Origin of the sequence: Mesorhizobium sp. M7A.F.Ca.MR.245.00.0.0, assembly GCF_003997415.1 — a bacterium.
Classification (GTDB): domain Bacteria; phylum Pseudomonadota; class Alphaproteobacteria; order Rhizobiales; family Rhizobiaceae; genus Mesorhizobium.
Genome location: NZ_RZTE01000004.1, coordinates 1 through 113,925 on the forward strand (window position 1 = coordinate 1; position 113,925 = coordinate 113,925).

Consider the following 113,925-nt stretch of genomic DNA (forward strand, 5'->3'; position numbering starts at 1 on the left):
TTTGCGCCAGTGACCCGCCGCACAGGCGGGTTTTTCGTTTGATGCTCCGTCAGCCTACGCGCCGGCGAAAGGTCCGAAAGAAAACCGTTAGCCCGAATTCGTTGCCCTTTGGCGTCAGGGCCGGCAATTGACAATCGCCGGGTTGAGTCCATCCTCTTCCACCATCTCTGAGGCGGAGATTCGGGGCACATGTGGGATTTTGAGATCGGCCGGTCGGTGTCCATCATGATGCGGACCTGGCCGTTCATCGTCTTTCGCATGATCGTCTATTTCGGCATCACGCTGGCCTACATTATGGCGACGGGCACCGGCGCCTCGGTCGGCTATGGCGTCGGCCATATCTCCACCGATCCCGACGGGCCCATGTCCTTTGCCCTGTGGGGCGGCGTGGTCGGGTTTGGCCTCGTCTCGATCGCTGTGTATTGGATCCGCGAATACATCCTCTATGTCGTCAAGGCCGGCCACATCGCCGTCATGGTCCATCTGATCGACGGCCGCGACATTCCCGACGGCCAGGACCAGATCGCCTACGCCAGGGATGTCGTGACCCAGCGTTTCGCCGAGGCCAACATCCTTTTTGTCGTCGACCAACTCGTCAAGGGCGCTATCCGCGCCATCACCGGCCTGCTTGGCGGTATCGCCGCCTTCCTGCCGATACCGGGCCTGAGCGGCCTGGTCTCGTTCATCAACACCGTGATCCGCCTGTCGCTGACCTATGTCGACGAGATCATCCTCGGCTACAACATCCGCATCAATTCAGCCTCGCCCTTCGAGACGGCGCGGCAGGGCGTCGTGCTCTATGCCCAGAACGGCAAGGTCATGGTCAAGAACGCCGTCTGGCTGGCGGTCATCATGTGGGGCGTGTCGTTCATCATCTTTCTGATGATGCTGGCGCCTGCCGGCGCGATTCTGTTCCTGATGCCTGGCCAGCTCGCCGGCTGGGCTTTTGTGCTCGCCATCGTCTTCGCCTGGGCATTCAAGGCGGCGTTCATTGAACCCTTCGCCATCGCCTGCCTGATGCAGGTCTATTTCAAGACCATCGCGGGCCAGGTGCCGGATCCGGCCTGGGACGCCCGGCTGGCCGAGGCGTCGTCGAAGTTCAGGGAGCTCAAGGACAAGGCGCTCGCCTCCTTCGGCGGTTCGCGCTGGGGTACGGCCGGCGCCACACCCTGATCGGCCGGGCGGGTGATGTCTGGTGAGGCAGAAACGGTGTTGAGGCGCGCCACGGTGGATTTGAGCTGTGTCTCGCCTTGCCCGGAAAAGGTCTCGCTCATGATCAGCTCCGGCAGCGGCAGCCGCCGTCCCCAGCCATGCGTTTCAAGGTCCGGTTTGGGAGCGAACTCGGAAACACGGCCCACGCAGAGATAGGCGATCGGCGTTACGTGGTCCGGAATGGCCAACAGCCGCTTTAGCGCCTGCGCTTCGATGATGCTGACCCAGCCTACACCGACGCCCTCGGCACGCGCGGCCAGCCAGAAATTCTGCACCGCGCAGACGGTGCTGTAGAGATCCATCTCCGGATTGTGCCAGCGTCCCAGCGGCGAACCCTTCGAGCGCTGCCGGTCGCAGGTGATGCAGATGTTGAGCGCGCTTTCGCAGATGCCTTCCAGCTTGAGCTTGCGGTAGAGTTCCTGCCGCTCTTCGTCGATCGCCGGCAGTTCCTGCTCGCGCGCCGCCAGGAACAGGTCGCGTATCTTTTCCCGTCGCTCGGCGTCGCGAATGACGATGAAGTTCCAAGGCTGCATGAAGCCGACAGACGGCGCATGGTGCGCGGCAAGCAGCAGCCGCGCCAGCACGTCGTCATCAATTGGGGTGGGCAGGAAATGACTGCGCACGTCGCGCCGTGTGAACATGGCGCGATAGACCGCATCGCGCGCACTCTGGTCAAATCCGTCGCCAACAGCAGCGGTCAGGTGTTCCGGCATCGCTTGTCCCCTTGCGATTGCAATTGATATCATCCGCCTGACCATGCGGATGACGATGCCTGCCAGGCCGGTCTTCTGGCTCGGGATCAACCCGCGTCCGGTGCCTTCCCGTCATCGACAGTGGCATTTACCGGCGCGGTCCCCCTCACAGCGTTGGGCACGCCACGGAATTCAACCGTGTTCCCGATTCTCCCGCTTGCGGCGGGCACCAGGCAGTACCAAGGATCTTACGCCGAAGCGCCCGCGGGGCCAATGCTTGCAGCGACGCGAATGGACGCAGTCGCGATTTTCCCCAGTCATCGGCCGCCCGTGCATGGCCTTTGTCGATCCGGGTCACTAGATTAGGACGATGACCACCCGTCTCTACACCCATCCGATCTTCCTCGAGCATCTCACGCCGCCCGGACATCCCGAGCGGCCCGACCGCTTGCGTGCCATCGAGCGCGTGCTCGATGAGGAAGCCTTTGCCGGGCTCGATCGTATCCAGGCGCCGGAAGGCGACGAGGCCACCATCCTCTACGCGCATCCCGCCGATTTCGTCGCCCGCGTGCGCGCCGCCATTCCCGACGAGGGGATTGCCCGCATCGATGCCGACACCACTGCCAGTCCGAAGAGCTGGCAAGCGGCGATCACCGCGATCGGCGCCGCCAACGCCGCCGTCGATGACGTCTTTTCGGGCCGTGCCGACAACGTCTTCGTCGCCGCCCGGCCGCCCGGCCATCATGCCGAAAAGACCACCGCCATGGGCTTCTGCCTGTTCAACACGGCGGCGATCGCGGCGCGCTATGCGCAGAAGAAACACGGTGTCGAGCGCGTTGCCATCGTCGACTGGGACGTGCATCACGGCAATGGCACGCAGGACATTTTCTGGGACGATCCGTCGGTGCTCTATTGCTCGACACACCAGATGCCGCTTTATCCCGGCACCGGAGCGAAGAACGAAACGGGCGCCGGCAACATCGTCAACGCGCCGCTGGCGCCGCAGACTGGCAGCGAGGTGTTTCGCGATGCCTTCCTGTCGCGCGTCCTGCCCGCGCTCGACAATTTCGCGCCCGACCTGATTATCATTTCGGCGGGGTTCGACGCGCACCACCGCGATCCGCTGGCCGAGATCAATCTGACCGAGGATGATTTCGATTGGGCGACCGGCCAGCTGATGCAGCGCGCGGCACGCCACAGCGGCAACCGGCTCGTCAGCCTGCTCGAGGGCGGCTACGATCTGCAGGGATTGGCATTTTCGGTCGCCGCCCATGTCGGGCGACTGATGAAAGGATGAATGATGGCCGATGAGACCAACGAAGACGTCAAGGCGATGAGCTTCGAGCAGGCACTCGATGCGCTGGAGAAGATCGTCGATGATCTGGAGCGTGGCGACGTGCCGCTCGACCAGTCGATCAAGATCTATGAACGTGGCGAGGCGCTGAAGGCGCATTGCGACCGGCTGCTGAAGGCCGCCGAGGACAAGGTCGAGAAGATCAGGCTGTCGCGCGACGGAAAGCCGGTCGGAACGGAGCCACTCGACGCGGATTGAGGCCCGGTCCGAACATAGGCTCGCCTCACCGGTTTTTGGACATGATCATGATCGAGGATATAACTCGTCCCGATTGAAACAGCTCAAGGACAAGAGGAGATACGGAAGGGATGTGCAGAAACATCAAGACCCTGTTCAATTTTGATCCGCCGGCAACCAATGACGAGGTGCGCGACGCGGCCCTTCAGTTCGTCCGCAAGCTGAGCGGAACGACGCGACCCTCGAAGCAGAACCAGCACGCCTTCGACCATGCCGTCGAAGCCATCGCGGCCTCGGCGCGCGAACTGCTCGATTCCCTGGAAACCCATCAGCATCCGCGTAATCGCGAAGAGGTGGCGGCCAAGCTGCGGGCAAAGGCGGCGATCCGCTTTGCCTGATGCGGCCAGGCGGCCTTCGACCACCGACAAGGAGAGTCCATGAGTTTCTTCCCCGGGAAAGACCCTGAGGTGGGCGATGCCTTAGCCAGCGACCAGATCGAATTGATGGTCATCCCGAACGCCAAGGACATCGGCGGTTTTCAGGTGCGCCGTGCCCTGCCGACGGCAAAAAGGCGGCTGGTGGGGCCGTTCATCTTCTTCGACCGCATGGGCCCGGCGATCCTGCGGGCCGGCCAGGCACTGGATGTCCGTCCGCATCCGCATATCGGCCTGTCGACGGTCACCTATCTGTTCGACGGCAAGATCCGGCACCGCGACTCACTCGGTACTGAAATGGTCATTCAGCCCGGCGACGTGAATTTGATGACCGCCGGCCGCGGCATCGTCCATTCGGAGCGTACGCCGGAGGAATTGCGTGGCGCGCCGATGTCGGTGTCCGGCCTGCAGACATGGCTGGCGCTGCCGGACGACAAGGAAGAGGTGGCACCGGTTTTCGAGAACACAGGAGCGCTCAGGCTTCCCGAGATCGATGCCGAAGGCGTCAACGGGCGCCTCATCATCGGCGATTTCCAGGGGTTGCGGTCGCCGGTCAGGGCCGACTCGGAGACGCTCTACGCCGACCTGCGCCTGGCGCCCGGCGCCAGCGTGAAAATCCCTGCCGATGCGGAAGAGCGCGCCATTTACACGCTGGAAGGCGAGGTCTCGATATCAGGTGACGTCTTTCCGGCGGAACGGCTGCTGGTGTTCCGTCCCGGTGACGAGATCGTCGTATCGTCGCAGACCGGTGCACATTTCATGCTGTTTGGCGGCGCCTCGCTCGGTTCGAAGCGTTACATCTGGTGGAATTTCGTCTCATCGTCGAAGGAACGCATCGAACAGGCCAAGCAAGAATGGAAGACGGGCCGCTTCGACATCGTTCCAGGAGACGAGGAAGAATTCATCCCGCTGCCGGAAAGCTGATGCCTGTCACCCAAAGTGGCAGAACGAAATGCATAGACAAAGACTAGGGCCTGATCCGGGTCACTGACACGCATTTACTTTCGCCGGCCGGCGACCTATTTCGCCCATCAACCGAAAGCCTCAGCACCGTGAACGCAACGCCGCATACGCCACTTCTCGACAAGGTCCGCATCCCGGCCGACCTGCGCACGCTTGCGGAAAGTGAACTGCCGCAATTGGCGTCCGAGCTTCGCGCCGAGCTGGTCGACGCCGTGTCCCGCACGGGTGGTCATCTGGGCGCCGGGCTTGGCGTGGTCGAGCTGACAGTGGCGCTGCACTATGTCTTCAACACCCCCGATGACAGGCTGATCTGGGATGTCGGCCACCAGGCCTATCCGCACAAGATCCTGACCGGCCGCCGCGACCGTATCCGCACGCTGCGCCAGGAAGGCGGTCTGTCCGGCTTCACCCGCCGCGCCGAGAGCGAGTACGATCCCTTCGGCGCCGCCCACTCCTCGACATCGATATCGGCCGGCCTCGGCATGGCCGCCGCCCGCGATCTCTCCGGCGGCCGCAACAACGTCATTGCCGTCATCGGTGACGGCGCCATGTCTGCCGGCATGGCCTATGAGGCGATGAACAATGCCGGTGCGCTCGATGCACGGCTGATCGTCATTCTCAACGACAACGACATGTCGATCGCGCCGCCGACCGGCGCGATGAGCGCCTATCTGGCGCGGCTGGCCTCCGGCAAGGCCTATATCGGCCTGCGCGATTTCGGCAAGAAACTGACTTCCTATCTCGGCAAGCGCGCGGATCGTGCGATCACAAGGGCGGTCGAGCATGCACGCGGCTACGTCACCGGCGGCACGCTGTTCGAGGAACTCGGCTTCTATCACATCGGCCCGATAGACGGCCACAATCTGGAGCACCTGATCCCGGTCCTGAAAAATGTCCGCGACAATGGCGAAGGCCCGGTGCTCATCCATGTCGTCACCCAGAAGGGCAAGGGCTATGCGCCGGCCGAAGCCGCCGCCGACAAATATCACGGCGTCAACAAGTTCGACGTCATCACCGGCGCGCAGGCCAAGGCGCCAGCCAACGCACCGGCCTACACCAAGGTGTTCGCCGAAAGCCTGGTCCAGGAGGGCCGCGAGGACGACCGCATCGTCGCCGTCACGGCCGCTATGCCGAGCGGCACCGGTCTCGACCTGTTCGGCGAAGCGTTCCCGTCGCGCACCTTCGATGTCGGCATCGCCGAACAGCACGCGGTGACCTTCGCCGCCGGCCTTGCCACCGAAGGCTACAAGCCGTTCACGGCCATCTATTCCACCTTCCTGCAGCGCGCCTACGACCAGGTCGTCCACGACGTCGCTATTCAGAAACTGCCGGTGCGGTTTCCCATCGACCGCGCCGGTTTCGTCGGCGCCGATGGCGCGACCCATTGCGGCGCCTTCGACACCACCTTCCTGGCGACACTGCCGGGTTTCGTCGTCATGGCGGCCGCCGACGAGGCGGAGCTGCGCCACATGGTGCGCACCGCGGCGAGCTATGATGAGGGCCCGATCGCCTTCCGCTATCCGCGCGGCAACGGTATCGGCGTCGACATGCCGGAGCGCGGCTCGGTTCTCGAAATCGGCAAGGGCCGCATCGTCAAGGAGGGTACCAAGGTTGCATTGCTGTCTTTCGGCACGCGGCTGCAGGATTGCCTGATCGCCGCGGAGGAGCTAGGTGCTGCCGGGCTGTCCACCACGGTCGCCGACGCCCGTTTCGCCAAGCCGCTCGACCAGGATCTGATCCGGCGGCTGGCCCGCTCGCATGAGGTGCTGGTGACGGTGGAGGAGGGCGCCGTCGGCGGCTTCGCCAGCCACGTGCTGCAGTTCCTTGCCCATGAGGGCCTGCTGGAAAGCGGCCTGAAGGTGCGTCCGCTGGTGCTGCCCGACGCGTTCAGCGACCACGCCAAGCCGGAAAAGATGTATGCCGATGCCGGGCTCGATGCCGCCGGCATCGTGCGCACCGTGTTCGTGGCACTCGGGCACACAGTCCACGCCCAGCGCGCCTGAATCCCAGCGCGCCTGAATCAAAGTCTCAAAGACTTGAATCAGTTTGCCGGCAAGCGATCTTAAGGCATTGTTTACGCTGCCGTTTGGCGCTTTGCTTACCGTGTCTCTTGGCCGTTTTTCAATGGCGCCCTGCTAGATCGTGATCAGGCAGGGAGACAACAACAATGAAAACGCTTCTGTGCGGCGCAGCACTTTGCGCCGTTATCATCGCGCCGGCCACAGCCGAAACGCGCTATGACCGCAGCCTCGAAAAGGCGGCGATGGGCATCATCGCCGGCAAGATGGGCGACATCCGCGGCGGCTTTTCCTTCAAGCAGGTGCCGCAATTGGTGGTTCTGCCGGCCCCTGTTCCCGCGCCTGCGGGTGCCATCGAGCCTGCACGCGAGCAAGCTTCGGGCGGCCGTGAGGATGGCTTGTCTCCAGCCGTCGAGCGCCCGGTTTCGCGAACCGTATTCTGAGCTGAAGGCCAACAAGCCTTGATCGGGATTGCCCGATCGTTTCATCGCGCTTGCCGCTGTGCAGGCGATCTAAAAAGCGTCGGCGATGCTACTCCGCCGCAACCAGCTCCGCTTGCTGCGCCGATTTCTCGGGGCGCCAGGATTGCGCCGCGTGGCGGGCGCGGTCTGCCAGGGCGGCTAGGCGTCCGCGCAGGTTTCGTCCACCCACCACCGACGACAAGATCACCGAATGCGTCGCAAAGCGGCGCTTGAAATCCTCGCCGCCGCAGAGAAAATCGATCGTGGTCAAGCCCCGGTCAAACGACCACTGGATGTAATCCATCATCAAGACCATCCCCGGCGAGGCCCGTTCGAAGGCCGGATCATAGGTGGTGACGAAAGCCATCATCGTTCCATGCTGCTCGAAATTGATCGAGATGGCGATGATCTCGTCTTCGCGTTCGAGCACAAAGATGCGCAGCAATCCAAGCTTGGCCAGAACGGATATGAGTGCCGCCAGCGCGGGGGAGCCTTCGTCGAAGAGGTCCGAAACGCGGCCGTGTTTTGCAAGCCACAACCGCTTCAGCGCGGCGACGCGCTCCAGCACCGGCTCGCGGGCTTCGTGCGCATCCATCAGGCGGAAACGCAGCGCGCCGCCTTCCTCCATGAATTTGTAGCCACGGCGATAGTTTTGCCGAGTTTTCTTCGACTGGCTTTCAAACCATTGTGCGCCGCGTTGCCCGGCGCCGGAAACTCGATAGCTGACCTCGCTGCGGTGGCTTGGCTGCAAGATATTGCTCTGGCCTGGGGCGGCGGGACCAAGCAGGGTCCGGAATCGGGCATCAGGCAACAGACGATTGAGGTAGGCAAGATCGAAGCCGCCATCGTCGAGGATATGTTGCCAGAGTTGCGGCAGGATATGTGGCTCGGCATCGGGAGCAACCAGGACATCGCCATAGTCGCAGTGATCTTTCGCCGCCCATTCCAGCATACGGATGCCCGAGCGCCAGAAGGTCGCGAGCGCAATGACGGCCTCGAGACGCTCGCCGCTCCAGACCAGGCCGATCCTGAGACCGCGACGGTCCTGATGCGGTGTGGTGTGCCACCAGGCCGAGATCCAGTCGGGATGCTGGAAAACGAGGCCGCCGGCGCGTTGCCAGAGCGCTGCCCAGGCGGGCGCGATTTCTGCCAGTCGCGCTGGCGAGGTCGCAATTTCGATCCGGTGCGTTCGCGGCATCCGGAACACGGCGGGTCCGTTCATGGCTTCCCCCTTTGCGGCGATTGCTGTGGCTCGGGCTTGTCGGTGCGGAAATGTCTGGCGATCTGCCGCCACATCCGCTTCAGCGGCAGGACATAGAGGCCTGCGAGCGACTGGTAGTCGCGCACGTTGCGTTCGATCAAACCGAACTTGAAGTCCTCGTCGGGTCTCGGAACGCACAGGGTTCCGAAGAGCCGATCCCAGAACGAGAAGAGCAGCCCGAAGTTCTTGTCGTAGTGGCGCGGGTCGGTGCTGTGGTGCAGCTGATGCCAGTGCGGGCACAGGATCAGATTGTTCAACGGTCCAAACGAGATCTTGAAATGCGTGTGCCTGACGAAATCCATCATCAGGATGTTGCGTATGATGTAGACGTTGACGCCGAAGACCGTCAGCTCGACGAGGTTCAGCGACACCAGCGACCAGATGCCGAAGCAGATGCCGGGAATGACGCCGTCCCAGGCCCGGTTCATCAATTCGTCGAGCGGGTGGACGCGATCCTTGGTGATGCCGACCATCACCTCGGCCGAATGGTGAACCTTGTGCAGTTCCCACAGCACCGGGTAGCGGTGCTGGGCGACGTGATAGAGATAGTACGAAATGTCGTAGGCAAGCAGCATCGTGATGGTGAAGATCGTCACCGTCACCGGCCCTGCCGGTCCTTCGATCAGGGGCGGCTGGATCGCCAGCAGCGTGGAGAGCAACCAGTTCGTCGCATAGCCGACGGCGCTGACGAAGACGACGCCGGCGGGCAGCATGAGGAATGGCATCAGCGCCTTCCGCGTCACCCAGAACAAAAGGTCGGCTTTCGCCGAAGGGTGCGTGATGACCTCATGCGGGACTGCGAACTCGAAAAACTCTTTCCAGCTCTTTTTCTCGACCGTGCGCCAGTAGGCGACCAGGGCGCTGACCAAAGCAGTCAGCAACAGAAGTCCGGTCGCCAGCAGGCCGGCGCCGGAAATCCGGTCAAGAACCTTGTAGACGATATCGCTGGCCATTTCCAAGGTTGCCGCCTCTTCATCCGGCTTTTCCGGTCGTCGCGGTCATAACATTGAAGTCCTCAAGCAAATGCGATGAAAATTGGTTAAGAAATCATGAGGCTTTCTAGATTTTAGACACTTATCGGCAGGCGACGAGACCTCATGCTTCGGCGGTCATCCGTCTCAACCGGCGCAACGATAGATATTCATAGGGTGGTCGGCGTGACGGAACGCCTCACCATCGCCGCAGTCCAATGTGCTGGGCGTGATGATGGGAACGTGAGACGAGATGCTTCCGGCCGGTGCTCTTGCCATCGTCATCGGCTTTCGCCATGAAGGCCAATGAATTCCCCTCTGCCAGCCAGCGCACGCCAGCGGCTCGACGACCTGCTCGTCCAGCGCGGGCTGTTTGCCAGCCGCTCACGTGCCCGCGACGCGGTCGAGCGTGGCACGGTGACCGTCGACGGCGTCATCGCGCGCAAGCCCGGCCAGAGCGTTTTGCCGCAATGCCTTGTTGCCATCGATGATCCGGCGCAAGGCTATGTGTCGCGCGCGGCACTCAAGCTGATCGGTGGGCTCGATCATTTCGGCCTCGACCCTGCCGGCTCTGAAGCGCTCGACATCGGCGCCTCGACCGGCGGCTTCACCCAGGTGTTGCTCGAGCGCGGCGTGGCCCATGTCACCGCGGTCGATGTCGGTCATGGCCAGATGCATCCTGATATCGGCGGCGACCCGCGTGTGACGGTGATCGAAGGACTGAACGCCCGCGATCTCGCCGTTGCCGATCTCAGCGGGCGTATTCCGGATTTCATCGTTTCCGACGTCAGCTTCATCTCGCTGAAACTGGCGCTGCCGCCGGCGCTTGGTCTGGCGAAGGCTGGCGCCAAGGCCATGTTTCTGGTCAAGCCGCAATTCGAGGCGGGCCGTGATGCGATCGGCAAGGGTGGTCTGTTGAAAGATCCCTACGACGCCTCCCGTGTCGCCGGCCTGCTGCAGGATTGGCTGGACTCCGTTCCCGGTTGGCGCTCGCTCGGGCTGCATTTGTCGCCGATCGAGGGCGGCGACGGCAATCGCGAATTCCTGCTCGGTGGGATCAAGGACCGATGAGCGCGCGCTTCAGCATCAGGAAACTTGGCGCTCAGGGCGACGGTGTCGCCGAGACCGAGACAGGCGATCTGTTCATTCCCTTCACACTGCCCGGTGAAACGGTCACCGCCGCGCGCGAAAGGGATCGCGCCATGCTGATGGCGGTGCTGGAAGCATCGCCGCTGCGCATCGATCCCGCCTGCCGCCATTTCACCGAATGCGGTGGTTGCGCGCTCCAGCATTTCGAAGCCGGAGCCTATCGCCAGTGGAAACGCGAAAAAGTGGCGCACATCCTGAAGGGCAAAGGCATCGATTGCGAGATCGGCGAACTGGTCGCCTGCGCGCCGCAGACGCGCCGCCGTGTCGTGCTGGCCGCCCGGCGCACCGATGCAGGCATGCTGCTCGGCTTCCATCGCCATCTGTCGCCGGAGATCATCGCCATATCGGAATGCCCGATCTCGCTTCCTGAGATCGTCGCTTCGCTCGATCGGTTGAAGGCGCTCGCCGAATTGGTCTGCGCAACCACCAAATCGTTCCGGCTGGCGGTCACCGTGACCGGTTCGGGTCTCGATGTCGCGGTTCACGAATCCGGCAAGCTGGGGGAGCATCAGCGCCGCATCGCTGCCAATTTCGTCATGGCGCAGGGCTTTGCCAGGCTGTCCATCGATGACGAGATCATCATCGAGCCGAAAAAGCCGGTTGTCATGTTCGGCAGCGTCGCTGTCGCCTTGCCCCCGGGCGCGTTCCTGCAGGCAACCGAGGCCGCCGAACAGGCGATGGCCGATATCGTCGGCGGACATCTGAAGCGTGCCAAGAAGGTGGCGGATCTTTTCGCCGGCTGCGGCAGCTTTGCTCTGCGTCTGGCCACGAAGTCGGAAGTCCATGCGGTGGAGGGCGATGCGGCAGCCCTCTCGGCCCTCGACCGTGGATCGCGTTTCGCCACTGGCTTGAAGCGGGTGACGGGCGAACGCCGCGACCTGTTCCGGCGGCCGCTGACATTCAAGGAATTGAATGCCTTCGATGGTGTGGTGTTCGACCCGCCGCGCGCCGGCGCCGAGGATCAGTCGAAGCAGATCGCCCGTTCGGATGTGCCGTACGTCGCCGCGGTGTCCTGCAATCCGGTGACGCTCGCGCGAGATTTGCGCATCCTCATCGACGGCGGCTACATCCTGAAAAGCGTGACGCCGATCGACCAGTTCCTGTGGTCGCCGCATGTCGAGGCCGTGGCGTTGCTGGAGAAGCCGAAGCGGAGGCGGTAGGCCGCTTGTGCTTGAGTTGCGCGTGAATTGGGCTTATTTTGATATCGTACGCATCAAACTATGCTAGGTAATCGTCATGAACTCCGCAGCCCTCGAAGTTCCGGCGTCACGCTTTGGCGAGGAACGGTCGCCTTACCTTTCGGCAAGGCGTGTCGCGGAACAGCTTGGTGTCAACCTGACCGAATTGGCCGGCCTGATCGGGGTCGCGCGCAACACGCTTGCCGCCAAGGCCGGCGCGCGCAAGGTCGACGCCGCCCTCAGCCCGATCGTCCGCATCCTGTCGATGGCCGGTGAAATGGCCGGCGGCGAGCAACGTGCGGCGATCTGGTTTAAGCACCAGCCGATCCCCGGCTGGGCGGGAAAGACCGCCTACGACCTGGTTCGCGAGGGCAAGACGGACAAGGTGCTTGCCTATCTGGAGGCCGTCCGCTCCGGCGTGTATGCCTGAGATCAGCCTGACCTTGTGGCGGGCCTTCGTACCGCGTTGGGCGCATCTGCCGCTTTCGGGCGAGGGCGCTGCCCACTTCGGCGGTCGCTGGAATCCAATTGGCGCTTCAACGATCTATGCGGCGCGCGAATTGTCCACCGCCTGGGCGGAGTACAATCAGGGCTTTGTCCAGCATCCGGCGTTAATTGCCCAACTTGAGCTCTCGGGCGCGCGCTTGGCCGATCTGACCGATGCCGCAATGCTGAGCGAATTGGCCATGACGGCGGGCATTCACCAATGCGAATGGCGAGACATGCTGGATCAGGGCCTTGTGCCCGAGACCCACAAGCTGCGGGATCGCCTGCTTGCCGATGGGGTGAACGGCGTGATCTATCCGTCCTTCATGTCGCCCGGCGGCACCTGCGTTGCGCTCTGGCGCTGGAACGAGGATGGCGCACCGCGCCTGGAGGTCGTCGACCCCGACCGTCGTCTGCCGAAATCGCCGGCATCCTGGCTTTAGGGCAACTCAGATGGGCGAGTAAGCTCGTCGACTGTTCTTATCAAACCCTGGTGCCGCCCACCGTCATCTGGTTCATGCGCAGATGCGGCTGGCCGACGCCGACGGGCACGCCCTGTCCGGCCTTGCCGCACATGCCGATGCCGGTGTCGAGCTTCATGTCGTTGCCGACCATCGAGACGCGGTGCATGGCGTCCGGACCGTTGCCGATCAGCATCGCGCCCTTGATCGGCTGCGTCACCTTGCCGTTCTCGATCATGTAGGCCTCGGTGCAGCCGAACACGAATTTGCCCGAGGTGATATCGACCTGGCCGCCGCCGAAGGAGACGGCATAGATGCCGTTCTTGACCGAGGCGATGATTTCGTCCGGCTCCATGTCGCCAGATGTCATATAGGTGTTGGTCATGCGCGGCATCGGCTGGTGGGCATAGCCTTCGCGGCGGCCGTTGCCGGTCGCCTTCATGCCCATCAGTCGGGCATTCTGGCGATCCTGCATGTAGCCGACCAGCTTGCCATCCTCGATCAGCACATTGCGGGCCGAAGGTGTGCCTTCATCGTCGACTGTCAGCGAGCCGCGCCGTTCGGGCATGGTGCCGTCGTCGACGACGGTGACCCCCTTGGCGGCGACCTGCTGGCCGAGCAGGCCGGCGAAGGCCGAGGTCTTCTTGCGGTTGAAATCGCCTTCCAGCCCATGGCCGACGGCCTCGTGCAGCATGACGCCCGGCCAGCCGCTGGACAAGACGATGTCGAAAGTGCCGGCCGGGGCCGGTATGGCCTCGAGATTGACCAGAGCTTGCCTGAGCGCCTCCTTGGCGGCGTGCTTCCAGCTGTCCTCGACCAGGAATTCGCCAAACGCCTTGCGGCCACCCATGCCGTAGGAGCCGCTCTCCTGGCGGTCGCCATCGCCGACCACAACGGAGACGTTGATGCGGACCAGCGGGCGGATATCGCGCACCATTTGGCCATCGGCGCGCACGATCTCGACATGCTGCCAGGATGCGGCGAGCGATGCCGAAACCTGCCGCACGCGCGGATCCTCGGCGCGCAGCCAGGCGTCGATTTCCTGCAAGAGCTTTGCCTTGGCCTCGAAGGAGGGCGAGGGGATCGGGTTCTCTTCGCCATAGAGATGGCGGTTGGTGCGGGCGGGTGCGGCGGCAAGCGTGCCGGAATAACCGCCCTTGACGGTTGACACCGCGTCGGCCGCACGCAGCAGCGAAGCTTCGGACAGGTCGCTGGAATGCGCATAGCCGCTGGCTTCGCCGGCAACCGCACGCAAACCAAACCCTTGGTCGGTGTTGAAGTTGGCGGTCTTCAGGCGGCCATTGTCGAACATCAGCGCTTCGCTCTCGCTGTATTCGAGGAACAGCTCGCCGTCATCGGCGCCGTTGATGGTATCGGCGACGATCCGCTTGATGCGATCGTCTGAAATGTCGAATTGGCCGATCAGGCTGTTCATGGCGCATCCGTTCACAGGAGGAATGGGTCTTTGCCACGATGTAGGCGCGAAGGCGCGCCGAGACAATCGCTCTGCCGCATTGTAACGACAAAAGCGGTTTGCCAGCAGCCCGTCGAAGTCACTTCTGGTTGAAGCCGGTGATGTCGCCGGGCTTTCAGGGGAGGGCGGCAAAGCCGTCGGCAAAGCCCTTGAGGTCGACCGGGATGCCGATGCCTTCTTCCGGGGTCTGGAAAACGATGAAGGTGGCCGACGTGCCGGTCTTCAGCGTGTCGAGAAGCGGCTTTTCGAGGATAACCTCGGCATAGCAGCCGTCCTGGAAGCAGCGCACGAAATAGGCGCGGCCGATGTCCTTGCCGTCGACATTGAGGCCGAGCCCGTTGGGCAAAAGCACGCCGAGCGGCGCCAGCACGCGCAGGATCTCCGCCTTGTTGTCGGCGGTGCGCAGCACCACGACCGACAGTCCCATCTCCGGACGGTCCTCGGCGACGACGTTCTGCATCATCACGCATTGTTCCGAGGTGGCACCGGCCGGCGTGTCGCAGATGATCGACCATGCGCCATGTGTCGAGCGCACGGTGCCGCTCGGCTGCGCGGCGTTCGCCGTGCCGGACACGATCGCGGACAAGCCGATGCCAGACAGGGCGGCGAAAAAGATGACCTTCGCCCAGTTTCTCGAAAACCGAGAGTTTCTCGAAAGCCAGTAATTCATGACGGCTCCATTGCGAATCACGGCACTTTAAGCCGCGCCAAAGCCAAGTAAAGGACGAGACCGCACCAGGTCTGCCCCGAAAAAGCCAATTGGGCGCTTTTCCCTGCCAATTTCGCCCGAATTGCGACGTTCGGCACCTGCGGCCCGCGGGAATGCTGCTGCGGGCTCACTGTAGGCGATTCGGTGCTGCCGCGGCTGCCTCCAAAGGCATATCCGGGCTTGCGCGCAAAAATGCCGCACGGTTTCGTCCGCTCCTTTCTTGCGGAGGGAAAAAGAGTATGGTTTGAACCAGCTTGAAACTGTCGGGATTCCCGTCCCGGCATTGTTCGTTATTCTCGTGGGTACCGCAGCGAGGAACTGGGAGACGATGAGGGCGATGAGAAATTTCCTGGCAAACGCCAAGGTTCCAGCAAGTGCCAAGTTTCTAAGTGCTTGTGCCGCTGTCACGTTTTTCGCCGGCGCATCCGCCCATGCCGACCAGCCCAAGAACTGGGAGACAACCTTCCAGGCGCCGGCGACCGACATGATGCGGCAGATCGAGTGGTTCGGGAACTACACGATGTGGTTCATCGTTCCGATCACCATCCTGGTGCTGCTTCTCCTCGCCTATTGCATCGTCAGATTCCGTGCGAGCGCGAACCCGGTTCCGTCCAAGACCAGCCACAACACGCTGATCGAGGTGATCTGGACTGTCGGTCCGGTCGTCATCCTGCTTTGCTTGGCAATTCCCTCGTTCCAGCTGCTGACCGCGCAATACACGCCGCCGGAAGAAGCGAAGCTGACCGTCAAGGCGACCGGTAACCAGTGGAACTGGGACTACGAGTACCAGACCGAAAACACGCTCTCCTTCAATTCCGCGATCCTTCAGGACACCGACCGCGCCGCCGCCGGCAAGGAGGACCGCAAGGTTTATCCGCGCCTGCTCGCGGTCGACAATGAACTGGTGGTGCCGGTCAACACCATGACCCGCGTGCTCGTCACCGCGACCGACGTGATCCACTCCTTTGCCATGCCGTCGTTCGGCATCAAGATCGATGCCATTCCGGGTCGCACCAACGAGACCTGGTTCAAGGCGGAGAAGGAAGGTATTTTTTACGGCCAGTGCTCGCAGCTCTGCGGCAAGGACCATGCCTTCATGCCGATCGCCATCCGCGTCGTCTCCGATGCGCAGTTCAAGACCTGGCTGGCGGCAGCCAAGACCGATCTGCCCGGCGCCAACAAGACGCTGATGGCCGAGGTCGACGGCCAGAACAAGGTAGCGGCCGCCGGCAACTGATGCCGCGGGTTAGCAAGATTTAGGGAACGGAGCGGAACATGGCAGACGCTGCAGCTCACGACGGGCACGACCACAAGCCTTATCACGGCTGGGTCCGCTGGGTTTATTCGACCAACCACAAGGACATCGGCACGCTCTACCTGATCTTCGCGATCATGGCCGGCATCATCGGCGGTGCCTTGTCGGTCGCCATCCGCATGGAGCTGCAGGAGCCTGGCATCCAGATTTTCAGCGGCCTGGCGCAAATGGTCTATGGCATGAACGGTGACGCCGCGATCGACGGCGGCAAGAGCATGTACAATGCCTTCGCCACCGCGCACGCCCTGATCATGATCTTTTTCATGGTGATGCCGGCGCTGATCGGCGGTTTCGCCAATTGGATGGTTCCGATCATGATCGGCGCGCCCGACATGGCGTTTCCGCGCATGAACAACATCTCCTTCTGGCTGCTGCCGCCGGCCTTCATCCTGCTTCTCACCTCGATGTTCGTGCCGAGCGCGCCGGGCGCCTTTGGCGTCGGTGGCGGCTGGACGCTCTATCCGCCGCTTTCGACCTCGGGCCAGCCCGGGCCGGCCATGGATCTGGCGATCCTGTCGATCCACATTGCCGGTGCGTCGTCGATCCTCGGCGCCATCAACTTCATCACCACCATCTTCAACATGCGCGCGCCTGGCATGACGCTGCACAAGATGCCGCTGTTTGCCTGGTCGGTGCTGATCACCGCCTTCCTGCTCCTGCTGTCGTTGCCGGTCCTGGCCGGCGGCATCACCATGCTGCTCACCGACCGCAATTTCGGTACCACCTTCTTTGCGCCCGACGGCGGCGGCGACCCGATCCTGTTCCAGCACCTGTTCTGGTTCTTCGGTCACCCTGAAGTGTACATCCTGATCCTGCCGGGCTTCGGCATCATCAGTCACGTCATCTCGACCTTCTCGAGGAAGCCGGTGTTCGGCTATCTCGGCATGGCCTATGCCATGGTGGCGATCGGCGCCGTCGGCTTCATCGTGTGGGCGCACCACATGTACACGACCGGCCTGTCGCTCGACACGCAGCGCTATTTCGTCTTCGCCACCATGGTCATCGCGGTGCCGACAGGCGTGAAGATCTTCTCCTGGATCGCGACGATGTGGGGCGGGTCGATTTCGTTCAAGACGCCGATGCTGTGGGCGCTGGGCTTCATCTTCCTGTTCACCATCGGCGGCGTCACCGGCGTCCAGCTGGCCAATGCCGGCCTCGACCGCTCGTTGCATGACACCTATTTCGTCATTGCCCACTTCCACTACGTGCTGTCACTGGGCGCGGTGTTCGCCATCTTCGCCGGCTGGTACTACTGGTTCCCGAAGATGACCGGCTACATGTATTCGCCCGTCATCGCCAACACCCATTTCTGGGTCACCTTCGTCGGCGTGAACCTGATCTTCTTCCCGCAGCACTTCCTCGGTCTCGCCGGCATGCCGCGCCGCACCATCGACTACCCCGATGCGTTCGCCGGCTGGAATTATGTGTCGTCCATCGGCTCGTATATCTCGGCCATCGGCGTCCTGATCTTCCTCTATGGTGTGTTCGAGGCCTTCCAGAAGAAGCGGATCGCCGGCGCCAACCCATGGGGCGAGGGCGCAACGACGCTCGAATGGCAGCTGCCTTCGCCGCCGCCCTTCCACCAGTGGGAACAGCTGCCGAAAATCAAGTAAGGCGGCTGCCCGCTCGAATACGAAACCGCCGGTCCGCCGGCGGTTTTGGCCAACGGATGATGGACTTAAGTACGCATGGCCCTTGTCGACGACCCATTGATTGACGAAGCGGGCTTTCGCATGTCGGAAGCGACGGCGGGCGATTTCTTCGCGCTGCTGAAGCCGCGCGTCATGTCGCTGGTGGTGTTCACCGCCTTTGTCGGCCTTGTCGCCGCACCCGTGACCATCAACCCTCTGCTGGCGGTGATCGCCATCCTGGCTATTGCAATAGGTGCTGGTGCCTCCGGCGCGCTCAACATGTGGTACGATGCCGACATCGATGCCGTGATGACCAGGACCGCCAGCCGCCCGGTCCCGGCCGGTCGCATCCAGCCGCACGAAGCGCTGACCTTCGGGCTGGTGCTGTCGGTGCTGTCTGTGATGACGCTCGGCGTGCTGGTCAACTGGCTGGCGGCGACGCTGCTCGCCTTCACCATCTTTTTCTACGCCGTCGTCTACACGATGTGGCTAAAGCGCTGGACGCCGCAGAACATCGTCATCGGCGGGGCCGCCGGTGCCATTCCGCCTGTGATCGGCTGGGCCGCGGTGACCGGGACAGTCAGCCTCGAAAGCATTGTCCTGTTCCTGATCATCTTCCTGTGGACGCCGCCGCATTTCTGGGCGCTGGCGCTGTTCAAGTCCGAGGACTATGCCAAGGCCGGCATTCCGATGATGCCCAACGTCGCCGGCCACGCTTCGACCCGCCGCCAGATCTTCGCCTATGCGCTGGTGCTGGCCCCGGTCGGCGTGCTGCCGTGGCTGCTTGGCTACACCACGCCGTTCTATGGCGTGGCCGCCCTGCTTCTGGGAGTCGGTTTTGTCTGGTACGCGTGGAAAGTGCTTGGCATGGCCGACGATGACCGCGTCATGAAACCGGCCAAGGCCCTGTTCGCCTATTCACTGCTTTATCTCTTCGCCATCTTCGCTGCCTATCTGGCCGACAGCGTTGTCGAACGCGCGCTTGCCATGGGTGGAGCATGACCATGATCGAGGAAAAGCTCGAGACCGTCACGTTGACCGAGCGTCAGAAGAAGGCGCAGCGCAGCCGTTCTATCGCCATCGGTGTGGCGCTGGCGCTGCTGGTGGTCATTTTCTACATCGCGACGATCGTGAAGTTCGGCCACAATCTGGGCACGATGTGATGAGCGTCGGGACCTCCAAAAAAGCGGCTGGCAGGAACGGCAACGTCATCGTCGCGGCTGTCTGCCTCGCCTTTTTCACCGGCATGATCGGCATGGCCTATGCCGCGGTCCCGCTCTACAAGATGTTTTGCCAGGCGACCGGCTATGGCGGCACGACGCAACGTGCCGAGAAGCAGTATGCCGGCCGCGTGCTCGACCGCGAGATCACCGTCCGCTTCGATGCCAACATCGCTGGCGTGCCGTGGGAGTTCCAGCCGGTCCAGCGCTCGATGACGATGAAGATCGGCGAGACCGTGCAGGCGCACTATCAGGCGACCAACAAGTTCGATCGTCCCGTGACCGGCCGCGCCACCTTCAACGTGCAGCCTGAACTGGCGGGTCCCTATTTCAACAAGGTCGAGTGCTTCTGCTTCACCGACACGACGCTGAAGCCCGGCGAGACACTGGACATGCCGGTCCTGTTCTACGTGGACCCCGACATCGTCAATGTGCCGGAACTGAAGGACGTGAAGACGATCACGCTGTCCTATACGATGTTCCCGGTCGAGAAGGCCAAGCCGGTCGCCTCCTCGGAGCCGGCCAAGGGCAATAGCAAGACAATTTCGAATACCGAAGCAAATCTCGGGGGTTGATATGGCAGACGCGCACGCAAAACCACAGCATGACTATCATCTCGTTGACCCGAGCCCGTGGCCTTTCCTGGGATCGGTAGGCGCACTTGTCGCCGCCTTTGGCGGCGTCTGCCTGATGGAATACCTGAAGGGCGGCTCGTTCCCGATCTTCGGCTTCAACATCGCCAATCCATGGCTGTTCTTCATCGGTCTCGTGATCATCCTCTACACCATGTTCGCCTGGTGGTCGGACACGATCAAGGAGGCGCATGAGGGCCATCACACGCGTGTCGTGTCGCTGCATCTTCGCTACGGCATGATCATGTTCATCGCCTCGGAGGTGATGTTCTTCGTTGCCTGGTTCTGGGCCTATTTCGATGCCAGCCTGTTTCCGAGCGAAGTCCAGCAATATGCCCGCACCGCGTTTACCGGCGGTGTCTGGCCGCCGAAGGGCATGGAAGTTCTAGATCCCTTCCATTTGCCGCTCTACAACACCGTCATCCTGCTGCTGTCCGGCACCACGGTGACCTGGGCGCACCATTCGCTCATCCATGGCGATCGCAAAGGCTTGATCAACGGCCTGGTGCTGACTGTTGGCCTCGGCATGCTGTTCACCATGGTGCAGGCCTACGAGTACATGCATGCTCCGTTCGCCTTCAAGGATTCCATCTATGGCGCCACCTTCTTCATGGCGACCGGCTTCCACGGTTTCCACGTCATCATCGGCACCATCTTCCTGTTGGTCTGCCTGATCCGGGCGATGAAGGGTGATTTCACCCCCAAGCAACATTTCGGCTTCGAGGCGGCCGCCTGGTACTGGCACTTCGTCGACGTGGTCTGGCTGTTCCTGTTCGCCTCGATCTACGTCTGGGGATCGGTCGGCGCGGTGATCGAGGGCCACTGATCCTGGCCTGAGGAATTTCCGTTTGGGGAGGGGCGGCCGCGGCAACGTGGCCGCCTTCTTCTTTTTGGCGCAATGATCGCTGATCGATAGCCAATGCGGCTGACAATTTTCCGGGCCATTTGCGCATTGATGATCGCGGCACTCCCGGCCTTTGCCGGCGAGAAGGTGGATCTGGTGCGTGTCCACAAAGCCGAACGCCGGCTGGAACTCATCGGCGACGGCAAGATCCTGCGCAGCTACGGCATCGCACTCGGCGGCGATCCTGTCGGGCATAAGCACCAGGAGGGCGATCAACGCACGCCCGAGGGGAACTATGTCCTCGACTGGCGCAACCCGAACAGCATCGCGCACAGATCGATCCATATTTCGTACCCCAACACCGACGATCTGGCGGCCGCCAGGGCGCGCAATGTCGACGCGGGCGGCATGATCATGATCCACGGCCAGCCAAACGGTTATGGCTGGTGGGGCTGGCTGCTTCAATTGGTCGACTGGACCGACGGCTGCATTGCGGTTACGGACTCCGATATGGACGAAATCTGGGCGATGGTGGCCGATGGCACACCGATCGAGATCGAGCGGTAGGCAATGAGTGGCAAGATGAACTGGTTGCCGGTCGATCTGAAATCGAGCGGTAAGCAATGAGCGACGACTCTTCCAAGAGTGAAGATAGGGCGATCTGGCCGCCGATCGATCCGATCTCGGCCGGCCTGCATGGCCGTTGCCCGCGCTGCGGCGAGGGGCGGCTATTTTCCGGCTTCCTCACCGTCGGCAAGCGATGCGTCAATTGCGGCCTCGATTATTCCTACGCTGATGCCGGCGACGGGCCGGCGGTGTTCGTGATCCTGATCATCGGCTTTATCATCGTCGGCCTGGCGCTCTGGGTAGAAGTCGCGCTCAGCCCGCCGCTCTGGCTGCATCTGCTGGTCTGGATTCCGCTGGCTGTTGTGCTGTGCTTGACGGCGCTGCGGCTGATCAAGGGCGTGCTGCTGACGCTGCAATACCGCAACCAAGCGGCCGAGGGCCGGCTGGATCGCGGCGAATGAGCGAGGCTTCCCTTAAAACTGACGGTCGTTCGCGGCCGCGATCTGCATTGCTGCTCGGCCTTGGCCTTGTGCTGTTCCTGATCCTGCTGGTGCTCGGCACCTGGCAGATGCAGCGCCTGTATTGGAAGGAAGGCCTTCTGCAGACCATCGACCAGCGCACCCATTCGGCGCCCTTGCCGTTGGTTGCGGTCGAGAAAGAGTTCGCCGCCACCGGGGATGTCGATTATACGCCTGTCACCGTCACCGGCACGTTCCTGCATCAAGGCGAACGCCATTTCTACGCGACCTGGGAAGGTGATGCCGGCTTCAATGTCTACACGCCGCTGGCGCTCGACGACGGCCGCTTCGTCCTGATCAATCGCGGCTTCGTGCCTTACGATCTGAAGGATGCCGCCAAGCGCGCCAAGGGACAGGTGGCTGGCAGAGTGACGGTCACGGGGCTGGCCCGCAACCCGCTGCCGGGCAAGCCGTCGATGATGCTTCCCGACAACGACGTGGCGAAGAACATCTTCTACTGGAAGGACCGCGACGTGATGGCTGCAAGCGCCGGTCTGCCGGCGGGCGCCGCGCTGGTGCCGATCTTCATCGACGCAGACAAGACGCCAAACCCAGGCGGCTTGCCGGTTGGCGGCGTCACCATCATCGATCTCCCGAACAGCCATCTCCAATATGCGATGACTTGGTACGGGCTTGCCGCGGCGCTCGCAGCCGTGCTCATCCTGCGGCTTCGCCGTCCCGCGAAAGACGAATGAACGCGGCTGATGCCCCCTTTCAACCGATGCCCTTGACAGGGCAGGGGTGCGCACTTCATTTCGGCTTTGATCAACCGGCCCGGATTTAATGCTTCAGACAACCACCAAACCACCTCTGACGATCCGGCTCTGCCAGCCGCGCGGTTTTTGCGCCGGTGTCGACCGTGCCATCCAGATCGTCGTACTGGCGCTGAAGAAATATGGCGCGCCGGTCTATGTCCGCCATGAGATCGTGCACAACCGCTACGTCGTCGAGGGGCTGCAAAGCCTTGGCGCCGTCTTCATCGAGGAACTCTCCGAGATACCGGCCGAACATCGGCAGTCGCCCGTCGTGTTCTCGGCGCATGGCGTGCCGAAATCGGTGCCGGCGGATGCGAAGGCGCGCAATCTCTTCTATCTCGATGCCACCTGCCCGCTGGTGTCGAAGGTCCACAAGCAGGCGATGCGCCATCAGCGGCTCGGCCGCCATGTGCTGTTGATTGGTCACGCCGGTCATCCCGAAGTGATCGGCACCATGGGCCAACTGCCGGACGGAGCGGTGACGCTGATCGAAACCGAAGCCGATGCCGCAAAGCTCTCGCCCGCCGATCCGCAGGCGCTCGGCTTCGTTACCCAGACCACTTTGTCTGTCGAGGACACCGCCGGCATCATCCGCGCCTTGCAGGATCGCTTTCCGGCGCTGCAGGCACCAGCGGCGGAATCGATCTGCTATGCCACCACCAACCGCCAGGAAGCCGTCAAGGACACCGCGCCGGGCGCCGATCTCTATCTGATCGTCGGCGCGCCGAATTCCTCCAATTCGCGACGACTTGTCGAAGTCGCGGAGCGTGCAGGCGCCACCATGTCGCTTCTCGTGCAGCGCGCCGCCGAGATTCCGTGGAATGACATCGGCAACATCTTGACGCTTGGCCTGTCGGCCGGCGCGTCGGCGCCCGAAATCATCGTCGACGAGATCATCGACGCGTTCCGGCAACGCTTCGATGTCACGATCGATCTTGCCATCACGGCCACGGAAACCGAGGATTTTCCAGTCATGCGGGTCCTGCGCGATGTCGAACTGACGCGGGCCGACATGGCCTTCGTCAATGGAGCCGCGTAAGGCACATGGCGGTCTACACCGACGTTGCGGAAGGCGAACTCGGCGCATTCCTGAAGCACTATCCGGTCGGCGATCTCCTGTCCTACAAGGGCATCGCCGAAGGCACCGAGAACTCGAACTTTCTGCTGCACACCTCCAGCGGCTCCTACATCCTGACGCTCTATGAGAAGCGCGTCGAGAAGGCGGATCTGCCGTTTTTCCTCGGGCTGATGGGCCATCTCGCCAACAAGGGCGTGTCCTGCCCGCTGCCGGTGACCGCGCATGACGGCAGCGTCATCGGCACGCTCGCCGGCCGGCCGGCGGTCATCATCACCTTCCTGGAAGGGCTTTCGTTGCGGCGGCCCACAGCAACGCATTGTGCCGAGGTCGGCAAGGCATTGGCGCAGTTGCATCTGGCCGGTGCCGATTTTTCGATGACGCGTCCGAATGCCCTGGCCATCGACGGCTGGCGCAAGCTCTGGGATGCAGCGCGCGATCGCGCAGACGAGGTCGAGCCGGGCCTGGCGGCCGAGGTCGATGCCGACTTTGCCGATTTCGAGCGCAACTGGCCGAAGGACCTTCCCAAAGGCATCATCCACGCCGATCTTTTCCCGGACAACGTCTTCTTCCTCGGCGAAAAACTGTCCGGCCTGATCGATTTCTATTTCGCCTGCGACGACCTCTACGCCTATGATGTCGCCACCTGTCTCAACGCCTGGTGCTTCGAGAAGGATTTTTCCTTCAACCTCACCAAGGGCAAGGCGCTGCTCGCCGGCTACCAGAGCGTCCGGCCCCTGAGCGTCCAGGAACAAGCTGCGCTGCCGGTGCTGGCGCGCGGTTCGGCGTTGCGCTTCATGCTGACCCGGCTGTACGACTGGCTGACCGTCCCCGATGGCGGGCTGGTGATGAAGCGCGATCCGACCGAATACATCAGAAGGATGCGGTTCCACCGGGCGATCAAATCTCCTTCGGAATATGGATTGGCCTGATATGGGGTATCATGAGCAAACTGGTTGAGATCTTCACCGACGGCGCCTGTTCGGGCAATCCCGGCCCTGGCGGCTGGGGCGCGATCCTGCGCTTCAACGGCACCACCAAGGAGCTTTCCGGCGGCGAAGCTGAGACGACCAACAACCGCATGGAACTGTTGGCCGCCATTTCGGCGCTGAACGCGCTGAAGGAGCCGTGCACGGTCGACCTTCACACCGACAGCAAGTATGTCATGGACGGTATTTCCAAGTGGATCCACGGCTGGAAGAAGAACGGCTGGAAGACCGCCGACAAGAAGCCTGTGAAGAACGGTGAACTTTGGCAGGCGCTCGACGAGGCCAACAAGCGCCACAAGGTCACCTGGAACTGGGTCAAGGGCCATGACGGTCATGTCGAGAACGAGCGCGCCGACGAGCTTGCGCGCGAAGGCATGGCGCCGTTCAAGAAAGGTCCGTTCAAGCCTGCAGCAGCGGCAAAGCCTGCTGCGCCGGCCAAACAACCGGCAATCGCGAAAGTGCGGCGCTCTACCCAGAGCTATTGAATTTCCGGAGCGGCGTGGCTCTCAGGTACGAAGAAGCGGATCAGCCGGCGGGGGTGGCAACTACTACGATATCGGCGCGCACCGCGTTATCTACTGCTGGCTGCCGATCGACTGGCCAGCGCAGTTGTAGACCCTTATCGGATCAGCAGCGCCGTGCCCCAAAGCCCAAGTGCGAACACGGTGTGCGACACCAGATTCAGCGCCCGGATCAGCATCGGGTTGGGCCGCTTCGAGGCCGCCCAACCGGCGCCCATGCCGGGTGCCAGCAGGAACCAGCCGGCGCCGACGGTGACGATGCGGAGGATGAAGGCCGGCAGGAATGTCGGCGCGGCAAGCCAGCCCGCTCCGGCCAGCACCACCAGGATGATGCCGTAGACGATGCCGACAAAATAGTGAAAGGCCCAACCCAGCGCCTTTTCATGCACGTACGGTGCGGCACCGCCGATATCGTCGTGGAAGACCTTGTCACGGAGATGCCAGACCCAGCGACCGACCGGCCCCCAGTTCGGCCGTGGCTGGCCGAACGCCTTGTGCAGGAAGATGGCCCAGAGATCCATCAGGACGGTGGCGCCGATGCCGATCGCGATAGCGCGCCAGAACATGTCAAACATCGCTAGAATCCCCCCAAACGCAAGCCCTGGGCTACAAGCGCGATCGTCGTTCCACACCCGACGCCGCGCTGAACTTCAGAGCTGTCCCAGAATATGAGCCGCGCCGGACTCGTCGACACCAGGCTTGGTCTCGACATTGAGCGCGGTGACCTTGCCGTCGTCGACGATCATCGAAAACCGCTTCGAACGCAGCCCCATGCCGCTGGCGGAAAGGTCATTGTCGAGGCCTACCGCCTTGGCGAAATCGCCACTGCCGTCGGCGAGGAACATGATCTTGCCCTCACCGCCGGTGAAGTGCGCCCAGGCGCCCATGACATGGACGTCGTTGACCGAAACGACGGCGATGGTGTCGACGCCGCGCGCCAGGATGGCATCGTGGTTCTCGAGATAACCCGGCAAATGGTTGTTGCTGCAGGTCGGTGTGAAGGCGCCGGGAACCCCAAACAGCACGACCTTCTTGCCCGGGAAGATCTCGGCCCCGGTGATCGGCTTGGCGCCATCGGCGGTCATCGTCTTGAAGGTCACGTCAGGCAGCTTGTCGCCAACGGAAATGGTCATGGATTCCTCGCTTGGGAAAATGGGGAAGGACGTGTCTTTGCCTAGCGAACCCGACGGCTTCCTGCAACCGTTGGGGTGGGCTGGATCAAGGGAAAGGCAGAACCCCTTCGACCGCGCCCGCCGAACTCGTCAGCGTATAGTGAAGCCCGCCATCGGTCGGCGTCGTCGAGGGGCGATCGAGGATCGGCACGGTGAAGATCAGCTTGCCGTCCTTTTCGCTGCGGGCAGGGGTGCCGAACATGTAGTCCCGCTCGCCGGCCACGAAGAAATCCGCCGCCTCCGGATCGCCGGGAAAGCTCGCCTCGACAATCAGCGTCTCGTGGTCGCCCGGCAGCACATTGATGCCGAAATCGGACCTCGCGGGCGCTGGTAGCGCCGCGAAACTCGCCTTCACCAGCGCTGCGTCCTCGGCATTGTCCGGATCGGAGGCGGGGTCGACGGTCAGCCGCGTCTGCACCGGAATGCAGATCGTTTCGCAGATGCCGAGAAAGATGTCGGCATCGATCAACGCCGGCTGGTTCGGCGCCGCCAGCGTGAATGTCACCGGCAGAGAAACCGGATAGTTGTAGCCTGCCCATTTGCCATAGCCGTCGTCATGGCGCTGCGGCGCCGGAAACGATAGAGCGGCGTCGGCGATGTTGGTGCTGGCTGAAATGTCGAGTTGCGGCGGCACGCCCGCGTCGCCCGGATCGCGCCAATATGTCTTCCAGCCGGGCTTGAGCGCTATGTCGAGAACGCCCTGGATGCGGCCGGTGTCGTCGGCTTTGCCTGAGGTCACCAGCCGGACCTTGCCGCCTTCGCTGTTGTACCACGCCGATGAGGAGGCGGCGGCGGGAAGAGCGGTTGCCGATCCGATGGCGGCGCCGAGCAGCAGGATTTTCAAGCTTCGCATGGCGGTGATTTGATCGTCCGTTCGTGGCCGCGCAATGATTTCATGGCCTTGCCGGTATCATATTTGCGTGACTTCGAGGGAGAAGAATGTTCGAGCCGCCGCCACAAGCTTTGGTCGAATCCAGCACGGCGCATCTTTTCGGCGCTTTGGAAACGCGTTACGCTCCCTTCATGGACTTGTTGCGCCACAAGAAGACGGTCGCCAGTCGCGGCTTTCTCGACGATCAGTTCCTGATTGCCATGCCCGGCATGAAGGACGACCGTTTCACGCGCTCGGTCATCTATGTCTGCGCACATTCCGATGAAGGCGCCATGGGCCTGATCATCAACCAGACGCAGCAGATGCTGTTTCCGGACTTGCTCGTGCAACTGGGCATCATGAACGAGCAGGAGGCGATCCGATTGCCGGCTCAGGCCCGCGATTTCGTCGTGCGCAATGGCGGCCCCGTGGACCGCAGCCGGGGCTTCGTCCTGCATTCGGGAGACTATCGGGTGGAATCGTCGCTGACCGTTTCCGACGACATCTGCCTGACGGCGACCGTCGACATATTGCGCGCCATATCGTCCGGCCGCGGGCCTCGTCATGCGCTGATGGCGCTCGGCTATTCCGGCTGGGGCGCCGGCCAACTGGAGACCGAGATCGCCGAAAATGGCTGGCTGACCTGTCCGGCCAATGCCGAGCTTCTGTTCGACACCGATATCGAGCGCAAATACGACCGGATCCTCGCCTCGATCGGTATCGACCTTGCGCATCTCAGCCTGGCGGCCGGGCACGCCTGATCCGCTCACGCTTGCGTCAGCGGATACTGCTCTTTTAGCGTCTTCAGCACCTGGTCGCCCGGCATCGGGGCGCCGAACATGAAGCTCTGCACATATTCGCAGCCCATCTGACGCAGTTCCAGCGCATCGCTTTCGTCCGAAATGCCCTCGGCGACGACGGACAGGCCGAGCTCATGCGCCATGTTGACCATCGATTTCAGCAGCACCGCGCGCTTGGGCGTGTTGTCGTCGACGAAGCTCTTGTCGATCTTGATGGTGTCGAAGGGGAAACGCGTCAGGTAGGCCAGTGAGGAGTAGCCGGTGCCGAAATCGTCCAGCGACAGGCCGATGCCGAGCTGCTTCAGCTTGGTCAGCACATGGGCGGTCTGCTCGGGATTGTCCATGACAAGCGATTCGGTGAGCTCCAGCCGGAAGCAGCGCGGCTTCAGATTGGCCCGCGCGATGACCGAGCGGACGTCGCTGACCAGGTCGCGGCGGATCAACTGGCGGCTGGACAAATTGACCGAGACCGACAGCGGCGCGTCGCCGATCTGTTTTTGCCAGCTGGCGAGATCTTCCGCCGCCTGCTGCATGGCAAACAGGCCGAGCTGCACGATAAGACCGCAGCTTTCGGCTACCGGGATGAAATCCGCCGGCGGGATCATGCCGCGGCGCGGGTGGTCCCAGCGCAGCAGCGCCTCGAAGCCGGCGACACTGCCGTCCTCGAGCCGCACGATCGGCTGGTAGGCAAGCGTGAATTCGCGCCGCTCGATGGCGCGGCGCAGGTCGGATTCGAACTGCAGCCTGTCGGTGCCGACAGTGCGGAAAGCCGGACGGAACGGCTCGATCCTGTCGCCGCCGAAGCGCTTGGCCTGGTGCATGGCAAGCTCGGCATCCTTGACCATGTCCTCGGCCGACATCTGCGGCGAGTTCCAGGTGATCAGCCCAATCGACGCGGTCAGCACGATCTCGCGCTTGGCGAAGGTGATCGGGTTGTTGATGGCATGCTTTATGGCATCAGCGACCGCAGCGATGCGGGCCGGGTCTTGTTCGGACAGCAGCATCAAAGCGAACTGGTCGCCGGCAAAGCGCGACAGCGAATCCTTCGGCTTGAGCAGCCGGTGCAGGCGGCGCGCGATGGTCAAGAGGATGGTGTCGCCCGCCGAGATGCCGAGCCCGTCATTGACCTGTTTGAAACGGTCGATGTCGATGACGAAGACGGTTGGCCGCACCTTTTCTTCGGTGCGCGCGATCGAGATGATCGCTTCCAGCCGGTTCATCAAAAGTTCGCGGTTTGGCAGGCCGGTCAGATTGTCGTGCACGGCGTCGTGCAGCAGCCTTTCCTCGGACTTTTTCTGCTCCGTCACGTCGACCATGGTGCCGACGCAGCGGATGACCTCGCCGTCGGATCCGATGACGGGGCGCGCACGCAGCGAGAACCAGTGATAGTGGCCGTCAGCACCGCGCAGGCGGAAGTTCTGCGACACCCGGCCGCGCCGGTGCTCGAGCACCACGTCGAGCGTCGTGCGGAACGTGTCGCGGTCGTCGGCATGCAGCACCGGCAGCCAGTTGCGGGCCGCGCCGCCAAGGCTGTTCGGTGCCAGGCCGAGCTGGATGCTGACATCGGGCTTGGTGACGACGCGGTCGCGCAGCACATCCCAATCCCACACCGTGTCGCCCGATCCGGCCACCGCCAGCGCCTGCCGCTCGAGGTCGGAGAACAGGCCCTGATGCAGCGCGCCGCCGGCAAAAGCATGCTGCATGACGGTGAAGCCGATCAGAAGGATGATCAGGATCAGCCCGCCGCCCAGGGCCGGCTGGGCAATGTCGTTGTCGAGCATGCCGGTGATCGCCATCCACGATCCGCATAGCCACAACAGCACCATGACCCAACTGGGCACCAGCATGATGGCACGGTCGTAGCCGCGTATGCCGAGGAAGATGATCAGGCCAAGCCCGGTCAGTGCGGTTGCGGCGAAGGACAGCCTGGCGATGCCGGCGGCGACCGCCGGATCGACGATCGCGACGCCGGCGATCAGCACCAGCCCGAGGATCCAGACCAGCGCGCCGTAACTGAAATGGCCGTGCCATCGGTTGAGGTTGAGATAGGCGAACAGGAACACCACGAAGGTTCCAGCCAGCGCCACCTCCGTTCCCGCCCGCCACATCTGCTCGTTGCCGGGCGAGATCTCGATGACCTTGTTGAGGAAGCCGAAATCGACACAGATATAGGCCAGTACCGCCCAGGCAAGGGCGGCGGTCGCGGGGAACATCGAGGTTCCCTTGACTACGAAAAGGATGGTGAGGAACAGCGCCAGCAAGCCTGCGATACCGATGACGATACCGCGAAACAGCGTGTAGGAATTGACCGAGTCCTTGTAGGATTCCGGATCCCAGAGGTAGACCTGCGGCAGCTTCGGCGAGGCCAGTTCGGCGATGAAGGTGATCACCGTGCCGGGGTTCAGCGTCACCCGGAAAACGTCGGCATCGGGGCTGGTCTGGCGGTCGAGCGCGAAGCCTTCGCTGGGCGTGATGGCGGCGATGCGGGTCGAGCCGAGATCCGGCCAGAAGATGCCGGAATTTACCAGGCGGAAATGCGGTGCGACGATCAGCCGGTCGAGCTGCTGGTCGGTGGTGTTGGCGAGCGCGAAAACAGCCCAGTCGCCGGTGGAACGGGCATCGTTGGCCTCGACCTCGATGCGCCGCACGATACCGTCCGGACCCGGCGCGGTCGACACCTGGAAATTCTCGCCCTGGTTCCGGTAGATCTCGACGGCGCCGGAAAGGTCGAGCGCGACGTCGTCGCGGGCGATCTTGATCGGCTCCACGGCGAAGGCCGACGATGCCGCCCACAGCGTCAGGAGTGTCGCGAGGACAAAGGCGAACAGCGACCCGTTTCGCAGGAAATTCGTCAAAAATCAGTCCTTCGTTCCAACGCCCGGCGGATCGTCCGCGATCCGGGCGTAGAGGTAGTGGTCCTGCCAGATGCCGTTGATCCTGAGATAGGATCGCAGCAGTCCTTCGCGCCGAAATCCGGCTTTTTCAAGCACGCGGATCGACCTGATATTGTCGGGAATACAGGCCGCTTCGATCCGGTGCAACCTCAGCGTATCGAAGGCGAAGCGGGCCACCACCTTGACCGCGTCGGTCATCAGGCCGCGGCCGCCGAAGCGCTCGCCGATCCAGTAGCCGACATGGCCGCTTTGCGAGACGCCATGGCGTATGTTGCCGAGCGTGATGCCGCCAGCAAGCTTGCCGCTGCTCTTCTCGAAGATGAAGAAGGCGATTGCGGTTCCTTGCGCATAATCTTCGCGGTAGCGGCTGATGCGCAGCCGCCATGCGTTGCGGTCGAGTTCATCGGGAGTCCAGCGTGGCTCCCAGGGTTCGAGGAAGGCGCGGCTTTCGCCGCGCACCACCGCCCACTCGCGGTAGTCGTTGGTGAACGGCACGCGCAGCGTGACGCGGTCGCCTTTCAGCGCCGGCAGGTCGCGGCGAAAGAAAGGGAGCGCGAACACGACGCTTCGAGGGGCTTAGACGGCGAGCTTACGGGCCGTGGTCTGCGTGCCTGCGAGCGATTCGAGGATCGCCTCGTATGGCGCCAGCGTACCCACAGGCCCGACAGCGGTAAGCGTCGGCTTGGTCGAGAACAATCGCGACGACAGGTCGGTCAGCCGCTCGATCGTCAGCGCCGACAGCCGTTCCATCAGTTCCTCCTTGGCGATCGGCCGGCCGAACAGAAGCAACTGCCGTGCGATCTGCGAAGCCCGGCTGGCCGGGCTTTCGGCTGACATGATCAGTCCGGCGCGATATTGGGCGCGCGCCCGGTCGAGTTCTTCCTGCAGGATTTTCTCGCCGGCCTTCTGCAGTTCGTCGATGATGACCGGCACCAGTTCGGCGATGTCGCTTTGGCCGGTTGCGGCATGGACGCCGAAGACGCCGGTGTCGGAAAAGCCCCAATGGAAAGCATAGACCGAATAACACAGGCCGCGCTTCTCGCGGACCTCCTGGAACAGGCGCGACGACATGCCGCCGCCGAGGATCATCGACAGCACCTGCGAGGCATAGAAGTCGCGCACATGATAGGCACGACCCTCGAACCCCAGCACGATCTGCGCGTCCATCAGGTCGCGGTCCTCGCGAAAATCGCCGCCGACATATTGCGCATATTGCGGGATGGTGCTGTCGGCCTTGCTGCGGAAGCCGCCGAGTTGCTTTTCGACCTCGCGCACGAAATTGTCATGCTTGATGTCGCCGGCGGCGACAATCACCATGCGCTCGGCGCCATATTGCCGCTCGATGAAGTCGTGGAGTTGCTTGGAGGTGAAGGATTTGACCGTTTCGGGCGTGCCGAGAATGGAGCGTCCAATCGTCTGATGGCGATAGGCGGTTTCCGTGAAGCGGTCGAAGACGATATCGTCGGGGGTGTCGTGCGCGGCGCCGATCTCCTGCAGGATCACATGCTGTTCGCGCTCGAGTTCCTGCGGGTCGAATTCGGACTCCTGCAGGATGTCGGCAAGAATGTCGACGGCCAGCGGCACGTCGTCGGAGAGCACCCTGGCATAGTAGGAAGTGGTTTCGACGCTGGTGGCGGCGTTGATCTCGCCGCCGACGTCCTCGATCTCCGAGGCGATTTCGAAGGCGCTCCGCCTTTTCGTGCCCTTGAACGCCATGTGCTCGAGCAGATGGGCCATGCCATGCTCGTCCTCACGTTCATTGCGGGCACCCGACTTGACCCAGGCACCAAGGGCAACCGATTCGATGCTTTGAAGGGTTTCGGTGGCGACTGTCAGGCCGTTCGACAGACGGCTTACCTCAACACCCATATGGCTAGTACTCCTTAACGCGCCGCCCGCGCGCGGCGGCCGACATAATCTTCCACCATTTTCAGGTCGGAGGGAAGTACCGTGTATTTTTCCTCCGATGTCATCAACCCACCTAGCCACGCGGGCAGTGCGGGCGACACGCCGCTGGCGGCTTCGACGGCGGCCGGGAATTTTGCCGGGTGCGCAGTACCCAGCACCACCATCGGCACGGCGCCTGACGCCTTGCCCGCAGCGACATGCACAGCTGCCGCGGTGTGCGGATCGAGCAGATAGTTGCTGGCCGCGAGCGTCGAGCGGATGGTGGCGGCGACCTCGTCCATATCAGCCCGGCCGGCATCGAATTCCGACCGCATCCCGGCGATTTGCTGGGGTTCGATGGTGAAAGCGCCGGACTGCTTCAGACCGTCCATGTAGCGCCGCACGGTCGCGGCGTCACGGCCGGAGGCCTCGAACAGCAGGCGTTCGAAATTGGACGACACCTGGATATCCATCGACGGCGACGTGGTCGCAAAGACGCCCTTGGTGCGGTATTCGCCGGTCGAAAAGGTGCGCGCCAGAATGTCGTTGTCATTGGTGGCGATGACCAGCCGCTCGATCGGCAGTCCCATCTTCTTGGCAGCGTAGCCGGCGAAGATATCGCCGAAATTGCCGGTCGGCACGGTGAAGGAGACCGGCCTGTCCGGTGCGCCGAGCGACAGCGCCGAGGAGAAATAATAGACGATCTGGGCCATGATGCGGGCCCAATTGATCGAATTGACGCCCGAAAGCGCAACCCGGTCGCGAAAGCCGTGATCGTTGAACATGTCCTTGAGCAGGCCCTGGCAATCGTCGAAATTGCCTTCGATCGCCAGCGCATGGACGTTTGCAGCCGTCGACGTCGTCATCTGCCGCTGCTGCACCGGCGAGACGCGGCCATGCGGGAAAAGGATGAAGATGTCGGTCCGGCTGCGACCGGCAAAGGCATCGATGGCCGCCCCGCCGGTATCGCCCGAGGTCGCCCCGACGATGGTGGCGTGCTGGTCGCGTTCGGTAAGCACATGGTCCATCAGCCGGGCCAGAAGCTGCATTGCCACGTCCTTGAAGGCGAGCGTCGGCCCGTGGAAAAGTTCCAGGATGAAGGTGTTGGGGCCGGTCTGCACCAGCGGGCAGACGGCCTCGTGGCGGAAGGTGGCATAGGCTTCGCGCACCAGCCGCTCGAAAACGGAGGCCGGGATTTCGTCGCCAAGGAACGGCGACAGCACGCGGATCGCAAGGTCGGGATAGGCAAGGCCGCGCATGGCGCGGATCTCGGCGGCGGAAAACTGTGGCCACTCGCGCGGCACGTAGAGCCCGCCGTCGCGCGCCAGCCCGGCCAGCACGGCGTCGGAAAATCCGAGAACGGGGGCTTCCCCGCGGGTACTCACATAGTGCATGTCACAATTCCGTTACTGCTTGGCTTTTCCATCCACCGCAAGGTGGTTAATTTCTGCGCTGGCTCAGTCGCATTTTTGCCGCGCGGTTGATATACGTCACCAGCTTTGCGAGAGGGAAGTGCAGTTTCATGGCGTTTCGTACATTCAGTGGTCGCTTTTTGGCGGGTCTGGCGCTCACCGGCTTTATGCTTGCCGCCGCCGGCTGCCAATCGGGCGACAATGGCATCCTGAACCTCGGCATAGGCAAGAAGGAGGACCCGACGGCGCCACCGCCGCCCCAGGATCCCAAGATACTGGCCAGCCAGTTGCAGGCCTATTGCCCCCGGGTGACGGTGCGCGACGGCACGGCCTTCTTCAACACCTATTCCAGGGAAGCTCAGAAGCCCAAGCCCAGGATCAAGAAGACCGGCGACGCCGCGCAGGATGCCGCGGCCCAGGCCGAGGCTGACGCCGCTGCTGCAACTCCGCCCGACGAATCGGCCAACATCATCTACCAGGCGTCGGTCAGCGACGTGACACGCGACTGCAGCCGTGCCAACGGCCAGCTGACGATGAAGATCGCGGTCGCCGGCAAGATTGTCCCCGGACCGAAGTTTTCTCCAGGCACGATCACTATGCCCATCCGCACGGCTGTGATGCATGGCACCGAGGTCCTCTATTCGCAACTCCACCAGTATCAGGTCCAGGTCACCGATCCTTCGGTCGCCACGCAGTTCGTCTTCACCGATTCCAATGTCGTCGTGCCCGAGCCGACGGCGCAGGATTATCAGGCCTTTGCCGGCTATGACGAAACCGCGCATCAGGCAACGGCCGACAAGCCGAAGAAGACCCGCCGCAAGAGGGCTGCCGCGACGAACTAGGTCTCGGCAGTTGCATGAGGCGTGCGTCGCGGCGCACGCTTCTCAGGCGTCCGACCACTCCGACAGCGCCGCGATCACGCTTTTCAACTCCGCCCAGCGGCGGATCACCGTTTCGGCGCCGGCCTCGGTGAGCGCGTCGGCATGGCCGGGATAGCTGTGGGCGGCTCCGGTGAAGCCGATCACCCGCATGCCCGCCGCCCTTGCGCCGTGGACGCCGTGCACGGAATCCTCGATGACGAAAGTGTTTGCCGGGTTGGCGTTGAGTTTCGCCGCCGCGAACAGGAACACGTCCGGCGCCGGTTTCGTTTTCCCGGTCGGTGTTTCCATCGCCGAAAAAATCCGGTCGGCGAAAAACGGCAAAAGATGTACCTTCTCCAGCATGAATTCGATCCGCTCGGAGCGTGAATTCGAGCAGACGCAGCGCGGCACGGTTACCGCGGCAACGGCCTCGCGCGCGCCATCGATGGCGCGGACGTCGCTGCGCAGTTTGCGGTCGACCAATTGTTCCTCCCTGTCGATCAGAGAGGCCTGGAAGGGGATGCGGGACTTTTCCTCGACCCGCAGCATGATGTCCTTGAAGGTCAGGCCGGCATAGCTCTCCGAAATCTCCTCAGCCGATATCTCGTATCCTGCCAAGGTCAAAAGCTCGGCGTCGACACGGGCGGCGATGATCTCGGAATCGACGAGCACGCCGTCGCAATCGAAGATGACAAGGTCTGGCTGGGGCATGGTGATCCGGACAATGGGAGGGCGAAGTGGCCTCGGAAGGCTCAGGCGGCGCGGCATACACTAACAGGGCCGCCTTCGCAAATTCGCCCCACCCGTGCCTTGGCCTTCACGGAATATTTACGCTGATCGGTAACCATAACCAGGAGTAAACAGTAACGCGTGCTCTGGGTGTCAGAATGTCTGCCGTGCGTCTTCTCGACGAGCTATCCCACGCCCCCCAGCAATCCGAATGGCTGGACACGATCCTCAAGGGCGACTGCGTCGCCGCGCTCGACCGGCTGCCCGAAAAATCGATCGACGTCATCTTCGCCGATCCGCCCTACAATCTGCAGCTCGACGGCGACCTGCACCGCCCCGACCAGTCGAAGGTCGACGCCGTCGATGACGAATGGGACCAGTTCGAGAGTTTCGAGGCCTATGACGCTTTCACGCGGGCCTGGCTGCTGGCGGCGCGCCGGGTGCTGAAACCCAACGGCACCATCTGGGTCATCGGCTCCTATCACAACATCTTCCGTGTCGGCGCCAAGATGCAGGATCTCGGCTTCTGGATCCTCAACGACGTCGTCTGGCGCAAGACCAACCCGATGCCGAATTTCCGTGGCCGCCGCTTCCAGAACGCGCATGAGACGATGATCTGGGCCACCCGCGACCAGAAGGGCAAGGGCTATACCTTCAACTACGAAGCCATGAAGGCGTCCAACGACGATATCCAGATGCGCTCCGACTGGCTGTTTCCGATCTGCACCGGCGGCGAGCGGCTGAAGAACGACAATGGCGACAAGCTGCACCCGACGCAGAAGCCGGAAGCGCTGCTTGCCCGCATCATGATGGCCTCGACCAAACCTGGCGACATCGTGCTCGATCCCTTTTTCGGCTCCGGCACCACGGGCGCGGTGGCCAAGCGTCTCGGCCGCCATTTCGTCGGCATCGAACGCGAGCAGGCCTATATCGACGCCGCCAACGAGCGCATCGACGCGGTGCGGCCACTGGATGGCGCCGATCTCACCGTGCTGACCGGCAAGCGCGCCGAGCCGCGCGTTGCTTTCGTCAGCCTGATCGACACCGGCCTGATGATGCCGGGTGCGACGCTCTACGACGCCAAGAAGCGCTGGGCCGCCAAGGTGCGCGCCGACGGTACTGTGGCGATCGGCGACAGCGCCGGTTCGATCCACAAGATCGGCGCCGAAGTGCAGGGGCTGGATGCCTGCAACGGCTGGACCTTCTGGCACTATGAGCGCAGCGGTGGCCTGACCCCGATCGACGAGCTGCGCCGCATCGCGCGGCTCGGCATGGAGCGGGCAGGGGCCTGAACCCCTGCCAATTGCTTCGAATGCCGTTGGTTCAAAGGCTCAACGGATCGCGCGAAGTGATTCAAATCAGGCCTTAATTCCGAGACGTTCGAGGTCTGCTTGAAGCGCCTTTGCATCGGTGAACAGCACCGATTGCCAGCCTGCCGCCTTGGCGCCATCGACATTCTTCTGGCTGTCATCGATGAACAGCGTGGCCGCCGGTTCGAGGCCGAATGCGGCGACGTGGTGATCGTAAATGCCGCGATCCGGCTTGATCATGCCGATTTCGCCCGAGATGGTGACGCCGCGCGGGCGGTTGAGGAAATCGAAGCGCTCGCGGGCTTCGGCCAGCGTGTCGCTGGCGAAGTTGGTCAGCATGGTCACGTCGTGGCCGCTCTCGATCAGACCGAGCATGATGGCGACACTGTCGTCATAGGCATGTGGAACCATCTCGTGCCAGTGGCGGCGGAACCCGCGGATGTTTTCCGCGTGATCGGGATGGTCCGCGATCAGCAGCGCCTCGGCCTCTTCCCAGGTGCGGCCGCGATCCTGCTCGATGTTCCAATCATGCGTGCAGACATTGTCGAAAAACCACTTTCTCTCTTCGGCATCCGGAATGAGGCGGCTGAACGGAATGTTGGGATCGTAGTGGATCAGCACTCTGCCGATGTCGAAAACGATGTGGCGTATTTCAGTCATGGGGCCTCTTTGCACTGTGTGGCGACGGCTTTTTCGTCGCGCCGGGTATCGCAGCCTCGATTGCCTTTTTCATGACAGTCGGCAGCGCCTCACCGGAAATCTCGTGAGCGAGCGACCAGAAATGCCCGTCTGGCGCATCACCTTTGATGTGAGCGTGAAAGACTTCGAGTTGGAGAGCGAAATGCGTGAAGACATGCGCAATGCGACCCGCATACCGCCAGTCGCCGGGAAAGGGCGCGGCCGCTTCCGTGGTCGCCCCATCGATCCGCGCGGTCCAGCCCGTCGTCGGCACCTCGGTCATGCCGCCGAGCAAACCCTTCTCCGCCCGTTTGCGCAGAAGGATGGCGCCGTCGGCCCGCACGGCGACAAAGGCCGCGCCGTGCCGCTGCGGCTTGTCGGCCTTGGGCAGGCGCACCGGGAAGTGCTCGGGATCGCCTGAAACGACCGCGCTGCAGTCTTCGCGCAGCGGGCATAGCATGCAGCGCGGCCGGCGTGGCGTGCAGATGGTGGCGCCGAGATCCATCATCGCCTGGGCGAAGTCGCCAGGCCTTGTCCCGGGCACCATGCGCTCGACATGGGCACGGATCTCGGGCTTGGCTTCGCTCAGCGGGGTTGCGATCGAAAACAGCCGGGAGATGACGCGTTCGACATTGCCGTCGACAACGGCGGCGGGACGGTCGAAGGCAATCGCCGTGATGGCCGCCGACGTATAGGCGCCGATGCCTGGCAGTTCTCTCAAAGCCGTTTCCGTGTCGGGAAACCGGCCGCCATGCGCGGCCACAAGATCGGCACACGCCTTGAGATTGCGGGCGCGGGAGTAGTAGCCGAGCCCGGCCCAGGCCTTCATCACGTCCTCCGCCGGCGCCGCGGCCAGGGCCTCAACATCGGGCCATTTCTCGACGAAAATCCGGAAATAGGCCTTCACCGCTTCGACGGTGGTCTGCTGCAGCATGACCTCGGAGAGCCAGATACGGTAGGGATCAGGCCGCACGCCGCGCGCATGCTCACGAGGCGTGATGCGCCACGGCAATTCACGGTGATGCACATCGTACCAGCCTAGCAGGCGGGACGCGATATGCCCGGATGCAGCTCTGCTGCTGTCCTCGGATGTGGCTTTGCCACTATCCCAGGATACGGTCTTGCGGGTCTGGTCTGCTGGTGCCATTGATCTGTATCGGCCTGGCCGGTATCTGCTGGGGTCTTGGCTGGAGGACGTACATGGCAGGCAGAACGCCCTACGGCAATCCCGTCCCGGTCAGCGATCTCGCGACCAGGATCCTCGATCCGGTGCTGCGCAAGCGGGCTGGCATTTCGATCGGCCTCGTCCAGTCATGGGACGAGATCGCCGGCCCGCGGCTGGCCAGCCATTCGCGCCCCGAAAAAATCCAGTGGCCGCGCCGTATGCATGAGGACGATCCGTTCGAGCCGGCCGTGCTGGTCATTGCCTGCGAAGGCATGGCGGCACTTCATCTGCAGCACGAGACGGGCGAGATCATCAACCGGGTCAACGCCTTCCTCGGCTTCACCGCCATCAATCGCATCAGGATCCTGCAGAAGCCGGTGACAACCGACAAAGGAAGGCGCAAACCGGCCCTGAGGCCGCTGACGGCGGCTGAGAAGACTAAATTGTCGGGAACTGTCGGCCTGGTCGATAATGATGAACTGCGCGCCTCGCTGGAGAAACTTGGCGCGACCATTATTGGGGAGAGAAAGTCATAGGCGTCTTGAAGAAAGTCATGGATTCGTCGTCAATATCTCGCATTCGTGATCGCCCTTGTCAGGTTTCGCGATTGGATTGGGGATCGAGATGCCTTAATTCGCGCCAACTCTCGCCTTTTCGTGTCTTTGCATTGCAAAATCCAACCCTTGTCAGGTGATTCGTATGAACCGTCCCCCGTTTGGCCAAAGCTTGTCTCGCAGAAACGTCCTGTCTTCGCTGGCCGCCATTCCGGCGGTGGCCCTGCTCGCCGCCTGCAGCGACTCTGGCGAGGAGGCGAAGGCCGCGGATGTGAAGCCTGCGGCCCCGGCCGCCCCCGCGACGCCGGCCACGCCGGCCGCCGCCACCGCGCCGGAAGCCCAGGGCACCGTGGACATGGCGGAACTGATGAAGCCGGGTGCGCTGCCCGACAAACAGCTTGGCAAGGACGACGCCAAGGTCACCATCGTCGAATACGCCTCGATGACCTGCCCGCACTGCGCGCATTTCGCCGAGACCACCTTTCCGGACCTGAAGACCAAGTACATTGACACCGGCAAGGCGCGCTACATCCTGCGCGAATTCCCGTTCGATCCGAGTGCCGAAGCCGGTTTTATGCTGGCGCGCTGCGCCAAGGACAACTACTACCCTATGGTCGACGTCCTGTTTAGGCAGCAGGCGAACTGGGCTGGCGTTCAGAACACCAAGGATGCACTGCTGCAAATCTCGAAGCTCGCCGGTTTTACACAGGAGTCCTTCGAGGCCTGCTTGACGGACCAGAAACTTCTGGACGATGTGAGATCGGTCCAGAAGCGTGGCGCCAATGAATTCAAGGTCGACTCGACACCGACCTTCTTCATCAACGGTAAGACCTACAAGGGGGCGATGTCGATTGAGGAAATGTCGGCCATCATCGACCCTCTGCTCTGACGTCCAGTCAGCCCTGAGGCGGCGGCGCTTCGGCGTGCGCGGCTTCCGGTCGTGCCGCGAATTCTCATCGCAAAACCACGGTAATCCGCTTAGTGGGCGGCGCGAATGAAGTTTTCGCGCCTTCGCCTCCTCGGTTTCAAGTCCTTCGTCGAGCCCGGCGAGTTCGTCATCGAACGCGGACTGACCGGCATTGTCGGGCCGAATGGCTGCGGCAAGTCGAACCTTGTCGAGGCGCTACGCTGGGTGATGGGCGAAAGCTCCTACAAGAACATGCGCGCGTCCGGCATGGACGACGTCATCTTTTCCGGCTCGGGCACGCGCCCGGCACGCAACACCGCCGAAGTCACGCTTTTCCTCGACAACAGTGACCGCTCGGCGCCCGCTGCGTTCAACGATGCCGACGAACTGCAGGTGTCGCGCCGCATCGAGCGCGAGGCCGGCTCGCTTTACCGTATCAACGGCAAGGAGGCGCGCGCCAAGGACGTGCAGCTTCTGTTCGCAGACCAGTCGACCGGCGCGCGTTCGCCGTCGATGGTCGGTCAGGGCCGCATCGGCGAACTGATCCAGGCCAAGCCGCAGGCACGCCGCGCGCTGCTCGAAGAGGCGGCAGGCATTTCCGGCCTGCACACCCGCCGCCACGAGGCGGAACTGCGGCTGAAGGCGGCCGAGCAGAACCTCGAACGGCTGGACGACGTCGTCGGCGAGCTGGAAAGCCAGATCGAAAGCCTGAAGCGCCAGGCGCGCCAGGCCTCCCGCTTCAAGAACCTGTCGGCCGATATCCGCAAGGCCGAAGCGACGCTCTTGCATCTGCGCTGGACACTGGCCAAGACCCAGGAAGGCGAGGCGCGTTCGGCGCTGGCGGTTGCGACAGCCCTTGTCGGCGACCGCGCCGCGGCCCAGATGGCCGCCGCCAGGGAGCAAGGTATCGGTGCTCACCGATTGCCGGATTTGCGCGACGCGGAAGCCGCCGCCGCTGCTGCCTTCCAGCGCCTGTCGATCGCCAAGTCGCAAATCGAGGAGGAAGCCGGCCGCATCCGCGCCCGTCAGAGCGAACTCGAGCGCCGGCTACAGCAGCTCGACGGCGATATCGCACGTGAAGAGCGCATGGTCCGCGACAATGCGGACATTCTCGAGCGCCTTCGCACCGAAGAGGCGGCACTCAATTCGGAAAATGCCGGCGCCGCCGAACGCGAAGCCACCACCCGTGCGGCGTTCGAACAGGCGGCGTCGACGCTTTCGCAAAGCGAAGCCAAGCTCGCCGCGCTGACCGCCGAGCGGGCCGAGGCAGCCGCCTCGCGCAACCAGATCGAACGGACGCTGCGCGACACCGCCGAGCGCCGCGACCGCTTCGCCCGTCAGCTTGCCGATGTTGACCGGGAATTGTCTGAGATACTCTCCAAGGTCGCTGGCCTGCCCGATCCGGCCGAGAAGCGGGTGCTGGTCGAACAGGCCATGGCGCTGCTGGAGGAGGCCGAGGCTGCCGTGTCCGAGGCCGAGCAGTCTGTCATCGATGCCCGCGCCACGGAAAGTTCTGCCCGGCCACCGCTTCAGGATGCCAGGGCCGAGCTGGCGCGGATCGAAACCGAAGCGCGCACGCTGGCCAAAATCCTGAATGCAGCCAGCGGCGATCTCTTCCCGGCCGTGCTGGAGCAGATCAGCGTCGATCGCGGTTTCGAAACGGCGCTGGGTGCGGCCCTTGGCGAAGACCTCGACGTGCCGCTTGACCGCAGCGCGCCGGTGCATTGGGGCGAAAGCGCGATCCAGCCCGGCGACGCGGCTCTGCCGGAAGGCGTTAAAAGCCTGGTCAGCGTGGTCCACGCGCCGGCACAGCTCGCCCGCCGCCTGGCGCAGATCGGTATCGTCGATGCCGCCGGTGACGGCCGCCGGTTGCAGTCGCTGCTTGCTCCCGGCCAGCGGCTGGTCAGCCGTGAAGGCGCGCTCTGGCGCTGGGATGGCTTTACCGCAAGCGCCGATGCGCCGACCGCGGCAGCACAACGGCTGGCGCAGAAGAACCGGCTGGCTGAGCTCGATGCCGAGGCGATACAAGCGACGCTCGTCCTGCGCCAGGCCGAGGATGCGCTGGGAGAGGCTGAACAGGCGCTCCGCCTGGCAAGCGAGGCCGAGCGCAACACGCGCCAGGCCGGTCGTGACGCTCAGCATCGGCTGGACGCTGCCCGCAATGCGCTGGCCGAGGCCGAAAGGGCCGGCGGCGAATTGCAGAGCCGGCGCGCCGCACTCGATGAGGCACGCGCCCGCATCGTCGACAGCCATGAGGAGATTTCGGCCGCCTTCGCCGAGGCGGAAATGCTGCTGCAGGACGCGCCCGATCTTGGCGATCTGCAGTTGCAGCTCGAACAGTCCTCGGCCAATGTCGCCCGCGACCGCGCCGCGCTTGCCGATGCGCGCGCGGTGCATGAGGGGCTGCGGCGCGAAGCCGAGGCGCGCGCGCGCCGGCTCGATGCCATTGGCGCCGAGCGCAGCAATTGGCTGGAGCGGGCCGAAAACGCCTCGACGCAGATCGCATCGCTCGGCGAACGCAAGGCCGAGGCCGAGGCCGAACGCGAGCGGCTGGCCGATGCTCCCGATGAAATCGACGCCAAGCGGCGTGCCTTGCTGTCGCAGCTCACCGAGGCCGAGAGCTTGCGCAAGGCGGCGGCCGACCGTCTGCAGGAAGCGGAGAACCGGCAATCCGAGCTGGACAAGGCCGCCACCGGCGCCATCCAGTTCCTGGCCGAGGCGCGCGAGACCCGCGTTCGCGCCGAGGAGCGGCTGACGGCGGCCGACGAGCGCCGGCTGGAGGTCGAGGCGCGCATACAGGAAACGCTGAACACGCCGCCGCATCTGGTCATCCGCCACACCGGTCTGGAGGCCGACAGCCCGATGCCTGAGATGGCCGAGATCGAGCGTCAACTCGACAGGCTGAAGATCGAGCGCGAACGGCTCGGCGCCGTCAATCTGCGCGCCGAGGAGGAGCAGAAGGAGCTATCCGACCGGCTGGAGGCGATCGTCTCCGAGCGCGAGGACATCATCGAGGCGATCCGCAAGCTCAGGCAGGCGATCCAGAGCCTCAACCGCGAAGGCCGCGAGCGGTTGCTGGCCGCCTTCGAGGTCGTCAACGGCCATTTCCAGCGGCTGTTCTCGCATCTGTTCGGCGGCGGCACGGCGGAATTGCAGCTGATCGAATCTGACGATCCGCTCGAGGCTGGCCTCGAAATTCTTGCCCGCCCGCCCGGCAAGAAGCCGCAGACCATGACGCTGCTGTCCGGCGGCGAGCAGGCGTTGACGGCGATGTCGCTGATCTTCGCGGTGTTCCTGACCAACCCGGCGCCGATCTGCGTGCTCGACGAAGTCGACGCGCCGCTCGACGACCACAATGTCGAACGCTTCTGCAATCTCATGGACGAGATGGCGGCCACCACCGAGACGCGTTTCGTCATCATCACCCACAATCCCATCACCATGGCGCGCATGAACCGGCTGTTCGGCGTGACCATGGCCGAGCAGGGCGTCAGCCAACTGGTGTCGGTGGACCTGCAGGCGGCCGAGGCGATGCGCGAGGCAAGCTGACCCAGGTCGCGCTGCCTGCGAAGGGGCCGCTCCGGAGCAATTCAGGAAAAGTGTGCAAGCGGTTTTCGCCCGGCAGAAAATGTCAGGGCCGCGGACTGTGCCTGTGCGAATGATGCTTGGCCGAGGACCAGACGAAATAGAGCGATCCCAGTTTCAGCACAGGCACCCTGCGATCCCGCTCGCGATCACGCAGTTCGCGGTAGGTCTTCACCTTCAGTGTGCCCCCCGGCAATCTGATTCGCAAAGCCATGATGCATAGAGCTTACGTGCTTTCTCCAGTCGACGGAAGGTTCATTTCAAGCTCCTCGTTAGTATTCGAGCTCTTGGAGGGTCGGTCGGGAATTGTACTGGGCCACCAGATGACGAAATATTTGCCAAACTGCCAGACCGGGACTTCGCCCTTGTGCTCCCGTCGCCGCAACTCATGACGTTGCTTGACCTTCAACACGCCACCCGGAAGCCTGATCTTGATCGTCATCGTCCCTCAATACTGATGGCGCGCTTCCTGGGTGCCGCGCCCGAAGCTTCATCTGTCCGGCCAAGGTAGAAAAAACGCCCACTCTCGGATCGGATCGTTGCAATCCGATTTGGCCGAGTCAATGGAGCCGGGGGCGAACTCCTGTGGCTATCGGCGCCGTGCACATAAGGCTTGAGAACCGGCTCAACCTCTGCGCCGCAAGTTCCAGTTCACACAGATCACGGCCACGAGGCCACACGCGATGCCGACGCAATCGGCAACCCAGTCGTACACATCCAGATCGCGCGCTATCACCGCCGTGCCCTGGAGGACCTCGATCGCCGCTCCAACAACTGCAAGGAAGACGATCAGCCTGACCTTGCGATCAGGCCAGCCGAGCCCTCCAAGGAAAGTCATGACGGCAAAGGCGCTGGCGTGATTCAGCTTGTCGTAATGGAAACCGATATCGATCCCATACTCCTCGAGTCCGGGTATAGGCACCAGTGCAAGGACAAGAACAGCGACAAGCGTGCTGAAAAAAGCAATCCGTTCGGCGGCTGGATGAAGTCTCATTCTGCTCCAATCTGTGCCTGCCCGCCGCGAAGGTCGAAACCGGCTCGGTATTGGCGGTTCAGGCTGAAACTCAGATCGACGGCGTTGTCTTTCCAAGCCGCAATTTTTGCTCGAGCCTTTTGAGCCAGGTCTGTTCCGCCTGGTCTTGATGCGCCGAGACGTAGCGCGGCGTTGCCGCCGTTCAACGGATCCCCGTCTGCGTCTCGTTCAAAGAGTGGAGTGCTGAAAAGGGCTCCGCATGGGCTTTCATCATTTCGCTCATTAGAATATCCGCGCCAGTCATCAGGGGGATCAAGGTTTCCGCAAATGTGTATGTTTTGATGCCGTAAAGCCACTTCAGGTAGAGAAGGGCAGCTGACGTGCCCGAGACGCACCCAACAATGTTCATCCGGGATACGACAAGCTCTATCGGGTATATGTGCGGAAGGTTCGCCTCCATGATCCTGGTGCTGGCGTCGGCTGTCACATTGCCGATGGTATCCAGCAATTCGGGGAAGAAGGGCGTGCTTATTCTGGGATGTTCCTTCCAGACGACGTCGTATCCTCTCTCAACGATCTGCTCCACAATGCGTCTATAGATCGCCGCCTCGTGCGCGTACGACATTATGCCGTTTCGCGACAATGCCTGGCCGAGCAGCAGGATCCGTGGGTTGGCTGACGCACGGCAATGTTCATTGCCGCCGGAAAGCGCATCCCTGCAGGCTTCATCTATTACGTCGCGCATCAGCGAAGCGCCGACCTGGAATCTTGGTATGTTCTCCAGAGCATCGTGAATGGGGATTTCGTGGAGCAAAGAATAAAACTTTGTCACCCGTCTCAGATGGTGTCTTTCTATCTTGTCGGCCGCTTTCCTCAGTCGGAACGCCGGTGAAATTGTAGAGAGTCCTGCAATCAAGGCTCCGGTGATGCGCCGTCTAAACCTGGTGCCTGGCGGCCGTGACATGGTTGATATTTCGAATGGAAGGTATGACGTCAAGCCATCCTCATACAAAACGATCTCGGCTTCTGGGTATGAGTCCAGCAGTATTTTTTCCGATGGCCGGTTAACGAAGCAGGCCCAGATTTCAACCGCGGAACTCGCGTCGATGCCAATTGTGTCTCGGATCAGACGATGGATCCGGAAAATTTGCAGTTGCCCATATTTACGCTCGGACGTCAGAAGGTCGTATGCCCATATGATCCGTTTCCAGGTCCATACTGTAGACGCAAGTTCAGCAAGACCGGTCTTGAAATGCTCGGAAACGCCGGCCGTTTCATAGAGCAGAAGGTAATCCTCATGCTCCTCACCCGCCGGGAAGCTTCTATCCATTGTTGACTGGCGAAGAGAGGCAACCAGGCTGAGCAGTTGCCAGCTGCCGAAGACGCAGCATATTCGAACTGGCAATTTAAGGTCTCCAGATAGGATGGAAATAACGCCGCATGTTCCGCGATCTCAACCGCAAAATTGCTTCATGTCCGAAGACCGTGTGTGGCTCGGGGCGTTTCGCCAGCTTCATAATACTGCCTGTCGTCGACCGGAAAATATCTTGCAGATATTGGCGTCCAACGCCCGAGACAGGCTGGAGTTCCGCGCAATAAGCAGGCGAATTCAGTTGGATTGAGCGGCAGAGACCTGAGATCTCTAAACATCAGGCGGCGGCAGACCGCTCATGCGGCTCGATCTTGCCGCTTCGGTTCCTGTCGGCACCAAGAGCGCGAATTCTCCCGGTTTTCGGGAAGGTCGTTGCCCGGGAAAGCGGGTTTCACTTCCATCTTTCAAAAGTAAGCTCCAGCCATGAACCGGAGCTTGATGATGACAGAGGCGGAAACCAGAATGTTTCACACGCTTGATGTGCCAGCCGGTCCGGTGCGCTGGCCCGGGATTCCGGCCGACCTGCCAAGGTATGGCGCGTGTGGCCGCACCTGCGCATCATGCCCGATGCGAAGCCCGCACTGCTCCTCGAACGCCCTTGATGCCGACGCTTCGGCGCAATTTTCCCGGTGAGCAGGCGATGGGCGGCGCCGGAAAATGCGCCGCCTGTCGGAAGAGTTGCCCGCGATCAGGCCGCGAGCCAGGCCCGGGTGAAATCCTGCTCATAGGCCTGATGCATCTGGTAGCCCATCAAGGCAGGTTTCATATGGCAGAACAGCTTTCGCCAGTAGGGCTGAACGATGATGCCGGAATCCTGCAGCATGACCTGCAGTTCCTTCATCACCGCACGGCGCTGCTCCGGATCGGCGATGGCGTTGGCCTTGTGGACCTTGGCATCGAAGTCGGGATCGGCGAACCCTGTCTCGTTCCATGCCGAACCGGTCTGGTAGGCAAGCGCATAGGTCTGGATGCCGAGCGGTCGGGCGTTCCAATTGGTGGTCGCGAAGGGATACTTCGTCCAGTCGTTCCAGAATGCCGATTCCGGGATGACGGTGCGTTTCACCTTGAAGCCCGCGTCGCGCATCTGCTGGGCGACGGCATCGGAGCTTTCCTTGCGGTAATCGGCTTCGACCGAGATCAGATCAAATTCGAAATCGAGCTGGCCGGCTTCCTCGAGCAATGCCCTGGCCCGGACCGGATCACGTTTGATCGGCGGCAAGTCGGCGTGTTCGGGATGCATCGGTCCGACATGATCGTTCTGCGCGACGATACCCATGCCGTCGGCGCCCAGTTGCAGCACCGCTTCGTTGTCGACCGCAAGCTGTATGGCGTTGCGCACGCGCTTGTCGTCATAGGGTTTGGCGTTGACGTTGCAGCGCGAGACCAGGGTGGCGGCAGTGACGATCTCGCTTTTCTTCAGGCCCAGCCTGTCGAGCATGGCGACGTCATAGGACTGCGTCTGCCCATTCAGGTCGATCTCACCGGATTCGAATGCGGAGACGGTGGCGGCCGAGTCGGTGCCGTAGTCGGTCCAGTCGATGCCGTCGAGGAACACCTCGCCGCCCCACCACGACCCGTCCGGCCGCTTGCGCACCGAGGCAGCAACGCCGACATCGAGTCTTTTAAGTTCGAACGGGCCCGTGCAAACGGGGTTGGCCGACAGTGGCGCCGCCTTCGGATTGAAGGCGTGGTGGACGATCAATGCCGGATAGTCGGTCATCGCTGGGATGATGGTGATGTCGGGCTGAGACAGTTTCAGGACCACGGTGTGGCCGTCGCGAACCTCGATGGCGCCAGTGCGCGCCACCTTGGTGTCGGGATCGATCAGCGCGGTCATGCGCCCGGCCATCGAGTTGCCGGCGGCATCCTTCTCGCACCAGCGCGTGATGTTGAAGGCAACATCCGTGGCGGTGAAATCGTCGCCGTTCGACCATTTCACGCCCGGACGCACCTTGAGCACATATTCCGTCGCGTCCGCATTGATCTCCCAGCTCTGCAGCAGCACCGGCTCGAAGGTGAAATCCGGCTTCCAGCGCACCAGCGGTTCGAGAAACTGCATGGCGATGTTGCCCATCTGCGAAACCTTGAACTTGCGCGGGTCTTCCAACTCCATCACCTGCATGGCAACACGCACCACGCCGCCCTTCCTGGGTTGGACGGCTTCCTCGGCTCGCGCCGGGACCGGCTGACCGATGAGCCCATAGGCAATCGCCGTGCTGGCGCCGAAGGCGCTGGCCAGCGCCAGGAACTCGCGGCGACCAAGCGCGCCGCTCTTCGCGCCTTTCGCAAATGTGCCGATCGCGGGATGAAGAGGTCTGGATGTCATATCGGTTCTCCCATTGTTGATTTTACGCCCAAATTCGGTGGAATGCCCTTGCCGCGTCGTTGCTGGGCGCTGTTTTCTACAGGACGCAGCCGATGGCGGCGGGGCCGCGACGGCGGGGAAGGCAAGATGAATCTTCTGACGGCGATGCGGGTGTTCGATCGGGTTTGCCTGCTGGGCAGCCTGTCGGCGGCGGCGCGCGATCTCAACATGTCGACGACGGCCGTCAGCCGTACCATCAAGGAACTGGAAGACGACCTTGGCGTCCGGCTCATCAATCGCACCACAAGGCGTCTCAGCCTCACCGAGGCGGGCCGCGACTATGCTCCGCGTGCGCGCAGCCTGCTCGACGACATATCCGAACTGCAGGATTCGACGCGCGGCCTGCACAAGGAGACGCGCGGCCTGATCCGGGTTTCCTGCTCCAATGTTCTGGGCCACACGCGCATAACCAAGCTGGTGCCGAAATTCCTCGAAGAAAACCCGCTCACCACGATCGAGTTCGACCTCACCGCGCGTTATGTCGTCGGCATTGTCGAGGAAGGCTACGATGTGGCCATCCGCTTCGGCGGTCAGGCGGATTCCGCCCTGATTGCCCGCCGGCTTGGTGAAGTCCGCAATTATGTCTGCGCCACGCCCGATTATTGGGATGCAAACGGCCGTCCGGTCCACCCGGATGAGCTGGCAAGCCATTCCTGCGTGCTGAGCAATTTCGCCAAGCGCCTTGGCACATGGCCTTTCATCGGACCCGACGGCCCTTTCGATGCGGCTGTCGGCGGGCGCATCTCGACCAACAGCGTCGAAGCCGCCTACCAGATGACCACCGCCGGTTTCGGCATCGGCAACCTGCCCAGCCTGCTGGTCGACGCCGCGATCAGGGACGGCCGGCTGGAAGTGCAGCTCGATGAGTTTCGCCCCGGCTCCAGCCCGATCTACGCGCTCTATCCGCACCGCACCTATATTGCGGCCAAGGTGCGCGCGTTCGTCGATTTCCTGATCCGCGAACTGTCGGCCGACTTCACCGCCTGAAATGCTGCCCGATTGCCGGCCAACGCCGTCAGGGGCCTGGCGCGAACGCCAGGCCCCCTCTGCCCCCGTCGCCCGACGCGGCAGCGTCATTTCCACCAGGCGGTGGTGTCGTACATCGGTCCAGGCTCCTCGAAGAGCTTTTCGTATTTGCACAGTGCCGGCGTCTTGCCGAGCGGCACCGAAACACCGTCCCTGAACGCCCATTCGCCACGTTGCGTCGTATCGGCCCGCACATAGCTGGACAACGCAAAGGCCCGGTCGTGCCGCGATTTGTTGGGCGAGGAGCCGTGCACGGTAAGCAGCCCCCATAAAGCAAGGTCGCCCGGCTCCAGCACCAGCGGAACGATGGTCGCCGGGTCGATGCCGACCTTGCGCAACTCTTCTTCGGCGGTCAGGCCCTTCATCAGCTCGCCGGTTCCCTCGTCCGACAGGCCGAGATAGCCGAGCTTGTGGCTGCCGGGCACGACCTGAAGGCAGCCATTGTCCAGCGTCGCCCGATCGACCGCGAGGCCTGTTGTCACGGTGGCGTCGGCGACATTGTCGAAGGCGGCCTGGTTACGGAAGCGCAAATCCTGGTGGAAGCGATAACCCGTGACATTGGCGCCGGGCGGCTTCCAGTGCAGCTGTTGGGCGATCTGCCTTATGTCACGGCCGATCAGGCCCTCGAGCAGCTTCAGATAGTCGGGATTGCGGCGGAATTCTTCGAAATAGGAATTGATCCAGGAAAACCAGTAAGCCTGCAGCACATAGCGTTGGCCAAAGTCCGATTCAGGCAGGATCTGGAAATTCAGGTTGCCGTGCCGGAAGGTGGCGTGATGCTTGAGGCCTTCGGCATAGACCGCATCGGTTTCCTTCTTCAGCCGGATCATCTCGTCGCCGTCGACGAATTGTCGAACGACCGCGTATCCTTCCTCGCGGTACTGCTCCACCGCCTCGCGTGCCTGCCTGTCCGTCAGCATGTCCGTGACAACCCCTGTCTGTGATCCGTGTCGATCGTAACGAAGGGGTTGCCGGCGATAAGCCATCGATTTTGGCATCGACTTTCCCGATTATCGGGAAATTGAGCGGGGCGTCAAAGGTGGATTGGTCGCAATCGGCTGGTCAGATACGTGCTGCGCCGGCAGGCCCTAAAAATAGGTCCGCGGCGCGACAAGGTTCTTCTGCTGGCGAACATAAAAACAATAGAAGCCGAACGCCGCGGCAAACCACATGAAGGCCTCGCCCATGGCCAGCCGGTTGTTGGAATTGGTAAGGATGGTTAGGGCGAAGAAGACCAGTGTGGAGATGTAGCAGGACCATGCGGCCGGAGCGACAAGCTTGGCTCGCATGGCCAGCAGAACCTGCCTGGCCGACCAGGTGTAGAGAAAGGCAAAGAACGCCAGTCCGACCACCCCATAACGCACGGCAATCTCCAGATAACCATTGTGGAAGACGTTGAAGATCATGGGATGATAGGTTCTGTTCTGCCATTCGGTCAGCCAGCTGGAACTGGCTCCGAAGATCGGGTGGCGCTTCCAGATGTTGATCGCATCCGCCCACAGCATCAGCCTCTCCTTGGCTGCAAGCGGAACCGCGTCGCTCGCGATGGCGCGGTCGAAGGCGGGGAGGACCCCATGCCTGAACACATCCGGAACCAAGGTTTTGATGAACGTCATGGTATCGTCGGCGGTGGACGAGAAGATGTTGTGTGCTGCGACAATGCCGGCCGCCACGATCACCAGCACGCCACCCGAAACCAACAGTTCGCGGCGATGGCCTCTCGCCAGGGTCATCACCGCCAACAAGAGCAGAGCGAGCGCAAGCGCAAGCCACACTCCCTTTGAGCGCATCTCGATGATATTGACGAGGGCAAGCAGCAGGACGGCTGTCGACAGGGCCCAATGCAGGTTCTTGGTTGCTTTCCCGAGATCCGTTCTCTGGGCCGAGTAGGCCATGAATTGCAGCGTGCAGAGGAAGATGAAACCGGCCGCCACCGACGCGTGGATGGGATTGTTGAAAAGCCACGGGGCCGGTTGGATGCCTTGAAACATGTCCGAATAGAAGGTGTCCGCCGCCAGGAAGACGAGACTGAGGATCATGAACCAGAGCACGAGCCGTGCGGGATGCCTGACAAACAGCAGAAACGCGAAGCCGGTCGTCGCGTAGAACAGCGGAAACATGTAAATGCCTTCGGCGCCACCCAACTGGTGGGTGCCGAAATAGACGATCGCCAGTCGGATGAAGACGTAGAGCGACCAGCCCAGACACAGGAAGCCGACCCAACCGATCAGCGGTTTGCTGTAGGTCCACAAGTCCACTCTGAACCAGCGGATGACCGCGACCAGGGCCAGCGCCAGGCCCGCATAGCGGTAGGTGTCGGCCTCGCGCCACACCGCGGAGACCAAAGCGAGAATGGCGAGTGCCGCAAGCAACAGAAGCAAGGTGTGGCGCGGCGCGTTGTCCTTGGCATCATCCAGGGCATCTCGCGGCAGAGGGGGCGGCAGCAGGACGTGATGCAGGCGGCGCAGTTCGTCGCTGGCCCGTAACACCCCGGCACGTAGCCGGCTCGGCCCGCCCAGTCTTGCGGATTTGTAGCTTCCCGAGGGACCGGCTATGCCCGAAATCCCACTGCTGGCGGCGAAGCCAAGCACGTTTTGGCGGACCGAATAGACTTTCAGGCCGGTATCCCAAAAGCGCTCGAGCGCGACGTCCCATGGCATTTTCATTACGGCGAGCGCCGACAACAGACCCTGCGCGCCCTCTCGCGTCACCAGATAGGCGGCGGCCGAGCCTTGCGGGCCATGCAGCGCACGACCGATCTCGTCGCCTTCCGCCGTCTCGACCGCGCGCATGAAGAAGCTCATGCGATGGTTGGTCAGCTTGATGACATCGAAATCCGGCACCGCCGCGATGATGGCCTCAATGCGCCGCATGGTGTTTTCGCTGAAGAGGACGTCGTCCTCGACAATCAGGCCATGGGCGCTGCCACCGGCCAGGAACGTTTCCAGCGCCCGGATATGGCTGCGGTAACAGGCATATTCGCCCGAAAGGATGTCGCGCCCGCTCAGCTTGCGCGCGGCTGGAAGATCGATCTCCGTCCAGTCTTTTTCAGCAAGCCCCCGACCGTCGACGGCGGCAATGCGCTGCAAGGTCAGTCCCGCCGCCTCGGCGCTGGCGAGCAATTCGCTCCAGCGCTGGGTCTCGCGATCGAGGTTGATGGCGAAGATAGGGAGGTTCATTGAAGTTCCATGTTGAGCCGCCACCCACCTGGTCGACCTATGTATGGAAAGAAGGAGATGTTCAAGGCGACACTTTACAGATCATGTGCAAATGCTGACCCGATTTGCCGCGATGCCTCTTGCTCATCTGCGCTTACGACACCGTCGAATCATGAGCTGATCGGCTTCATGGAAGATCGCAAAGGTACTCTCGGGTCCCATGTGCCCAAAAGGGAATAGAACGGCATGGCCGGGCTGCTTCTTTAGACCTCGGATAGGTTTTGTCGGTATTTATCGGGAAAAAGGAGCCGAAGTCATGACCGACATCTGGCACTCACTCCTCGCCAACCTTGCCCTGGTCTCCATCCTCGTGGTCGCCTGGGACCTTGTGGCGGATTTCACCGGGCGTCTCTCGCGGCGGATGCAGTCGCTGCTTCTCGGCGTGGTCATGTGCGTGGGCGCGATCATTTCCATGGCGACGGCCCTGTCCGTCTCCGGCTTCGTCGTCGATCTGCGCGCCGCCTTCATTGCTGCTGCCGCGTTCTTTGGCGGATGGCCGGCAATGCTCATCGCCACGTTCGGCTCCATTGTTTATCGCATCCATCTCGGCGGACAGGGTGCGGGTGCTGGTGTCATGGGTATCCTCATCACCGCAATCGTCGGCATTGCGTGGCACCACATCGTCGCGGCCCGATCGCGCACCATGTACGACATATTCGGTCTGGGCGTAACGGTCGCTCTCGCCGGGCTGATCACGCTCCTGGTCATCCCGGCGCAAGCCGTCACGGGCCTTGTGCAGCAGAGCACGTTCCCGTCCCTCGTGTTCCGCTTTCTCAGCACAATCATCATCGGCGTCCTGCTCGACCGGCAGCAGCGCAGGCGGGAGCTCTTGATGTCCAACATGACCTACCGGGCCATGGTTCGCGAACTGCCGGATTGCCTGAACATAAAAGATGTCGACGGCCGCTTCATCGCCGCCAACCCCGCCACCGCCGAAATGGTTCGCGCCGCTTCGGTCGACGATCTGATCGGCAAGACGGATTTCGATTTCTACCCCAGGGAGGTGGCCGAACGCTTCCGGCAGGATGAGATGGGCGCGCTGGAGGCCGGGCAGACGTTGCGGATCGACCAGCCCGCGCTTTTCCCGGATGGCCGGCAAGGTTGGCTCTACACGCTCAAGGCCCCTTTCCGCGACGAGGCCGGGAAGATCGTCGGCGTCATCACCTACAATCGCGACATCACCGAGCAGAAGCGCACCGCGCAGCTCAAGAATGATTTCATTTCCACGGTCAGCCACGAATTGCGCACCCCGCTGACCTCCATCCGCGGCTCGCTTGGGCTGATTGCGGCCGGTGTGGCCGGCGAACTGCCGCCCAAGGCCGCCAATCTCGTCAACATCGCGCACACCAATAGCGAAAGGCTGGTTCTTCTCATCAACGACATTCTGGATATGGAGAAGATCGAATCGGGCGTGATCACCTTCAAGATCAAGCAGATGCCTGTCCGTCAGGTCCTGGAGCAGGCCATTGCCGCCAGCTCCAACTACATGGCTGACAGCCGGATCAGGATCGTTCTGATCGACGATGCGCCGCGCGCCGAGGCCAACATCGATCCGGATCGCCTGCATCAGGTGATGGCGAACCTCCTGTCGAATGCGATCAAGTTCTCGCATGCCGACGGTACTGTCACAGTGAAATTCCAGCGTCATGACCACGACATGCTGCGGATTTCCGTGATGGACCAGGGCGCTGGCATCCCGGAGGCTTTCCGCAGCCGTATATTCGGAAAGTTCGAGCAGGCCGACGCCTCCAGCACCCGTAAGATAGGCGGCACCGGCCTAGGCTTGAGCATCGTCAAGGCCATTACCGAAAAACTGGGCGGAGCCGTTTCCTTCGAAACCGAGGAAGGCAAGGGAACCTCGTTCCACGTGGACCTTGCAGAAGTACGCAGGCACCACCCAAGGCCGTATCCGCCACCGCACCTGACGCGGAAGCCCGATGGGCGCCTACGGGTTCTGATCTGTGAAGACGAGACCGACGTCGCCGCAGTGATTGCGGCACTCTTGGATGCGGAAGGCTTTTCCAGCGACGTCGCACCCGATATCGCCACCGCAAAGGCGCTTCTGCGGTCCCGCGAATACGTGGCCTTGACCCTCGACATCAAGCTGGCGGGGGAATCCGGCATCAAACTCTTCCACGACATTAGGGCATCGCCGGTGAATTCCGACATTTCGGTCATCGTCATCTCCGCCGTTGCCGATGAGGCCAGGCGCTCGCTCAACGGCAGCGCCGTCGGTATCGTCGACTGGCTGGAGAAGCCGGTGGATTCGAAACGGCTTCACGCGGCTCTCGCCAAGATCCTTGCTGGCAGAACCGAGCAGAGGCCGAAGATTCTCCATGTCGAGGACGATGAGGGCGTGCTTGCGGTGATGTCGGAGGGGTTGGGTTCGGGTGTCTCGATTACTTCGGCGAAGACGCTCAAGGACGCCCGGGAGGCGATTGCGCAGCATCTCTTCGACCTGGTTATCCTGGACATTGCACTCCCCGACGGCTCGGGGTTGGACCTGCTGGCCGATCTGCCGCTCGAGACCGGGGTCATCGTGTTTTCGGCGGCGGAGCTCGACCAGAAACTCGGTGATCGCGTGCAGGCCATCATGACCAAGACCAGGGCCTCGGAAATCGATGTGGCAAAGCTGGTCAGGAGCATGTTGGTTTCGCCCCGCACTCAACCTGCCGCGCACGCCAAGGAGTGACGCTCATGCCCGCAAGGATTCTCTATGTGGATGACGAGGACGATATCCGCGAAATCGCCCAGATGTCGCTGGAGCTCGAGCCGGAATTCGAGGTGCGGTCCTGCCCGTCCGGCATGCAGGCGCTGGTCGATGCCGCCGAATGGCGGCCCGATCTCATTCTGCTCGACGTAATGATGCCGGACATGGATGGGCCGGAGACGCTGAGGCGCTTGGCCCAGTCTGGGCCGACGGCTTCGATACCCGTGGTGTTCATCACCGCGCGCACCCAGACGCATGAAGTCGAACGCTATCTGGCGATGGGGGCGGTAGGGGTGATCGCCAAGCCGTTCGACCCGCTTGCGCTTGCCGGTGAAGTCAAAAGATTGCTTCTATCGCGCGCCTGAGCCGACGTTTGGCGTGGGCACCGAGCGCAGTCTGGCTGCAGACTGTGCGACGCCGTTCACGGCTCCTATACCATGTCGCCTTATTGATCTACTGATTGTGCCGAGGTGCAGGCGTAGCGAATCAGGTTGTCTATAATCGCGCGGCATCGGCGGAGCTCGGCGAGAGATTGAGAAGAATGTGTCTGTCTGCATGAACCGCGTTGGCGGATGTCGGTTCATGGATCAATCACTCCGGGGGGCAAGCGGCACAACGAGGCGCGAACCGGAGCAAGGCTGATGAACGGAGCGAAGGCAAGAGTTCTGATTTGCGATGACGATCCCCTCTTGCTCGAACTGATGGAATTCAGGCTCAGGGCAAAGGGATACGAGGTCATCAAGGCCATAGACGGGGCGGAAGCGCTCTTGAAGGCGGAGCATGAGGCGCCGGACATCATCGTGCTCGATGCGATGATGCCCAAGGCCGACGGCCTGGAGGTTCTTGCCCGGATCAAGAGCGACCCGGCTTTGTCGGAAATCCCGGTTGTCATGCTGACCGCCCGCAAGGGCGAAAGGGACATCGTCTCGGCCCTTGAGAAGGGGGCCGACGACTACCTTGTGAAACCCTTCATTCCCGAGGAGCTCCTGGCCCGGCTTGCGCGCCTGCTGGCGCGCAAGAGCGGGAAACGCTGATGTGGCGTGGCCGTCGCGCCGTCCTTGCGGCATGCGTTTTCCTGGCGGTTGAATCGGCGCCTGCCGCCGCGCTGGCCCAGGCGGTCGACGAACTGTACGCTTCCGGCGTCAAGGCCAGGCAAGCTCAGCATTTCGACGAGGCGGCGGAGCTGTTGCGGCGTGCGCTGGCGCTCAAGCCCGACAATGCCGACGCCCTGGTGCAACTTGGCTTCGCCGAGCTTGGCCGCAACAATCTGCCGGCGGCGCGTGAAGCCTTTTCCAGGGCGCTTGCGCTTGCGCCGACCTATCTGGATGCCAGCTTCGGCATCGCTCAGGTCGAGTTCCGCTCCGGCAATCTGGACGCCGCGCTGCAACTGGCAGAAGAGGTGTCGCGTGCCGAGCGGGGCAATGCCGACGCGGCGACGCTTGTCGCCAACATCCGCAAGGCCCAGCAGGCCGACAGCAGCAAGCAGAAGCCTGCGACCGCGAGGAAGAAGCTGCGCCCGCCGCGGCCGGATCCTGTCGCCGGCCTGATGGAGAAGGGCCAGAGATTGCGAGCGGCGGGACAATTGCCCGAGGCGGAGAACGCCTATCGCCGCGCGCTCGGCCTGGCGCCTAAAAACACCGACATCCTGGTCGCCATGGGTCTCGTGGCGGGCTCCCAACAGAAATTCGACGAGGCCGGGCATTTCTTCGACCAGGCGCTGGCCATCAAGCCCGGCCTTCTCGACGCCCGCCTCGGCAAGGTCCGCCTGGCGATATGGCAGGGCAACGTTCCGCGCGCCCGCGCAACGATTGATGACGTGCTTGGCACTGTGCCTGATGATGCCGAGGCGCTCGGCCTCGACGCGCGGATTTCCCTGATCGAGCAGGATTACACGCGGGCCGAGCAGTCGTTTCAGCGGGTGCTGGCGATTGATCCGCGCAATGCCGAAGCGCTGGTGGGAATCGGCGATGTGCGCCGCGCCCGTGGCGACGACGACGCCGCGCGCGATGCCTACCGGCAGGCGCTTGCCCTCGAACCCGGCTCGCGCGACATCGAGCAGAGACTGGCCGCACCACCGCCGCGCAAATGGCGGCTCGATATCGGTAGCGAAGTGAGCGACCTCACCGATGGACTTGGTGATTGGACAGACAGTTCGACCGGCCTTGCCTATCGGCTCACCCCGCAGACGACCATTTCGAGCCACACCCGGATGGCGACTCGCTACGGTCGCACCGATGTTCAGATCGACGGCCGCATCGACCAGGCCTTTTCGGCCACGGTTTCGGCCTATGTGCTGGCAGCGGCGACGCCGGATGCCGACTTCCTGGCACGATATTCGGTCGGGGCCGGCGCTTCGTGGCGGATCATGGCGCCCGCGAAAGCGCTCGGTCCGTTCTCGCTCAACATCGATGCTCGCTATGACAATTTCGCCACCGCCGAGGTCACCACAATCTCGCCTTGGGTGCAGGTCTATGTCCTGGACGGCCGGCTGGGGCTTTCGGCACGTTGGGTCCACGCAGCCGACGACATCGGCACGCGCGCTGATGGTTATGTCCTGCGAGCCGATGTTGCAGTTGTCCCGAGCGTCAATGTGTTTGGTGGTTATGGGGATGCACCCGAGATCTCCGACGGCACGCTGGTGCCGACGCGTACCATCTTTGCCGGCATCTCCTGGGACGTCACCGATCCGCTGACGCTGCGCGGCAGCCTCGCCCATGAGCAGCGCCCGACATTCGACCGAACCACATTCGGGCTTGGCCTAACCGCGCGGTTCTGATCATGTTGTACATCTGGCACCTATCCATCCTGCTCAGTGCCCTTTCCCTGGCGATCATGCTTCTGCTGATCGTGCGTCGGGTATTGCAGGAGCGCCGGGGGACGGCGGGCGCCGATCAGCGGCGCCTTCTTCTGACGGCGCTGATCGCCTTCACCGAAAATCGGGATCGCGAGGCATTGAAGACGGCGCTGCTTGCGGTACCGGCGAGGGTGGCGATCGATGCCGGCTTCGAGTTTATTTCGCTGTTGCGCGGCGAGGAGCACGACGAGCTCCTTTCAGCCTTCAATGAATGTGGCCTGCCGACCCTTGTCGGCACCCAGCTTGAAAAAGGCAACGGTGCCGAACGCATCCACGCGGCCGAGATGCTGGCGGCGCTGCGTTCGGAAAACGCGGTGGCAAACCTGCTTTCGGCGCTCGATCGCGACCGCTCGCGCGAAGTCAGGATCGCCGTCGCCATCGCGCTGTGTGATATTGGCGCCTTGCCGCCGCTGGTCGTAACGCTGCGCAAGATCGGCGTGGCGGGGCAGCGCTCGCGACGCCTGATCGAGCTTTTCAGGCGCTTTCCGCCAAAGCGGTTCGACGAGCTCAGGGATTACGCCGGACGTCAGGACGCGGTGCCTTTCATCAGGGCGGCCGCAATCGATGCGCTTGCCCGCAACGGCGGGTTCCGGTTTGGTGAGTTCTTTGCCCGCGCGGCCGGCGATCCGTCGCCGGAGGTTACCGCAGCCGCATTGCGGGCACTCGGCCTGACCGGACATGCCAATGCGCCGGCCATCCTGATCAAGGCGATGGAAAATGGCGGCTGGGATGTACGCGCCGACGCTGCCGACGCGGCGGGCCGCCTCGGCCTGTCTGAACTCGCCGCGCCCCTCGCGCAGCTTATGGACGACGAGGCATGGACTGTGCGCTACGCCGCTGCCAACGCGCTCCGCTCGTTCGGCCAGAAGGGAGAGCAGGTGCTGCGCGAGATCGCCGCCAGCGACGTCTCGCGCAGGCAGCGCACGGCCTCGCTGATCCTCGCCGAGGGGCCAGCCACCTGATGTTCGACTGGAGCCAAGAGATCGTTCTGGGGGCCTCCATCCTGTCCTGGTTCATCATCGGGGCGGGGCTGGCGCAGACGGCGATCTACCTGCTGCAGCTCATCATCGCCGCCTACGCCCTGTCCAAGCGCCCGCCGGTCGCGCGTTCGGCTCTGCTGTGGCACCGCTATGGCGACGTAGCGCCGCCGATCGCGCTGCTGGTGCCCGCCTACAATGAGGAAGTGAATGTGGTCGAGAGCGTGCACTCGATGCTGGCGCTCGAATATCCGAATTTCGAGGTCATCGTCATCAACGACGGCTCGAAGGATCAGACTCTGCAGCGCCTTATCGAAGGCTTCAAACTGGTGAAATTCCACCGACCCTATGAGGAGGCCCTGACACACAAGCCGATCCGCGGCCTCTATTCCTCGCCGATGACAGAACGGCTGTTCGTGGTCGACAAGGAAAATGGCGGCAAGGCCGATGCCCAGAATGCCGGCGTCAATGTCTGCCGCGCGCCTCTCTTTTGTGTGATCGACGGCGACTCCATCCTCGAGCCCGATGCACTGATGCGCGCGGCCCAGCCCTTCATCGACGATCCCGAGCGCACCATCGCCGTCGGCGGCACGATCCGCATCGCCAACGGATCGAGGATCGAAGCGGGCAGGGTGCGCGAGATCCGCCTACCCAGCCGGTTGCTGGCACTGCTCCAAGTAGTCGAATATCTGCGGGCCTTCCTTATGGCACGGCTGGCCTGGAGCCGCATCAACACGTTGATGCTGGTGTCCGGCGCCTTCGGCGTGTTCCGCCGCGCCGAAGTGGTGGCGGTTGGCGGCTTCACCAAGGGATCGATGGGCGAGGACATGGACCTTGTGATCAAGCTGCATCGCCACATGATGGACACCAAACGCAAATACCGCATCCAGTTCATTCCGGAGCCGGTGTGCTGGACAGAAGCACCCGAGTCACTGCGCGTTCTGGCCAGGCAACGCACGCGCTGGCAGCGCGGTGCGCTCGAGTGCTTCTTCCGCTACCGCTCCATGCTCTTCAACCCCCGCTATGGGCGGGTCGGCTTCCTCGGATTTGGCCACATACTGATTGTCGATGTGCTCGGGCCGATATCGGAGGTACTGGGCTATGTGCTGATCCCGGCCTTCTGGCTACTCGGCATCCTCTCGACCGAATATCTCTTGGCATTCACGTCGCTGGTTTTCACCTACGGCGTTTGCGTGAGCGTGTGTTCGCTGGTTCTCGAAGAAGCCGAGCTTCAGCGTTTTCCGCGCGCGCGGGACCTTGCCGTACTCACGGCCGTGGCGGTGATCGAGAATTTCGGCTACCGCCAGCTCAACAATTTCTGGCGCGTGAAGGGCTGGTGGCAGTATCTGCGCGACGACCAGAGCTGGGGCGAGATGACCAGGACCGGCCTGACTGGACCGAAGAAGTGAGCCTCTTCGGTTGAGTCACTTCAGCGTCCGCTCGATCTCCGCAATAAGCGCATCGAGCGCAGTATGTGCGACATCCGACCGCTCGATCAGCAACGTCTCAAGCTCGGACGCTCGCACGCTGATATCCGGAAAGCCGAACGTTCCGGCCCCACCCGCCAGCGAGTGAGCGATCCCGATCAGCGTATCGCCGGAACTGCTGCCGGGCACAGCCCTCCTCTCACGGGCGGCCTTCAACTCCACGAGCCGATCCGCACACCGGGCAAGGAAACGTTGCTGCAAGGAAGCGAAGGGATCGTTTGAGATAGGCCGATGCTCCGTTGCGGGACGTCGAGGGTCATTCAAGCAGAAAGCGGCGCGGGTTGGAATGGACTGCTTGGTCGAGCACGCCCCCCTGTCGGAGGAGAACGGCACCAAGCTGGTCTGCAACGACACTGGCATGCCTGGGCTGTGGGCAAGCGCGCTGCCATCACCAGAAAAAAAGTGATTGGCTGGGGCGCCAGGATTCGAACCTGGGAATGTCGGTACCAAAAACCGATGCCTTACCACTTGGCGACGCCCCAATTGCCGTCAGAGTCGCTTGTGCGGCGCGTTATTAGCAGAGCAGCCAAAAAGCACAATCCTTATGAGTGACAGTTGGAACGCTCGAATTGGGCAGGCAACGCAGCGCTGGCAAATGATATGCAGCGGGCTATTCGGACCACACCGCCATCTCGTTTCCGGCTGGATCGACGAAGTGGAAGCGCCGGCCGCCGGGGAACGGGAAGATCGGTTTGACAATCGTGCCGCCGGCGCTTTCGACAGCGTCGAGGGTTTGCTCCAGATCCCTGCTGTAGAGCACGGGCAGCGGCTTTGATGGCGCTTCCGCGGCATCTGCCTGAAAGCCTCCGTCCAGGCCTTCGGCAAAGGCCGAATAGGTCGGCCCATAGTCGGTGAACGACCAGGCAAAGGCGGTGCTGTAAAAAGCCTTCAGCCGGTCCAGCGTTCCACCGGTCGCGGGCATTTCCAGATAGTCGAGTTTTCCGGGCAGTTTCATGGCGCACCTGTTTGTTCACTGTATGTTCTACTCCAGAATTCCTGACTTGGCAAGTCTTTTTGCCGCATGCTGGAGCACGGCTTTGCTTAATCGATTGTAGTGGCCAGGTGGCTTTGCCGATGTCTTGCCTTTCGCACTGCAGCATCATATCGCTCCAAGGACGGACCGGCGGGACTTTCCGTTTCGCCAATCTTTCCAATCTCCTGCAACCGGAGAGCGATGCATGACCAAATGGGTTTTCACCTTTGGCGATGGTGCGGCGGAAGGCCGTGCCAGCGACAAGAATCTCCTGGGTGGCAAGGGCGCCAACCTGGCCGAGATGTGCAGCCTGGGGCTGCCGGTGCCGCCGGGCTTCACCATCACCACGGAGGTCTGCAACGCCTACTACGCCAACGGCCGTATTTATCCGGCCGGGTTGGAAGCCGATGTCGCGGTCGCGCTCGGTCACATCGGCCGGCTGACCGGCCGTCGGTTCGGCGATCCGTCGAAATTGCTGCTGGTGTCGGTGCGTTCGGGCGCTCGCGCCTCGATGCCCGGCATGATGGATACCGTGCTCAATCTCGGCCTGAACGACGAGACGGTCGAGGCGCTGGCCGCCGATTCCGGCGACGCGCGCTTTGCCTATGACAGCTACCGCCGCTTCATCCAGATGTATTCCGATGTCGTCATGGGCCTCGACCATGAGGTGTTCGAGGAAATCCTGGAGGATCAGAAAGGCGGGCTCGGGCACGAGCTCGACACCGAACTCACGGCGCTCGAATGGCAAGGCGTCATCGCGCTCTACAAGGCCAAGGTCGAGGAAGAGCTCGGCAGGCCCTTTCCGCAGGATCCGCATGAGCAGCTCTGGGGCGCGATATCAGCCGTGTTCTCGAGCTGGATGAACAACCGCGCCATCACCTATCGCCGGCTGCACGACATTCCCGAAAGCTGGGGCACGGCGGTCAACGTCCAGGCCATGGTGTTCGGCAATATGGGCGAAACCTCGGCCACCGGCGTTGCCTTCACGCGCAACCCTTCGACCGGCGAAAAGATGCTTTATGGCGAGTTCCTGGTGAACGCGCAGGGCGAGGACGTCGTCGCCGGCATCCGCACGCCGCAGAACATCACCGAAGCGGCACGTATCGCAGCTGGCTCGGACAGGCCGTCGCTGCAGAAGCTGATGCCGGACGCGTTCCAGTCCTTTGTCACCATCTCCGACAGTCTGGAGAAGCACTACCGCGACATGCAGGATCTCGAATTCACCATCGAGCGCGGCAAATTGTGGATGCTGCAGACCCGCTCCGGCAAGCGCACCGCCAAGGCGGCGCTGAAAATCGCCGTCGAGATGGCGCAGGACAGGCTGATCACGAAAGAGGAAGCCGTCGCCCGTATCGACCCGGCCTCGCTCGACCAGTTGCTGCATCCGACCATCGACCCCAAGGCCGCGCGCGACGTCATCGGCATCGGACTGCCGGCGTCGCCCGGTGCCGCCACCGGCGAGATCGTCTTTTCCTCCGGCGACGCCGAGGAATTGAAGACGCAGGGCCGCAAGGCGATCCTGGTGCGCATCGAAACCAGCCCCGAAGACATCCACGGCATGCATGCGGCGGAAGGCATCCTGACCACGCGCGGCGGCATGACCAGCCACGCCGCGGTGGTGGCGCGCGGCATGGGCAAGCCTTGCGTCTCCGGGGCCGGTTCGCTGCGTGTCGACTACAAGGCCGGCACGCTGATGGCGATGGGCTCGACCTTCCGCAAGGGCGACATCGTCACCATTGATGGCGGCAATGGCCAGGTGCTGAAGGGCGCCGTGCCGATGCTGCAGCCCGAACTTTCCGGCGATTTCGCCGCCATCATGGAGTGGGCGGACGCGGTCCGCCGCATGAAAGTGCGCACCAATGCCGAAACGCCGCTCGACGCGCGCATGGCGCGCTCCTTCGGCGCCGAAGGCATCGGCCTTTGTCGCACCGAGCACATGTTCTTCGATGGCGACCGCATCGTCGCCATGCGCGAGATGATCCTGGCCGACACCGAAAAGGACCGGCGCACCGCGCTTGCCAAGCTTCTGCCCATGCAGCGCTCGGACTTCCTGGAACTTTTCGAGATCATGGCCGGCCTGCCGGTGACGATCCGCCTGCTCGATCCGCCGTTGCACGAATTCCTGCCGAAGACCGAGGAGGAGGTGGCCGAGGTCGCCGCCGCCATGAAGGTGTCGCCGGACAAGCTCAGGCAGCGCACCGAGGCACTGCACGAGTTCAATCCGATGCTCGGCCATCGCGGCTGCCGCCTGGCTGTCTCCTATCCCGAGATCGCCGAGATGCAGGCGCGCGCCATTTTCGAGGCGGCGGTGGAGGCCGGCAGGAAGGCCGGCGCCCTGGTGGTCCCCGAGATCATGGTGCCGTTGGTCGGCCTGGTGAAGGAGCTCGATTACGTCAAGGCGCGCATCGATGCGGTTGCCAAGAGCGTCATGGAGGAAACCGGCGTCAAGATCGATTACCTCACGGGAACCATGATCGAGCTCCCCCGCGCCGCGATCCGTGCCCATGTCATTGCAGAGTCGGCCGAATTCTTCTCCTTCGGCACCAACGACCTCACCCAGACGACCTTCGGCATCTCGCGCGACGATGCGGCCTCGTTCCTGGAAACCTACCGCCAGAAGGGCATTATCGATCAGGACCCGTTCGTCTCGCTCGACATCGACGGCGTTGGCGAACTGGTGCGCATGGCCGCGCAAAAGGGCAGGGCGACGCGGCCAGACATCAAGCTCGGCATCTGCGGCGAACATGGCGGCGATCCGGCCTCGATCCGCTTTTGCGAAGAGGTCGGCCTCGACTACGTGTCCTGTTCGCCCTATCGCGTGCCGATCGCCAGGCTGGCGGCCGCGCAGGCAGCGGTGCTGGTTGCGAAGGCAGGCCGCCGATAGGCTCCATCCAGCTTACCGTTTTGTAAGGCAATTCACGCGAACGTGCTGGCGGCGTCGCGTAATCTCGACATTGTTCCTGCCCAATTTGCGGCCATCCGCAAATTGCTCCCGGAAACAGATGCTGCAGTTTTCTCCCGCGCCGTTCCACTCGATCCTGGTCATCCAAACCAAGTTCATAGGCGATCTCGTCCTCGCCTCGGCGCTCGCCAAGAACCTGCGGCTCGAATTCCCCGGCGCCAGCATCGTCTTTCTGTGCGAGGCTCGCTTCGAAAGCTTCGTCATGGCCCATGGTATTGCTTCCGAGGTGGTCGCATTCAGGCGCGACCGCATGCGCGGAACGCCCTTGGAGCGCGGGAAGGAGCTTTACGCGATGGTGCGGGCGTTGCGCCGCTTCCGATTCGACTTGACGATCGACCTGAGCGATTCGAAGACGTCGCGCATCGTCACCGGGCTCGTCAACGCCAAGACCCGTGTCGGTTACAGTCCTTCCGAAAGACCCTTGCGTATGTTGGAGCGGCAACCCGCCAACGTTTTTGCCAAGCCCTACGGCTTTGATGGTCAGCATTTCCTGTACCGCTACCTCTCGCCGCTCGAAGCGCTCGGCATCGAGCTTCGCACGGTGATTCCGAACCTTCAGCCGCTGCCATTGGAGACGGCGAAAGCATTGGCGCTGCTGGGTAAGCACCATCTGCGGCCAAACGCCTTCATCGCCGTGCATGCGGGGGCAAGCTTCGAGGGGCGACGTTGGCAGCCGGAGCGGTTTGCAGCAGTGATCGTCGAGATCGCCGGCGAGACTGGTCTGGACGTCGTCCTGGTGGGTGGCCCGGACGAGCGCGAGATCGCCGAACGTATCGTCGCCAGGACCGCGCCGTCGGTCGTCAATCTCGTCGGTGACCTGTCGCTTGAAAGCCTGCTGGCGGTGCTGAAACAGGCCCGGCTGTTTCTCGGCAATGAGAGCGGCCCGATGCACATGGCCGCAGCCACCGGAACCCCGGTTGTCGGATTGTTCGGTCTGACGGAGCCGTCGCGCTGGGGTCCCGTCGGCGTGCCCAGCATCTCGCTCCAGCCGCCGATGCCTTGCGCCTGCATGGCCGAAAACCTCTGCCGCGCGCCGGATCCCAGCAAGGCATGCTGCGTCTGGGGCCTGGAGGTCAAGCCTGTGGTCGATGCCGTGCGCGAGGTTCTTTCGCGCACCGAAATGAAACTGGAACACGCCATCTGAGATCATGCGCCGCATGCACGACCGCTCTCGACGCGGTGGAATGACCTGTCGCCCACAGGAACGGTCACATTGTCGCGGAGCGCTTTTCTGCTATGCGCCATCCCGATTTCCGCCTTCATGCGGGTCGTTGGGATGCCTGCTTGAAATGACGGGTCCGGGAATCGGTTTGATGCGCCTGCTGCAAAAAAATCTCTGCATGATCGCCCTGTCGTGGGCGATGGCATCCGCCAGCCATGCCGCGCCCCTCGTCGAGCCGACGCTGCACATCAAGTCGCAGGCGAGCGGAGCCGGCCGTGTGGCGCTTACGCTCGACGCGTGCGGTGGACAGACCGACAACCGGATTCTTTCGGCGCTGGTGGACAACAAGATCCCCGCCACCATTTTCGTGACCGGCATCTGGCTGAAGCGAAACGCCGCCGCCGTCGAGATCATGCGGGCGCATCCCGATCTGTTCGAACTGGAAAATCATGGCGGCCACCACATCCCGGCGGTCGACACGCCGCGGAAAATCTACGGCATTCGCAGCGCCGGCAGCCCGGATGCGGTGCTGGCCGAGGTCGAATCGGGAGCCGCCGCTCTTACCGGGACCGGCGAGCCGGCGCCGAAATGGTTTCGTGGCGCAACCGCCGAATACAGCCCGTCGGCAATCGCCATGATCCGCAAGCTTGGCTTCAAGGTCGCGGGATTTTCGATAAATGGCGACGGCGGCTCTTTGCTTGGCGCCAAGGAGACCGCCCGGCGCATCGCGGCGGCCAAGGATGGCGACGTCATCATCTCGCACATCAACCAGCCGACCCATGCGGCCGGCGAAGGCGTGGTGCAGGGGCTGCTGGCGCTCAAGGCCAAGGGCTTGACCTTTGTGCGGCTCGACGATGCCGAGGGCATCGGCAATAACGGCACGACGGAGTGACTGGCCAGCCGAGCGTATCTCGATGCCTTCGGCGTTGGCTCAGTCCGGTTTGGCTTCGATCGTGACCTTGCTAGCGTAGAATGCGCCGTGGTTGCGGATTTCAGCCATTTCGTCGAAAGGCCGCTCGTACGCCCACATGGCGTTCTGGCCGGTCTCGCCGGCAGGCAGCACGCTCCAATAGCTTGCATCGCCCTTGTAGGGGCAATGGCTCGAGTGGTCGGTGCGGCCAAGCTTGCCGAAATCGACGTCGGCGAACGGAATGTAGAAGGCCGCCGGATAGGGGGCTTCGGTCAGCACCTTGGCCTCCGTTGTTGAAGCGATGACCACGTCTCCGACACGCACGGTAACGGTGCCGGCATAGGGCTCGACAGTGATGATTTTGTCCGGGTTGCGTTGGAAACCGGGTGCGGGGTTGGCGATCTGATCCATGCGGGGCCTCTCCTTGCGTCGACTTAAGGTGTGTCGCGCAAGCGCATTGCGCAAGCCGCTATCGCCATCCAACACGCAAAACTTGCCTAGCCAACGCCGATGGATCGCCCCTTGGAATCGTCGAGATACTTGTCGTCAGCGGTCAGGCAGCGGCCTTGAACACGTCCATGAGACCGGCATAGGCGGCAGCGATCCCGGCGACCGGGTTGCTGCTTCTCAGGACGGTCTCGACCTTCAGGGAACCGCCGCCGGTAGGCAAGGTGAGCAGCAGGAACTGGCGGTTTCCGCCATCGCCGACTGACGCGGCCGCGACGTGCTGGTCCTCGCCCTGATTCTGGACGCACATCTTGAACAGCAGCGTGCCGCCGACCGCTTCCAGCGCGCCGCCGACAACTTCAACAAATTCATCTTCGGAAACAGTCTTTGTGTCCGGCACCACATCGGCCAGACTTTCGGCAAGCGTACTCTCGAGAGCCTTGTCGTCGAGCTGCGCGTCCATGCGAACCTCTTTCAGTCGCCAATCGTACCCCTTTGCCCGTTAACGAAACTTAACGCCGACGATGGCCGGATTGTGGCGGTTTTCCACCAATGCGGCGCTCAGGGGTGCTGGCGGCTGGACAATCCGCCGGTTCGCTCCACAATAGCCCGAAAAGCACAACGCAAAAGCGTGAGGGAGGATCGAATGCTGGGACTGATGCAGGAATGGCCGCTGCTTTGCCATAAGCTCATCGACAATGCCGAGCGGCAGCATGGCGTGCGCGAGATCGTGTCGCGCTCGATCGAAGGGCCGATCGTGCGCACCACCTACGCCGACATCCATCGTCGCGCCCTGAAGGTCGCCCAGCGGCTGGAGCGTGACGGTTATGGGATGGGCGACCGTATCGCCACGCTGGCCTGGAACACCGCGCGCCACATCGAGGCCTGGTACGGCATCATGGGCATCGGCGCCATCTACCACACGCTCAATCCGCGGCTGTTTCCCGAGCAGATCGTCTGGATCATGAACCATGCCGAGGACAAGGCAGTCTTCGTCGACCTGACCTTCGTGCCGCTGCTCGAGAAGATCGCCGGCGCCGTCAAGTCGCTGAAACAGGTGATCGTGCTGACCGACAGGGCGCATATGCCGCCGACGACATTGCCCAACGCGGTCGCCTATGAAGATTGGCTTGACGAAGCGGATGGCGACTTCGCCTGGAAGACCTTCGACGAAAGCACCGCCGCCGGCATGTGTTACACGTCCGGGACCACGGGCGATCCCAAGGGCGTCGTCTACAGCCATCGTTCGAACGTGCTGCACGCCATGATCGCTGCCATGCCCGACGCCATGGGACTGTCGTCGCGCGATACGATCCTGCCTGTCGTGCCGATGTTTCACGCCAATGCCTGGGGCCTTGGCCAGAGCGGGCCGATGATCGGTGCCAAGCTGGTCATGCCCGGCTGCAAGATGGATGGCGCGTCGATCTATGAGCTGCTCGACACCGAGAAGGTGACCTTCAGCGCCGCCGTGCCGACCGTCTGGATGATGCTGCTGCAGCATCTGGAGGAGACCGGCAAGAAGCTTCCCTATCTCAACAAGGTCGTCATCGGCGGCTCGTCGTGCCCGCGCGCGATCATGACGAAGTTTCAGCAGAACTACGATGTCCAGGTTATCCACGCCTGGGGCATGACCGAAATGTCGCCGCTCGGCACGTTGTGTACCCTGAAGCCGGACCATGCCGGTCTTGAGGGCGAAGCCCGGCTCGACGTCCAGCAGAAACAGGGCTACCCGCCCTTCGGCGTCGAAATGAAGGTGACCGACGACGACAACAACGAGCAGCCTTGGGACGGCAAGACTTTTGGCCGCCTGAAAGTGCGTGGGCCGGCCGTTGCCCGTGCCTATTATGGCGACGCCGGCGTGGAGCAGTTCGATGAGGATGGCTGGTTCGACACTGGCGACGTCGCCCACATCGACGCCGGCGGCTATATGCAGATCACCGATCGCGCCAAGGACGTCATCAAGTCCGGCGGCGAATGGATTTCTACCATCGACCTCGAGAATCTGGCTGTCGGCCATCCCGATGTCGCCGAGGCGGCAGCCATCGGCGTTCAGCATTCGAAATGGGGCGAACGGCCGCTGCTGGTCGTCGTCCGCAAACCGGGCAAGGAACCGACCAAGGCTGACATTCTCGGGTTCATGGACGGCAAGGTGGCCAAATGGTGGATGCCGGACGATGTCGCTTTCGTCGGCGAAATTCCGCACACCGCAACCGGCAAGATCCAGAAGATCACCTTGCGCCGGCAATTCAAGGACTATCGCTTGCCGACCGATTGACGCGATGTCGCATGTTTCGGCTTCATGCCATCGCAAAAAGGCACTAAGTCTCCGTTCGGGTTGGGGCAGCACGGAAAACGATGGTTAGCATTCCTGAACGGCAAACGTCGAAGGCGGCCGGCTGGTCGCGGCGCACGGCCGCTTTTTCGTTGGTGCTGCTGCTGACGGTCTTTGTGGGCCATCGCTTCGATCTCGTCGAAACACCTGTCTTTCTGTGGGTGCTCGGCATTGTCGCGCTGCTGGCGGCGATGGCGCTGTTGTTTGCCGGGTTTGCCTTTTCGCGGCTGTGGAATTTCGGCGACCGCGGCGGCCGCGACCTGACGGTCGGCGCGCTGCTGGCACTGCTGGTGTTCGCACCCTACGGCGTCGCCGCCTACTGGGCGACGATCTATCCGCCGCTCAGGGATATCTCGACGGATTTCGACGAACCGCCGGCGCTCGACGTGAGCGACCGGACGAAGGATATGAACGTGCTTGCGCCGTCGACGCCTGGGGAACAGCGGCTGCAGGCCGATAGCTATCCGCTGGTCAGCGCACGCAGCTACGACCTGCCGTTCGAGACTGTCGTCAATGCCGTCGAAACCGTACTCGACCGGCGCGACTGGGAGCTGTCGGAGCCCTATCCCGATCTCGCCGGGCAAAGCGAGGTGACCATCACCGCCGTCGCCAAGGGCTTCGTGATCGGCCTTCCCGCCGATGTGGCGATCCGCGTGACGGATGATGGCGACACGGTCATCGTCGATATGCGGTCGGCATCCCGCTACGGCCGCTACGACCTTGGCGACAATGCCGCGCGCATCACCGAATTCCTGGCGGAGCTCGACCAGGAAGTCGCCGGTCAGGTCGGCGCCGCGCCAGCCGAGTGACTTTCAGAACCGGGTTGTAGTCAGGCGGATCCGTATGTCGCAGCGGAATGCAAGTTGGGTCTGCGGATAGACTATTCAGCGGGCTCGTATCTCCCCTGCAACAAGATCGTCGAGACCGGGCCAAGCGGATCGATGATCCGGCTCTCCAGGACCTCGATGAGTTTGCGTCCAACCCCGGCCATATCCACGAAATGAACGCCGATCTTTGCCGGCAGGAAGCGTGCAAGCCGCGTGCTGTCACGAGCGACGATGTGGACGTCGCTCCCTGGCACGAGACCTCTTCTGCCAAGAGCATGTAACGCCCCGAGAAGGCCCAGTTCGTTGGCGCATGCCAAGCCGGTCGGCCGATCTGACGACGCCAGTAGGCGATCGAACCAGCCTGCGCTCGATTCCATCGTGAACATGCCGTGACCGATCAGCGATTGGTCGATCGGAATACCGGCCTCGGCCAGCGCCCTTTGATACCCGGCAAGACGCATGGCACTCGCCTGATCTTCCGGAACGAGAAGTTGCAGTGCAATGCGTCGACAGCCCTTATCCATCAGCCGTCGGGTCGCCTCGTAGGCAATCTGTTCGTTGTCGATATCAACGTAAGGATATGCGACGTTCAGGTCCGTTCTTCCGAATGTGACGAATGGCATGCCTGCATCCAGCAGCAGCTTGACTCGCGGATCGCCCGACACCATGCGCGTGATGATCAGTCCGTCTGTGCTGCGCGCTTGAAGCTGCCGCTGCACACTCTCGACAGGATCGTCATCGGGAGTGGTGGAATAGATGGAGAGACTATAACCCGCTTGCCGCGCCGCCAGCGTCATGCCCTCGATCAAGGGAAGCTTCAATAGATCGGACAGATGGTCTTGTGTCTCCATCGGGTATACTGCCGTTAACGTCAGCGTTCGGCCGGTTTTGAGCGCGTAGCCATGATGGTTTGGCAGATAACCGGCCCGTTTCGCCGCGTCTTTTACGCGTGCAATGGTCAAGGGATGGACTTCTGGTCCGTCCTTCAGAGCGCGGGAAACCGTCGTCACCGAAAGGGAAAGTTCCACCGCGAGCTGTTTTAGATTGGCCATTGTCGCCCGCCTTCATTGCTAAATCGCCGGCTGAATTTCCTGCTGAAGCGCCGTGACGTTACCGGATTCGATATCCCGGTCAATCCTAACTCCTTGGGGAAGCAGCTTGACTCGGTTTAGATTGAGTGCAATCGTAACGTTACGATTAAAGAGAAACGGCGCTTTTGAGCGACATTTCATAATTTCGGGAGGAGAACCTATGTCTTGGCTACGCATTTCCTTAGCAGCATTTGCAATCTCGGCTGCTTTGCCCGCCCATGCTCAAACAGTCACCATTACGACAGCGGGTGGCGACTATGGTAACGCCATGAAGGAAGCTATGTGGGGTCCTGCTGCAAAAGAGCTTGGATACGATGTCCGCGAGGAGACCCTAAGCGACGGCCTAGCCGCCTTGAAGATGCAGGTCACCTCGGGGGCTATCACGACCGACGTCATTCATCTTGGCTCACCGGAAGGCGCACAGGCTGCCGCACAATCGCTGCTGGAGCCTCTCGACTACAAGATTATCGACCCAAAGTCGGTGCCAGATGGCGCAAAGTCCGACTACTGCTATCCGTTCGACTCCTATGGCACCGTCATGTCATGGAATACCAAGACATACGGCGAGAATCCGCCGAAGACGTGGGCGGAATTCTGGGATGTTGCCAAGTTTCCTGGTCGTCGCGCGCTGCGCGCCAATGCTCAAGACTCGATCGAGATCGCACTGCTCTCCGACGGCGTGGCGCCGGCGGACATTTATCCCGTGCTCGGCACGCCGGAGGGTCTGGATCGCGCCATCAAGCGGCTCGAAGCAATCAAACCAAATGTCTCGGTGTGGTGGACCTCGGGCGCTCAGTCGGCGCAGTTGCTGAAAGACGGTGAGGCGGATTTGATCGTTACCTGGAACGGTCGGGCGGAGACAGTGAAAAAAGATGGCGGCGCGGCCGACTACACGTTCAAGGGTTCCGTCATTGGCACTGACTGTCTTGGAGTGCCGAAGGGGGCGCCGAACAAGGAAGCGGCCATGAAGCTGATAGCTGCGATGACACAGCCTGCGCGCGTGGCCAAGCTGACCGATTTCATCGCTTACGGCCCGGTCAATCCTGCTGGCTATGAGGGTGGCCTTATTCCCGCGGACCGTCTGAAGACCCTTGCGACCGCGCCTGAAAATGCCGGCACTTCGGTGTTCTCGAACGCGGATTGGTGGGTCAAGAACGGCGAGGCTGCCCAGAGGGCCTTCGATGAAATGATGAGCCGCTAAGCTTCGAATACATCGGCTCTAGTGCTGGAGCACATGATGAAGTCGCTCGCGATCACCATCGACAGCGTTCGCAAAACCTATGGGACCTACGTCGCGCTGGACGATGTTTCGCTCGACATCAAGGCTGGCGAATTCCTCACGCTGCTAGGCCCATCGGGGTCGGGCAAGACGACCTTGCTCATGGCCTTGGCCGGATTTGTCCGGCCAGATTCCGGCAAACTCTTGTTGGGGGATCGGGACATCACCCGCCTGGCGCCCAACAAGCGCGACATCGGCATCGTGTTCCAGAACTATGCCCTGTTTCCCCACATGAACGTCCTCGCGAATGTCGAGTACCCGCTGGTACTGCGCAAGACGCCGAGATCTGAGGTCCGAAAGCGGGCGTTTGAGGCGTTGGCCCGCGTCAAGCTGGAAGGTCTGTCGGAGCGCAACATTGCCGCGCTATCGGGCGGACAGCGCCAGCGGGTAGCACTGGCGCGGGCGATCGTCTTCGAACCACGCGTGATGCTGATGGACGAGCCGTTGTCGGCGCTCGACAAGAGTCTGCGCGAAACCATGCAGTATGAAATCAGACGTCTGCACGATGATTTGGGGATCACAACCATCTATGTGACGCATGACCAGCGCGAAGCGCTGATTATGTCTGACAGGGTCGCGGTCATGGATTCCGGCCGTATCCAGCAGATTGATACGCCACAGCGGATTTATCATCATCCATCGACCCGCTTCGTCGCGGAATTCCTAGGCGAGGCCAACATTATAGCCCCAGGCCTCGTGCGCAGAATCGACGGCGCCGATGCATCGCCCGAAGCCCTGATGATCCGCGCGGAAAGCTTCCATCTTGATGCAAAGCTCGTCGGACGAGATGGCGTCGCGCTCGAAGGAACACTGCGCGCCAAGGTGTTTCGCGGCGAGAACTGGCTTCTGACGCTTGTGCTGGACGGCGGGCAAGAAGTTCTTGTCTGCATTCCGGCAGCCCTGGCCAGCGGCTGCGCCGAGCTTGCCACCGGCCAGTCGATGACCGCCTTTGCACCAGCCGCAAAAGTTCACGCGATGCCAGGGGCTAGGGCGTGACCGTCATGGCGAATCCCGCGCTTGCGGCAGACGCGCGACGCGAGCGGCGGTTCTTCCTCTCGCTTTCACTGCCCGCGCTGTTCATCGTCGGTATGGCGGCGATACTGCCTATCCTATGGATCATCCGGCAATCCTTCCTGACCACGGGGGGCGAGTACACCGTCGGCAACTACGAGAAGGTGCTTTCGAGCGGGCTGACATGGTCGGCACTGGTCACAACCCTTGAATTGTCCCTGGGCACGCTGGCGATCTGCATTCTTCTCGGTACTCCCCTGGCGCTCGCCCTGGCCAGCGCCAGACCTAGGGTGGCCAATTTGCTGATGGCCTTCGTCATGCTGCCATTGTGGACCTCCATTCTGGTGCGCACCTATGGCTGGCTGGTGCTGTTGCGGCGCGATGGCCTGATCAACGCAACTTTGACGGGTTCAGGCCTGACAGCTGAGCCATTGCCGCTGGTCTACAATTTCACGGGAACGCTGATCGGCATGGTTCACTACATGCTGCCGCTCTTTCTGCTGCCGGTTTATGCCGCGATGCGCGATATCGACGCCAACCTCATTCGTGCGGCGGCGAGCATGGGCGCCACTCTCGGGCAAACGATCCGCACGGTCATTCTGCCGCTTTCGGCCGGCGGCATCTTCTCGGGGTCGATCATCGTCTTCATCTATACGCTCGGCTTCTTCATCACGCCGGCGGTGCTGGGCGGCGGCAAGGTAAATCCTCTCTCCACCCGGATCGAGCGCACGCTATCGACCTTTCAGGATTGGGGGTCGGCGAGCGTCCTGGGCATTCTGCTCCTCGTTGTCATGGCTCTGATCGGTGTGATGTTCCTGTCGGCACGGCGACTGCTGACGCGCGACGGTGCGTCCCATGCTTGAGGCCTATCCGGACAACAGGCTGTCCCGCATCTGTCTGTGGGGCTTTTCCGCACTCGTGATGGCGTTCTTGATGCTGCCAACGCTCGTGGTCGTGCCGCTGTCCTTTTCGGCGTCCGCCCTTCTCGAGTTCCCGCCGCGCGCATATTCATTGCGCTGGTACGATCATTTTTTCGGTTCGGCGACGTGGATGGCCGCGCTCAGGACGAGCCTGGTTCTTGGAACATTGACAGCTATGCTCGCGGTACCCTTGGGGCTGCTGGCCTGCATTTCGATAAATCGGCTCGGCGGAAAGGCCGCTGTTACCATTCAGGGCATTCTGCTTACCCCGTCCATCGTGCCAGGAATCCTGCTTGCGATCGGTCTCTTCTTTGTGCTGGCGGCGCAACATCTGGTCGGAACGCTATTCGGCGTGCTGGTCGGGCATGTGGTGTTGGCCATTCCTGTCGTGTGCATTGTGCTGTTGCCCGCTCTGGCCCGCTTTGACTGGAACCAGGTTCAGGCGGCGCGCAGCCTCGGCGCGAACTGGGCGAGAGCCATCGGCGGCATAATTGTCCCGCAGCTTCAGATCAGTCTGCTGTCGGCCATATTGATGGCCTTCCTGACATCACTCGACGAATCCGTCATTTCGATCTTCGTCTCGAGTGGTCAAAACAGCACGCTGCCGAAGCTCATGTTCATATCTCTGCGCGATCAGATCGATCCGACCATCGCGGCGATCTCAACGGTGTGGACCGCCATGGTCGTGGTCGTCGTCTTGATCGTGACTTTACACCAAAAATCATGACTGAAATTGGAAACATGCTCACAAATCAGATAGCCAGTGATCCGGCGGATCACGCAGCGGACATACCTCAGGTAGGACTGGCCATCATCACCGGGTCGGCAAACTGGGGGCTGGCCTTCCCGGAAGATATCGAATTCGATGGTGTGCGCACCTTGCGGCGTGACGTTAGTTTTGAAACGCCTTACGGCCGCAGCGACAACTGGAAGCTGATCGAGTTCGATGCCTCGATTACTGCGGAAGGCAGAACGAAACGTGCGTTGTGCATGTATTCGCACGGCAATCCGCGCGACCATATCGACCATTCCTGCCATCGCCGGGCGTTCTGGGTGTTGATGAACGCGGGTGTAAAGCAAGTCCTGGCCTGCTCGACCGTTGGAGCCGTCAACAAAGCGATCCAACCCGGCGACATGGTGGTGACTGCCGATATCATCGAACTGACGCAGACGCCTTTTTCACTGCTTCCAGACCGCCAGAGCTTTGACTGCTCGGGCAAGCAGATCGTATGTCCAAGATGTGCGGCGGTTCTGGTTGAGACGGCCCGCCGTCATTGGCCAGCCGAATGCCGGGTTCATGGCATCGAGCAGCAGTTGGTGGCTGCCCATTGTTACGGGCCTCGACTGACAACCCCAGCCGAGGCTTTGGCTTATCGAAGCATGGGCGCGGATGTGCTCAACCATTCCATCGCCCCCGAGGCGACCCTGTCGCGCGAAATCGGCGCTTGTTTCGTGCCGCTTGCGTTCGTGACCGCGGGTTTCAACGACTATATGGACCGCAGTCGCCAGGAATTGCTGCAGGAGCATGTGTTGCCGAGCCTCTCCATGACCGCCTCGCGGGTTGCGCTGGAGACCGCGGCACGACTTCCAACTGATCCTGAATGCTCTTGCCAGGGCTTGAAGTCGCCCCAACCGGCAGAGCGCTCCAGCCGCTTCTAGAGTATAAAGGGCGCAGATGAGTTCGCGCCGATCTTAGCTTGCCGGCACAAAAATACCGGTGATGGCCGGGTCGCCGTCTGTCGTGACCAGGCCGCGCGCCGTCAGATCCTCGAGATGGGCAAGCACCGACAATCCGGCGGCGCCATGCAGCCGCGGGTCGGTGTCCCTGTAGATCGCCTTGACCATGTCCACGATCGTCCGGTCCCCCTCTTTGACCCGCTCCAGAATGGCGCGCTCGCGCATCTTGCGATGCGTCTTCAACCCGCGCATGAAAGCGCGCGGTGCTGTCACCGGCCCGCCATGTCCTGGCAACAGCAAGCGGTCCCCGCGTTCGATCAAGCGGTCCAGCGAGGCCATGTAGTCGGCCATCGCCCCGTCCGGCGGGGCGACGATGGAGGTTGCCCAGGCCATGACATGATCGGCCGAAAACAGGATGCCGGTTCCCTGCAGCGCGAACGCCGCATGATTGGCGGTGTGGCCCGGGGTCAGAACCGTCCTGATCGACCAGCCGTCGCCGTCGACCACCTCGCCGTCGGGCAGGGCGACATCAGGGATGAAAGCCGTGTCGGCACTGGCATCGAGCGCATTGGTCTCGCCGATATGCAGGGCTCTTGCCGGCCGGTGCGGCCCCTCTGCCAGCACGAGGGCGCCGGTGCGCTCTTTCAGCCGGGCCGCCAGCGGGGAGTGGTCGCGATGCGTGTGGCTGACGAAGATATGGCTGACCGGCCGGCCTGCGATCACCTCTATCAGGGTCCGCAGATGCGCCTCGTCCTCCGGCCCCGGATCGATCACCGCCAGCGTATCGCGGCCAACAACGTAGCTGTTGGTGCCGTGAAAGGTGAAGGGGCTTGGATTGCGGGCCGTGATGCGCTGGACATCGGGCGCGACATTCACCCCCTGGCCATAGAAGGGGTCGAAGCCGGTATCGAATTTCAGTGCCATGCATCGGTGCCTTGTTTCGGGAAACGGCAAAACCGATTGCCGCACAACACGCAAGCCAATATAGGAGGATGTGAGGCCGCGAACATCGGAGTGCGGCAATCGGATTGGGGAAATACCATGGCAATTGCAACTACGATGCGTCCGCTTGTTTCTCTGGCTCTGCCGCAAAACGGCGCGGCGCGGCTGGCAACGCAGCTTTTCCTGGCCATCGCCGGAACGCTTGTGCTGACACTGTCGGCCAAGACCAAGGTAATGCTCGGGCCGGTCGACATTTCGATGCAGACGCTGGCCGTGCTGCTGATCGCCGCCGCCTTCGGCATGCGTCTCGGCGTCGCCACCCTGCTGCTCTACATGGCCGAGGGCGCCATGGGCTTCCCCGTCTTCCAGAGCACGCCTGAAAAGGGTCTCGGCATTGCCTACATGCTCGGCTCGACCGGCGGCTATCTCGCCGGCTTCGTGGTCATGGCGGCAATTGTCGGCTGGGCGGCGGATCGCGGCTGGGACCGCCATCCAATCAAGCTTTTCAACGCCATGCTGGTTGGCGAAGTCGTCATGATGGCAATGGGCTTTGCCTGGCTGGCGCTGCTCATCGGTCCGGAAAAGTCGTGGCAGTTCGGCGTCGTGCCGTTCATCGTCGGCGACCTGATCAAGGTGGCGCTCGCGGCAAGCCTGGTGCCGGCCGTCTGGACGCTGCTGAAGCGCGGCTGAAGCGCGCGATCGAAGAAACGGCCAGGGGCAATCAAGCCACTGGCCGGAGCGGCGTCACTGGCGGATTTCCGGTCTGATGTCCGCCAACCTCGATAGATTGTCGGTTATATCGCCCTAGACGCTGCGACATCTTCAGTAATGATCATTAAGTCGCTTTATTAGCCCAGGCTTTTCAATTTCCCGAACTGTTGATCTGAGAAATAGATGCTTGCTGGCGCGGCCGCGCTGTCGTAGCTCTTGGTCTTCGACTGTATCGAATCGCCGGGGGGCGAGACGTCCGATTCGTTGTCGTGAACGATCAGGTCAGATGCACTATCGCGCTGGTCTGTCGCCGATACGGCAGCTTCGGGGAAGGGGGGAAGACGTTGAATGTCGCAGCGTCGACTATTGTCGGAAGCCGGCACTTCCTGTTCAGGATTCGGTTTCAACTGCTTGGCGGACTGACATTCGCGATTTTTGCGCCGGCGATCATCCGGATTGTCTTCAATCCTGAATTTATCTATTCGGCCAATCTTCAGGTAACAGTAGCCGCTGCGGTCATCGCGCACCTTGTGGGCTTCTTGTCTTATCGCCGCATCGGAAATTTCCCGGGCGTGGCCGCGGCAAGTTACATCTTGCCGACATTTGCCCTGTCCTACGGGGCTGTTTTCCTGACCATCTTCTTTTTTCGGTTCGAGTACAGCCGGTTTCAGGCTGCCGCCAGTTTCACGCAGTCCACGCTCTGGTACTTCGGCCTGAGCCTGTTGACGCGGCGTCTCGATCCGTACCGGCTCGTGGTGATTCCCGGCGGAGATGTCGAGCGCCTCAAGACGTTACCGGGTGTGCATTGGTTTTGGATCAAGTCGACCAGTACGATAATCGAAAGAGCCAGCGGCGTGGTCGTTGATCTGCGTGCCGATCTTGGCGCGGAATGGGAACGATACATCGCGGATCGGGCCCTTTCGGGAACTCCCGTATACCACGTCAAGCAGGTCAGAGAGTCGCTGACCGGTCGGGTCGAGATCGAGCACCTGTCGGAAAACACGCTTGGTTCGCTCAATCCGAACCAGGCCTATCTCAAGATCAAGCAGGCGGTCGACTGGGTCTCGGCACTTGTCTTGATCATCGTTCTTTCCCCCGTTCTGGCGTTAATAGCGTTGCTGATCCGGCTGGATTCCGATGGTCCTGCGCTGTTTCGCCAGCAACGCATGGGCTACCGGGGCAAGATCTGCACGGTCTACAAGTTTCGCTCGATGCGCCAGCACTCTGGCGCCGGCAGCGACAAGGAAAGGGCGATCACCAGGCACGACGATGACCGCATCACCAGAGTCGGGCGTTTCCTGCGAAAATCCAGGATCGACGAACTGCCGCAGGTCATCAACATCCTGCGTGGCGAAATGAGTTGGATCGGACCGCGGCCGGAAGCTGTCGTGCTGTCGCAGTGGTACGAGGCTGAGCTGCCATTCTACCGTTACAGGCATATCGTCAGGCCGGGCATAAGTGGGTGGGCACAAGTAAATCAGGGGCATGTGGCTGCCGTCGATGACGTTATGGAAAAATTGCACTATGATTTCTATTACATAAAGAACTTTTCGCCTTGGCTGGACGTTTTGATAACTCTCAAGACGCTGAAAACGATGCTTACCGGCTTTGGTGCGAGATAACCAATGCGAAGCATGGCTCTGGAATAGCAAGCGCAGGAAGCAGATGGATCTCGCCTCCAGGAAAATAGCGATCATCGGGCTTGGCTATGTCGGCCTGCCGCTGGCGGTCGCCTTCGGCGCCGGCAGGGATGTCGTCGGTTTCGACATCGACCAGTCGAGGGTGGACGCGCTGAGGCGTGGCGACGACCATACGCTGGAAGCCAGCAGCGATGAGATCAGTGCTGCGTCGCGGCTGACATTCACCACCGACAAGGCCGATCTGCGCGATTGCGGGATTTTCATCGTCACGGTTCCAACGCCGATCGACAGGGCCAACCGTCCGGATCTGAAACCGCTGATCATGGCATCGACTTTGGTCGGCGAGGTCATATCGCCAGGCGCGGTGGTGATCTTCGAATCGACGGTCTATCCCGGCTGCACGGAAGAGGTGTGCGCGCCGCTGATCGAGAAACATTCGGGCCTGCGCTACAATGAGGGGTTCTTCCTCGGCTACAGTCCCGAGCGCATCAATCCGGGCGACCGCGAGCATCGGTTGCAAACGATCGTCAAGGTCACCAGCGGCTCGACGCCGGAAGCGGCCGAAGGTATCGATGCGCTCTATGCCTCGATCGTGCCGGCAGGCACACACCGTACCTCGAGCATTGCGGTCGCCGAAGCGGCCAAGGTCATCGAGAACACTCAGCGCGACCTCAACATCGCGCTGATGAACGAGCTGTCGCTTATCTTCGGCAAGCTCGGCATCGACACGTCCGAAGTGCTGGAAGCCGCCGGCACCAAATGGAATTTCCTGCGCTTCACGCCTGGTCTCGTCGGCGGCCACTGCATCGGCGTCGATCCCTACTATCTCACCCACAAGGCCCAGGAACTCGGCTATCATCCGGAGGTGATTCTTGCTGGCCGCCGTATCAATGACGGCATGGGTCGGCACGCGGCGGATCAGACGGCCCGCCTGATGATGCGCAAGGGAATACCTGTCGTTGGCAGCCGGATTCTGGTGATGGGCGCGGCCTTCAAGGAAAATTGTCCGGACCTGAGGAATTCCAAGGTCGCCGATATCGTTGCCCAACTGAAGGAATACAACGCCGGCATCGACATATGGGACCCCTGGGTCGACGCGCAGGAATGCGCGCGTGCCTTCGGCGTAGCCAGCATGAAGGACATTCCCGACATGCGTTATGACGGCGTTATCGTGGCCGTCGGCCACAGGCAGTTCCGCGCGTTAGGCGTCGACGGCCTGATGGCGCTTTGCAAGACCCCGGGCGTCATCTACGACATCAAGGGTCTGTTCCCCAGGCATGTCACGGATGGGCGTTTCTGATGAAGGTTCTGGTCACCGGCGCGGCCGGCTTCATAGGATATCACGTAGCGAAGCGGCTGCTGGAGCGCGGTGACGAGGTCGTCGGCATCGACAACGTCAACGACTATTACGATCCGGAGATCAAGGAGGCGAGGCTGCGGCTTCTGGACGGGGCGAGCCGCAAGACCAATGCCGGCTATCATTTCATCCGCGGCAATCTCGCCGACAAGAGCGTGGTCGACGCCTGCTTTGCCGACCATGCATTCGACCGGGTGATCCATCTCGCCGCCCAGGCCGGGGTTCGCTACAGCCTGGAAAACCCGCATGCCTATGTCGAAAGCAACATCATCGCCTACACCAACATGCTGGAGGCCTGCCGCAACAGCGCCGTCGCGCACCTGACCTATGCCAGTACATCCAGTGTCTACGGTGCCAACACCGACATGCCGTTTTCCGAGCATCGTCCGGCCGACCATCCGCTGCAGTTCTACGCCGCGACCAAGCGCGCCAACGAGCTGATGGCGCACAGCTACAGCCATCTGTTCCGATTGCCGACGACCGGTCTTCGCTTCTTCACGGTGTATGGTCCCTGGGGGCGCCCGGACATGGCGCTGTTCCTGTTCACCAAAAACATCCTTGCCGGTGAGCCGATCAAGCTGTTCAACAACGGCAACCACACGCGCGACTTCACCTATGTCGATGACATCGCCGAAGGCGTGATCCGCGCCAGCGACAGCCCGGCCACGGGCAATGCCGCCTGGGACTCCAGCCGCCCGGATCCTGCCACAAGCAGCGCCCCCTGGCGCATCTTCAACATCGGCAACAACAACCCGGTGAAGCTGACCGCCTATGTCGAGGCGCTGGAAAACGCGCTGGGCCGCAAAGCCATCGTCGAACTCTTGCCGCTGCAGCCCGGCGACGTGCCCGATACCTTCGCCGACACCTCGGCGCTGGAGCAGGCGGTCGGCTACCGCCCGGCGACGACGGTGACCGAGGGCGTCGGGCGGTTCGTCGAGTGGTACAAGGCGTATTTTGCGCGGGGATAGGGTTCGGCGTTTCCCGGCTGATCCGCGCTGTTCCATGATCACGTAACCAGGAGCAGATGGAATCGATACGGCTCGCAAACAGGCAGTCCGCAATCCATTGCAGTCCCAGGCGCTACTGAGCGTCTGCATCCCCACGTTCAATCGGCGGGATCGCGTTGCGGCGCTGGTTCAGCAACTGTTGCGTACGGACTGTCCATTGCAGATATGCGTCCATGTCGACGGTTCGACCGACGGAACGAACGAAGCGCTTGCGGAAATCGCGTCTCGCGATGCCAGTTTGGTGGTCACCACCGGCCCGAATGACGGCAGAGGCCGTGCGATGTTTTCGGCGATTGCTTCCGCCACTGGCGACTATTGCATGGTCTTCGATGATGACGACGATCTCTTCACCGATCGCTTGCCGGAGGTCTGTGAGCACCTCTCGCAGAGAGGTGTCGATCAGAAGATTGCGGGTTTTGTGTTCTCGATGGCTCTTGGCCACCCAGAGACCGCAGCAGAGCCGTTTCCGTCGGAACGGACAAACCTGATAAAGATGCGGGCCGACGAACGGGTGGTCGGCGACAAGAAGGAGGTCATCAAAACTCCTTTGCTTAAACGGGTTGCCGTGCCCCCAGCGGGGCGGTTCCGCCGCGTTCCAACATCTCTTCTCTGGTCCAGATTGGCGATCGAATACGACGTTATCTGTGTCAATGTCGAGATTGGACGAAAACGATATTTGCCGGAGGGGATGACGGCAAGGATTCGGCTTCTTCAGCGACAAAATGCATACCCGATGTTGTTGCTGAACTTGAACTACATCAAGGCGTTCTGGCTAGGACGATATCGGTCGGTTCGGTTCCTGAGCAAGGCGGTTCTTGCCTGTTTGAGCTTTGGTGTCTTGAGTTTCCCGTTCTTGCTCAAGAGGTCATTCGTGCGGGTGACTTCATGAAAGAAGCCAGCTTGTGGAAGTTGGTGGAAGCCATCGTAATACGAATTGTTCCTGGTCTTCTGAACATAGCGACGTTGCTGTACATCGGCAGCCATCTGGAGACTGGACAGTACGGTATTTTCAGCACGACGATTGCGACAGTTTCATTTATTTCGACACTTGTTTTTGGAGTCGCGACCTATTCGATAATGCCGGTTTCCGCAAAAATGCATGCCGCGGGAATGGGTAGAGAGTACGTATCGTCCATTTTGACCGTGCTGGCAGTTGTGGCGTTGTTTGTCGTCCTGGCTGGACTGGCACTGACGTGGCTGGGATTTGGCAATGCCGTTGCCGCGACCATCATCGTTTCTTTCGGCTTGCACACCGCACTTCAAGAGATTTTGAGGTCACAACTGCGTTTGTGGGCGTACGGTTGGTCGGCGATTGGCCAGGCCGTCGCATACCAGGCAGGAGCCATAATCCTGCTTGTCGGCGATGCGAAAGTAGGCTCGGCTCTTGCAGCCTTTTCGCTCAGCTATTTCGTCGGAGCGCTGATTTCATTTGCCTTCCTGGGACCTATGAATCTGAGACGGCCTGGCTTTTCCTATCTTGCCGGGTCTCTGGTCACAGGCTGGGGATTTGTGTTGAGCAATCTGGCCGAGAGCGGCGTGTTTGTCGGCATTCGATACATTGTTTTGTTGCTTGGCTCCGAGACCCATCTCGGTGTCTTCTCGTTTTGCGTCGATCTTTCACAACGGTCCGTCGGCTTCTTCATGAATGCGGCCAGCTTCGTATTTGTGCCAAGGGCGTTTCTCAGTGCCGCAAATGGAAACGTCAGGGAGTTTCGGCGCGGACTGTTCGAGGGAGCGGCCATCGCACTCATTTTTGCGACTGTGGCCGCGGCCGGAATAGTTGGCCTGTTTTTCTCGGGCCATGCATCCGGGTGGCTGGGGAAGTCTTTTGATCCTGTGGTGTTCGGGATCGTTTCTTGTGCTGTTTTGGTCAACAGAACGAAAAAAGTGATCATCGATCCGTTTGCGCTTCGGTCGAGCAAAACGATGACGTTGACCTATTCCTACGCGATAGGGGCGTTGGCTTGCTGTTGTCTGGCGGCATTGGGCCTTTGGTGGCGGGTGCCGCTTGGCAGTGAAATGGCATTTTTGTTCGGATATGTCGTAGCCGCTGCCTGTTCCTTTTTCGCATTGAGGAATGTGATTGCAGACCAAGGGCCTGGTGCGAAACAGCGCACCGTTTTGGTGGTCGGGCCGGATGCCAGAAATGAATGAGAAGAAAGCATTTTACGACGAGAAAAACAGGCGCATCGTCCATGTCGGCACGGTGGCTGATGACGACTATTGGGATTCTCACTGGGCCGAAGGGATTGTCTTGAGGCCGGATCGCTTTGTCGTTGAAACCACCAAGCGATACCTGACCGGATCGGCCAAGATCCTGGACGCTGGATGTGGCTTGGCCAATACGGTCCATGGCCTCGACCAGGCAGGCTTTTCCGCCTACGGGATCGACTTCGCGCAGAAGACCGTGGGGATGGTGAATCGTGCCGCGCCCCATTTGCAAGTGACCGTGGGGGATGTTCGAGCAACGGGCTTCGCGGACGAATTCTTCGATGGGGTGTGGTCTCTGGGGGTGATCGAGCACTTCTTCGACGGTTACGATGAGATCGCATTGGAGATGAAGCGCATCATCCGGTCAGGAGGAGTTGCCTTCGTGACAGTGCCGAGCATTTCTCCTCTCCGGCGGCTGAAGATCAGAATGGATCTCTATCCCAGGTTTCCAGGTGAACAGGCCGGATTTTACCAGTTCGTTCTTGAGCCGTCTTCGATTGTTTCCAGTTTCGAACAGCACGGCTTCAAGCTTCTGGAATCACAGCCGAGGGGAGGCTTCAAGGGGCTGAAGGACGAGACATTTTTCTCCAAGCCGATGCAGGCCTGGTACGACAGCAAGAATGGAATCCTGAGAGGCTTGCGTGCTGCTGTGGACCGGTTGCTCGGCCCATTTTCGCATCATACGCGGCTCTACGTCTTCCACAGGATATAGCGCGGATGTCAAATCCGAGTGGGCGCAGATCGCCAAACGAAACCGGTGGTGAAGCAGTGTCGATATTGCGAAAGTTTGTTCGCGCGAATGTGGCCATTTCCGAGTTCCTGGACAGTGCTCTGCCGCAGCGCCTTCGCATCGACGGCAACCGGACCTTTGCGACGGAGATAGCACCTCCCTTACTTACTTCAAACGCACGGGTTTACGATCTTGGCGGGGGTGCCAGGCCGTTCGTCAGTCTTTCGGAGAAGCGGCGCCTTGGGCTTTTTGTCGTTGGGCTCGACCTCGACGCGGAAGAGTTGTCGAAAGCGCCACGCGGAATATACGACGAGGAGATTGAAGCGGACCTTACCTCGTTTAGGGGGAGGGGCGATGCCGACGTCGTCATTTGCCAGGCAACGCTCGAGCACGTCCGTGATGGCGAGGGCGCCCTGCGCGGCATTGCCAGTTGCGTGAAACCGGGAGGCATGGTTGCCATTTTCTCGCCCTCGCGCAACGCCGTTTTTGCCAGATTGAATCGGGTCCTGCCGGAGGGGATGAAGCGACGGCTGCTTTTTGCGATCTATCCTGAAAAGGGCATGGGTCATGACGGGTTTCCGGCCTTCTACGACAAGTGCTTGCCCAGTGACGTCGAAACAATCGCAAAACGGAACGACCTGGAACTTATCGAGCGCCGTCTGTTCTGGAAAAGCTCCTACTTCTATTTTTTCGTGCCGGCCTTTCTTGCCTGGCGCATCTGGTTAGGCGTTTCGGCTCTGTTCCTCCGCAAGGATGCCGCTGAAACCTACGCCTATGTCTTTCGGCGAAAACAGTGAGTTCCCGCGGCCCATGAAAAGGAAGCTCGCGCTGATCGCCATTCCGCTCGACAGAAGAGGCGGTGCCGAAACCATCCTGAAACTTGTTGCGCGCGCACTCGCGAGGCGACCCGACTGGGACGTCGAAATCGGCTTCTTGGGTAGCCAGGCGGCGGGCGAGGCCGCTGGATCACACCAGGACGGAATTCGGTGCAGCTACGGCTTTGGCGGCGGCAAGGCCATGAGCGAGTTTTTGCTCGCCCCGCGGCTGATCCGGCGTCGGTACGATTTGGTGTTCTCGAGCCACGCACGGGTAAACTCGTTTCTGGCTGCCGCCCGAAGCGTTGGACTTCTCCGCAGCCATAGGCTGGTCGCCCGCGAGTCCACGGTACTTCTGGATCGCTTCAAGGGTCCTCGCGCGCTCGCTTACAAGGCGCTCTACGCTGCCTATGGCAGCCAGGACATGATAGTCGCGCAAACGAGCTATATGAATGAACGCCTGCGTGACGTATTGCCCCGGCGAGCAATCGCCAAGCTGTGTACTTTGCCCAACCCGGTCGACGAAGATCTCATCGTCAAAATGTCCATGGAAGCATCGTCGGGGCACGACGCCGAGATACTTTCCCGCCGTCCGCAGATAGTCTGGTGCGGCCGGCTGATTGATGTGAAGCGTCCGACGATCGCGGTTGATGTGCTGGCCGAAGTCAGACGAAGGACCGGCGAGGATTATGAGCTGACCATGGTTGGCTCTGGTCCCATGGAAGCGGAGTTGAGAGCCCGCGCCGGCAAGCTTGATCTGGCCTCGCGACTAAATCTGCTCGGCCAGAGAGACAACCCGTTTCCGCTGTTTCGCGCAGCGCGTGCCGGCATGCTCACGTCGGCGACGGAGGGATTTCCCAACGTCCTTCTGGAAATGATGGCTTGCCGGATTCCCGGCATCGTCACCACCCCCTGTGCGGGAGATCTGGACATGCTGTCGGGCCTGGAGATTTCAGCCGGCTTTGGCGCGTCGGAAATTGCGGAAGCACTGCTGAAGGTCATTCAAGGCGGTGATCGGTCGGCCTTGTACGGAAAGACCTTGTCGGAAAGATCGCCGGATCGGTTTGCGGATATGCTGTTGAGAGCGCCGTCGTCATATCCGGGTGGGCAGAGATGACGGCCGTTGCTCGCAACAAGATAGTCGTCTCGATAAACACATCCTGGAATGTCGTCAATTTCCGCAAGGGACTGATCGAGGCGCTGCGGAGCTGTGGCTATGACGTGGTCGTCGTTGCGCCGAGAGACGAGTATTCTCCGCTGATTGCGGCCATGGGCTGCCGCTATGTCGAACTCGACATGGACAATTCCGGCACGTCACCGTTGCGGGATTTGGTCCTTCTGTGGCGCTACTGGCGTCTCTTGCGGCGCGAGAGACCGCTGGTGTTTGTCGGCTTCACGATCAAGCCCAATGTGTTCGGCTCCATTGCGGCCAATCTGAACGGCATTCCCGTCATCAACAACATTTCGGGATTGGGGACAGCGTTCGTCCGCGGTGGTCTGCTGCTCAGGATTGCCAAGGCCTTGTACCGGGTGGCATTGGCCCGTTCCAAAATGGTTTTCTTCCAGAATGACGATGACCGGATGCTGTTCGTCGACGAACGCCTGGTTCGCAAGGATCGAACCGCGCTTTTGCCTGGCTCCGGCATCGACCTCGTGCGTTTTGCCCCTTCGCCCGAAGCGCGCACCGGGTCTGGCGCCATCATCTTTCTTCTCGTGGCCCGGCTTCTCTGGGACAAGGGTGTCGGCGAGTTCATCACGGCGGCCCGTCGGGTTTGCCGTGAGGTGCCCGGAGTGCGTTTCCAGCTACTCGGCTTTCTTGATGTCGAAAACCGGACTGCGGTCAGCCGCGAACACGTGGAAAAATGGGTTGGCGAGGGATTGGTCGAATATCTCGGCTCCACCGACGATGTGCGGCCTTTCATGCGTGCCGCCGATTGTATCGTGTTGCCCTCCTACAGGGAGGGAACGCCGCGCTCGCTGCTCGAGGCGGCTGCGATGGGCAAGCCGCTGATCGCAACCGACGTGCCAGGATGCAGGGAAGTGGTGGACCACGCGGTCAATGGCTTCCTATGCAAGGTGAGGGACCCTGATGACCTTGCGAGCAAGATGGTCGAGTTTGCGCGGCTGGACGACTCGTCCAGGGACAGGATGGGAGCCCAGAGCAGAAACAAGGTCGAGCGGCAGTTTTCGGAAACGATCGTCATCGAGAAGTACATGCAGCAGATAGAAAGACTGAGCGCCCTTGCGACGAAATGAGCGGACCGGCCGCACAGGGTCGGAGGGAGGATGGTTTTGTCAGTCAGGAGCATAGCGTTGCTTGCCGTCGTGGCAGTTTTGTTTGGTGTTGGCTTTCTGGGCATCATCGTGATGCAGAGGGGCGGCCCGTCCCCCGCGAAGCCGGTAGCCGAGCTCAAGCCGTTTGGCGGCAAGCTCGCCATTCCATCGGTCGATGATCTGCGTGTCGGCGGTCGCAAGATCCTGCTGTGCGGGGCGGCGTTTTCCAGGCCTCAGGCCATGCGCCTCCTGGTGACGGAAGCGGCGCGCCGAGACTACCAGGGGCTCGTCCTGGCCTGCAAACCTGTCGGTTCCGGAACACCTTGCGACGGCAAGATCGCTTCCAAGGTTGGCGATACCCTTGTTGTGCAGTGCCTGACGGCTGAGGGCGAAGATTTGGCCACCATACTTACGCGGGGCGGAATTCTCTGCGGCCAGCCGGTTCAGGCCGGCGCAACGTACAAACCTTGCTGAGCAGGTCGCCAGTACAGACCGGAGGCTCTTGCGGCGAAGTGAGTGGGTCTTGTTCTCAAGCTGGCCGGCGCCCGCATTTGGGTATTTATGGGTCCTTTATTGGGTATGCCGGTTCTTGAATTTTCGGGTATTTTTGGGTATATTTGTGGGTATGACCCTGAAGATAGACTCTCTGCAAATTACCACCGAGATTCTTGCTCTGGTCTCGGAGATCGACGAATTCAAAGGGGCTTGGCGAGCGCTGGGCGCGCTCGCTCCGGAACGCCTATCGGCTCTGCGCCGCGTTGCGACTATCGAGAGCATTGGCTCTTCTACCCGTATCGAAGGAAGCAGGCTTACTGACGGCGAAGTGGAGCGGCTGCTCGCCAACCTCGACATCAAATTCTTTGAGTCCCGAGACGAGCAGGAAGTCGCCGGATATGCGCAGGTCATGGAAATGATCTTCGCGCATTTCGATGCGATTGATCTGACCGAAAACCACCTGACACAGTTACACCGTGACCTGCTGGCGTTCAGCAACAAGGATGAACGCCACCGCGGTGCATATAAGACACTCGCCAATAATGTCAGTGCGTTCGATGCCGACGGAAAAGAGATCGGCGTCATCTTCGAAACGGCGACGCCTTTCGATACGCCGAAGCGGATGAAAGAGCTTGTCGAGTGGACACGCGACACACTCAACGAGCAAAGCCTGCACCCTCTGCTCGTCGTCGCAATCTTCACGGTGGTGTTTCTGGAGATACACCCATTCCAGGACGGCAATGGACGGCTGTCGCGCGTTCTGACGACGCTCCTGCTGATGCGCAGCGGATATGCGTATGTGCCTTACTCTTCCCTCGAAAGCGTGATTGAGAACAGCAAGGAAAGCTACTATCTGGCGCTACGTCAGACCCAGAAGACGATCCGCAGCCCGAACCCCAATTGGCAGCCATGGGCTGTGTACTTCCTGCGCGCTCTGCAGCAGCAAAAGCGGAGGTTGGAGAAAAAAATCGAGCGGGAACGCCTTGTGCTCGGCAGGTTGCCCGAACTCTCTCTGCAAATCGTTGAGGCCATCAACGAGCGTGGGCGCATAACCATCAGCGAGATCGTCAACCTGACAGGTGCAAACCGAAACACCGTCAAAAAACACTTGGCCATTCTGGTCGAAGCGAACCATCTGGCCCAACATGGAACCGGCAAGGGAACGTGGTACGGCCAAAATAGGCGGTAAAGGCGCCAAGTCTGAGGCACGTCGACTTGGTGAGTTGGATCGCGGTTGGGGCATGGAGCAGATCTCTATGGCGGGAGAGCAGGAATGGGTAGCCGAGCCGGCCGCCTACCCCGTTGGCCGCGATTGGTATCGAGCCGATCTCGAATTACATGCTGTCAGCACGACCAACGGTCGAAATCGCGCGGCTGCCATCAAGGAATATCTACCGAAAAATGTATTGATAATTCAATATATTAGGTTGGTTGGCGAAAGGTTTGACGCGCTCAGCTTGGTCAAAGCTTATCGAGCCAGTCACCGCGGAAAGGAGACCTCAAATTTTTGCCCGATAGTAAGAAACCTGTGACAGGTAGTCGAAAACTATTGATGCGATCTGGCTAAAGTACTGTGCTTGGACAGACACGCGTCAGCTTAAATCGCCTCGCGCGCGCGAAACAGGTTGGAATTGTGGCCAAAAACTGGTACGCGCTGATGCAATGCCTTTGACTGGGTGCGTCTGAAGTGGTGCAGCAAGAAGGGATCGAAGACTGATGAACCTTGTGGTTAAAACTGCGCTTGCCGTATTTGTCGTGTCAATCGGGTTTGGTCCAGCTTCATCGTTTGCCCAGGATGCTTCGTGCAGCTGCGCGACACCCTATCAAGGTTCGGCAAACCCGATCGGATCCATCCGTTCCGCCACCGGTGATGTGATGGTGTCGCAGACGGCGGGCTATGGCGCTGCCAAGGTTGGAAGCGCGCTCGATTTCGGCAGCCGTGTGGTGGTTGGCGCCAACGGCGCGGCCTCCGTTCTGGTCGGCGGCTGCAATCTGGAGGTTTCGGCCAATTCGAGCCTCGACGTTTCCCGCCTTGGCAACAACATTTGCCTCAAGCTTGTCGGCTCTGAGCAGACGGCTGCTATTCAGCCCTCCGGCGGCGGCGCCGGGTTCGGTCCGCCGGAGGCGATTTTCGCCGGCGCGCTTCTGACGTCTGGCGTGCTCGCGGCGACGCAGGATGACGACAACGGCGTCAGCCGCTGACGAAGACATGGCGGGGTCGGCCGCTGTAGAGGGGTCTGGATTGGCCGCGGGCCTGCTCGTTTATTGGGTTTGTTAACCATATTGCTCTATTGCTCGGGGCGGGCGGGTGTAATTCGTACCGACAGGGCGAGTTGCAGGTTTTGGTGGGGTAAAAATGATGAGTTGCCATCGGTTCGGGGCTGCTTTTGCTTTTGTTGCATTCGTCGCAGGGGGCCTCCTGTTCGCTGCGCCCGAAGCTGTAGCCCAGCAAACTTGTTCCTGTCTTGCAACCGTGCCGGCGTCCGAAGACGCGATAGGTCGTCTTACGCAGGTCCGGGGTGATGTCCAGATGTCCCAGGCCGGCGGCTATGCAGGGGTGGATGCCGAGGCGCCGGTGTATGCGGGCGCGCGCATCATGACCGGGGCGCAGGCGTCCGCTTCGCTGGCTGTCGGAGCCAATTGCGCGCTCGATATTCCAGCCAATGCCACCGTCAAGATTGACCCTGTCGAAGGCGGCATGTGCGTTTCGCTTGGGACGCCGGCTACGACGACCGTGCCCGCCAGTTCAGAGCCTGGCATGCTGCCGGTTCTCCTGGGCGGCGCCGCCGTTGGTGGTGCCGCCGCCCTTATTATCGGCCTGCAGGATGACGACGACGCGGTCAGCCGGTAGGCGGCATACGACACCCGCTGTTTTGTGTAAATTTGTCAAATGCGTCATTCGCCTCCATGCGGGTGACGCATTTCTATTTTGGCGAGGCGAAGTTTTGCCTCCTCTCAACCAGAAACGCCAATGATCGACCTGCATTCACATATCCTGCCCGGTCTCGATGACGGTTCTCCAGACTTGGCCATGTCGCTGGAGATGGCACGGCTGGCAGTGGCCGACGGTACAACGCATATGGCATGTACGCCGCATGTAATGCCTGGGGTTTATGAGAACGCCACGCCAAAGATTGCCGGGGCTGTTCAGGCGTTAGAACTGGAGCTTCATCGCGCTGCCATACCGCTTACCCTATATGTTGGCGCTGATGTTCATCTCGCGCCTGATCTCCCCGATCGATTGAGGCTTGGTGCGGTGCCGACTCTGAACGGATCCCGCTATTTCCTGTTCGAACCGCCACATCACATTTTGCCTCCGCGGCTCGAAGACTTCGCCGCCCGTCTCATAGGGGCCGGCTTCGTGCCGATCCTCACTCATCCAGAGCGGTTGACCTGGATCAAGGCGAATTACGACGTCATCGAGAGGTTGAATACGCTAGGCTGCCTTATTCAGCTCACGGCTGATTCTGTGACGGGGGCCTTCGGACGTACGGCGCTCTACTACTCGGAGAAGCTGCTGGATGAGGGCAGGGTGGATATTGTCGCCTCCGACACCCACGGCGCCAGCCGGCGGCGGCCAGGGCTTTCGCAGGCGGTTGTCGCCATCGCGAACCGGTGTGGGGAAGATGAGGCTTACAACATGGCAGTGAAACGCCCGGACGCGATATTGCAAAATCGGCCGCTCGTGCCCATCGGAAAGCAAAGCGCGAGAAAATCGGGCGGCAGCAGTGCGGGGCGGTTTGGCGGATTGGGCCGGTTGTTCAAGAGCGGGGCTCTTTGATGGGCATTTTCGATCTTGCAAGAAGTCATGCGGGCACCGTGCCCGCTTTGCTCGCATCGCTAGCAATATCTGCTTGCGCAAGCACTTCGTCGACATCGACGTCCTCCACCAGTTCTGTCGATGCGCTGCAGCCGACGGCGTCTTCATCGGCGCTCTCTGGCGGTGGTACGCTGCAGGTGGTCAAGGATCTCCCGCCGCCGCAGAATACCCAGAACGGCAGCGAGCAGCCTCTGTCTGCCAACGATGTGCTCGAGGTCAGTGTGTTTCAGGTCGATAATTTGAACAGAACGGTTCAGGTCGACGCAGGCGGGCAGATTTCGCTTCCGCTGATTGGAACCATGACTGCAGCCGGCAAGACCGTTCGTCAGCTCGAGAAGGAAATCGAGACTGCCTACGGTGAAAAGTACTTGCAGTCGCCTGACGTGACGATTTTCGTCAAGGAGTCGATTGGCCAGCGCATCACGGTCGATGGTGAAGTCAACAAGGCCGGCATTTATCCGGTGTCCAGCAGCGCTTCCTTGCTCGACGCGATCGCCCTTGCCGGAGGGTTCAATCCGGTCGGTGATGCCGGCAAGGTCTTCGTCTATCGCAATGTCGGCCAAAACAAGCTGGTCGCAAATTACAATGTCGAGGAAATCCGCGCCGGCAAGAACCGCAACCCGCGCATCTATGGCGGCGACGTGGTCGTCGTTTTTGCTTCGAAGTCGAAAATCGCGATGAACAATTTGAAGGATGCGCTGGGCCTCGCCTCCAGCGCTGCCCGCATTGCGGTCATTCCGTAGACACGGACAACCCCAGGATCACCTCGCGCATGCTCGATCGCAACAGGCAGCCCCAACTTGCCGGACCCGGACATGGCCAGGCCCTGTCCGCGGACTCCTATTACGACGTGCCGCAAAACTACGGTCCCTATGGTCGCGACTATGCGGGCCAGGATGAGGGGTTCAACCCGCTCAAGCTGCTTTTATACATCGTCCAGTATCGCTGGCTGATCGTCATGATGGCGGCGGCCGGGCTCGTTGCCGGCGTCATCGTGACGATGATGCAGACACCAAAGTATCAGGCGACGACGCAGCTCGAAGTTCTGGTGCCTTCGGCGAAAGTGTTTCAGGACATTGAGGTCGTTTCCGAAAACAGCGACGTCCGGGCCTTCCTGACCGCTCGGGAGAAGCTGAAGAGCCGGGCATTGGCTCAGCGCGTGGTGTTCCAGCTTGGGCTTAGCGAAAAACCGGATTTTCTGTTTCCGACGCCGAGCTTTTCCCCGAGCAATATTGTCTACCGTGCGTTCGGGATGTCCAAGTCACCCTCCATTGAGGAGAAAACGCCTGAAGAGCGCGAGGCAATTGCGATCAAGCGCATCCAGGAAGATCTGACGGTCAATCTGGTCACCAATACGAGCCTGCTATCGATCACCTTCGTCGATCAAAAGCCGAAATATGCAAGCGACGTTGCCAATCAGGTCGCGCAGAGCTTTATCGATCAACGTCTCGATCAGACCAGCGAGACCTCTGATCTGGCACGGCAGTTCATCCAGGAACAGGTTTTGCAGGTGAAGCAAAAGCTGCAGACCTCCGAAGAGGAACTGGTCACCTATGCAAAAGATGCCGGCATCACGGTTACCGGCGATGACAAATCGCTGATCGGCTCCAACATCGAAGCCCTGAACACCGCCCTGGCCACTGCAATCCAGGAGCGTCTTGATGCGGGGCGGGTGGTCGATCAGATAGAAAAAGGCCGCGGGTCGAGCCTCGGTCCGGTTCTGGAAAGCGAAGGTCTGCAGAAGCTTAGCGAAAAGCTGGCGGATCTGACCAGCCAGTATCAGCAGAAATTGGGCATCCTGAAGCCCGGTTTTCCGGAAATGCAGCAATTGCAATCGCAGATCAAGGAACTGCAGCGAATCTACAACAACGGCGTGCTGGCGATAACCGATTCGTTGCGGCTGAAATATCAGGAAGCACAGAACAAGGAAGCCGACCTCAAGTCCAAGCTCGCGGAGATGGAGAGGCAGCAGGTCGTCTTCAACGACAAGAATATCAAATACACGATCCTGAAGCGCGAGGTCGACTCCAACCGGTCGCAGTATGACAGCCTTATCGCCAAGCTGAATGAAGTCGGCGTCAGCTCGGAGCTCAAGACGCAAAGCGCTGCGATAGTCGATTTCGCTTCGCTGCCCACAGCCCCCTATTCTCCACGTCTGAGCATCAACCTTGCAGTCGCTCTCGCGCTTTTCATGGCCCTGGCTGCATCGATCATCTACATCATCGAGTTGCTGAACAATACTTTCACCAACCCGGAGCAGATCGAGAAAGAGCTGGGGCTGGCGATGCTCGGCATCCTGCCGCTTGTCGGTGACCGCGAACTCATAGCCAGCATCGCCGATCAAAAATCCGGGCTCTCCGAGGCCTATCGTTCGCTGCGAACATCGCTGCAGTTCTCCGGTGCGGAGGGCGCGCCGCGATCGCTGCTGGTGACCAGTTCGGAACCGTCGGAAGGCAAGTCGACCACGTCGTTCAAGCTTGGCCAGGATTTCGCGGCACTCGGCGCAAGGGTTCTGCTTGTCGACGGCGATCTCCGCAAACCCAACCTGCACCGGCTGTTCGGCCTCGACAATGCGATCGGGTTGAGCAACCTGCTGACTAATACCGTTCGCAAGGACGATCTGCCGGGCATTTTCAGACCGACGAAATACCCTAATGTCACCGTGCTGACGTCCGGAACGATTCCGCCGAATCCGGCCGACCTGCTCTCGTCACCGAAGATGGCGTTGATCTTGACCAATCTCGGCAAACGCTTCGATCTGGTCATCATCGACGCCCCGCCGGTCGTCGGTCTTTCCGATGCACCAATCCTCAGCCGGCTTGCCGAAGGCACATTGATGGTCGTTTCGACCAATCAGGTCACACGCAAGTCAGCCAAAACGGCACTCAAGCGTCTGCGCTCAGCCGGTGCGAACGTGATCGGAGCGGCGATGTCGAAATTCACGGTCAACAAGTTCGATTACAATTACGCCTATAAATACATGAACTATCAGTACTACGACTATGGCGCGAGTACCCCGAAAATTGAGGGCAAAGTCGATGACGGAGCAGGCGAGCCCGCTCACGCGAAATCTCCGGCGTTCAGGCGTTTGGTTCGTCGCCTCCGTTCTGGTGTTGGCGGTTTCGTCGATAGGGCTAAGTCGGCTTCTTGAGTCGGAAACGCCGGCCGTCTCGCTTGCGCTCGATCCGTTGAACATAGATGCCTTGATAGGCGAAATTGCCGGTCGGCTGAGCGGAACAGGCGACGGTGTTGATCTCGACGTCTTGGCAGCAAAGGCGAGGGGCGCGCTTCGTTTCAACGTCGCGGACGCCCGGCTCTACAGCCTGATAGGCGAGATTGAGTATCGACAAGGCGAGAAAGACGAGGCTTTTGAACTCTTCGACCAAGCTCGAAAGCTGTCCAAGACTGAAATCCATTCGCTTCAGAGATCGATCGATCGCTCGATCGAGATGGGCGACCTGTCAAAGGCCGTCGCCGAGATCGACACGTTGCTGCGCCGGTGGCCGGACACATTTCCAGTCATTGCGGCGGGCTTGCCGGCTATTCTTTCAAACCCGGACGGATATCAGGCTGTCCTGGCAGCCTTGAGGATCGAGGCACCGTGGAGATCCAATCTTTTCTCCGCCCTTGGTAAGGATCCGCGGGGCCTGCGCGTCGCAAACCAACTGTTGCTGGACCTTGCCGGATCGAGCTCACAACCGACGTCGAAGGAATTGTCTGCCGTAATCAACGGGTACATCCGGCAGAAGGAATACGAGGCGGCCTATCGGCTGTTCCTGTTCAGCCTGACCGATCAGGAGCGGACAATGGCCGGATACATCTTCAACGGCGGCTTTGAACAGATCCTCAGCGACAAGCCATTCGACTGGCAGGTTCGCGACCGCTCCGGTCTGGAAATTACCTTTGCCGGGGCGCGCGATGTCGGCGAAAGCGATAGCGGAGCGACTGTCCGGTTTCTGAATACGCCGGTGAAGAACGCCGCGCTCCAGCAATATGTCGAACTGCCTCCCGGCTCCTACAGGATTTCCCTGGTCGCCTCCGCGAGAAACCTGAAGCTGCCCAAGCAGTTGTTCTGGTCCATCAGATGCGCGGATCCGGCGGGAGAAATAGCTCGGTTCAACATTCCGGAGGGCACATTCAATCGGCGGCAGTTGAGTCTGGATTTCGCGATCGGACTAGGCGCGTGTCCCATGCAAGTGTTGCGGCTGGAAACAGCTGCCATCGCTGAGAGCTGGCGATTTCGATACGTTGGCACGTTGGTCATGCACAAATTGAGCATCGAAAGAGTTTCATCTTGAGAGAGCGGTCAGCCCGGTCCACGGAATGGGAAAAATATCTGCTTGGGTCGGTTCTTTTCCTGTCAGTGCTGATTGGCGGCGGCACCGCGAGCGGTCTCTACACCGATGCGGTGATCGAGGTGGCGGCGATTGTCGCGGCCGCGGCCATCGTTTCAAGGCCGTCTGAGCACGGCATCCCTCGCTCGGCCCTGTGGTTGCTTGCTCTGGGTCTTGCCGTGTTCTGTTTTCAGATCATGCCGCTGCCCGCCGCCCTGTTGAGCGGATTGCGGCCTGAGGTTCTACTTGCAAATCCATGGCTGAGCGGTGAAACCGGGCTGCGTTTCGTCAGTGTCGGCGTGGGACGCACGATCGAGTGTCTGTTGTACTTCGTGGCGATGGCTGCATTCTTTCTGAGCGTCACCCGCTTGCGCCCAGATCAGGTCTACGGCCTCCTGCCCTTCTTTTTGATGGGTGTCATCTGTAACGGATTGGCTGCGGCTATCCAGTATTCGCTCTCCGATACGGTTGCCATACAGGGTTTGCTGCCGTTCACGATCAATGCGGGACTGTTTGCCAACCAGAACCATTTTTCAGCTTTGCTCTTCGTCTCCATCCCCTTCGTCGTCTACTACGGCCTGTTTCGCGGGCACCTTCTGTCCGGGTCGCTCGGTTTGATAACGCTGCTGCTGCTGCTTCTGGCTGCCGGTTCGCGCGCCGGTATTCTGATAGGGCTGGCGATCACCATAATATCAGTCGTCTTTCTGTCCGCGCGCTCGAGGCTGGGCGGGTATGGAATACCCGCTGTCTTCATCGGGCTTTCGCTCTACACGATCGGAGCGTGGACGAAGATCGATGCGGAAGTGGTTGACCCGGCCTTTGGACGGGCCGAATTTGCCCGCACCACGATCGCGGGAATTGAAGAGAACTGGGCGACGGGCGTCGGCTTTGGGAGTTTTCCGAAAGTCTACCAGATTTACGAAAAGGGAGAGATGATCTTCAAGCCCTACGTCAATCACGCCCACAATGATTATCTGGAATTGGCGCTTGAAGGTGGCGCGCCTGTTGTCTTTCTGGTCGCGGCCTACTCCGTATTACTTTTTGCGTTTTCCCTTGCGGCACGGCGAGATCCGCTGCAGAAAATGGCATTTCTCTCAGTATCGTTTCTGCTCGTTCATTCCCTGGTCGATTATCCCATGCGAACGGCGGCGCTTGCGATGACTTTCGCCTATATGAATGGCATCATCTTTCACAAGGGATTCGCTGGGCGGTTAAGCCAGAGAGGCGAGTCGACCGAGGCCCATGATGACAATCTGCTTGTTCCCGTCAGGCCGGCTCTGGCAAGACGATAGCAATGCGTCGCCTGGAATTGGCGATGGATTGGCGCCGGATCGTGACCCAGACGTTTGCCGAACGCCGAGATTGACAAGCCAATGCATGGAACCTAAGCACGGTCGGCTGGGGCCGGGGGGTTCAGGCATGTCAAGGAGAGCTTCTTGAAGGGAATTATCCTTGCTGGAGGCAGTGGAACGCGTCTTTATCCACTAACATTAGCGGTCTCTAAGCAAATTCTGCCGATATACGACAAGCCGATGATCTATTATCCGCTGAGCGTTCTGATGCTCGCGGGTATCCGTGAAATTCTGATCATTTCGACGCCGCGTGACCTGCCGGTTTTTCGCGATCTGCTTGGCGATGGATCGGAGTTCGGCCTCGACCTGTCCTATGCCGAGCAACCGCAGCCCAACGGGCTGGCGGAGGCCTTCATCATCGGCCGCAATTTCATCGGCAAGGACAACGTGTCGATGATCCTCGGCGACAACATCTATTTCGGCGACGGGCTGTCGCAGCTTTGCCGCGACGCTGCCTCGCGCGAAAAGGGCGCTTCGGTGTTCGCCTATCATGTCGAGGATCCCCAGCGTTATGGCGTGGTTTCCTTCGACAAGGCCACGGGAACGGCGCTGACGATCGAGGAAAAGCCGCAGGTGCCGAAATCCAACTGGGCGGTCACCGGTCTTTACTTCTATGACAACGACGTCGTCGACATCGCCCCTGCCATCCGTCCCTCGGCGCGCGGCGAGCTCGAGATCACGGCGGTCAACAACGTCTACCTCGAGCGCGGCCAGTTGCATGTGCATCGGTTGGGGCGTGGCTATGCCTGGCTCGACACCGGCACGCATGACAGCCTGCATGAGGCCTCGTCATTCGTGCGCACCATCGAGCACCGCCAGGGCATCAAGGTTGCCTGTCCCGAAGAGATCGCCTTTGAACAGGGCTGGCTGACAGTGGACCAGGTTCTGCGTCGCGCCGACCGCCTGGGCAAGAATGAATATGCCGCCTATCTGCGCCGGCGTGTCGTCGACCTGTCGGAGGGCTAGGTGTTGGAGGTCAGGCCCCTTGGCATCGATGGCGTGCTGGAAATCGTGCCAAAGCGACATGGCGACGCGCGCGGCTTCTTCGTGGAAACCTACAATGCCGAGCGCTTTTCGCAGGCCGGCATAGACCTGGCTTTCGTGCAGGACAATCATTCCTATTCCGCCGCGGCGGGCGTCTTGCGAGGGCTTCACTATCAGCTTGCGCCGCGCGCCCAGGACAAGCTGCTGCGCGTCATCCGGGGCAGCATTCTCGATGTCGCGGTCGACATTCGCCGCGGTTCGAAAACCTTCGGAAAATGGGTCGCTCTCGAAGTGTCGGCCGAAAAGGGCAACCAGATTCTGGTTCCGAAAGGCTTCGCGCACGGTTTCGTGACGCTCGTGCCCGACACCGAGGTTCTGTATAAGGTGACCGACACCTATTCGCAGGCGCATGATCGGTCGATCCGTTTCGACGATCCCGCCATCGGCATCGAATGGCCGTCATTGACCGGCGGGTTCCAGCTCTCGGACAAGGACCTCAAGGCGCCGCTGCTGGCCGCCGCCGAGGTGTTCGCCTGATGGATTACGTGAGGACAGCGGCATGAATTTTCTGGTGACGGGCGGTGCTGGCTTTATCGGTTCGGCGGTGTGCCGGCATCTATGCGCCAACCCGGCCTATCGGGTGACCAATCTCGACAAGCTTACCTATGCGGGAAACCTGGCCTCGCTACGGCCGATCGAGAACGCACACAATTATCGCTTCGCGCAGGCCGACATCTGCGACGAAAAGGCTGTGCTCGACATCCTTCGGCGCGACGATATCGACATCGTCATGAACCTTGCCGCCGAGAGCCATGTCGACCGCTCGATCGATGGGCCGGGCACCTTTATCGAGACCAACATCGTCGGCACCTACAAGATGCTCAATGCCGCGCTGGAGTACTGGCGCGGCCTGCCCGAAGACCGGAAGAGCCATTTCCGCTTCCATCATGTCTCGACCGATGAGGTGTTCGGCGATCTTCCCTTCGACGGCGGCATGTTCGTCGAGGAAACGCCCTACGCGCCATCCTCGCCCTATTCCGCTTCGAAGGCGGCCTCGGACCATCTGGTGCGGGCCTGGCACGAAACCTATGGCCTGCCGGTCGTGCTTTCCAATTGCTCGAACAATTACGGACCCTATCACTTTCCCGAAAAGCTGATCCCGCTGGTCATCCTCAATGCGCTCGATGAAAAGCCGCTGCCGGTCTATGGCGCCGGCGCCAATGTGCGCGACTGGCTGTTCGTCGAGGATCACGCGCGCGCGCTGGAACTTGTCGCGACCAGGGGACTGCCGGGCGAAAGCTACAATGTCGGCGGCAATTCCGAGCGGACCAACCTTGGCGTCGTCGAGACGATCTGCGATCTGCTCGACGGCAGGCGGCCGCGGGCAGGGGGCAAGAGCTATCGCGACCTGATTTCCTTCGTCACCGACCGCCCCGGTCACGATCGCCGCTATGCCATCGACGCCTCGAAGATAGGCCGAGACCTGGGCTGGGCGCCCAATGAGAATTTCGACAGCGGCCTCGCCAAGACCGTCGACTGGTTTCTCGACAACAAATGGTGGTGGGGACCGATCCGCGAGCAGCGCTATGCCGGTGAACGGCTGGGCGAAGCACGCAAGGGGGCGGCGTGAGGCTGGTTGTCACCGGACGCGACGGACAGGTCGCGGCGAGCCTTCTGGAGGCCGGCCAGGCGGCCGCCGGCGTTGAGGTCATCGCCATTGGCCGTCCGCAACTCGACCTCGCAAGACCCGACACGGTGATCGAAGCCATCGCGGCCGCGAAGCCTGATATCGTCGTGTCGGCCGCCGCCTACACGGCGGTGGATCAGGCCGAGGACGAGCCCGATCTGGCATTCGCGGTGAACGCCGTCGGCGCCGGCAAGGTGGCGCAAGCAGCAAGCCGCCTGGGCGTTCCCGTCATCCATCTTTCGACCGACTATGTCTTCGACGGCACCAAGGACGCCGCCTATGTCGAGACCGACGCCACCGCACCGCGCAGCGTCTATGGCGCCTCCAAGCTTGCCGGCGAGCAGGCGGTTGCATCAGCCAATCCGCACCATCTGATCCTGCGCACGGCATGGGTCTACAGCCCGTTCGGCAAGAATTTCGTGAAAACCATGCTGCGGCTGGCCGCCGACCGCGACGAGATCGCGGTGGTGGCCGATCAGTGGGGAAATCCGACATCGGCACTTGATATCGCCGACGCGATCCTGCATGCGGCGGCACGGCTGCACGAGGGCGCCGCCGCATCCGGCATCTATCATCTGGCCGGAACCGGCGAGGCCAACTGGAGCGGCTTTGCCCGCCATATCCTCGACACAAGCCGCGTGTTGGGTGGTCCCTGGGCGCGGGTACGGGACATTGCTACGATGGACTACCCAACCAAGGCGCGCCGCCCCGGCAATTCCCGGCTGTCGAGCGCGAAATTCACGGCGGCATTCGGCTGGAATGCACCGGACTGGCGGCAATCGACGGAAGCGGTGGTGCGCCGGCTGCTAGCCGGTGAGCCGAAACAGGCATTGACGGCATGAACAAGCACCCTTCAGCGGAAAACACGCGCGATGCCGCGCCCGTCGACGAGCCGAAGGCACGCAAGGCAAAGCCGAAAGCAGCCAAACGCACCTGCATCATGGTGCTGGGCATGCATCGCTCGGGCACCAGCGCGCTGACGCGGGCGATCAATCTGCTTGGCGCGGAACTGCCTAAGGATTCGATTCCGGCGGACAGCAACAACGCGAATGGTTATTGGGAACCGACCCGTCTGACATTATTGAACGATCAGATGCTTATTGAGGCCGGGAGCCGTTGGGATGACTGGAGGCCTTTTGACCCCGATAGCCTCTCAGCATCCAGGGCGGAATTTTACAAAGTCGAGATCGCTCGCATCATCGGGGAGGAGTACGGCGACGACGCACTAATCGTCTTGAAAGAGCCCCGCATTTCCAGATTCGTGCCGCTCTACGGGGCAATTCTCGCTTCCATGAACTTTCAGGTTCGATATGTCCTGACTGTGCGCAATCCACTTTCCGTTATTGCTTCATTGAAGAAGCGCGACGGGATGACGGCGGCGTTCGGTTCGTTGCTCTGGTTACGCTATGTGCTTGACGCAGAGAGAGCCACTCGCGGCGCTGCGCGTGCCTTTCTTTCTTATGAATCTCTCATTGCAGATTGGTATCCGTCAATCGCAAGAATAGGTGAAACCTTGTCAATAGGTTGGCCTCGGACGCCTGCCGAGGCGAAGGTTCAGATTGATGATTTCCTATCGGCGGAGCATCAGCACCACCTCGCAAGTGTCGAGCGCTTGCTTGCAGATGAAGCAATCCCGGAATGGGCCAAAGATACTTATCTCGCGGTCCGGTCCCTTGAGAAAGATGCTCACGATCAAGAAGCACTGGCTCGGCTAGATCAGATCAAAGCGGGCTTTGACGCAGGTACGCGGCAATTTGGCGCTGCGTGCATCCTGGAGTTGAACGCAAGGCAGGCTGCATTTACTGGAACCGTGTCAGCCTTGGAGAACAGGAATGCTGAGAAAGATGGCGCGATCAACGTGCTGGCGGACGACGGCGCTAGCTTGAAAGCGCAAGTTGAGGCGCTGGCTCAGCGCGAAAGCGCACAAGGTCAGTTGCTTGTCGAAAGGGACAAGGAAATCAGCCGACTGACTGCGCAAAAGAAGGTCCATAAGACGCAATCGGACGCGTTAGCTCGGCAGTTGATTGAGTTGGAACGCGAAGCGGTGCTTGAACGAGAGGCCCTTCTGCATCTCGAAGGGAGATTGCAGAAGGCTCAACGCCAAGTGGTCGATTTAGAGCAGGAACGTGAGTTTTTTTTAAAAAAACAAGAAGAGAGAATTTCAGGGGTAGCAGAAGAGTATAAGGAGAGGGAAGAATTTCTGTTGGATGAAATACGAAAAATGCATAGAGGCAACTCAGGAAATTTTACATCTCTGATCTATAGTGTTTTTTCGTTTTTCAAACGATGAGATATATATAGGTGATCCTAAAACTGCGTTCTGGAAGCTATTTATGAAGCCGATATATATCGCTTTCTATCTCCCTCAATTCTACCCTTTCCCCGAGAATGACTCTTGGTGGGGGAAGGGATTTACTGAGTGGACAAACGTGACTAAGGCAAGACCTCTGTTTGACGGTCACTATCAACCACATTTGCCAACAGATCTTGGTTTCTATGATCTGCGCGTGAGGGAGACGCAACATGAACAGATAGCACTTGCTCAGCAATACGGTGTCGATGCGTTTTGCTTCCACTATTATTGGTTCGGTGGCCGGCGGTTGCTAGACAAGCCCGTTGACGCTTATCTGGCGGACAGGTCGGCTCGTATGCCCTTTTGTTTATCTTGGGCCAACGAAAACTGGACGCGAAGATGGGACGGTGCGGAGCAGCAGATGCTGATTTCGCAGGATTATGGGCCGGACTATGAAATCAGCTTTATCGAAAGCGTAGCACCTTTTTTGCGAGATGACCGATATCTTCGCGTCGACGGACGACCGATCTTGCTTGTCTACAGACCACAGCAGCTTCCTAACCCCGCCCGAGCTGTAGAAAAATGGCGCGAGCACTGCCGGAAAATCGGAATTGGAGAAATCCACCTTGTTGCCGCGTTAACGCACGGCAATCTCGACTATGAATCACTTGGATTTGACGGCGGAGTGGAGTTCCCCCCGCACAACATGCTGGTCGAAAACATCAACCGTGAAGTGACGACCTTTGGTTCCTTCAGAGGCATGTTCGTAGATTATGCAGATGTGGCCGGTAATTATCTCGGGCGCGATTATCGCGATAAGAAAATTTATCGGACGGTAGTCCCGTCATGGGACAACACTGCCCGGATTGGCGACCGCGCGGTCGCAATGCTTGCTGCCACCCCTGATAACTATGAGCGTTGGTTAAGGGCGGCCACGTCCCTTACTATGGTCGAGCGCGCGCCAAAGGAACGGCTTGTTTTTATAAATGCATGGAACGAATGGGCCGAGGGCTGTCACTTGGAGCCGGATAGGAAGTTCGGGAGAGCCTTTCTGGATGCGACTCTTCGAGTTAAAGAAAGCAAGTCTGTTCTTGACGATGTATTTGATCCGCATCCTTTCCGGACGCACACAGGAACTTCCCTTGCGGTTTCAAGCGGTACGATATGGAAGGCGGATTCGCCCGTGCAGCGCTTCGCTGCGACCAAGTTGAAGATTCAAGGGATGCTGGCCAACGCGCCGGCGGCATACAGGGTTGTCAGATGTGGCTTCCGGGCCGCTCGCGCCGCCGCCCGACCAATTCGATCGCTGTGGCGTCGATCACCGTTTCTGAACCGCGGCTCCTCGGCGCCCGCTGCCACATTTCCATTGGTCTTGCAGAGCGTCGCCCTTGCTCGATCGGCCCGACAAGTTAAAACGAGGGCCGAGTTGCTTGCGTCGAAGAACGACACCATATTAACAGCCTATCCGGGCAGGGCCGTCATCAGCAAAAGCGTCAAGGTTACTGCGGGTCGCGGTGCCACTAAGCTGGGTCGACTAAAGGAACTTTTTGCAGAGAAAAACTTTAACGCCGTACCATTTCAATTCGGACGATTTCTAAATTGTGTAGCGCACTCCCGCGCTATCGGCGTTATCACGCAAGGTGGAGCGATTGTAGAAGAGTCCATTATCGTCTACCGATATGTGTATCAGAATCTCGATCTTCTAGATTATCTGGACGAAGAGGATGGGAGTTACATATTGCTATCCAATGAATTTCAGTTCATTGACGAAGATGTACTAATCCCGCTTCACTCAAGTTTTGCTTTTGGACACGTCTTATTCGATGCTATCCCGCAGATTTTGTTCTGGGAGAACGAAATCAAGGAGAACCGCCTCAAGGTAGTGCTGCCAAACGATGCGCCATTGTGGGTGCGCGGTATCCTGGCGACTTGGGGTTTTCTGCCCCATCATTTTCTAATTCTGCCGCATACGCCATTTCGATTCCGCTCTGCTATGGTCTGCAATAGCCTCACGACTGGGACGACCTATTACCCCAACCCGGACTCCCTCGCACAGTATGCCCTGCAACCCGCGTTGCCGACTACTTCTGCTACCCCACCGCTGATCTACCTCGCACGGGATCGGGCCAACACATATTCGAACCGGTTCATTGACAACGAACCTGAGGTAGTCTCGGCGCTGGAAGCTTTGGGATTCACTGCGGTCGACCCATCAAAACTACCATATGTCGATCAAATAGCGTTGTTCCGAAACGCCAAGGTGATTGTTGGCGCGCATGGGTCAGCTTTCGCCAACATAATCTGGTGCCAACCCGGCACCAAGCTGGTCGATTTGACGCCCGACGATTGGGTCGGCTACTGGAACGAACTCGGCATCACCGAGATGTGGCTATCGCGCACCTGCGCGCTATTTTCACTCGACTACGAAGTGGTGGTGTGCCGTTCGCAGATGGTTGAAAGCCCATTTCCGGGCCAGCCTCATTTGACTCAGCGTCACGTAACATCCCAAGTCGACACTGACACTTTGGTCCGACGTCTCCGCGCCCTTCTTAAGGTTGTCGAACTGTGACTGTTAACTATCTGGACGTAATTATCAGCCTTACACGTCGAGAAGTGACTGGACGATACCGAGGGTCGATGCTTGGCATCTTGTGGTCGCTATTGACCCCGTTGCTTATGCTCGCAGTTTACACATTCATGTTCGGCACGGTTCTGCGGATGCGTTGGGCCGGGGGAGGCGAGGGGCAACCGACAGCCCAGTTCGCGATCATATTGTTCGTTGGCTTGATCTTCTTTCAAACCTTCTCCGAGGTGCTGACGAGGGCACCTACGCTTGTGCTGGCGAATGTTAGCTACGTGAAGAAGATTGTTTTCCCGCTTGAAGTGCTGCCGGTAGTGGCGCTTGCAGCGGCGTTGTTTCACATGATGGTCAGTTTTCTGGTCATGCTCGTCTTCCTTGTGATTTCGCAGGGATCGATTCCCTTGACGGCGCCGCTTCTGCCGATCGTTGTGGCCCCATTTATCCTCCTCCTCCTTGGTGTGTCGTGGTTCCTTGCCGCTGTTGGTGTGTATTTTCGCGATGTCGGCCAGGTACTGAACCCAATCGTCAGTGCGCTCATGTTCCTGTCTCCGATATTTGTGCCGGCTGAGGCGCTGCCTGCGGCCGTGCGGCCGTGGCTGGTGCTGAATCCCATCTCGATTCCCGTCGAACAGGCCCGCAGGGTTCTGATTTTTGGTGAGATGCCGAACTTTCACGCGTTGGCTTTTTATACCGTGACGGCAGCGATCATTGCCGGCGTTGGGTTTTTGTTCTTCCGGGCCACGCGCAAGGGCTTCGCAGATGTCCTCTGAAATCGCCATCTCTGTGAAGGCACTATCCAAGCACCATCTGATGTTCGACCGGCCTGAAGACCGGCTGAAACAGATGGTGGTGCCGAGACTGCAGCGGCTGGTGAGGCAGCAGCCTCGGCGCTACTTCCGCGACTTTGCTGCTTTGACCAATATCTCTTTGGACGTCCGGCGAGGCGAGACGGTCGGCATCATCGGGCGAAACGGTTCGGGAAAATCGACGCTTCTGCAGATTATCTGTGGAACACTGCAGCCCACCAGTGGTTCGGTCACCGTCAATGGCCGCGTAGCGGCGTTGCTGGAACTGGGCGCGGGGTTCAACCCCGATTTCACCGGTCGCGAAAATGCCTATCTCAACGCATCCATCCTTGGCCTCAGCCGTGCCGAGATGGACAATCGCTTTGACTCCATCGCCTCCTTTGCCGATATCGGAGACTTTATCGAGCAGCCGGTAAAGACCTATTCTTCAGGTATGTATGTGCGGTTGGCATTCGCCGTCGCCATTAATGTCGATCCGGATATTCTGGTGGTCGATGAGGCGCTGTCGGTGGGTGACGAGGCGTTCTCCCGTAAATGTTTCGCGCGAATCGAGCAGATCAAGGAACGTGGCGGTACGATTCTGTTCGTCAGCCACGCCGCTCAGACCATCGTCCAACTTTGTGATCGCGCCGTACTGCTCGACGCGGGTGAAATGATGTTGACCGGCCGCCCAAAGACGGTGACAGGCCAGTATCAGCGGCTGGTAAATGCCAGTGCGGAGGGCGCGGCGGAAATCCGGACGCAAATTGTGGCGATGAGGGACGCAACGATATCTCGCGTCATCTCAGCCGAATTGCCTTGGCTGGGATCAGAATCCGAAGATGAAGTTGTTGTCGACAATTCGCAGGCGCCCACAAACGAAATTGAGCACCGCGAAGCGCTCTCCAATCAAATTTTGGAATCTGCGGATAGCTTCGATCCTTCACTTGTTTCCAAGTCAACTGCCTATCAAGAAGAGCGAGGCGCGCGCATTCGCGACGTTCGCATACTCACTGTGAGCGGCGAGCAGGTGAATGTGCTGAGGCTCGGCAGAAGATACTTCATAGAATATTGGACCGATTTTTCAATGGACGCTACTCGGGTGGGGTTCGGCATCGGCATAACAACCACAACCGGGTTCCATGTCGCAGGCGCCAAGTGCAGGGCGTCTCGGGTCGAACTGGCGCAGGCTGGTTCATCTCTAAGATCAAGATTTGAGTTCACTTGCCTACTGCTTCCTGGTCACTATTTTGTCACGTGTCAGGTCCGCGGATTGCCAGAAGTTGATGAGGTGCCTCTCCACCGCATTATCGACGCCATCGCTTTCAGAGTGACAGAGGAGGACGAAACATTGGCGGCAGGGCTCGTCGATCTCTCCATGGTGGTCACTGTTGACCGATGAGCGAGGCACGTCCATGTCTTCGGGTGGGATCCAAGCTCAATTTCCGGCCATTTCAATGCATTGCGGGGAAGCGACCCTGTCGTTTGTGCATGCGTGGCCTCCGACCTTTAATATCGGCGACTATCTTTCCAGTCCACGCCACTATTTCGACTTCAAATGTCACTCACCTTCGGAAAGCGGGTTCTCTCGAATTCTCATTCTGGGTGGTGGCGCGTTCAATGATTTCGGAGCTTATGCAAGCTCCTTGGTTGAGTCGGACCGAAAAGTCGCATGGGGAGTCGGCCAGAGTATCCAGCCCTTGAACGGGTTCGGAGAACTCTCTTCCTCAATTTCAACGGATTTTTCTTTTTTTGGCTCTCGCGATCGTGCTCTGGCAGTATCCAATTCTACACTAGTACCCTGCGCCAGCGTGATGGGAGATATCGTCGATATCTTGCCAGGAACGGCGCTGGGCGTTTTCCTCAACCGAAATCCGGCCGCAAGCGGGCAAGCGGTCTTTGATGTCCTCTCGGCTATCGAGCCGAATGTGATAGTTGGCACCAATTCTATGTCGGAACCTGAATTCCGGTCCAAATTCGCTTTGACCGGTAAGATCATAACAAATTCGTATCATGTCGCTTATTGGGGGCTCCTGTCGGGCCGGCAGGTCGCGTTGATAGGATATTCCTCCAAGTTCACTAGCCTTTTCGATCTCTTGGAACTTCCTGCTGATGTTACCCTCTATCAAAGGGGTGATGCCACTGGACTGTCGGGAGCGATAAAGCGCGTATTAGATGGTGAATTGTTCTCCTGCCTTCCATTATCCACCGAAACCAAACTGGCATTTAGACAGACCAACATCAGCTATGCTGAACGCTTGGTCGCCGCTGGTCTTTTTCGAGAAATTAGGCCGTTGGACCAATCGAACATTCACCTGAGGCGAAGGGAACTGGAGGTGTGGCGAGCCTACTCGCTTGCTCGCCGTTGAATTGGAAGTTTATGGGCTCCACTTGGTGAGATCTGAGTGATGCAACGCCTGAAAGCGTTGGAATACTGTTTGATTGACATGAGCCCTACGAAACATCTCTTTTAGAATGTTCGAAGCCAAGGTTTTTTTTTCGGATAGAGACTGAACCCTGGTATTTAGATTTAAAATCATGTCGCCGGCGCCAACCATAAAGGGTGTCACGCCGTCGAAGAGTGTCATGCCTCCCTGTGGAAAGCGTTTATATTCTTCGGCTTCGGTGGCCTTCATCCAAATCTCGGTTTCATAGAGCTTGACTGTATTCATCAGGAGCGACCCGGCAAGCGCCAGCGCACGCTCGGCTCGATCGGGAGAGAAGTCGGTAATTGTGTCGCAGGCTGAGACCAGCCACCGGGTGCTCAATCGGTGCAGCAGAACGGGCCCGCACTTGTCCCACATTTGTTCGAAGCGCTTCCAAATGATTTTTTCGGCAATGCCGCGACGTAAAAGCACGATCAGGGCTGCGTGCGCATATTCAATTTCGGTTCGACCCACGAATTCCTGTCTCACCATATTGAGATGTTCCGCGAGATCGTCCTTTCGTCCAATCGGAATCTCTGGAGTTGTGCCGGAGACAAGACCGTTAACAAGCTCATCAATATGACGGTTCAACAGGGGTTCCAAACCGCCAATAATGCTTCGGTCTCTTGTCCGGGACGGCAGCCTGATCCGAAATCTCACAGTGTTTCTCTCGTTTGTCTCGGGGCTCGAAGCATCGCTTATAGGTAGATATCGAATGTCCGCTGCGAAAGATCGCCGGGCGACCCGTCGGACCGCCCTGCCTCTCTGTCCTGCTGCCACAGCGCTGCATGTGCCTCTGGCAGGCTATAGCTGCTCAGGAATGCAACCCATTGGAACACTCAGGGTGGACGTGTATTTAATAAGCGGTCGCTGTCTACTCCCCACGGAAGCGGATCTCAAGAGGGGTGCGCGGCATGGATCTTGCTGGAGCTGTACGTGCCAGACTAATGTTTAACTCTATCGGTGTAGGTAGATTGATGGAAGAGAAATTTCGAATCATTAGAGACGAGGCTGAAATAGCCGAGCTATCTAAAAAAACACGGTCTCCGCTGGCTGATTTGTTCTTTAACAGATCCTCGAAGGCCCCATCAATGAAGTGGCTACATTACCTTGATATTTACGACCGCTACCTGTCGCCATACCGCAATCTGAGCAGACCGCTACATTTCCTCGAAATAGGCATCGCAGACGGTGGTTCGTTCAACGTCTGGCGGCCCTATTTCGGAGAGCGCGCCATCCTCTTCGGGATCGACATCAGTCCAAGTAGTGCGGTGAAAGTGGAGTCCCTTGGAATGAACTGCCACGGTCGCGTCGGTAGCCAGGCGGATCCAAAGTTTCTGGCGTCTATAGTCGAAGAGATGGGTGGTTTGGACATTGTGATCGACGATGGAAGCCATATAGCTGAGCACCAACTCGCGAGCTTCCGCACTCTTTTCCCGCTGCTATCGAATGGGGGGGTCTATATCTGCGAAGACTTGCACACGGCGTACTGGGAAGACTGGCAGGGCGGCCTGCGTCGCCCCGGAACGTTCATTGAGGTGGTCAAGGACATCATTGACTGCCTGCATGCCTGGTATGCGCCAATCGATAACTCGATGTCGGACATGGTTCTGCATCGTAGTATACCGGCAATACATCTGCACGACAGTTTGGCCGTGATCGAAAAGGCGGTCGTGGAGCCGCCGTTGATGCTGATCAAATAGCGCTCACCTCACAGTAGCTCTTTGATCCTTTTGGAGGTTCATCCTTACCACCGATACAAGAGGACGAAATCGCGCCTCCTCAGCAAAAACCTCTGGCTATGCCCTCGCCCCCGCAGTATGCGATACAGGACGGCGGGGGCCGGGGATGGCACTTGAGTAAGGTGGTTGGTCGCGAAGTATCTTCGTGTTCGCACCTCGCAGGTGTCGATGCCTTTGATCCTGGAGTCTTCTGCCGTCCAATGAATTCTTATCTCGAATCAGTATTAGGGCTCAGGCCACAGATGCGGCGCGCCTTCATCATGGTCCAGGACGTGGTCATGGTCCTGGTCGCCGTGGCGCTCAGCCTGGTGCTTTCGCGGTCGAATCTTTCGTTCGACGCGCTCTCCAAGGAGGGTCTGGCGACATGGGCGGGCATCGTCGTCATCAGCCATTTGCTGTTCCGCTACAGTGGCCTCTACACCACCGTCTGGCGCTTCGCCTCGACGCCGGACTTTTTCAACATCCTGAAGAGCTGCGCGATTTTGACGTTCACTCTTTACATGGCATCGCTGCTGCTGCGTTTTTACCGGCCGGTGGCGGGGCTCAACGAGCGTCAGTTCATCGTCTTCTTCCTCGTCTCCTTCACCATCATATCGGCACCCCGGCTGTTCTACCGCTTCCTGCGTGACGGCGCGAGCTGGGGCATTCTTGGCCGCAAGTCCGACGATACTGAGCCCAAGCGCGCGCTGTTCGTTGGCCGGCTCGGCGAGGCCGACCTGATCATTCGCTTCACGCGCACGGCGCAACCGGCGGACTATTCCATCGCGGGCATCATGGCGACCGAGCGCGGCGCCCCGTTGGGCACGCGGATTCAAGGTGTTCCCGTGGTGGCGACCATGCCGCGCCTGATCGATGTCCTGGAAGACTATGCGACCGGCACCAAAAGCCTGGACTTGCTGATTTTCGGCAGCGGCGCCGAGCACGAAATCGAGGACTATTCGGAACTCGTGCGCATTGCCCGGCACGGCGACATAAATGTGGTGCAGTTCTCAGGCCTTTCGGAGTTGGAACAGCACGGAAAGCTGGTTCTCGACACCGTCGAGATGGAAACGATCCTGCGCCGTCCGGCGGTCGCGTCCGACATCCAGCGCATCGGCGCCTTTGTCAGCGGCAAACGCGTTCTGGTAACCGGCGGTGCCGGTTCTATCGGCCAGACGCTGGTCAAGCGGTCGCTGGAACTGGGAGCCGAGGCGGTGCTGGTCGCCGACAACTCCGAATTCGGCATCTTCCAACTGAGCCAGTATGTTGACGAGAAGGACCATGACCGACTCAAGGTCCGCATCGTCGATGTCTCCGACCGGCGCCAGATAATGCGTGTCGTCACGGAATTCCGGCCGGACATCATCTTTCACGCCGCGGCGCTCAAGCACGTGCCGCTGCTCGAGGAGAACTGGGATTCGGCCATTCAAACCAACATTTTCGGAACGCTCGTCTGCGCCGAGGTTGCCGCCAAGTGCGGGGTTGCGCAATTTGTCCTGATATCGAGCGACAAGGCGGTGGATCCCTCATCAGTGCTTGGCATGACGAAGCGGGCCGCCGAACAGATCATCAGCGCCTTGCATGGCGAGCCGGGCGGGCGCCTCCCGGCCACCAAATTCATTGCAGTGCGGTTCGGCAATGTTTTCGGCAGCAACGGTTCGGTGGCGACCATATTCCAGGCGCAGATCGAGGCTGGGGGGCCCGTCACCATCACCGACCGGCGCATGACGCGCTATTTCATGACCGTGGCCGAAGCCGTCGATCTCGTCATCATGTCGGCGGCCGATGCCGCGTCGCGGCAGAGCGGAGACGATTATGCCGTCTATATGCTCGACATGGGCAAGCCGGTGCCGATTCTTGAAGTGGCCGAAACGATGATCCGCTTGTCCGGAAAGAGCCCATACAAGGACATCGCGATCCGGTTCACCGGCATCAGGCCGGGCGAAAAACTTCACGAAACGCTGCATGGCGAAGACGAGGAACTCGTCGAACTCGGCATCTCGAAGGTTTTCGGTCTCAGCACGGACGTCGTGGAATGGTCGGATGTCCAGGTCGCGCTCTCGGCCCTGCAGCAGTCGGCGAAAAACCAGGACAAGGCTGCCGCGCTCGCCGCATTGGCAGGTCTCGACCGCGCCAAGAAGGCCAGGGCAAGTGCGAGGCAAGACGCGATCCCGAAAACGGCGGGGCAGGCGAGCTAGGCCCGGTTCAGAATTCAGAAAGCGATCTTGCTCGTGAGCAAAGATGATCTGCGCATCGCGGTCCTGATGGGCACGAAAGAAGGCGCCGCCTTCATCGAGGAGCAGCTGCAGTCCCTGCTCGAGCAGTCGCACCCTCTGGTCGACTTGTGGATTTCAGACGATGGCTCCACCGACGGCACGACCGCCATCATCGAGACATGGAAATCCCGCTGGCGGCCCAAGGGGCGGATGACGCTGGTAGAGGGGCCGCGGCAAGGCTTCGCCGCCAATTTCCGCTCCATGATCGTCGACCGACGCATCGAGGCGGACTGCTATGCCTTCTGCGACCAGGACGATATCTGGGAGACCGACAGGCTGGAGAGCGCTATCAGCTGGATGCGGACCCAGGATGCGAAAACCCCGCTGATGTTTTGTTCGCGAACCGCAACCATGACGGAAACAGGAAGCCTTGTCGGCCATTCGCCGCTGTTTGCCCGGCCGCCATCCTTTCGCAACGCGCTTGTGCAAAGCATCGCCGGCGGCAACACAATCCTGCTCAACGCCGCGGCACGCGACCTGCTGGCCAGGGCCTCCACGCGGACCGGGTTCGTCAGCCATGACTGGTGGGCCTATCTCATAGTGACCGCCGCCGCCGGCATCGTCCGCTACGATCCGCGACCGCTGGTGCGCTACCGGCAGCACGCGGCGAACCTGGTCGGCGCCAACGTGTCCTGGAAAGCAAGGTTCTCTCGGCTTGGCCGCCTGTTCAAGGGGGAATTCGCCGGCTGGACGGACCTCAACCTCGACGGTCTCGCCGTCAATCGCGATCTCCTGACCGAGGACGCGACGGCGTGCCTCGACCTTTTCATCCGCGGGCGCAACGGTGGCCTTTCCCGCCGCTTGGCAGGCTTGCGCCAAAGCGGCGTCTATCGGCAGACCGTTTCCGGAAACATTGGGCTCTATCTCGCCTTCATCCTGGGGCGCATCTGAACATTGCGACGGCTGCGTGGCGCGCTTGGTCAAGAGATCGGCTCATGCTACGTCGACCGGATTGACGGCATTGGCCTGCGGCGTTGCCTCGGGACTTCGGCAGGGAGCACTATCGGCCGTTCATGAAGG

The 113,925-nt window shown here is 61.0% G+C and carries 107 protein-coding genes, 1 tRNA gene, 1 pseudogene and 1 riboswitch (1 of these 110 only partly in view); of the genes and pseudogenes, 78 read left to right on the plus strand and 31 right to left on the minus strand.

All coding sequences use genetic code 11. The annotated features are described in order from the left end of the window. The first annotated feature begins 189 nt into the window (after positions 1-189). Positions 190-1,173, plus strand: a complete 984-nt coding sequence (locus EOB80_RS06525) for a hypothetical protein (protein ID WP_245466268.1) — start codon at positions 190-192, stop codon at positions 1,171-1,173. Positions 1,174-1,295: 122 nt separating this feature from the next. Here the strand turns inward: EOB80_RS06525 and bluB are convergent. Next, positions 1,296-1,970: pseudogene (gene bluB / locus EOB80_RS35070) on the minus strand (5,6-dimethylbenzimidazole synthase); the annotation flags it as partial. Positions 1,971-1,972: 2 nt separating this feature from the next. After that, positions 1,973-2,153: riboswitch (cobalamin riboswitch) on the minus strand. A 121-nt stretch (positions 2,154-2,274) separates the two neighbouring features. Here bluB and EOB80_RS06535 point away from each other — a divergent pair. From EOB80_RS06535 to EOB80_RS06560, 6 genes are all read left to right on the plus strand, one after another. Then, positions 2,275-3,201 (plus strand): histone deacetylase family protein, encoded by a 927-nt coding sequence (locus EOB80_RS06535; protein WP_127270331.1) that lies wholly within the window; start codon positions 2,275-2,277, stop codon positions 3,199-3,201. A gap of 3 nt (positions 3,202-3,204) precedes the next feature. Then, positions 3,205-3,456, plus strand: coding sequence for an exodeoxyribonuclease VII small subunit (locus EOB80_RS06540; RefSeq protein WP_127268720.1), 252 nt, complete (start codon positions 3,205-3,207; stop codon positions 3,454-3,456). Positions 3,457-3,566: 110 nt separating this feature from the next. Continuing rightward, positions 3,567-3,833 carry a DUF2277 domain-containing protein gene (locus tag EOB80_RS06545; protein ID WP_027035955.1) on the plus strand — a complete coding sequence of 89 codons (267 nt, stop codon included), beginning with the start codon at positions 3,567-3,569 and terminating at the stop codon, positions 3,831-3,833. Positions 3,834-3,872: 39 nt separating this feature from the next. Next, complete coding sequence (locus tag EOB80_RS06550) at positions 3,873-4,793, plus strand: pirin family protein (protein ID WP_127327087.1); 921 nt, start codon at positions 3,873-3,875, stop codon at positions 4,791-4,793. A 128-nt stretch (positions 4,794-4,921) separates the two neighbouring features. Further along, on the plus strand, positions 4,922-6,835 hold the full coding sequence (gene dxs, locus EOB80_RS06555) for a 1-deoxy-D-xylulose-5-phosphate synthase (RefSeq protein WP_127327088.1): 1,914 nt from the start codon (positions 4,922-4,924) through the stop codon (positions 6,833-6,835). Positions 6,836-6,999: 164 nt separating this feature from the next. Beyond that, complete coding sequence (locus EOB80_RS06560; protein WP_127268717.1) at positions 7,000-7,293, plus strand: hypothetical protein; 294 nt, start codon at positions 7,000-7,002, stop codon at positions 7,291-7,293. 88 nt (positions 7,294-7,381) lie between these two features. Here EOB80_RS06560 and EOB80_RS06565 read toward each other — a convergent pair whose 3' ends face one another. Then, complete coding sequence (locus EOB80_RS06565; RefSeq protein ID WP_245466269.1) at positions 7,382-8,263, minus strand: GNAT family N-acetyltransferase; 882 nt, start codon at positions 8,261-8,263, stop codon at positions 7,382-7,384. A gap of 266 nt (positions 8,264-8,529) precedes the next feature. Beyond that, positions 8,530-9,525: a sterol desaturase family protein gene (locus tag EOB80_RS06570; RefSeq protein ID WP_164748752.1), complete on the minus strand. Its 996-nt coding sequence runs from the start codon at positions 9,523-9,525 to the stop codon at positions 8,530-8,532. 324 nt (positions 9,526-9,849) lie between these two features. On the opposite strand from EOB80_RS06570, the gene EOB80_RS06575 reads away from it, so the two are divergent. From EOB80_RS06575 to EOB80_RS06590, 4 genes are all read left to right on the plus strand, one after another. Next, the gene (locus EOB80_RS06575) at positions 9,850-10,614 is read left to right on the plus strand and encodes a TlyA family RNA methyltransferase (protein WP_127327090.1); all 765 of its coding nucleotides are present in this window, start codon (positions 9,850-9,852) and stop codon (positions 10,612-10,614) included. Then, positions 10,611-11,852, plus strand: a complete 1,242-nt coding sequence (locus tag EOB80_RS06580) for a class I SAM-dependent RNA methyltransferase (RefSeq protein ID WP_127327091.1) — start codon at positions 10,611-10,613, stop codon at positions 11,850-11,852. Before EOB80_RS06575 ends, EOB80_RS06580 begins: the two co-directional genes overlap by 4 nt. 76 nt (positions 11,853-11,928) lie before the next feature. Next, the gene (locus tag EOB80_RS06585) at positions 11,929-12,300 is read left to right on the plus strand and encodes an antitoxin Xre/MbcA/ParS toxin-binding domain-containing protein (protein WP_127270326.1); all 372 of its coding nucleotides are present in this window, start codon (positions 11,929-11,931) and stop codon (positions 12,298-12,300) included. After that, a complete protein-coding gene (locus EOB80_RS06590) occupies positions 12,293-12,799 on the plus strand; it encodes an RES domain-containing protein (protein ID WP_127270325.1) in 507 nt (168 codons plus the stop codon). Before EOB80_RS06585 ends, EOB80_RS06590 begins: the two co-directional genes overlap by 8 nt. Positions 12,800-12,839: 40 nt before the next feature. Here EOB80_RS06590 and tldD read toward each other — a convergent pair whose 3' ends face one another. After that, on the minus strand, positions 12,840-14,252 hold the full coding sequence (gene tldD / locus EOB80_RS06595; RefSeq protein ID WP_127327092.1) for a metalloprotease TldD: 1,413 nt from the start codon (positions 14,250-14,252) through the stop codon (positions 12,840-12,842). Between the two features lie 154 nt (positions 14,253-14,406). Beyond that, positions 14,407-14,961, minus strand: coding sequence for an invasion associated locus B family protein (locus EOB80_RS06600; protein WP_013532781.1), 555 nt, complete (start codon positions 14,959-14,961; stop codon positions 14,407-14,409). A 259-nt stretch (positions 14,962-15,220) separates the two neighbouring features. Between EOB80_RS06600 and coxB the strand changes: the two genes are divergently transcribed. The 12 genes from coxB (at position 15,221) to rnhA (ending at position 25,031) form a co-directional block, all read left to right on the plus strand. Next, positions 15,221-16,237 (plus strand): cytochrome c oxidase subunit II, encoded by a 1,017-nt coding sequence (coxB, locus tag EOB80_RS06605; protein ID WP_164762539.1) that lies wholly within the window; start codon positions 15,221-15,223, stop codon positions 16,235-16,237. A 38-nt stretch (positions 16,238-16,275) separates the two neighbouring features. Further along, positions 16,276-17,928: a cytochrome c oxidase subunit I gene (gene ctaD, locus EOB80_RS06610; protein WP_023808611.1), complete on the plus strand. Its 1,653-nt coding sequence runs from the start codon at positions 16,276-16,278 to the stop codon at positions 17,926-17,928. A gap of 75 nt (positions 17,929-18,003) precedes the next feature. Then, the gene (locus tag EOB80_RS06615) at positions 18,004-18,948 is read left to right on the plus strand and encodes a heme o synthase (RefSeq protein ID WP_127327093.1); all 945 of its coding nucleotides are present in this window, start codon (positions 18,004-18,006) and stop codon (positions 18,946-18,948) included. Between the two features lie 2 nt (positions 18,949-18,950). Further along, the gene (locus EOB80_RS06620; RefSeq protein ID WP_013532777.1) at positions 18,951-19,109 is read left to right on the plus strand and encodes a hypothetical protein; all 159 of its coding nucleotides are present in this window, start codon (positions 18,951-18,953) and stop codon (positions 19,107-19,109) included. Next, positions 19,109-19,741 (plus strand): cytochrome c oxidase assembly protein, encoded by a 633-nt coding sequence (locus tag EOB80_RS06625; protein ID WP_127327094.1) that lies wholly within the window; start codon positions 19,109-19,111, stop codon positions 19,739-19,741. Before EOB80_RS06620 ends, EOB80_RS06625 begins: the two co-directional genes overlap by 1 nt. Before the next feature lies 1 nt (position 19,742). Then, a complete protein-coding gene (locus tag EOB80_RS06630) occupies positions 19,743-20,624 on the plus strand; it encodes a cytochrome c oxidase subunit 3 (RefSeq protein ID WP_127270321.1) in 882 nt (293 codons plus the stop codon). A 93-nt stretch (positions 20,625-20,717) separates the two neighbouring features. Beyond that, the gene (locus EOB80_RS06635) at positions 20,718-21,209 is read left to right on the plus strand and encodes a L,D-transpeptidase family protein (protein ID WP_127320373.1); all 492 of its coding nucleotides are present in this window, start codon (positions 20,718-20,720) and stop codon (positions 21,207-21,209) included. A gap of 56 nt (positions 21,210-21,265) precedes the next feature. Next, positions 21,266-21,670: a DUF983 domain-containing protein gene (locus EOB80_RS06640; RefSeq protein WP_127327095.1), complete on the plus strand. Its 405-nt coding sequence runs from the start codon at positions 21,266-21,268 to the stop codon at positions 21,668-21,670. Next, complete coding sequence (locus EOB80_RS06645) at positions 21,667-22,422, plus strand: SURF1 family protein (protein ID WP_164762540.1); 756 nt, start codon at positions 21,667-21,669, stop codon at positions 22,420-22,422. Before EOB80_RS06640 ends, EOB80_RS06645 begins: the two co-directional genes overlap by 4 nt. Positions 22,423-22,510: 88 nt before the next feature. Next, positions 22,511-23,521 carry a 4-hydroxy-3-methylbut-2-enyl diphosphate reductase gene (ispH, locus tag EOB80_RS06650; RefSeq protein ID WP_127327096.1) on the plus strand — a complete coding sequence of 337 codons (1,011 nt, stop codon included), beginning with the start codon at positions 22,511-22,513 and terminating at the stop codon, positions 23,519-23,521. Between the two features lie 5 nt (positions 23,522-23,526). Then, the gene (locus EOB80_RS06655; protein WP_127327097.1) at positions 23,527-24,489 is read left to right on the plus strand and encodes a homoserine kinase; all 963 of its coding nucleotides are present in this window, start codon (positions 23,527-23,529) and stop codon (positions 24,487-24,489) included. Positions 24,490-24,500: 11 nt separating this feature from the next. Then, positions 24,501-25,031, plus strand: coding sequence for a ribonuclease HI (gene rnhA / locus EOB80_RS06660; RefSeq protein WP_127270020.1), 531 nt, complete (start codon positions 24,501-24,503; stop codon positions 25,029-25,031). Positions 25,032-25,165: 134 nt separating this feature from the next. Here rnhA and EOB80_RS06665 read toward each other — a convergent pair whose 3' ends face one another. The 3 genes from EOB80_RS06665 to EOB80_RS06675 all read right to left on the minus strand — a co-directional run bounded on the left by EOB80_RS06665 (position 25,166) and on the right by EOB80_RS06675 (position 27,092). Next, on the minus strand, positions 25,166-25,642 hold the full coding sequence (locus tag EOB80_RS06665; RefSeq protein WP_127327098.1) for a DUF2938 domain-containing protein: 477 nt from the start codon (positions 25,640-25,642) through the stop codon (positions 25,166-25,168). A gap of 75 nt (positions 25,643-25,717) precedes the next feature. Further along, on the minus strand, positions 25,718-26,200 hold the full coding sequence (locus tag EOB80_RS06670; RefSeq protein ID WP_127327099.1) for a peroxiredoxin: 483 nt from the start codon (positions 26,198-26,200) through the stop codon (positions 25,718-25,720). A gap of 85 nt (positions 26,201-26,285) precedes the next feature. Then, positions 26,286-27,092, minus strand: a complete 807-nt coding sequence (locus tag EOB80_RS06675; protein ID WP_127327100.1) for a protein-disulfide reductase DsbD domain-containing protein — start codon at positions 27,090-27,092, stop codon at positions 26,286-26,288. Between the two features lie 170 nt (positions 27,093-27,262). On the opposite strand from EOB80_RS06675, the gene EOB80_RS06680 reads away from it, so the two are divergent. Then, the gene (locus EOB80_RS06680) at positions 27,263-27,871 is read left to right on the plus strand and encodes a YqgE/AlgH family protein (RefSeq protein WP_023808594.1); all 609 of its coding nucleotides are present in this window, start codon (positions 27,263-27,265) and stop codon (positions 27,869-27,871) included. 5 nt (positions 27,872-27,876) lie between these two features. On the opposite strand, the gene EOB80_RS06685 is transcribed toward EOB80_RS06680, so the two are convergent. The 4 genes from EOB80_RS06685 to thrC are packed head-to-tail and all read right to left on the minus strand — an operon-like array spanning position 27,877 to position 34,085. Continuing rightward, on the minus strand, positions 27,877-30,765 hold the full coding sequence (locus tag EOB80_RS06685; RefSeq protein ID WP_127270311.1) for an EAL domain-containing protein: 2,889 nt from the start codon (positions 30,763-30,765) through the stop codon (positions 27,877-27,879). A gap of 3 nt (positions 30,766-30,768) precedes the next feature. Beyond that, positions 30,769-31,365 (minus strand): GNAT family protein, encoded by a 597-nt coding sequence (locus EOB80_RS06690; protein ID WP_127268573.1) that lies wholly within the window; start codon positions 31,363-31,365, stop codon positions 30,769-30,771. A 15-nt stretch (positions 31,366-31,380) separates the two neighbouring features. Beyond that, positions 31,381-32,673 carry a pitrilysin family protein gene (locus EOB80_RS06695; protein WP_127320877.1) on the minus strand — a complete coding sequence of 431 codons (1,293 nt, stop codon included), beginning with the start codon at positions 32,671-32,673 and terminating at the stop codon, positions 31,381-31,383. A 14-nt stretch (positions 32,674-32,687) separates the two neighbouring features. After that, the gene (thrC, locus tag EOB80_RS06700) at positions 32,688-34,085 is read right to left on the minus strand and encodes a threonine synthase (RefSeq protein ID WP_127327101.1); all 1,398 of its coding nucleotides are present in this window, start codon (positions 34,083-34,085) and stop codon (positions 32,688-32,690) included. A gap of 128 nt (positions 34,086-34,213) precedes the next feature. Here thrC and EOB80_RS06705 point away from each other — a divergent pair, with 128 nt between their 5' ends. Beyond that, positions 34,214-34,945 carry a hypothetical protein gene (locus EOB80_RS06705; protein ID WP_127270306.1) on the plus strand — a complete coding sequence of 244 codons (732 nt, stop codon included), beginning with the start codon at positions 34,214-34,216 and terminating at the stop codon, positions 34,943-34,945. A gap of 42 nt (positions 34,946-34,987) precedes the next feature. Here EOB80_RS06705 and EOB80_RS06710 read toward each other — a convergent pair whose 3' ends face one another. Next, a complete protein-coding gene (locus EOB80_RS06710) occupies positions 34,988-35,674 on the minus strand; it encodes an HAD family hydrolase (RefSeq protein ID WP_127327102.1) in 687 nt (228 codons plus the stop codon). Positions 35,675-35,850: 176 nt separating this feature from the next. Here EOB80_RS06710 and EOB80_RS06715 point away from each other — a divergent pair, with 176 nt between their 5' ends. Beyond that, positions 35,851-36,984: a site-specific DNA-methyltransferase gene (locus EOB80_RS06715; RefSeq protein WP_127268824.1), complete on the plus strand. Its 1,134-nt coding sequence runs from the start codon at positions 35,851-35,853 to the stop codon at positions 36,982-36,984. Positions 36,985-37,050: 66 nt separating this feature from the next. On the opposite strand, the gene EOB80_RS06720 is transcribed toward EOB80_RS06715, so the two are convergent. Next, on the minus strand, positions 37,051-37,662 hold the full coding sequence (locus EOB80_RS06720) for an HAD family phosphatase (protein ID WP_127319723.1): 612 nt from the start codon (positions 37,660-37,662) through the stop codon (positions 37,051-37,053). Beyond that, positions 37,655-38,827 carry an A/G-specific adenine glycosylase gene (gene mutY / locus EOB80_RS06725; protein WP_127327103.1) on the minus strand — a complete coding sequence of 391 codons (1,173 nt, stop codon included), beginning with the start codon at positions 38,825-38,827 and terminating at the stop codon, positions 37,655-37,657. Before mutY ends, EOB80_RS06720 begins: the two co-directional genes overlap by 8 nt. A gap of 53 nt (positions 38,828-38,880) precedes the next feature. Between mutY and EOB80_RS06730 the strand changes: the two genes are divergently transcribed. The 3 genes from EOB80_RS06730 (at position 38,881) to smc (ending at position 43,855) form a co-directional block, all read left to right on the plus strand. Continuing rightward, on the plus strand, positions 38,881-39,381 hold the full coding sequence (locus EOB80_RS06730) for a DUF721 domain-containing protein (protein ID WP_127268827.1): 501 nt from the start codon (positions 38,881-38,883) through the stop codon (positions 39,379-39,381). Positions 39,382-39,544: 163 nt separating this feature from the next. Further along, on the plus strand, positions 39,545-40,288 hold the full coding sequence (locus EOB80_RS06735) for a DsbA family protein (RefSeq protein WP_127268828.1): 744 nt from the start codon (positions 39,545-39,547) through the stop codon (positions 40,286-40,288). 105 nt (positions 40,289-40,393) lie between these two features. After that, a complete protein-coding gene (gene smc / locus EOB80_RS06740; protein ID WP_127327104.1) occupies positions 40,394-43,855 on the plus strand; it encodes a chromosome segregation protein SMC in 3,462 nt (1,153 codons plus the stop codon). 262 nt (positions 43,856-44,117) lie between these two features. Here smc and EOB80_RS06745 read toward each other — a convergent pair whose 3' ends face one another. The 5 genes from EOB80_RS06745 to EOB80_RS06765 form a co-directional block, all read right to left on the minus strand. Then, positions 44,118-44,333 carry a hypothetical protein gene (locus EOB80_RS06745; protein ID WP_127327105.1) on the minus strand — a complete coding sequence of 72 codons (216 nt, stop codon included), beginning with the start codon at positions 44,331-44,333 and terminating at the stop codon, positions 44,118-44,120. A 183-nt stretch (positions 44,334-44,516) separates the two neighbouring features. Further along, on the minus strand, positions 44,517-44,885 hold the full coding sequence (locus tag EOB80_RS06750; protein ID WP_127327106.1) for a hypothetical protein: 369 nt from the start codon (positions 44,883-44,885) through the stop codon (positions 44,517-44,519). Then, on the minus strand, positions 44,882-45,070 hold the full coding sequence (locus EOB80_RS06755) for a hypothetical protein (protein ID WP_127327107.1): 189 nt from the start codon (positions 45,068-45,070) through the stop codon (positions 44,882-44,884). The genes EOB80_RS06750 and EOB80_RS06755 overlap by 4 nt, the downstream gene beginning before the upstream one ends. Then, complete coding sequence (locus EOB80_RS06760; protein WP_245466270.1) at positions 45,067-46,269, minus strand: alpha-2,8-polysialyltransferase family protein; 1,203 nt, start codon at positions 46,267-46,269, stop codon at positions 45,067-45,069. Before EOB80_RS06760 ends, EOB80_RS06755 begins: the two co-directional genes overlap by 4 nt. A gap of 655 nt (positions 46,270-46,924) precedes the next feature. After that, positions 46,925-48,562, minus strand: a complete 1,638-nt coding sequence (locus EOB80_RS06765) for an ABC transporter substrate-binding protein (protein WP_127319733.1) — start codon at positions 48,560-48,562, stop codon at positions 46,925-46,927. A 126-nt stretch (positions 48,563-48,688) separates the two neighbouring features. Here EOB80_RS06765 and EOB80_RS06770 point away from each other — a divergent pair, with 126 nt between their 5' ends. After that, positions 48,689-49,588: a LysR family transcriptional regulator gene (locus tag EOB80_RS06770; RefSeq protein ID WP_127290810.1), complete on the plus strand. Its 900-nt coding sequence runs from the start codon at positions 48,689-48,691 to the stop codon at positions 49,586-49,588. 86 nt (positions 49,589-49,674) lie between these two features. Here EOB80_RS06770 and EOB80_RS06775 read toward each other — a convergent pair whose 3' ends face one another. Continuing rightward, positions 49,675-50,547 (minus strand): phytanoyl-CoA dioxygenase family protein, encoded by an 873-nt coding sequence (locus EOB80_RS06775; protein ID WP_245466271.1) that lies wholly within the window; start codon positions 50,545-50,547, stop codon positions 49,675-49,677. 168 nt (positions 50,548-50,715) lie between these two features. After that, on the minus strand, positions 50,716-52,806 hold the full coding sequence (locus tag EOB80_RS06780; protein ID WP_127327109.1) for an O-antigen ligase family protein: 2,091 nt from the start codon (positions 52,804-52,806) through the stop codon (positions 50,716-50,718). Positions 52,807-53,101: 295 nt separating this feature from the next. On the opposite strand from EOB80_RS06780, the gene EOB80_RS06785 reads away from it, so the two are divergent. From EOB80_RS06785 to EOB80_RS06810, 6 genes are all read left to right on the plus strand, one after another. Further along, the gene (locus tag EOB80_RS06785) at positions 53,102-55,537 is read left to right on the plus strand and encodes an ATP-binding protein (RefSeq protein WP_127327110.1); all 2,436 of its coding nucleotides are present in this window, start codon (positions 53,102-53,104) and stop codon (positions 55,535-55,537) included. Positions 55,538-55,542: 5 nt separating this feature from the next. Beyond that, positions 55,543-55,920 carry a response regulator gene (locus EOB80_RS06790; protein WP_127270165.1) on the plus strand — a complete coding sequence of 126 codons (378 nt, stop codon included), beginning with the start codon at positions 55,543-55,545 and terminating at the stop codon, positions 55,918-55,920. Between the two features lie 276 nt (positions 55,921-56,196). Continuing rightward, positions 56,197-56,589: a response regulator gene (locus EOB80_RS06795; protein ID WP_127270163.1), complete on the plus strand. Its 393-nt coding sequence runs from the start codon at positions 56,197-56,199 to the stop codon at positions 56,587-56,589. Then, positions 56,589-58,331, plus strand: a complete 1,743-nt coding sequence (locus tag EOB80_RS06800) for a YaiO family outer membrane beta-barrel protein (protein ID WP_127327111.1) — start codon at positions 56,589-56,591, stop codon at positions 58,329-58,331. Before EOB80_RS06795 ends, EOB80_RS06800 begins: the two co-directional genes overlap by 1 nt. 2 nt (positions 58,332-58,333) lie before the next feature. After that, complete coding sequence (locus tag EOB80_RS06805; protein WP_127327112.1) at positions 58,334-59,371, plus strand: HEAT repeat domain-containing protein; 1,038 nt, start codon at positions 58,334-58,336, stop codon at positions 59,369-59,371. Further along, complete coding sequence (locus EOB80_RS06810; protein ID WP_127327113.1) at positions 59,371-60,795, plus strand: glycosyltransferase family 2 protein; 1,425 nt, start codon at positions 59,371-59,373, stop codon at positions 60,793-60,795. The genes EOB80_RS06805 and EOB80_RS06810 overlap by 1 nt, the downstream gene beginning before the upstream one ends. A 15-nt stretch (positions 60,796-60,810) precedes the next feature. Here the strand turns inward: EOB80_RS06810 and EOB80_RS35830 are convergent, their stop codons facing one another. The 3 genes from EOB80_RS35830 to EOB80_RS06825 form a co-directional block, all read right to left on the minus strand. After that, positions 60,811-61,233 carry an Hpt domain-containing protein gene (locus EOB80_RS35830; RefSeq protein ID WP_127327114.1) on the minus strand — a complete coding sequence of 141 codons (423 nt, stop codon included), beginning with the start codon at positions 61,231-61,233 and terminating at the stop codon, positions 60,811-60,813. 47 nt (positions 61,234-61,280) lie between these two features. Continuing rightward, positions 61,281-61,355: transfer RNA gene (locus EOB80_RS06820), tRNA-Gln, on the minus strand. Positions 61,356-61,483: 128 nt separating this feature from the next. Further along, positions 61,484-61,828 carry a VOC family protein gene (locus tag EOB80_RS06825; protein ID WP_127290804.1) on the minus strand — a complete coding sequence of 115 codons (345 nt, stop codon included), beginning with the start codon at positions 61,826-61,828 and terminating at the stop codon, positions 61,484-61,486. Between the two features lie 223 nt (positions 61,829-62,051). Here EOB80_RS06825 and ppdK point away from each other — a divergent pair, with 223 nt between their 5' ends. The 3 genes from ppdK to EOB80_RS06840 all read left to right on the plus strand — a co-directional run bounded on the left by ppdK (position 62,052) and on the right by EOB80_RS06840 (position 66,862). Then, a complete protein-coding gene (ppdK, locus tag EOB80_RS06830; protein WP_127327115.1) occupies positions 62,052-64,730 on the plus strand; it encodes a pyruvate, phosphate dikinase in 2,679 nt (892 codons plus the stop codon). Between the two features lie 118 nt (positions 64,731-64,848). After that, positions 64,849-65,952 carry a glycosyltransferase family 9 protein gene (locus tag EOB80_RS06835; RefSeq protein WP_127327116.1) on the plus strand — a complete coding sequence of 368 codons (1,104 nt, stop codon included), beginning with the start codon at positions 64,849-64,851 and terminating at the stop codon, positions 65,950-65,952. A gap of 169 nt (positions 65,953-66,121) precedes the next feature. Beyond that, positions 66,122-66,862, plus strand: coding sequence for a polysaccharide deacetylase family protein (locus EOB80_RS06840; RefSeq protein ID WP_127327117.1), 741 nt, complete (start codon positions 66,122-66,124; stop codon positions 66,860-66,862). A gap of 39 nt (positions 66,863-66,901) precedes the next feature. On the opposite strand, the gene EOB80_RS06845 is transcribed toward EOB80_RS06840, so the two are convergent. Both EOB80_RS06845 and EOB80_RS06850 read right to left on the minus strand, forming a co-directional pair. After that, on the minus strand, positions 66,902-67,291 hold the full coding sequence (locus tag EOB80_RS06845; protein WP_127327118.1) for a DUF427 domain-containing protein: 390 nt from the start codon (positions 67,289-67,291) through the stop codon (positions 66,902-66,904). A 142-nt stretch (positions 67,292-67,433) separates the two neighbouring features. Then, positions 67,434-67,790: a hypothetical protein gene (locus EOB80_RS06850; RefSeq protein ID WP_027035902.1), complete on the minus strand. Its 357-nt coding sequence runs from the start codon at positions 67,788-67,790 to the stop codon at positions 67,434-67,436. Positions 67,791-67,973: 183 nt separating this feature from the next. On the opposite strand from EOB80_RS06850, the gene EOB80_RS06855 reads away from it, so the two are divergent. Further along, complete coding sequence (locus EOB80_RS06855; RefSeq protein WP_127327119.1) at positions 67,974-69,602, plus strand: fatty-acid--CoA ligase; 1,629 nt, start codon at positions 67,974-67,976, stop codon at positions 69,600-69,602. An 80-nt stretch (positions 69,603-69,682) separates the two neighbouring features. Then, complete coding sequence (locus EOB80_RS06860; protein WP_127327120.1) at positions 69,683-70,468, plus strand: DUF1499 domain-containing protein; 786 nt, start codon at positions 69,683-69,685, stop codon at positions 70,466-70,468. Between the two features lie 71 nt (positions 70,469-70,539). Here the strand turns inward: EOB80_RS06860 and EOB80_RS06865 are convergent, their stop codons facing one another. Next, positions 70,540-71,538 carry a LacI family DNA-binding transcriptional regulator gene (locus EOB80_RS06865; RefSeq protein WP_127327121.1) on the minus strand — a complete coding sequence of 333 codons (999 nt, stop codon included), beginning with the start codon at positions 71,536-71,538 and terminating at the stop codon, positions 70,540-70,542. A gap of 199 nt (positions 71,539-71,737) precedes the next feature. Between EOB80_RS06865 and EOB80_RS06870 the strand changes: the two genes are divergently transcribed. The 5 genes from EOB80_RS06870 to EOB80_RS06890 are packed head-to-tail and all read left to right on the plus strand — an operon-like array spanning position 71,738 to position 76,446. Further along, positions 71,738-72,778, plus strand: coding sequence for an ABC transporter substrate-binding protein (locus tag EOB80_RS06870; protein ID WP_127327122.1), 1,041 nt, complete (start codon positions 71,738-71,740; stop codon positions 72,776-72,778). Positions 72,779-72,814: 36 nt separating this feature from the next. Further along, entirely contained in the window at positions 72,815-73,852 is a 1,038-nt protein-coding gene (locus tag EOB80_RS06875) for an ABC transporter ATP-binding protein (RefSeq protein ID WP_127327123.1), read from the plus strand. Next, positions 73,849-74,730, plus strand: coding sequence for an ABC transporter permease (locus EOB80_RS06880; protein ID WP_127327124.1), 882 nt, complete (start codon positions 73,849-73,851; stop codon positions 74,728-74,730). The genes EOB80_RS06875 and EOB80_RS06880 overlap by 4 nt, the downstream gene beginning before the upstream one ends. After that, positions 74,723-75,514, plus strand: coding sequence for an ABC transporter permease (locus tag EOB80_RS06885; protein WP_127327125.1), 792 nt, complete (start codon positions 74,723-74,725; stop codon positions 75,512-75,514). Before EOB80_RS06880 ends, EOB80_RS06885 begins: the two co-directional genes overlap by 8 nt. A 14-nt stretch (positions 75,515-75,528) precedes the next feature. Continuing rightward, a complete protein-coding gene (locus EOB80_RS06890) occupies positions 75,529-76,446 on the plus strand; it encodes a 5'-methylthioadenosine phosphorylase (RefSeq protein ID WP_127327255.1) in 918 nt (305 codons plus the stop codon). 33 nt (positions 76,447-76,479) lie between these two features. Here EOB80_RS06890 and EOB80_RS06895 read toward each other — a convergent pair whose 3' ends face one another. Continuing rightward, a complete protein-coding gene (locus EOB80_RS06895; protein ID WP_127327126.1) occupies positions 76,480-77,388 on the minus strand; it encodes an MBL fold metallo-hydrolase in 909 nt (302 codons plus the stop codon). A gap of 117 nt (positions 77,389-77,505) precedes the next feature. Between EOB80_RS06895 and EOB80_RS06900 the strand changes: the two genes are divergently transcribed. The 15 genes from EOB80_RS06900 to EOB80_RS06970 all read left to right on the plus strand — a co-directional run bounded on the left by EOB80_RS06900 (position 77,506) and on the right by EOB80_RS06970 (position 92,427). Then, the gene (locus EOB80_RS06900; RefSeq protein ID WP_023808554.1) at positions 77,506-78,096 is read left to right on the plus strand and encodes a biotin transporter BioY; all 591 of its coding nucleotides are present in this window, start codon (positions 77,506-77,508) and stop codon (positions 78,094-78,096) included. A gap of 365 nt (positions 78,097-78,461) precedes the next feature. Continuing rightward, entirely contained in the window at positions 78,462-79,739 is a 1,278-nt protein-coding gene (locus EOB80_RS06905; protein ID WP_245466273.1) for a sugar transferase, read from the plus strand. Between the two features lie 43 nt (positions 79,740-79,782). Continuing rightward, positions 79,783-81,057 (plus strand): nucleotide sugar dehydrogenase, encoded by a 1,275-nt coding sequence (locus EOB80_RS06910; protein WP_127320895.1) that lies wholly within the window; start codon positions 79,783-79,785, stop codon positions 81,055-81,057. After that, the gene (locus EOB80_RS06915; protein ID WP_127327127.1) at positions 81,057-82,082 is read left to right on the plus strand and encodes an NAD-dependent epimerase; all 1,026 of its coding nucleotides are present in this window, start codon (positions 81,057-81,059) and stop codon (positions 82,080-82,082) included. The genes EOB80_RS06910 and EOB80_RS06915 overlap by 1 nt, the downstream gene beginning before the upstream one ends. A gap of 97 nt (positions 82,083-82,179) precedes the next feature. Continuing rightward, positions 82,180-83,010 (plus strand): glycosyltransferase, encoded by an 831-nt coding sequence (locus EOB80_RS06920; protein ID WP_164762541.1) that lies wholly within the window; start codon positions 82,180-82,182, stop codon positions 83,008-83,010. Beyond that, entirely contained in the window at positions 83,007-84,275 is a 1,269-nt protein-coding gene (locus tag EOB80_RS06925) for a hypothetical protein (RefSeq protein ID WP_127327129.1), read from the plus strand. Before EOB80_RS06920 ends, EOB80_RS06925 begins: the two co-directional genes overlap by 4 nt. Continuing rightward, entirely contained in the window at positions 84,268-85,044 is a 777-nt protein-coding gene (locus tag EOB80_RS06930; protein WP_164762542.1) for a class I SAM-dependent methyltransferase, read from the plus strand. The genes EOB80_RS06925 and EOB80_RS06930 overlap by 8 nt, the downstream gene beginning before the upstream one ends. Before the next feature lie 5 nt (positions 85,045-85,049). Then, the gene (locus EOB80_RS06935; RefSeq protein ID WP_127327131.1) at positions 85,050-85,859 is read left to right on the plus strand and encodes a methyltransferase domain-containing protein; all 810 of its coding nucleotides are present in this window, start codon (positions 85,050-85,052) and stop codon (positions 85,857-85,859) included. Further along, on the plus strand, positions 85,837-86,994 hold the full coding sequence (locus EOB80_RS06940; protein ID WP_164762543.1) for a glycosyltransferase: 1,158 nt from the start codon (positions 85,837-85,839) through the stop codon (positions 86,992-86,994). The genes EOB80_RS06935 and EOB80_RS06940 overlap by 23 nt, the downstream gene beginning before the upstream one ends. Continuing rightward, positions 86,991-88,133, plus strand: a complete 1,143-nt coding sequence (locus EOB80_RS06945) for a glycosyltransferase family 4 protein (protein WP_127327133.1) — start codon at positions 86,991-86,993, stop codon at positions 88,131-88,133. The genes EOB80_RS06940 and EOB80_RS06945 overlap by 4 nt, the downstream gene beginning before the upstream one ends. Positions 88,134-88,190: 57 nt before the next feature. Beyond that, positions 88,191-88,625 carry a hypothetical protein gene (locus EOB80_RS06950; protein WP_127327134.1) on the plus strand — a complete coding sequence of 145 codons (435 nt, stop codon included), beginning with the start codon at positions 88,191-88,193 and terminating at the stop codon, positions 88,623-88,625. Between the two features lie 151 nt (positions 88,626-88,776). Further along, complete coding sequence (locus EOB80_RS06955; RefSeq protein WP_127327135.1) at positions 88,777-89,835, plus strand: DUF977 family protein; 1,059 nt, start codon at positions 88,777-88,779, stop codon at positions 89,833-89,835. A gap of 686 nt (positions 89,836-90,521) precedes the next feature. Next, the gene (locus EOB80_RS06960) at positions 90,522-90,848 is read left to right on the plus strand and encodes a hypothetical protein (RefSeq protein WP_236382855.1); all 327 of its coding nucleotides are present in this window, start codon (positions 90,522-90,524) and stop codon (positions 90,846-90,848) included. 328 nt (positions 90,849-91,176) lie between these two features. Continuing rightward, the gene (locus tag EOB80_RS06965; RefSeq protein WP_027035885.1) at positions 91,177-91,497 is read left to right on the plus strand and encodes a hypothetical protein; all 321 of its coding nucleotides are present in this window, start codon (positions 91,177-91,179) and stop codon (positions 91,495-91,497) included. Positions 91,498-91,617: 120 nt separating this feature from the next. Continuing rightward, positions 91,618-92,427 (plus strand): CpsB/CapC family capsule biosynthesis tyrosine phosphatase, encoded by an 810-nt coding sequence (locus EOB80_RS06970; protein ID WP_127327137.1) that lies wholly within the window; start codon positions 91,618-91,620, stop codon positions 92,425-92,427. Positions 92,428-92,452: 25 nt separating this feature from the next. On the opposite strand, the gene EOB80_RS35080 is transcribed toward EOB80_RS06970, so the two are convergent. Then, positions 92,453-92,611 carry a hypothetical protein gene (locus tag EOB80_RS35080; protein WP_164752261.1) on the minus strand — a complete coding sequence of 53 codons (159 nt, stop codon included), beginning with the start codon at positions 92,609-92,611 and terminating at the stop codon, positions 92,453-92,455. Here EOB80_RS35080 and EOB80_RS06975 point away from each other — a divergent pair. The 13 genes from EOB80_RS06975 to EOB80_RS07035 all read left to right on the plus strand — a co-directional run bounded on the left by EOB80_RS06975 (position 92,604) and on the right by EOB80_RS07035 (position 108,851). Then, positions 92,604-93,209 (plus strand): polysaccharide biosynthesis/export family protein, encoded by a 606-nt coding sequence (locus EOB80_RS06975; protein ID WP_224696614.1) that lies wholly within the window; start codon positions 92,604-92,606, stop codon positions 93,207-93,209. The two genes, EOB80_RS35080 and EOB80_RS06975, sit on opposite strands and share 8 nt — an antisense overlap. A 29-nt stretch (positions 93,210-93,238) precedes the next feature. Then, positions 93,239-95,617 carry a polysaccharide biosynthesis tyrosine autokinase gene (locus EOB80_RS06980; RefSeq protein WP_127327138.1) on the plus strand — a complete coding sequence of 793 codons (2,379 nt, stop codon included), beginning with the start codon at positions 93,239-93,241 and terminating at the stop codon, positions 95,615-95,617. Continuing rightward, complete coding sequence (locus EOB80_RS06985) at positions 95,505-96,764, plus strand: hypothetical protein (protein ID WP_127327139.1); 1,260 nt, start codon at positions 95,505-95,507, stop codon at positions 96,762-96,764. The genes EOB80_RS06980 and EOB80_RS06985 overlap by 113 nt, the downstream gene beginning before the upstream one ends. Further along, the gene (locus tag EOB80_RS06990) at positions 96,761-98,092 is read left to right on the plus strand and encodes an O-antigen ligase family protein (RefSeq protein ID WP_127327140.1); all 1,332 of its coding nucleotides are present in this window, start codon (positions 96,761-96,763) and stop codon (positions 98,090-98,092) included. The genes EOB80_RS06985 and EOB80_RS06990 overlap by 4 nt, the downstream gene beginning before the upstream one ends. A gap of 144 nt (positions 98,093-98,236) precedes the next feature. Next, positions 98,237-99,118, plus strand: coding sequence for a glucose-1-phosphate thymidylyltransferase RfbA (gene rfbA / locus EOB80_RS06995; RefSeq protein ID WP_127327141.1), 882 nt, complete (start codon positions 98,237-98,239; stop codon positions 99,116-99,118). Continuing rightward, positions 99,119-99,673 carry a dTDP-4-dehydrorhamnose 3,5-epimerase gene (gene rfbC / locus EOB80_RS07000; protein WP_024503666.1) on the plus strand — a complete coding sequence of 185 codons (555 nt, stop codon included), beginning with the start codon at positions 99,119-99,121 and terminating at the stop codon, positions 99,671-99,673. It begins immediately after the preceding gene. 22 nt (positions 99,674-99,695) lie between these two features. Continuing rightward, complete coding sequence (gene rfbB / locus EOB80_RS07005; protein ID WP_127272411.1) at positions 99,696-100,766, plus strand: dTDP-glucose 4,6-dehydratase; 1,071 nt, start codon at positions 99,696-99,698, stop codon at positions 100,764-100,766. Further along, on the plus strand, positions 100,763-101,665 hold the full coding sequence (gene rfbD, locus EOB80_RS07010; protein ID WP_127327142.1) for a dTDP-4-dehydrorhamnose reductase: 903 nt from the start codon (positions 100,763-100,765) through the stop codon (positions 101,663-101,665). Before rfbB ends, rfbD begins: the two co-directional genes overlap by 4 nt. Beyond that, the gene (locus tag EOB80_RS07015) at positions 101,662-103,113 is read left to right on the plus strand and encodes a hypothetical protein (protein ID WP_127327143.1); all 1,452 of its coding nucleotides are present in this window, start codon (positions 101,662-101,664) and stop codon (positions 103,111-103,113) included. The genes rfbD and EOB80_RS07015 overlap by 4 nt, the downstream gene beginning before the upstream one ends. Before the next feature lie 43 nt (positions 103,114-103,156). Then, positions 103,157-105,685, plus strand: coding sequence for a glycoside hydrolase family 99-like domain-containing protein (locus EOB80_RS07020; RefSeq protein ID WP_127327144.1), 2,529 nt, complete (start codon positions 103,157-103,159; stop codon positions 105,683-105,685). Continuing rightward, on the plus strand, positions 105,682-106,467 hold the full coding sequence (locus EOB80_RS07025) for an ABC transporter permease (RefSeq protein WP_050596487.1): 786 nt from the start codon (positions 105,682-105,684) through the stop codon (positions 106,465-106,467). The genes EOB80_RS07020 and EOB80_RS07025 overlap by 4 nt, the downstream gene beginning before the upstream one ends. Next, entirely contained in the window at positions 106,457-107,884 is a 1,428-nt protein-coding gene (locus tag EOB80_RS07030; RefSeq protein ID WP_127327145.1) for an ABC transporter ATP-binding protein, read from the plus strand. Before EOB80_RS07025 ends, EOB80_RS07030 begins: the two co-directional genes overlap by 11 nt. Next, complete coding sequence (locus EOB80_RS07035) at positions 107,874-108,851, plus strand: hypothetical protein (protein ID WP_127327146.1); 978 nt, start codon at positions 107,874-107,876, stop codon at positions 108,849-108,851. The genes EOB80_RS07030 and EOB80_RS07035 overlap by 11 nt, the downstream gene beginning before the upstream one ends. Positions 108,852-108,860: 9 nt before the next feature. Here the strand turns inward: EOB80_RS07035 and EOB80_RS07040 are convergent, their stop codons facing one another. Further along, the gene (locus EOB80_RS07040) at positions 108,861-109,499 is read right to left on the minus strand and encodes a hypothetical protein (RefSeq protein WP_127327147.1); all 639 of its coding nucleotides are present in this window, start codon (positions 109,497-109,499) and stop codon (positions 108,861-108,863) included. Positions 109,500-109,885: 386 nt separating this feature from the next. Here EOB80_RS07040 and EOB80_RS07045 point away from each other — a divergent pair, with 386 nt between their 5' ends. The 4 genes from EOB80_RS07045 to EOB80_RS07060 all read left to right on the plus strand — a co-directional run. Further along, positions 109,886-110,611 (plus strand): class I SAM-dependent methyltransferase, encoded by a 726-nt coding sequence (locus EOB80_RS07045; RefSeq protein ID WP_164762544.1) that lies wholly within the window; start codon positions 109,886-109,888, stop codon positions 110,609-110,611. A gap of 281 nt (positions 110,612-110,892) precedes the next feature. After that, a complete protein-coding gene (locus EOB80_RS07050; RefSeq protein WP_127327257.1) occupies positions 110,893-112,827 on the plus strand; it encodes a nucleoside-diphosphate sugar epimerase/dehydratase in 1,935 nt (644 codons plus the stop codon). Positions 112,828-112,860: 33 nt separating this feature from the next. Beyond that, positions 112,861-113,796 (plus strand): glycosyltransferase family 2 protein, encoded by a 936-nt coding sequence (locus EOB80_RS07055; RefSeq protein WP_127327149.1) that lies wholly within the window; start codon positions 112,861-112,863, stop codon positions 113,794-113,796. Positions 113,797-113,918: 122 nt separating this feature from the next. Next, positions 113,919-113,925 carry the 5' end (the start) of a sugar transferase gene (locus EOB80_RS07060; RefSeq protein WP_127271926.1) on the plus strand. 536 nt of this gene lie beyond the right edge of the window, so only the first 7 of its 543 coding nucleotides appear in the window; the start codon lies at positions 113,919-113,921; the stop codon falls past the right edge of the window.

Bases quoted from the DNA above. Each gene is read 5' to 3' on its own strand.
- EOB80_RS06600 (WP_013532781.1), bottom strand. From the start codon at position 14,961: ATGAATTACTGGCTTTCGAGAAACTCTCGGTTTTCGAGAAACTGGGCG.
- EOB80_RS06925 (WP_127327129.1), top strand. From the start codon at position 83,007: ATGAAAGAAGCCAGCTTGTGGAAGTTGGTGGAAGCCATCGTAATACGA.
- EOB80_RS06710 (WP_127327102.1), bottom strand. From the start codon at position 35,674: ATGCCCCAGCCAGACCTTGTCATCTTCGATTGCGACGGCGTGCTCGTC.
- EOB80_RS06620 (WP_013532777.1), top strand. From the start codon at position 18,951: ATGATCGAGGAAAAGCTCGAGACCGTCACGTTGACCGAGCGTCAGAAG.
- EOB80_RS06735 (WP_127268828.1), top strand. From the start codon at position 39,545: ATGAACCGTCCCCCGTTTGGCCAAAGCTTGTCTCGCAGAAACGTCCTG.
- EOB80_RS06915 (WP_127327127.1), top strand. From the start codon at position 81,057: ATGAAGGTTCTGGTCACCGGCGCGGCCGGCTTCATAGGATATCACGTA.
- EOB80_RS06825 (WP_127290804.1), bottom strand. From the start codon at position 61,828: ATGAAACTGCCCGGAAAACTCGACTATCTGGAAATGCCCGCGACCGGT.
- EOB80_RS06945 (WP_127327133.1), top strand. From the start codon at position 86,991: ATGACGGCCGTTGCTCGCAACAAGATAGTCGTCTCGATAAACACATCC.
- tldD (WP_127327092.1), bottom strand. From the start codon at position 14,252: ATGAACAGCCTGATCGGCCAATTCGACATTTCAGACGATCGCATCAAG.
- EOB80_RS06585 (WP_127270326.1), top strand. From the start codon at position 11,929: ATGAACTCCGCAGCCCTCGAAGTTCCGGCGTCACGCTTTGGCGAGGAA.
- EOB80_RS06810 (WP_127327113.1), top strand. From the start codon at position 59,371: ATGTTCGACTGGAGCCAAGAGATCGTTCTGGGGGCCTCCATCCTGTCC.
- EOB80_RS06790 (WP_127270165.1), top strand. From the start codon at position 55,543: ATGCCCGCAAGGATTCTCTATGTGGATGACGAGGACGATATCCGCGAA.
- EOB80_RS06745 (WP_127327105.1), bottom strand. From the start codon at position 44,333: ATGACGATCAAGATCAGGCTTCCGGGTGGCGTGTTGAAGGTCAAGCAA.
- EOB80_RS06940 (WP_164762543.1), top strand. From the start codon at position 85,837: ATGTCTTTCGGCGAAAACAGTGAGTTCCCGCGGCCCATGAAAAGGAAG.
- EOB80_RS06935 (WP_127327131.1), top strand. From the start codon at position 85,050: ATGTCAAATCCGAGTGGGCGCAGATCGCCAAACGAAACCGGTGGTGAA.
- ispH (WP_127327096.1), top strand. From the start codon at position 22,511: ATGCTTCAGACAACCACCAAACCACCTCTGACGATCCGGCTCTGCCAG.
- EOB80_RS06715 (WP_127268824.1), top strand. From the start codon at position 35,851: ATGTCTGCCGTGCGTCTTCTCGACGAGCTATCCCACGCCCCCCAGCAA.
- EOB80_RS07045 (WP_164762544.1), top strand. From the start codon at position 109,886: ATGGAAGAGAAATTTCGAATCATTAGAGACGAGGCTGAAATAGCCGAG.
- EOB80_RS06770 (WP_127290810.1), top strand. From the start codon at position 48,689: ATGAATCTTCTGACGGCGATGCGGGTGTTCGATCGGGTTTGCCTGCTG.
- EOB80_RS07020 (WP_127327144.1), top strand. From the start codon at position 103,157: ATGAAGCCGATATATATCGCTTTCTATCTCCCTCAATTCTACCCTTTC.
- EOB80_RS06960 (WP_236382855.1), top strand. From the start codon at position 90,522: ATGGTGTCGCAGACGGCGGGCTATGGCGCTGCCAAGGTTGGAAGCGCG.
- EOB80_RS06545 (WP_027035955.1), top strand. From the start codon at position 3,567: ATGTGCAGAAACATCAAGACCCTGTTCAATTTTGATCCGCCGGCAACC.
- EOB80_RS06910 (WP_127320895.1), top strand. From the start codon at position 79,783: ATGGATCTCGCCTCCAGGAAAATAGCGATCATCGGGCTTGGCTATGTC.
- EOB80_RS06670 (WP_127327099.1), bottom strand. From the start codon at position 26,200: ATGACCATTTCCGTTGGCGACAAGCTGCCTGACGTGACCTTCAAGACG.
- EOB80_RS06630 (WP_127270321.1), top strand. From the start codon at position 19,743: ATGGCAGACGCGCACGCAAAACCACAGCATGACTATCATCTCGTTGAC.
- EOB80_RS07050 (WP_127327257.1), top strand. From the start codon at position 110,893: ATGCGGCGCGCCTTCATCATGGTCCAGGACGTGGTCATGGTCCTGGTC.
- EOB80_RS06730 (WP_127268827.1), top strand. From the start codon at position 38,881: ATGGCAGGCAGAACGCCCTACGGCAATCCCGTCCCGGTCAGCGATCTC.
- EOB80_RS06795 (WP_127270163.1), top strand. From the start codon at position 56,197: ATGAACGGAGCGAAGGCAAGAGTTCTGATTTGCGATGACGATCCCCTC.
- EOB80_RS06845 (WP_127327118.1), bottom strand. From the start codon at position 67,291: ATGGATCAGATCGCCAACCCCGCACCCGGTTTCCAACGCAACCCGGAC.
- rfbB (WP_127272411.1), top strand. From the start codon at position 99,696: ATGAATTTTCTGGTGACGGGCGGTGCTGGCTTTATCGGTTCGGCGGTG.
- EOB80_RS06890 (WP_127327255.1), top strand. From the start codon at position 75,529: ATGCTCACAAATCAGATAGCCAGTGATCCGGCGGATCACGCAGCGGAC.
- EOB80_RS06970 (WP_127327137.1), top strand. From the start codon at position 91,618: ATGATCGACCTGCATTCACATATCCTGCCCGGTCTCGATGACGGTTCT.
- EOB80_RS06680 (WP_023808594.1), top strand. From the start codon at position 27,263: ATGGACTTGTTGCGCCACAAGAAGACGGTCGCCAGTCGCGGCTTTCTC.
- EOB80_RS06615 (WP_127327093.1), top strand. From the start codon at position 18,004: ATGGCCCTTGTCGACGACCCATTGATTGACGAAGCGGGCTTTCGCATG.
- EOB80_RS06705 (WP_127270306.1), top strand. From the start codon at position 34,214: ATGGCGTTTCGTACATTCAGTGGTCGCTTTTTGGCGGGTCTGGCGCTC.
- ctaD (WP_023808611.1), top strand. From the start codon at position 16,276: ATGGCAGACGCTGCAGCTCACGACGGGCACGACCACAAGCCTTATCAC.
- EOB80_RS06840 (WP_127327117.1), top strand. From the start codon at position 66,122: ATGCGCCTGCTGCAAAAAAATCTCTGCATGATCGCCCTGTCGTGGGCG.
- EOB80_RS06835 (WP_127327116.1), top strand. From the start codon at position 64,849: ATGCTGCAGTTTTCTCCCGCGCCGTTCCACTCGATCCTGGTCATCCAA.
- EOB80_RS06645 (WP_164762540.1), top strand. From the start codon at position 21,667: ATGAGCGAGGCTTCCCTTAAAACTGACGGTCGTTCGCGGCCGCGATCT.
- EOB80_RS06590 (WP_127270325.1), top strand. From the start codon at position 12,293: ATGCCTGAGATCAGCCTGACCTTGTGGCGGGCCTTCGTACCGCGTTGG.
- EOB80_RS06765 (WP_127319733.1), bottom strand. From the start codon at position 48,562: ATGACATCCAGACCTCTTCATCCCGCGATCGGCACATTTGCGAAAGGC.
- EOB80_RS07030 (WP_127327145.1), top strand. From the start codon at position 106,457: ATGTCCTCTGAAATCGCCATCTCTGTGAAGGCACTATCCAAGCACCAT.
- EOB80_RS06655 (WP_127327097.1), top strand. From the start codon at position 23,527: ATGGCGGTCTACACCGACGTTGCGGAAGGCGAACTCGGCGCATTCCTG.
- EOB80_RS06870 (WP_127327122.1), top strand. From the start codon at position 71,738: ATGTCTTGGCTACGCATTTCCTTAGCAGCATTTGCAATCTCGGCTGCT.
- EOB80_RS06570 (WP_164748752.1), bottom strand. From the start codon at position 9,525: ATGGCCAGCGATATCGTCTACAAGGTTCTTGACCGGATTTCCGGCGCC.
- EOB80_RS06875 (WP_127327123.1), top strand. From the start codon at position 72,815: ATGAAGTCGCTCGCGATCACCATCGACAGCGTTCGCAAAACCTATGGG.
- EOB80_RS06855 (WP_127327119.1), top strand. From the start codon at position 67,974: ATGCTGGGACTGATGCAGGAATGGCCGCTGCTTTGCCATAAGCTCATC.
- EOB80_RS06930 (WP_164762542.1), top strand. From the start codon at position 84,268: ATGAATGAGAAGAAAGCATTTTACGACGAGAAAAACAGGCGCATCGTC.
- EOB80_RS06785 (WP_127327110.1), top strand. From the start codon at position 53,102: ATGACCGACATCTGGCACTCACTCCTCGCCAACCTTGCCCTGGTCTCC.
- thrC (WP_127327101.1), bottom strand. From the start codon at position 34,085: ATGCACTATGTGAGTACCCGCGGGGAAGCCCCCGTTCTCGGATTTTCC.
- EOB80_RS06675 (WP_127327100.1), bottom strand. From the start codon at position 27,092: ATGCGAAGCTTGAAAATCCTGCTGCTCGGCGCCGCCATCGGATCGGCA.
- EOB80_RS06865 (WP_127327121.1), bottom strand. From the start codon at position 71,538: ATGGCCAATCTAAAACAGCTCGCGGTGGAACTTTCCCTTTCGGTGACG.
- mutY (WP_127327103.1), bottom strand. From the start codon at position 38,827: ATGGCACCAGCAGACCAGACCCGCAAGACCGTATCCTGGGATAGTGGC.
- EOB80_RS06965 (WP_027035885.1), top strand. From the start codon at position 91,177: ATGTCCCAGGCCGGCGGCTATGCAGGGGTGGATGCCGAGGCGCCGGTG.
- rnhA (WP_127270020.1), top strand. From the start codon at position 24,501: ATGAGCAAACTGGTTGAGATCTTCACCGACGGCGCCTGTTCGGGCAAT.
- EOB80_RS06805 (WP_127327112.1), top strand. From the start codon at position 58,334: ATGTTGTACATCTGGCACCTATCCATCCTGCTCAGTGCCCTTTCCCTG.
- EOB80_RS06955 (WP_127327135.1), top strand. From the start codon at position 88,777: ATGACCCTGAAGATAGACTCTCTGCAAATTACCACCGAGATTCTTGCT.
- EOB80_RS06640 (WP_127327095.1), top strand. From the start codon at position 21,266: ATGAGCGACGACTCTTCCAAGAGTGAAGATAGGGCGATCTGGCCGCCG.
- EOB80_RS06550 (WP_127327087.1), top strand. From the start codon at position 3,873: ATGAGTTTCTTCCCCGGGAAAGACCCTGAGGTGGGCGATGCCTTAGCC.
- EOB80_RS06565 (WP_245466269.1), bottom strand. From the start codon at position 8,263: ATGCTGGAATGGGCGGCGAAAGATCACTGCGACTATGGCGATGTCCTG.
- EOB80_RS06780 (WP_127327109.1), bottom strand. From the start codon at position 52,806: ATGAACCTCCCTATCTTCGCCATCAACCTCGATCGCGAGACCCAGCGC.
- EOB80_RS06895 (WP_127327126.1), bottom strand. From the start codon at position 77,388: ATGGCACTGAAATTCGATACCGGCTTCGACCCCTTCTATGGCCAGGGG.
- EOB80_RS06560 (WP_127268717.1), top strand. From the start codon at position 7,000: ATGAAAACGCTTCTGTGCGGCGCAGCACTTTGCGCCGTTATCATCGCG.
- smc (WP_127327104.1), top strand. From the start codon at position 40,394: ATGAAGTTTTCGCGCCTTCGCCTCCTCGGTTTCAAGTCCTTCGTCGAG.
- EOB80_RS06750 (WP_127327106.1), bottom strand. From the start codon at position 44,885: ATGAGACTTCATCCAGCCGCCGAACGGATTGCTTTTTTCAGCACGCTT.
- ppdK (WP_127327115.1), top strand. From the start codon at position 62,052: ATGACCAAATGGGTTTTCACCTTTGGCGATGGTGCGGCGGAAGGCCGT.
- EOB80_RS06980 (WP_127327138.1), top strand. From the start codon at position 93,239: ATGCTCGATCGCAACAGGCAGCCCCAACTTGCCGGACCCGGACATGGC.
- EOB80_RS06850 (WP_027035902.1), bottom strand. From the start codon at position 67,790: ATGGACGCGCAGCTCGACGACAAGGCTCTCGAGAGTACGCTTGCCGAA.
- EOB80_RS35830 (WP_127327114.1), bottom strand. From the start codon at position 61,233: ATGCCAGTGTCGTTGCAGACCAGCTTGGTGCCGTTCTCCTCCGACAGG.
- EOB80_RS06625 (WP_127327094.1), top strand. From the start codon at position 19,109: ATGAGCGTCGGGACCTCCAAAAAAGCGGCTGGCAGGAACGGCAACGTC.
- EOB80_RS06900 (WP_023808554.1), top strand. From the start codon at position 77,506: ATGGCAATTGCAACTACGATGCGTCCGCTTGTTTCTCTGGCTCTGCCG.
- EOB80_RS06575 (WP_127327090.1), top strand. From the start codon at position 9,850: ATGAATTCCCCTCTGCCAGCCAGCGCACGCCAGCGGCTCGACGACCTG.
- EOB80_RS06800 (WP_127327111.1), top strand. From the start codon at position 56,589: ATGTGGCGTGGCCGTCGCGCCGTCCTTGCGGCATGCGTTTTCCTGGCG.
- EOB80_RS06775 (WP_245466271.1), bottom strand. From the start codon at position 50,547: ATGCTGACGGACAGGCAGGCACGCGAGGCGGTGGAGCAGTACCGCGAG.
- EOB80_RS06885 (WP_127327125.1), top strand. From the start codon at position 74,723: ATGCTTGAGGCCTATCCGGACAACAGGCTGTCCCGCATCTGTCTGTGG.
- EOB80_RS06540 (WP_127268720.1), top strand. From the start codon at position 3,205: ATGGCCGATGAGACCAACGAAGACGTCAAGGCGATGAGCTTCGAGCAG.
- EOB80_RS06580 (WP_127327091.1), top strand. From the start codon at position 10,611: ATGAGCGCGCGCTTCAGCATCAGGAAACTTGGCGCTCAGGGCGACGGT.
- EOB80_RS07015 (WP_127327143.1), top strand. From the start codon at position 101,662: ATGAACAAGCACCCTTCAGCGGAAAACACGCGCGATGCCGCGCCCGTC.
- EOB80_RS06635 (WP_127320373.1), top strand. From the start codon at position 20,718: ATGCGGCTGACAATTTTCCGGGCCATTTGCGCATTGATGATCGCGGCA.
- EOB80_RS06985 (WP_127327139.1), top strand. From the start codon at position 95,505: ATGACGGAGCAGGCGAGCCCGCTCACGCGAAATCTCCGGCGTTCAGGC.
- EOB80_RS06720 (WP_127319723.1), bottom strand. From the start codon at position 37,662: ATGACTGAAATACGCCACATCGTTTTCGACATCGGCAGAGTGCTGATC.
- EOB80_RS06860 (WP_127327120.1), top strand. From the start codon at position 69,683: ATGGTTAGCATTCCTGAACGGCAAACGTCGAAGGCGGCCGGCTGGTCG.
- EOB80_RS06665 (WP_127327098.1), bottom strand. From the start codon at position 25,642: ATGTTTGACATGTTCTGGCGCGCTATCGCGATCGGCATCGGCGCCACC.
- EOB80_RS06535 (WP_127270331.1), top strand. From the start codon at position 2,275: ATGACCACCCGTCTCTACACCCATCCGATCTTCCTCGAGCATCTCACG.
- EOB80_RS06525 (WP_245466268.1), top strand. From the start codon at position 190: ATGTGGGATTTTGAGATCGGCCGGTCGGTGTCCATCATGATGCGGACC.
- EOB80_RS06695 (WP_127320877.1), bottom strand. From the start codon at position 32,673: ATGGGTGTTGAGGTAAGCCGTCTGTCGAACGGCCTGACAGTCGCCACC.